This window comes from Hyphomicrobiales bacterium (assembly GCA_002869065.1).
In the GTDB taxonomy this organism is placed as follows: Bacteria; Pseudomonadota; Alphaproteobacteria; order Rhizobiales; family Rhodobiaceae; genus Rhodobium.
In genome coordinates this window covers 1-115,343 of sequence record PKTR01000005.1, presented here as the reverse complement: position 1 = coordinate 115,343, position 115,343 = coordinate 1, and the positions used below count along the sequence as shown (strand labels likewise).

Here is a 115,343-nt window from a genome sequence, read left to right as displayed (position 1 = left end):
TCGCCGGATGTCGCGGTCTTCCTCAACCTTTCTCCCGATCACTACGACCGCCATGGCGGGCCGGGCGGCTATTTCGCCGCCAAGCGTCGTCTGTTCGATCCGCTGCCACCGATGACGGCGGTGATTGGCGTCGACGAGGACGAAGGCCGGTTCCTCGCCAATCTGGTGCGCTTCGGGGCGGAGAATTCCGCGCCCGTCGTCGAGATATCGGCAACCGAAGAACTCGGTGGCAACCGCGACGCGGTCTTCGTGCGCGACGGCAGGCTGGTCGAGCGGGTCGCCGGCGGTGAGGCCGATGTCTTTGCTCTCAAGACCGCGCCGGCGCTACCCGGCCGCCATAACTGGCAGAATGCGGCGGCTGCCTTCGCCGCCTGCCGGGCGCTCGGGCTGAGCGTCGAGGACATCGCTGCGGGCATCGCCTCGTTCGGCGGGCTCGCGCACCGCATGGAGCGGGTCGGTACGCGCGGTGGCGTTCTCTTCGTCAATGATTCCAAGGGCACCAACACGGATGCGGCGGAAAAGGCGCTGACGTCTTACGAGCGCATCCGCTGGATCGCCGGGGGCCGCCCGAAGGAAGGCGGGATCACCGCGCTCGCGCCGCATTTTGGCCGTGTCGCCAAGGCTTATCTGATCGGCGAGGCGGCGGACGCGTTCGCCACCACGCTCGACGGGGTGCCGCATGAGATTTGCGGCACGATGGATGTCGCGGTGGCCCGCGCCGCAGACGAAGCCGAAGCCGGCGAGGTCGTGCTCCTGTCGCCGGCCTGCACGTCGTGGGATCAGTATTCCAGCTTCGAGGCGCGCGGCGACGCGTTCCGCGATCTGGTTCGGGCGCTGCCCGGCATCGAAACCGATGGAGGGGCGGCCTGATGGTCAGTCGCGCGGATCGAAGCCTTTTTGCCCAGTGGTGGTGGACCGTCGACCGGTTCCTGCTGGTCGGGATCATCGCTCTGATGATCGGCGGCGTGGTGCTGTCGTTCGCGGCGAGCCCGCCGGTTGCCGAGCGGCTCAACCTCGACAGCTACCACTTCGTCAAACGCCAGGCGATCTTCCTGATCCCCGCGCTTGCGATCCTGTTCGGTACCTCGCTGTTGTCGCCGCGCCAGGTGCGCCGGGCCGCTCTGGTGCTGTTTGCCGGCGCCATGCTGATGCTGGTGCTGACGCTGTTCGTCGGTGCCGAGGTGAAGGGCTCGCGGCGCTGGCTCGACCTGTTCGGCTTCACCGTGCAGCCGTCGGAATTCGTCAAGCCGGCCTTCGTCATTATCTGCGCGTTTCTGTTTGCCGAAAACGCCCGCCGGCCCGATGTGCCGGGAAATCTGTTCGCCATTCTGGTGCTGGCCATGGTCGGCGCGGTGCTGGTCGCCCAGCCCGATCTCGGCCAGACGATGCTGATCGTCATCGTCTGGTGCGCCATGTTCTTCATGGCCGGGCTTTCGTGGGTGTGGATCGGCGCGCTGTCGGCGGCCGCGATTGTCGGCGCGGTCGCGGCCTATTTCACCTTCCCGCATGTCGCCAACCGCATCGACCGGTTCATCGATCCGGGCTCGGGCGACACCTATCAGGTCGATATGGCGCGGGATTCCTTCCTGCGCGGCGGCTGGCTCGGCAGGGGGCCGGGCGAGGGCACCATCAAGTGGATCCTGCCGGACTCGCACACCGACTTCACCTTCGCGGTGGCGGCGGAAGAATTCGGCATCGTCGTCTGCATCCTGCTGGTCATCATGTTCGCCTTCGTCGTCATGCGCGGCTTCTCGCACACGCTGCGTCAGGAGGGCGATTTCGAGCGGCTGGCAACCGCGGGCCTCGTCGTGCTGTTCGGCGTGCAGTCGATCATCAACATGGCGGTGAACGTCAATCTGATGCCGGCCAAGGGCATGACGCTGCCGTTCATTTCCTATGGCGGCTCGTCGCTGCTCGCGCTGGCGCTGGCGATGGGCTTCCTGCTCGCGCTGACCCGGCGGCGACCGGAACCGACGCTTGCCGGCAGCGGCATCGAATTCTCGCATTTCGCTGGCCATCGCGCCGGCTGAACCGAAACAAGGAGACGGCATGGCGGCGATCTTGCTTGCGGCAGGCGGAACCGGGGGACACCTGTTCCCGGCACAGGCGCTGGCCGAAGAGCTCGGGCGTCGCGGCCATGTGGTCGAGCTGGCGACCGACGAGCGGGCCGACCGCTACGGTCAGGCGTTTCCCGCGCGCAAAATCCACATCGTGGCGTCGGCCACCATTCGCGGCCGCTCGCCGTTGGCGCTGGCCCGGACCGCCTTTGCGCTTGTGCGCGGCGTCATTCAGGCGAACGGCATCATCTCGCATCTGAAGCCGGCCGCGGTGGTCGGTTTCGGCGGCTATCCGACATTGCCGCCGCTGATGGCGGCGATGCTGCGGCGGGTGCCGAGCGTGCTGCACGAGCAAAACGCCGTCGTTGGCCGGGCCAACCGGCTGCTTGGCCGGGTTGCAACGGCGGTTGCGGCGAGCTTTCCCGAAAGCCGGCATTCGGAGGCTTTTGCCGCCAAGCTCGTGCACACAGGCAATCCGGTGCGGCCGGCGGTGCTTGACGTGGCCGCCATGCCTTACGACATGCCGGCGGCGGATGGTCCGTTCAAGCTGCTCGTTTTCGGCGGTAGTCAGGGCGCGCGGTTCTTTTCCGAGATCCTGCCGGACGCAATCGCGAAGCTGCCCGAGGCGGCGCGCGCGCGGCTGAAGCTGGTGCAGCAGTGCCGGCCGGAAGACCTCGATGCGGTGAAGAGCCAGTACGATGCGCTCGGGCTCGAGGTCGAGCTGGCGCCGTTCTTCACCGATCTGCCGGCGCGCATCGCCGGTTCCCATCTCGTCATCTGCCGCTCGGGCGCCTCGACGGTGACCGAGCTTTCGGTCATCGGCCGCCCGTCGATCCTCATTCCGTTCCCACATGCGCTCGATGCCGATCAGGCGACCAATGCGGCGGTGCTGCAGGGCGCTGGCGGGGCCGAGGTGATCGATCAAAAGGACCTCGACGCCGAACGGCTCGCGAGCGCGATTGCCGAGCGGATGGCCGATCCGGAGGGGCTTGCCGCGGTCGCGGCGGCGGCGAAAAGCACCGGCCGTCCGGATGCGGTGCGCCGGCTTGCCGATCTTGTCGAACATGTTGCCGCCGGCGGGCGGGCTCAAAGCGTAGTTTTTGGAGAACAGTCATGAAAATGCCCGGCGACATCGGCCCGGTTCATTTCGTCGGTATCGGCTGCATCGGCATGAGCGGCATTGCCGAAGTGCTGGTCAGCCTCGGCTATCGGGTGCAGGGCTCAGACATTGCCGAGAGCGCCAATGTGCAGCGCCTGCGCGCCAAGGGCATCGAGGTGCATGTGGGCCATGCGGCGGAGAATCTCGGCGACGCAGCCGTGGTCGTCGTCTCCTCGGCGATCAAGAAGGATAACCCGGAACTTGTCGCGGCGCGCGAGCGGCTGTTGCCGGTGGTGCGGCGCGCGGAGATGCTCGCCGAACTGATGCGCTTCAAGCAGGCGATCGCGGTTGGCGGCACGCACGGCAAGACGACGACCACCTCGATGGTGGCGGCGCTGCTCGACGCTGGTGGTCTCGATCCGACCGTCATCAATGGCGGCATCATCAACGCCTACGGCACCAATGCGCGCATGGGCGATGGCGACTGGATGGTGGTGGAAGCCGACGAATCCGACGGCACCTTCGTCAAGCTGCCGGCCGATATCGCCATCGTCACCAATATCGATCCGGAGCATCTCGACCATTACGGCAATTTCGACGCCGTGCGCGAAGCCTTCCGCCAGTTCGTCGAGAACGTGCCGTTCTACGGCTTTGCCGCGATGTGCCTCGATCATCCGGTGGTGCAAGAGCTGGTCGGCCGTATCGAGGACCGGCGCATTGTCACCTACGGCACCAACCCGCAGGCCGATGTGCGCTTCACCGATTTGCGCTTCGAGGGCGGCAATTCGCGCTTCTCCGTCGTCATCAACGACCGCCGCTCGGGTGAGACGCGAGAGATCCCCGGCCTCGTTCTGCCGATGCCGGGTCAGCACAACGTGTCGAATGCGACGGCAGCGATTGCGGTTGCCGATCAGCTCGGCCTTTCCGGCGATGCGATCCGCAAGGGGCTCGCGGCGTTCGGCGGCGTCAAGCGGCGCTTCACCCATACCGGTGCCTGGAACGGCATCGATATCTTCGACGACTACGGCCACCACCCGGTCGAGATCACGGCGGTGCTGGCGGCGGCGCGCAGCGCGGCACAGCGCAAGGTGATCGCGGTGATGCAGCCGCATCGCTACACCCGGCTGGAGAGCCTGTTCGACGGCTTCTGCGCCTGCTTCAACGATGCCGACACGGTGATCATCGCCGATGTCTACGCGGCCGGCGAACAGCCGATCGAGGGTGTCGACAAGGATGCGCTGGTTGCCGGCATCCGCGCGCGCGGTCACCGCAACGTTCTGCCGCTCGAAAGCGCCGATGCACTGGCCGGTGTGATCGCCGAGCGGGCCGAACCGGGCGACGTGGTCGTTTGCCTCGGCGCCGGCTCGATCACGCAATGGGCCTACGCGCTGCCGGACAAGCTCGCCGCACTTGGTGGAGAAGGCGCATGAGCTTTGCCGACCTGAAAGTGGTTCTGGGCGATCGGCTGGCGGGCATTCGCGGCCGGATGGAGGCGAACTTTCCGCTCGCCGACATCACCTGGTTCCGGGTCGGCGGGCCGGCGCAGATGCTGTTCACGCCGGCGGACGAAGACGATCTCTCGGCCTTCCTCGCCGCGCTGCCGGCCGACATTCCGGTGATGGTGATCGGGCTCGGCTCCAATCTCTTGGTGCGCGATGGCGGTATTCCCGGCGTCGTCATCCGCCTCAGCCCGCGCGGGTTCGGCAAGACGACGGTCGAGGACAGCAACCGGGTCCGCGTCGGCGGTGCGGTGCGTGATGCGCAGTTCGCCAAGATCGCGGCGGAGGCAGGCATCGGCGGGTTCGCCTTCTTCCGCGGCATTCCGGGCGGCATCGGTGGTGCACTGCGCATGAATGCGGGTGCCCATGGCGGCGAGACGAAGGACGGCGTCGTCGAGATCCGCGCTGTCGACCGCAAGGGCGAGCGCCACGTGCTGACCAATGCGGACATGGGCTACAGCTATCGTCATTCGGATGCCGCGCCCGACCTGATTTTCACCGAAGCGGTGTTCCAGGGCGTGCCGGGCGACCCGGCCACCTTGCAGGCCGAGATGGACGAGGTCGAGCGCTACCGCGCCGAGAATCAACCAATCCGCGAGCGCACCGGCGGCTCCACCTTCAAGAACCCGCCGGGACAGTCGGCGTGGAAGCTGGTCGATGCCGCGGGTTGCCGGGGGCTGACCATCGGCGGCGCGCAGGTGTCGCCGATGCACTGCAATTTTCTCATCAACACGGGAAGCGCGACCGGCGCCGACCTCGAACTGCTCGGCGAGACGGTGCGCGCGCGCGTTCTCGAAACTTCGGGGGTGCGGCTCGAATGGGAAATCAAGCGGCTCGGCAACTTTGCGCCCGGCGTCGCGATCGAACCGTTCCTTGGACGGTAATGAGGGGAGAGAGAACCATGGCCGGCAAGAAACATGTGGCGGTGCTGTTGGGCGGCTGGTCGTCGGAGCGCGAGGTCAGCCTGTCGAGCGGTGGCGCCTGCAGCGGCGCGCTGGAACGCGCCGGCTATCGCGTCACCCGCGTCGATGTCGACCGCAACATTGCCGCGACGCTCAGCGAGCTGAAGCCCGATGTGGTGTTCAACGCGCTGCACGGCCCGTTCGGGGAGGATGGTTGCATTCAGGGCATCCTCGAGGTGCTGGCTATCCCCTACACCCATTCGGGCGTGCTCGCCTCGGCGCTTGCCATGGACAAGGCGCGCGCCAAGGACGTGATGAAGGGCGCGGGGATCCCGGTCGCCGAGGATCGCGTGATGCATCGCCTCGAGGCGGCGAAAGCGCATCCGATTCAGCCGCCCTATGTGGTCAAGCCGGTCAACGAAGGGTCAAGCTGCGGCGTGCTGATCGTGCAGGAGGGCGCCAGCCATCCGCCGCAGGAGCTTTATCGTGAGGATTGGCCCTACAACGACATCGTGATGGTCGAAAAATTCATAGCCGGGCGCGAGCTGACCTGTGCCGCGATGGGCGACAAAGCGCTTGATGTCATTGAGGTTACGCCGGTCGGATATGGCTTCTACGACTACGATTCGAAGTACCGTCCCGGTGGATCAAAACACGTTCTGCCGGCGGAAATTTCACCGAATATTTACCAAAGTATACAGAAACTAACCCTAACAGCACATCAAGCGCTCGGCTGCCGCGGCGTTTCAAGGGCGGATTTCCGCTACGACGACCGCCCGGACGGAACCGGTGAACTGATTTGCCTGGAAGTTAATACCCAGCCGGGGATGACGGCGACATCGCTGGTTCCGGAAATGGCGGCTTATGTCGGCATGAGTTTCGAGGAACTGGTTTCGTGGATGGTGGAGGACGCGAGTTGCGGCAGGTAGGGCGTTGGCGCAGACGTAGCCAGGCTGACGGCAATGCGGAGGAATTCGCAATGCCGAAGGGCCGTGGTCGTGCGCGCACCCTTTCGACCGCCGTGCTGTTCGGGCGCGAGCTGCCCGAGCCGCCGCGCTTTACCGGTACCGTTCTCGCTCTTGGATTCCTCGGTTGCTGGGGCGCCTATGCGCTGGCGCTTGGCGGCCAGCTGGCGCCGGTTGCCGAAACGCTGAGTTCGTCGGCCGGCTTCGGCATCGACGCGGTGCGAATCACCGGACAGAAGGAAATCGCCGAAGCCGATGTGCTGACCGTGCTCGACATCGAGCCGGGGACGTCGCTGCTCAGCTATGACGCGGCGGACGCCCGGGTGCGGCTGTCGCATATGTCCTGGGTCAACGCGGTTTCGGTCCGCAAGCTCTATCCCGCCACGCTGCAGGTGACGATCAAGGAACGCGAGCCGTTCGCGCTTTGGCAGCGCGGCCAGACCGTGTCCGTCGTCGATCGGGCCGGCGAGATCATCACCGATGTGGTCGACGACCGCTTCGTCCGCCTGCCGCTGGCCATCGGCCACGGCGCGCAGCGCCGGCTTGCCGAATTCATGACGACGATGGACCGCTTCACGACGCTGAAGCCGAAGGTTCGGGCCTACATCCTCGTTTCCGATCGGCGCTGGACGCTGCGTCTCGACAACGGCATCGACGTTTTGCTGCCGGAGGCAGATACGGCTTCCGCGCTTGAACGGCTTGAACGCCTCGACAATGAGGGCGGTCTGCTCGCCCGCGATCTGGCGGCAATCGATCTCAGGTTCGATGACCGCGTGATGGTGCGTCTCACGCAAGCGGCGCAGGAACGGCGCAAGGCCGAACTCGATTCGGGCAAGTCGAAGAAGAAGGGGGCGCGGATATGATGTCGTCGTCCTCTCCCCGCCGCGTGCCGCGCATGAAGCCGTTGTCGAACCGGCGGCCGGTAATCGTGTCCGTGCTCGATGTGGGCTCGACCAAGATCTGCTCGCTGGTGGCGCGGCTGCGCCCGCGTGAGGGCGCCGACGAACTGCTTGGCCGCACTCACACGATGGAAGTGCTCGGCTTCGGTTATCAGCGCTCGCGCGGCATCAAGTCCGGTGTGGTCGTCGATCTCGACGCGGCCGAACAGGCGATCCGTCAGGCGGTCGATTCGGCCGAACGCATGGCCGGCGTGACCATCGAATCGCTGATCGTCAACGTGACCTGCGGGCGGCTCGCCAGCGAGACCCTTTCGGCGAGCGTGCGGCTCGACGGCACGGCGGTTCGCGAGGCTGATATTCAGCGCGTGCTCGAAGCCGGCAGCCAGCAGACGACGCGTGACGGCTGCCTCGTCGTGCATTCGCTGCCGATCGGCTACGCGCTCGACGGCAATCGCGGCATTCGCGATCCGCGCAACATGATCGGCGGCAAGCTCGGCGTGGACATGCATGTGGTGACGGCGGATGCAGCGCCCGTGCGCAACATGGAGCTGACCATCAGCCGCAGCCATCTCGACGTCGAGACGATGGTCGCGACGCCCTATGCGAGCGGCCTCGCCTCGCTGGTCGACGACGAATCCGAACTCGGCGCGGCCTGTATCGACATGGGCGGCGGCACGACCTCGATCGCGGTGTTCAGCGAAGGCCAGGTGGTGCACGTCGACTCGATCGCGATCGGCGGCCATCACGTGACGATGGATCTGGCGCGCGGCCTGTCGACCAGGCTGCAGGATGCCGAGCGCATCAAGACCTTGCACGGCAGCGCCATCGGTTCGGCGCTCGACGATCGCGACGTGCTGACGGTTCCCCCCGTCAGCGAAGACGACCGCGATATTCCCACTCACGTTCCGCGCGGCACGGTGACCCAGATCATCCGCCCGCGGGTCGAAGAAATTCTCGAACTCGTCCGCGACCGGCTGAATGCGTCGGGCTACACGGGACGGGTCGGTAAGCGAATCGTGCTCACCGGGGGCGCAAGCCAGCTCACAGGGCTGGCTGAGGTGGCACGTAGGGTCCTTGGTCGCAACGTGCGGCTTGGACGGCCGCTCGGCATTGCCGGGCTGCCGGAAGCTGCAAAAGGGCCCGGATTTGCCGCGGCGGTCGGTCTGTTGATCTACCCGCAGGTGGCACAAATCGAGCAATTCGAAACTCGACATACAAAAAACCGGCTCACGGGAACCGAGGGATACCTCGCTCGCGTCGGGCAATGGTTCAGGGAGAGTTTCTGAAAACCGAGGGAAAGTGAGGCCCGCCGGTGAAGGACGAAGACTACGCACATGAGGTCGACAGTAATGCGGCCGCGGATGAAGCACATGAGGGTGCAATGACCATCAATTTGAAAATGCCGGATATCACCGAGCTGAAGCCGCGGATTACCGTTTTCGGCGTCGGTGGGGCGGGCGGCAACGCGGTCAACAACATGATCGAAGCCGGCCTGCAGGGATGCGACTTCGTTGTCGCGAATACCGATGCACAGGCGCTGACCCAGTCGAAAGCCGAACGCATCGTGCAGATGGGCGTGGCCGTGACCGAAGGTCTCGGCGCGGGGTCGCAGCCGGAAGTCGGCAAGGCGGCCGCTGAAGAGGTGATCGACGAGATCAACGACCACCTGTCAGGCGCGCATATGGTGTTCGTCACCGCCGGTATGGGCGGTGGCACGGGCACGGGCGCGGCGCCGGTGCTGGCCAAGGCTGCGCGGGAACAGGGTATCCTGACCGTCGGTGTTGTCACGAAGCCGTTCCACTTCGAAGGCCAGCGGCGAATGAAGGTTGCCGACGCCGGCATCGAGGAACTGCAGAAGAATGTCGATACGCTGATCGTCATTCCGAACCAGAACCTGTTCCGCATCGCCAACGACAAGACGACCTTTGCCGACGCCTTCGCGATGGCCGATCAGGTTCTCTATTCGGGCGTTGCCTGCATCACCGACCTGATGGTGAAGGAAGGCCTGATCAATCTCGATTTCGCCGACGTGCGCTCGATCATGCGCGCCATGGGCAAGGCGATGATGGGTACCGGCGAAGCGTCCGGCGAGAAGCGGGCGCTGCAGGCGGCAGAAGCCGCGATCGCCAATCCGCTGCTCGACGAGACCACCATGAAGGGCGCTCGCGGCCTGCTGATTTCGATCACCGGCGGCAGCGATCTGACGCTGTTCGAAGTCGACGAAGCCGCAACCCGGATTCGCGAGGAAGTCGATCAGGAAGCCAATATCATCCTCGGCGCCACTTTCGATGACAGCCTCGAGGGTCTGATTCGCGTGTCGGTGGTTGCCACCGGCATCGATCGCGCGCTTGCTGCCGAAGCAGACAATTCCGAAACCCGCATGGCGGAGCTCGCCGCGCGGTTGAAGAAGGTCTCGAAGCCGGCCGAGGCCGCAGTCGAAAAGGCGCTTGCCACACCGGCCAAGGCGGAAGAATCGGCTCGCCCGGTCGCACCGCGCGCGACGCCGGTGACGGCGTCGAGCGATCCGGACGTGCTGATCGAGCCGTATCAGCCGGAAGCCTCGGTTGCCGAGGCGCGTGAGCCGGAACCGGAAATCGACGACGAGCCGATCGTCGCGGAAGAGCCGGAAATGGTCGCCGAGCCGTATGTGCCGCCGGTTGCGGAACGCCCGGAACGGGCGCCGCGCATGCCCAAGGTCGAGGATTTCCCGCACATCGCGCAAAAGGAAATCCGCGGTTCCGAGGACGATCATGACGATGAGTCGCGTCGTCCGATGGGTCTGCTTCGTCGTCTCGCCAGCGGTCTTGGCCGTCGTGACGATCATGATGAAATGGATGACGAGACGGTCCGGCACGCACCGCCGATGGACATGCGGGCACAGGCGCCGAAGGCGGCTGCTCCGCGTTCCGAAGCATCGCGCCCGGCAGCACCTGCACCGCGCAAGGCACCGTCGGAATTCGCCAAGCAGCCGGCACCGCGTCCGGCAGCAGCCGAGGCGAAGCCGCGCAGCCGGCAGGCCGAACTCGACCCTCATGGACGCCAGGTTCCGGCCCACCAGGCACAGCAGGATGAGGATCAACTCGAGATCCCGGCTTTCCTGCGTCGCCAGGCGAACTGACACGACGCCGGGGCAGCGCCCCGGCCGGTAAAATGGTTAACGCAGGGGCATGCTCAAGCGAGCGTGCCCCTCGTTCATTGTGGCGTTTGTTTTCAATGGGTTAGAATTATTTCATCGGTAACAAATCGTAAGAAAGCTTGATTTTGTTTGAACGGTTGCCGCGGGTATTGTGCGGCCTGACACATCAGGCCACGTGATGCGATGGGGTTTTGTCCACACGGCGGCAGAGGGCGACAGGGTACGGGTCGCCGGAATACAGTGAAAGGAATTGTCATGGGGCGTAGCGACGGTCTGCAAGCCACCATTGGTGACCAGGTTACGCTTTCGGGGGTCGGTGTTCACAGCGGTGCGCCGGTTTCCATGACGATGCACCCCGCCGATGTCGACACCGGCATCCTGTTCCAGATCACGGACCCGCGCTCGGGCAAGGAAGCCGAAATCAGCGCCGAGTGGCGTGCGGTCACAGCGACCGAGCTGTGCACTGTTCTGGCCGGCTCGAACGGTGTGACGATCGCTACCGTCGAGCACCTGATGGCAGCGTTGCGCGGCCTCATGATCGATAACGTCATCATCGAGATCGAGGGCGTCGAAGTGCCGGTCATGGACGGCAGCTCCGGTGCCTTTGTCGATGCCATCGATTCCGTCGGCCGCGTCGTCCAGTCGCGGCCGCGTCGCTTTATCGAGGTGCTGAAGCCGGTTCGCGTCGACAAGGGCGATGCTTACGGCGAGCTGCGCCCCTACAATGGTTCGCGGCTCGAGGTCACCATCGATTTCCCGACGCCGCTGATCGGCCGTCAGAGCTTCGAAGCGGATCTGTCGCCGACCGTGTTCCGCCGCGATCTCGCGCGGGCCCGGACCTTCGGTCTGGTGCGCGACGTCGAAAAGCTGTGGCAGCTCGGTTATGCGCTCGGCTCGTCGCTGGAGAATTCCGTGGCGATCGCCGATGACCGGGTGCTGAACCCGGAAGGCACTCGCTGGAGCGACGAGTTCGTTCGCCACAAAGCGCTCGACGCGGTGGGCGATCTGGCGCTGTCGGGTCTGCCGATTCTCGGTCTCTACCGCTCCTACAAGGGCGGCCACCGGCTCAATTTCACCGTTCTGCAAGCGATGTTCGCGGACCCGACCGCCTGGCGGATCGTCGAAGGTCCGGTGCGGCGCAGCGCCGGCCATGCCGAAGTGGGTGCCGGTCTTACGGTTCCGGCGATGGGGCCGGATTACAGCTAAGCGCGATTTGGGACGGCTTTTGGCCATCTGGAGCGGCGTCGAAGGGCGTCGCTTCGCGTATGAAGAGGGCGAAATTTCGCCTGCAGTCATAAAAAAGCTCGATTGCCGGGTCAGTTCGCGTGGCATGGCAGGGCCAATTGCGGTAAAAGGCCTTGCAGGTTCGGTGCTTGGCGGTGCCGGACAGACTTTTGTTCACCCTCGTTCAGGCTCGGATATGGTTCAGCGTTCACTCAATCGTAGTCGGCAGATCGTTTCCCTTTCCCGGCGTGCAGGTCTTGCCGTCGCGATGACGGCAGCGGTCGCGCTTGGCGCGTGCTCGTCGAATGACGCTGACGATCTGGCGCTCGACAACACAACGGCTGACCAGCTGTACAATGAGGGTCTGGCGCTTTCGAACGCGGGCAAGCTCGCGGATGCGGCCAAGAAGTTCGAGGAAGTCGACCAGGTGCATCCCTATTCGGGCTATGCACGCAAGTCGCTGGTGATGTCCGCCTACACCAACTACACGGCAGGGCGCTACGAAGAGGCGATCAACGCGGGGCGCCGGTTCGCGACCCTGTTCCCGGGCAGCCCGGAAGCGGCCTACGCGCTCTATATCGTCGGCCAGTCCTATTTCCATCAGATTCCGGACGTGACACGCGATCAGGAACTGACCGAACGGGCGCTCGCGGCGATGACCGAGGTGGTCGAGAAATATCCGCAGTCGGAATATGCCGACGATGCCCGCCGCAAGATCATGATCACACGCGATCAGCTTGCCGGCAAGGAAATGGAAGTCGGCCGCTACTATCTGGAGCGGCGCAACTATGTCGGCGCCATCAGCCGGTTCCGTAACGTCATTTCGGCATACCAGACGACGCGTCACGTCGAAGAAGCGCTGGCGCGCCTGACCGAATCCTACTATTCGCTGGGTGTCATCACCGAGGCGCAGACGGCTGCTGCCGTGCTCGGCCACAACTTCCCGGACAGCAGTTGGTACAAGGATGCCTACGCGCTGCTGCAGAAGGGTGGCTACGAGCCGCAGGAGCACGAAGGCAGCTGGATCAGCAAGGCCTTCAAGTCGGCATCGAATATTATCTGAGGAAACGGCGCGTTTTTCCCATCCTGGCGGGTGGGGGCAGCCGATCCGAATATGATAGCGTGTCCTTGCAGACGGGGGGCGTGAGGCGGACCCGGCACCACGCTTTGACGAGAGGGACGTGATCGGTCGTCATGCTGTCTGCGCTTTCGATCCGTGACATCGTTCTCATCGACCGTCTCGATATTTCCTTCAATGACGGCATGACCGTGCTGACCGGCGAAACCGGCGCCGGCAAGTCGATCGTGCTCGACTCGCTGTCGATGGCGCTTGGCGCGCGCGGCGATGCCGGGCTGGTGCGGCATGGCGCGGAGCGCGGTCAGGTCACCGCCGTGTTCGATCTGGTGATCAATCATCCGGTACGGCGACTGCTCGAAGACAACGATATCGAGGCAGACGGCGACGTGATCCTGCGCCGTGTTCAGTCCGGCGACGGGCGCAGCCGCGCCTTCGTCAACGATCAGCAGGTCAGCGTCACGCTGATGCGCGAGATCGGTCGGGCGCTGGTCGAGATCCACGGCCAGCACGACGACCGGGCGCTGGTCGACCCTTCCCACCACCGCGAGCTGCTTGATGCCTTCGGTGGCCACGAGTCCGAGGTCGAGGCGCTCGGGAAAATCCACCGTGCGCTGGGCGATGCGCAGCGCAAGCTGAAGGCCCATAGGGCGCGCATCGAGGAAGCCCGCCGCGAGGCCGACTATCTGCGCGCTTCGGTCGAGGAGCTCAACAGGCTCGATCCGCAGCCGGGCGAGGAGATCGAGCTCGCCGAGCGGCGCCAGGCGATGATGCGGGCGGAAAAGATCGCCGGCGACATCAACGAAGCCAATGAGACGATCGGAGGGCCAGCCTCGCCGATTCCGACGCTCGCCAGTCTGCTACGCCGGCTCGAGCGCAAGATGGAACAGGCGCCGGGCCTGCTTGAGCCGACGGTCGATGCGCTCGGCAAGTCGATCGATTTGCTGGAAGACGTGCGCGCCGGGCTGGAGGCCGCGCTTGCCGCGACCGACTACAATCCGCGCGAACTGGAAGAGACCGAGGAACGGCTGTTCGCGCTGCGCGCAGCGGCGCGAAAGTTCCGCGTGCCGGTCGATGATCTGGTCGGGCTTTTGGCGCAGATGGAAACCGATCTCGCCGATCTCGACGCCGGTGAGGATGCGCTGGCGCAACTCGAAGCCGAAGCCGCTAGTGCCGAGAAGGCTTACGACAAGGCCGCTGCCGCGCTGAGCGAACGGCGCAAGGAAACGGCCATTTTGCTTGAAAAGGCCGTCGATGGAGAACTGCCGGCGCTGAAGCTGGAGCGGGCGCATTTTTCCGTTCGGCTGACCCATGACGCCTCGGTGCGGGCGGCGGAAGGCATCGATACGGTCGAATTCTGGGTGCAGACCAATCCGGGCACCAAGCCGGGGCCGATGATGAAGATCGCGTCCGGCGGCGAACTGGCGCGCTTTCTGCTCGCGCTGAAGGTTTCGCTGGCCGACAAGGGCTCGGCGCCGACGCTCATTTTCGACGAAATCGACACCGGTGTCGGCGGTGCCGTGGCCGAAGCCATCGGCGTGCGGCTGGCACGGCTTGCCGAGCGGGTTCAGGTGGTCGCCGTCACCCATGCGCCGCAGGTGGCGGCCTCCGCGTCGAGCCACATGCAGGTCGCCAAGGAAGAGACCGGGCCGGATCTCGTGACCACCCGGTTGATCCCGCTCGATGCCAAACAGCGGCGCGAGGAAGTCGCGCGCATGCTCGCCGGTGCCACCGTCACGGACGAGGCGCGGGCTGCCGCCGACCGGCTGATCGGCGCCTGAATTTCGCAACCTATTCCCAAAACGCGCAGCACCTTTCCCGTGCCGTTGTGTTTCCTTTTCGTCCTCGGTGATTTATGTGCGTATTTTCGCACTTCAGAGCGGGTGAAAGCCGATGCCGACACGTCTCTCCGTCAACCTCAATGCGATTGCCATGCTGCGCAACCGGCGCGATCTGCCGTGGCCGAGTGTCACCGGGATCGGCCGTATGGCGCTTGAAGCCGGGGCGCACGGGCTGACCGTGCATCCGCGCCCGGATGAGCGTCATATTCGCCGCAGCGACGTGCCGGCGATCAAAGAGGTGGTTGCCGAGTTCGCCGGTGCCGAATTCAACATCGAGGGTTATCCGAGCGACGACTTCCTGCGGCTCGTAGAGGCGCATCGGCCCGATCAGGTGACGCTGGTGCCGGACGACCCGAAGCAGTCGACCTCCGACCACGGCTGGGATATCCCGGCCAACCGGGTGATGCTGAAGGATGTGATCGGGCGGCTGAAGGCGGGTGGCATGCGGGTATCGCTGTTCGTCGACCCGGACGATCCGGAACAGCCGCCGCGCGCGGCCGACATCGGCGCCGACCGCGTCGAGATCTACACCGGCCCCTATGGCGCGACCTATGACGATCCGGCTGAGGCCGCGCGCGCCATCGAGTCGATCGCCGAAGTCGCCGAGGCCGCTCGCAGCGCCGGGCTCGGCATCAATGCCGGCCACGATCTCACCCTATGGAACCTGCCGCCGCTGATGGGCCGCGTGCCCTATATCGCCGAGGTTTCCATCGGCCACGGCATCACCGCCGACGCGTTGTTGTTCGGTATCAGCGGTGCGGTCAGGGAATATCTGCAGGCGACGGGGAACTAGTTTTTCTGTCTCACGGTTGAGTGTCGCACTTCGACCCATCCACTCACGTCATCCTCCGGCTTGACCGGAGGATCGTTCTCCATCCGGGAAGCGTTGTGTTGGAGCGCCGACCAGTGACGAGTATCCTGCTCACGCGTGCATGCATCACTGCTGGGCCGGTCGCTGCCCGATCCTCCGGTCAAGCCGGAGGATGACGAGGGGAGAGGCTCGGAGGATGACGCATGAGGATTGAGGGAGGGCGTCGTGTGAGGATGGACACGACGCTACGGCAACGTCTTTTCGGCGCACCGAATTTCCCCCACGTACTCCGCGTCACCCCGCGCTTGACGCGGGGTCCATTGCTCCTTTCCGCAAGGTAGCCCGGTGCGGGCTGGGCGAGCCGCGTCTTACCCTTTTCGACTTCTATGAAGGGGCCAGGCCATTGGATGCCGGGTCAAGCCCGGCATGACGACGGAGAGGGGCGGGCATGTGGCAACCTGCTGCCAATTGGGTAGGCCATCACCAACACCCACGAAAAAAGGCGGGCTTTTGGCCCGCCTTCTCCATTTCATCTCGGATAGCCCGGATCAGCCGACCTTCAACTCACCCGGCTTGGTGCGTTCGCGCATGACCATCAGCTTGTTGAGGGCGTGGACATAGGCGCGGGCGGAAGCCACCAGCGTATCGGGGTCGGCGCCGCGGCCGATCACCGTCTTGCCGTCTTCCTGCAGCTTGACCGAGACCTCGGCCTGGGCGTCGGTGCCCTCGGTGACCGCGTGGACCTGATAGAGCTGCAGCACGCTTTCGTGCGGCACGATGGTCTTGATGGCGTTGAAGGTCGCATCGACCGGGCCGTTGCCGGTCGCCTGCACGGTGGTGTGCGCGCCGTCGACGGCCAGCGTCAGCGTCGCCAACTGCGGACCGACGGAGCCGGCAACGACGGTCAGCGCCATCACCTTGATGCGGTCGTCGGCGGTGCCCAGTTCCTCATCGACCAGCGCCTCGATGTCCTCGTCATAGACCTGCTTCTTGCGGTCGGCGAGATCCTTGAAGCGGCGGAAGGCATCCTCGAAGGCGTTCTCGCCCAATTCGTAGCCCAGTTCCTTCAGCTTCTCGCGGAATGCGTGGCGGCCCGAATGCTTGCCCATGACCAGCGAGGTCGCGTTCACGCCGACCGATTCCGGCGTCATGATCTCGTAGGTTTCGGCGTTCTTCAGCATGCCGTCCTGGTGGATGCCGGACTCATGCGCGAAGGCGTTGCGGCCGACGATGGCCTTGTTGTACTGCACCGGGAAGGCGGTGACGGCCGACACCAGCTTGGAGGCGCGGGTCAACAGGGTCGAGTCGACGCGGGTCTGGAACGGCAGGATATCGCCGCGGGTCTTCAGTGCCATCACGACTTCTTCCAGCGCGGCGTTGCCGGCGCGTTCGCCCAGGCCATTGACGGCGCATTCGATCTGACGGGCACCGGCGCGCACGCCAGCGATCGAGTTGGCGACCGCCATGCCCAGATCGTTGTGGCAGTGGGTCGAGAAGGTTGCCATATCGGCATTCGGCACGCGGTCCATCAGCATGGCGATGAGGGCGTAGTATTCTTCCGGCGTCGAGTAACCGACGGTGTCGGGCACGTTGATGGTGGTGGCGCCGGCCTTGATCGCCGCCTCGATGCAGCGGCACAGGAAGTCGTGTTCGGTGCGGGTGCCGTCTTCCGGGCTCCACTCGACGTCGTCGGTGTGGTTGCGGGCGCGGGTGACACTCGAGATAACCGCCTCGTAGACCGTTTCCGGCTCCATCTGCAGCTTGTACTTCATGTGCACCGGGCTGGTGGAGATGAAGGTGTGGATGCGCGGCTGGCGGGCGTGCTTCAGGGCTTCGGCGGCGCGGTCGATGTCCTTGGCGCCGGCGCGGGCCAGGCCGCAGACGGCGGCGTTCTGGACGCGCTTGGAGATTTCGCTGACGGCCTCGAAGTCGACATTGGAGGCGATCGGGAAGCCGGCCTCGATGATGTCGACCTTCATTTCGTCCAGCAATTCGGCGACGGCGATCTTTTCCTCGAGCGTCATCGAGGCGCCCGGCGACTGTTCGCCGTCGCGCAAGGTGGTGTCGAAAATCTTTACGTGGTCTGCGGCGGAGCCGTTTGCGGCATCAACGGTCATGACCCTGGATCCTTCTTACGATTCAGCCCGTCTGTACGGTTTGGCTGACGGGCACATTGTCTGAGAACGCTTGGTGATAAAGCTTCCCCTGAGTACCCGCTCGTGAAGGAGCAGCCGGCGCTCAGGGGCTGATAAGGAGAAGGTCGAGGGCAAGGCGAAGCTGGGCGCCGCGCGTGGTCCGCGCGTCGATCGCAAAGGCTGCATTGGTGCGAGCGGCGATCATCATCCGGCTTCCAGTTGTCCCATTCTCTTTGTGCTGCGTCCTGAGATAGAGCAGCGAACGCATTCGGAAAGCGTCGCGTGAACAGCTTGCCAAATCGTTAATGTCCGCTCTTTTACGAAAGCCGGCGGCGATCCGCAACCGTTTTTGCGAATGGTGCGCAGGGGGGGGACCGATGTTGCTCAGCCGACACGGCGCCCTTCGGCGTCGACGATCAGTTCGCCGTCTTCCTTGTAGAGCGGGCCGGGCGGCAGGGTGTCGAGCAGGTCGAGCACGGTTTCGCTCGGCCGGCAGAGCCGCACGCCCTTCGGCGAGCAGACGATTGGCCGGTTGACCAGCACAGGGTGTTCGAGCATGGCGTCGAGCAGGGTTTCGTCGTCGACCGAAGGATCGGTGAGGCCGAGTTCCACCGCCGGCGACTTGGTGGTGCGCAGCGCCTTGCGCGGCGTGATGCCGGCGGCAGCGAACAGCGCGAGCAGCTGCGGCCGCGTCCAGCCCTCTTTCAGATATTCGATCACGGTCGGCTCGACGCCGGCTTTCATGATGATGTCGAGGACGTTGCGCGAGGTGCCGCAGTCGGGATTGTGATGGATGACGACGGTCATGTCGCGTCTCAGGCCGAGAGCCAGGCGGCGAGGTCTTCTTCCTTCGGCAGGCCGCCCGCATGCACCACCTTGCCGTCGATGACTATGCCCGGCGTGGATGCGATGCCGTAGCCGGCGATGTCGGCGTAGTCGGTGACCTTTTCCACCGTGACCTCGATGCCGAGGCGGGCCGCTTCCGCCTTGACCATGTCGGCGGTGGTTTCGCAGCGCTTGCAGCCGGGGCCGAGAACCTTGATGTCCTTCATCGGAGGTGTCCTTTACTGAACGAAGAGGAGATTGAAGAGGAAGCCGACGGCGAGAATGCCGGTCGCGACGACGGCGACGAAGACGGCGATGAGCTTCAGGCTCAGGACCTTCCTCAGAATGATCATTTCCGGCAGCGAGAGCGCGATGACGCTCATCATGAAGGCGAGCACGGTGCCGAGGGCGGCGCCCTTGCCGATCAGCGCCTCGACGATCGGAATGACGCCGGCGGCGTTGGAATACATCGGCACGCCGAGCAGGACGGCGGCGGGCACCGACCACCATGTGTGGCTGCCCATGATGTCGGCAAGAAGCGTCGCCGGCACGTAGCCGTGGATGACGGCGCCGGCGGCGATGCCGATGACGATCCACTTCCAGACCTTGACGACGATGTCGCGGACCGCGTCGATACCGGCATGGATGCGGTCGACGATGGTCATGTGCGTCTCCGGCACCTCGACAGCGCCGGCGCGAACGTTGCGCACCCAGTCTTCCAGCCAGTGTTCCAGATGCAGCCGGCCAATGATCCAGCCGGCGAGGATGGCGACGGCGAGGCCGAAGCCGAGATAGGCGAGCGCCATCTTCCAGCCGACGAGCGCGAACAACAGGCCGACGGCGATTTCATTGACCATCGGGGCCGCGATCAGGAACGAGAAGGTGACGCCGAGTGGTACGCCGGCGGAAACGAACCCGATGAACAGCGGGATCGCCGAACAGGAGCAGAAAGGCGTGACGATGCCGAGCATCGCGGCCGCCACATTGCCGAGGCCCTCGCGGCGGCCGGCGAGCAGGGCGCGGGTGCGTTCCGCCGAGAAGAAGCTTCTGACGATGCCCATGGCAAAGACCATAAGGGTCAGCAGCATCAGCACTTTCGGCGTGTCGTAGATGAAGAATTTCACCGCCTCGTAGGCATGGCTTCCGGGCTCCAGCGGCAGGAACGAGACGAGCCATTCCGATAGCGGCGCGAGCTGGAAATAGACGAGGAACCAGACGGCGACGAAGAGGACGGTGCCGCCAACCCAGAGCGCGGAGTGGCGGGCGTCGTCGCGCGGGCTCAGACCGGCGGTGCTCATGCCGCGCTCCTGTCGCCGAGGGTGGCGGCTTCCGGGTCCGGGGCGGCCAGGGTCGTCTCGACGACGGCGGACAGCGCTGAGGGGAGATCGGCATTCACCCGGTAGCGGACCCATTGCGCATCGCGCCGGTCAGTGACGAGGCCGGCGGCGCGCAGCGTGCTCATGTGGCGCGACATGTTCGGCTGGGCGATGCCGAGCCGTTTCATGAAATCGCAAAGGCACAGCTCGTCGCCTGCCTCAAGCAGGCGCATGGCCTCGCGGCGGACAGGGCTCGCCAGGGCGGAGAGGACGCGGTCGATGGTTGCCATGGGTCTGGCCGGATGCAGTGAATGTCGGTCACTGCATATGCCTGTTCATGCATATACGTCAAGCGGCATGTCGAGACCGCGATTTCGGGGCGCAGGTCTCCGGAGTGCCGTGTGGCGTGGAGCGTGCTGGCTGGAAGCCGTCAGACCGTCAGTTCGCCGCGCGCGACGATGACGGCGGAGCCGCCGATGCGCATGGCCGAGATCTTGCGTTTGTCGACATCGATTTCGAGATCGATGGTCGACGGGCGCCCCATCTCGTAGCCCTGCTCGATGTGGAAATGGTGCGTGCCGTCGGTGAGGCCGTCGAAGGAATGGATGGCGCCGGCGAAGGCGGCGGCGGCCGACCCGGTCGCCGGGTCTTCCGGGATGCCCATCATCGGCGCGAACATGCGGGCATGGAACGCCGAGGTGGTGTGCAGCGTTTCGCGGCAATAGACGAAGACGTCGTTCGCCGGCCCTTGGCCGAAGGCGGCCTTCCAGGCGGTGACGACCGGCTGCGCACGCGCGATGGCGTCGAGCCCGGCCACGGGAACAAGCGTGAAGGGCACGCCGGCCTCATAGAGCGACGGCTTGTGGTTCTCGAAGCCGATCTCGCGCGGCTCGAGCCCGAGGGCGGCGGCGATCAGCTCCTTGTCGCGGGCGGTGCCGGCGCCTTGCGGCAGGCGCGGCGCGTCGAACTCGGCATAGCCCGCCTTGTCCGGAAACAGCCGCACGCCGCAGCGCACCGTGCCGACCTTTTCCTTCAGCACCTCGACGACATCGAGTTCGCTGTCGACGTCCGGAAAGCGCTCGGAGGCGAGCAGAACGGCGGTGCCGACGGTCGGGTGTCCGGCAAAGGGCAGTTCACGGCCGGGCGTGAAGATGCGGATATCGGCCGACTGCGCCGGATTTTCGGAGGGACGCACGAAGACCGTTTCCGACAGGTTGAACTCGCGCGCGATCGCCTGCATCTGGCCGCTGTCGAGGTCTTCCGCGTCGAGCACCACCGCGAGGGGATTGCCGGCCAGCGGCGTGTCGGTGAAGACGTCGAGAATGGCATAGCGGCGCGGCATTGCAGGCTCCGGTTCTGGTGCTGCCGGAGGTGCCGGCAGGCGCGGGCGGATCGAGTCGAACGAATGCGGTCAGTCTACGCGGTTTCGTCTCGAAGCACGCGCAAAAACCCGACCCGTTGCGTATAGCCTTGTGCCCGCAGCGCGTCCACAGGCTGAACGGCGACCGGTTTCCAGAGCGTAGACAAAAAAGGAGCACGGACCGTTGCCGGCCCGCGCTCCCGTGTTTTTTGGAATTTGCCTATGAGTCGACTTAGTTCTTCGACTTGTCGACCAGGGCCTTTTCCTTGATCCACGGCATCATGTCGCGCAGACGACCGCCGACTTCCTCGATCGGGTGAGCGGCGTTGCGGGTGCGGGTGGCCTTGAACGAGGTCTGGTTGACCTTGTTTTCCAGCATCCAGTCGCGGGTGAACTTGCCCGACTGGATGTCTTCCAGAACGCGCTTCATCTCGGCCTTGGTTTCCGGGGTGATGATGCGCGGGCCGGTGACGTACTCGCCATATTCCGCGGTGTTGGAGATCGAGTAGTTCATGTTGGCGATGCCGCCCTCATAGATGAGGTCGACGATCAGCTTCACTTCGTGCAGGCACTCGAAATAGGCCATTTCCGGGGCATAGCCGGCTTCGACCAGGGTCTCGAAGCCGCCGCGGATCAGCTCGACGAGGCCGCCGCACAGCACGACCTGTTCGCCGAACAGGTCGGTTTCGCATTCTTCGCGGAACGAGGTCTCGATGATGCCGGCGCGGCCGCCGCCAATGGCCGACGCGTAGGACAGGCCGAGGTCATGGGCGTTGCCCGAGGCGTCCTGATGGATGGCGAGCAGGCACGGCACGCCGCCGCCGCGCTGGTATTCGGAGCGCACGGTGTGGCCCGGGCCCTTCGGCGCGACCATGAGGACGTCGAGGTCGGCGCGCGGCTCGATCAGGTTGAAGTGGACGTTGAGGCCGTGCGCGAACATCAGCGCCGCGCCTTCCTTCATGTTGGCGTGCAGGTGGTCGCGATAGATCTCGCCCTGCAGCTCGTCCGGGGTCAGCATCATCATGACGTCGGCCCACTGGGCGGCTTCGTCGACGCTCATCACCTTGATGCCGGCGCCTTCGGCCTTGGCGGCCGAGGCGGAGCCCGGACGCAGCGCGACGCAGACGTCTTTCACGCCGGAATCGCGCATGTTGAGAGCGTGGGCATGGCCTTGGCTGCCATAGCCGATGACCGCGACCTTCTTGTCCTTGATGAGATTGATATCGGCATCCCGATCGTAATAAACGCGCATTGGTTCCTACCCTTCCTTGTCAAAGTGAGACCGGCCGCTCAGGCCGGTGCCTTGTTTGCCCCCGGACCCTGATCGGCTCCGTAGAGGGCGAAGAAAAATTCCGTTGCCCGCCGGGCGTCCCGGCGGATTTCGTCGTCGGTGTGGTTCGGTTTGTCGCCGAGCAGCAGTCGGATCTGCACGTCGCCGATGACCAGACCGAAGAAGCTGCGAAACGCGGTATCGGCATCCTCGAAGACGAGCAAGCCCTTTTCGCGGCCAAGCTCGAGCAGCGGCTTCAACCGCTTTGCCATGGCAAAGGGGCCGTTCTCGAGCACGATGTCGCCGAGGGTGCGCTCTTCAGCGCGGGCGCTTGCGACCGCCACCCGGTTGAGCGCGATCGAGGTCTTGCCGGTCAGCACCTTCAGCCAGTTGGCGGCGAATTCCTCAAGGCTTGCCGCCAGCGAGGCGGCATCGAGGTTTTCGCGGCCGGTGGCGGCAAAGCGCACCCGCGAGGCCTGCCAGCGGACCATCGCGGTCAACAGCCCGTCGCGGTCGCCAAACCATTTGTAGAGCGTCTCCTTGGAGCAGCTCGCGCGGCGCGCGACCTGGGCCATGGTGAAGGCGTCGCCAGCCTCGACCAACAGGGCAAGGGCCGTGTCGAGCACGTCCTTCTGCCGGTCGGTCAGTTCGCTGGCGATGGCGTTCACCGGATGCTCCGTGGTGTCTTACTGCGTTTCGTGTTGTGCGTTCGGTGCCGTTCGACTTGTGGCGCGCCTTGGACCCGAATTCTGCTGCTTCGGACGGCTTCAGGTTCCCGCCTGAGAGACGTTGGCTTGTTCCGAATTCCCGAGTAGGAACGCGCCTTCACGCGCCGTACCGTACCGTACGGTTCGGCGTTATGACAGAGATCGATTGGGGGTGCAAGGGCGGAATCGGCGGGGGGAGTGGTTCCAGTGTTCCGGCCGCGTGGTGGAGGGATTGGGCTGCGGCGCTCAGGCGCTTTCCTTCTCCCTCACGTCATCCTCCGGCTTGACCGGAGGATCGGGTAGCAGCAAACGGGACCTTTCGTTTTTCGCGCGGATCTATCAGGCAGGGCCGTGTGCTCACACGCTTGCTCTTCCCGAATGGAGAGCGATCCTCCGGTCAAGCCGGAGGATGACGTGCGTGGGGGGGCGATTGCGTCGTCCACTCGCGAGCGCCGGAAAATGCAATCGAACCTCACCCCACCCTCACCAAATGGCTCGGGCATTTCGTGCAATCGGTCGAGCCGAAGCCGGGGACGGGAATGCCCACATCCGGCAGCGCCGACAGGCGTTCGCGCAGGGCGCATTCGTTGCCGTCGATGACGGCAAGCGCCGCGATGGGGCCGGCGCGAGTGGTCAGCCAGTCGATGTGCCAGCGGCGGGATTTTTCGCGGGCAAGATGGCGGGCAATACGCACCTGCAGGCCGCCGGGCCCACGCGCCGAGCCGCAATAGGCGTAGAAGCCGGGGGCGAGTTTATCCGTGCCGAAGCGCGGTGGCAGCGGAGCGGGCCGTGCCAGCCAGAACAGCAGCACATAGGCGCCGGGTTCCACTGGTAGCGAGTGGACGCGGCGCCTGCCGGCGACGGGGGCTTGCGCGTAGCCTAGATCGCGGGCGAGCGCGTGCAATATTTCCTCAAGTTCGGACTGTCGGATTGCGGTCGGGCGGGCGGTCATGACGCACCGTGGATTGCGGCCATCCCGATTATCCGGAATAGCCGGCGGTGGCGAAAAGGGGGTAGAATCCCGCTCGATCCTATCATTTCATGAGTGGAGTACGACAGATGGGCGGCAGACAGGACCACGAACCTTTCCTGCGGTTTTTCGGTGCGTCGGGCGGCGTCACCGGGTCGTGCTTTGAACTCGACACGGTTGGTGGGCGAGTGCTCGTCGACTGCGGGCTGTTTCAGGGTTCGAAGACGGAAAAGGAGCTGAACTACAAGCCGTTTCCGTTCGAGGCGCGCGACATCGATGCGGTCGTTCTGACCCACGCTCATATCGATCATTCCGGCCTGCTGCCGAAGCTGGTGCGCGCGGGCTTTGAGGGATCGATCTTCGCGACGCCGCCGACGGCGGATCTCTGCTCGGTGATGCTTCCGGATTCCGGCTACATCCAGGAGATGGAGGTGCGCCATCTCAACAAGCGCAACCGCCGGCGCGGGCGCAAGGCGGTGACGCCGATCTACACCCAGGCCGATGCGTTCAGGACGATGGAGCAGTTCCGCCCGGTCGACTATGAGCAATGGGTGGAGGTCGTGCCGGGTCTTCGCGCGCGTTACTGGAATGCCGGCCATCTGCTCGGTTCGGCATCGGCCGAAATCGAGATCGAGATGGGCGAGGGCGCCGATGGCGGGCCGCTTCGGCTGATTTTTTCCGGCGATATCGGCCCCGACAACAAGCTGTTGCAGCCGGATCCGGAAGCGCCGCGCGGTTTCGATTACCTGCTGTGCGAGAGCACTTATGGCGACACCGACCGGCATTCGGTGTCGGAAAAGGCACGCCGTGAAATGTTGCGTCGCGAGGTCGAGGACGCCTACCGGGAAAAGGGCGTTCTGCTGATCCCGTCCTTTGCCATCGAGCGCACGCAGGAGCTTTTCGTCGACCTTAACCTGTTGATGGAGGCGGGCGAGATCCCCCGCATGCCGGTCCATATCGACTCGCCGCTGGCGCGTCGCGCGACACAGGTGTTCCGCGACCATGCCGACGAGCTGGAGCGTGGTCAGGCATTGCTCAGAGCGCTTGCCGCCGACAACATCCAGTTCACCGAAAGCGTGGAAGAAAGCATCGCGCTCGACGATCTGGAGGACTTTCACATCGTTATTGCGGCAAGCGGCATGTGCGACGCGGGCCGCATCCGCCACCGGCTGAAGAACTGGCTGTGGCGTGACGAGGCGACGGTGCTTTTGGTCGGCTATCAGGCACAGGGTACGCTCGGGCGCATCCTGCTCGAAGGCGCCAAACGGGTGCGCATTCAGGGGCAGGAAATAAACGTTCACGCGCGTATCCGCTCGATCGACCTCTATTCGGGCCACGCGGATGCGCCGGAACTGAGCGCCTGGGTGCGCGAGCGCATGCCGATCCGTCAGGCGGTGTTCCTCGTGCATGGCGAAGAAGAGCCGGTGTGGGCGTTGAAGCAGCGGCTCGAAGGCTTCGTCGATGCCGATCTTCTGGTGCCGCGGCTCGACGATGCTTTCCGGCTGACCCGCAACGGCGCGCTGCCGGTCGAGGTCGAACGGACCCGCCGTATCGAACCGGAAAAGACCGGCCGTCGGGACTGGCACAACGAGGTGTCGGAACTGCTGCTCGACCTGCACGAACAGCTCGACAAGGCGGGCGACGAGAAGGCGCGGGCCGTTATTATCCGCCGGGTGCGCAAGGCGCTCGACGAGGTGGCGCGGGATTAGGCGAGGGGGCTCGCCGCCTCACACCCTCGGCAGGTCGCCGGCGATTTCGACGCGGGTACCGGCGTGGCGCAGCTTTTCGGCGATGTCGTCGGGCGGCGCGCGGTCTGTCACAAGCCGGTCGAATTCGTCGAAGCCGGCGACCCGTACCAGGGCGGCGCGGTTGAACTTGGTGTGGTCGGTGATGACGATCCGCTCCTGACCACAGGAGAGGACCGTGCGGGCGAATTCGGCCTCGGCCAGGTGGTAGTCCATCAGCCCGAGATCGGCATCCATGGCGGCAATCGAGATGATGGCGTGGCGGACGCGGAAGTCGGCGATGAAGGCGATCGCCGACCGGCCGAACGCAGCACCGTTGTCGCCGTGCAGTTCGCCGCCGGCCATGTAGACGCGGTTGCCGTTGACGGTGGAGAGCGTACGGGCGACGTCAGAGGAATTGGTGACGATGGTCAGCCCGGTCTTTCCGAGCAGTTCGCGCGCCAGAATGCTCGTCGTCGTGCCGGTGTCCATCATCACGCTGTCGCCGTCGGCGATGCCGGTGGCGAGGTGGCTGGCGATGCGCCGCTTCTCGTCCTCGTTCTCGCGCATGCGCCGCTCGAAAGGCGCCTCGCTCGGCGGCGGGCCTGACAGGCTGATCGCGCCATGAACCTTGACCAGATCGCCGGCATCGACCAGCGGACGGATGTCGCGGCGCACGGTTTCCAGCGACACGCCGAGGCTGTCGGCAAGGTCGGCAATGCGCACTGTGCCGCGCTGGCGCGCCGAGCTAAGAATGCTGGTTTGGCGTTTCGACAAGGTCATGTGGCTTTGGAGCCTTATTTCTTGGCAATTGCTAAAATAATGACCGAATAAACAGCAGAAAACCACAAAAATATCTAGCAATCCCACACAAAAACCACAAATCGATTGACTCGAGGCTCGCGTGAACGACACACTTCCGTCACGGAGGGCGGCAGGGCGCGGACGTTCCACGCCGGATCCTCCCAACACGGAGGGTGATCAACATGCGCAAGACGACTTTTCGCTCGGCCCTGATCGCAGGCCTTCTGGCCGCGACCGGTATTGCCACCGCGTCGCTGCCGGCATCGGCCGTCGAATCAAACGATCCGATCAAGCTGACCCTGCACGACTGGACCGGCCAGCTCGTCACCACGAAAATCATGGGTGAGGTGCTGAAAAAGGCCGGCTACACGATCGATTACGTGCAGGCCGACTACATCGCGCAGTTCGCGGGACTGAAGACCGGCGACCTCGATGTGGCGATGGAAATCTGGGAAACCACCGGCCGCGAGGCGATGGATGAAGCGACCGGCACCGGCAAGGTCGAGAACCTCGGCGAGACCGGGATGCAGGCGATCGAGGAATGGTGGTTCCCGTCCTACATGAAGGAAGTTTGCCCGGGCCTGCCGAACTGGGAAGCGCTGAAGGACGAGAAGTGCGCCGAAGCCTTCGCGACGGCCGAAACCGCGCCGAAGGGCCGTTATCTTGGCGGGCCGGTGACTTGGGGCGGCTTTGACGACGAGCGCGTCGAGGCGCTGGAACTGCCGTTCGAAGTGGTTCATGCCGGCACCGACGCGGCGCTCTTTGCCGAACTCGAATCCGCCTATCAGCGCAAGGCGCCGATCATGCTGTGGGTCTATGCCCCGCACTGGGCGCCGGTGAAGTATGAAGGCGAATGGGTCGAGTTCCCGAAATACTCCGCCGAGTGCTACTCGGATGCCTCGACCGGCGTGAACCCGGATCTCGCCTATGACTGCGGCAAGCCGCGCGGGCCGATCTGGAAGGTTGCGTGGTCGGGCGTCAAGGACAAGTGGCCGGGTGCCTACAACGCGATCAAGGCGTTCAACATCAACAACGACGAGATGGGCGCGATGGTCGCCGACGTCGATCTGAACGGCAAGAGCGTCGACGACGTGGTTGCCGACTGGATGTCGAAGAACGAAGCGCGCTGGTCCACCTGGATCAAGTAGTGCGGGAAACCGGCGTCGCGGAGCCGTCTTTCGAAGGCGGCGACCGCGGCGGCGGCACCCTGATCCAAGCGCGGGCCGGTCCGCTGGCCCCCTCACTTTCCTCGCATCGCCCGGCGGGTGCCCCAAACGATGTCCACTGATCCGTTCCTTGCGGACGCGGAGCGTCCTGTCAAACTCGAATGCCGCTCGGTCTGGAAGCTGTTCGGCGCCGATGCCGAGGACTTCCTGAAAAGCCAGGCGCATGATGCGCTCGACAGCGCGGCGCTGGCCGAAGCCGGCCTGATCGGTGCGGTGCGCAACGTCAATCTCAGTGTTCGCGAAGGCGAGATCTTCGTCATCATGGGCCTGTCGGGCTCCGGCAAGTCGACGCTGGTGCGCTGCATGTCACGGCTTGTGGAGCCGACCGCCGGCCAGATCATGTTTCATGACGAGGACCTTCTGGCGGCAAGCCCGAAGCGAATGATCGAGATCCGTCGTCACCGCATGGGCATGGTGTTCCAGCATTTCGCCCTGCTGCCGCATCTCAGTGTGCTCGACAATGTCGCCTTTCCGCTCGAGATCCAGGGCGTCGACCGGGCGACGCGCGAAGAGCGGGCGACAAAGATGATCGACCTTGTCGGCCTGTCCGGCCGTGAAGGGTTTTTCCCGCGCGAATTGTCCGGCGGCCAGCAGCAGCGCGTCGGCATTGCGCGCTCGCTCGCCGTCGAGCCGGAACTGTGGTTCCTCGACGAGCCGTTCTCGGCGCTCGATCCGCTGATCCGGCGCGAGATGCAGGACGAGTTCATCCGCCTGCAGGCGGTGCTGCAGAAGACCATCATCTTCATCACCCATGATTTCGACGAGGCGATCCGGCTCGCCGACCGCATCGCCATCATGAAGGACGGCATGGTCGATCAGGTCGGCACGCCGGAGGAGCTGGTGATCAGCCCGGCGACCGACTACGTCGCCGAATTCACACAAGCCGTCAGCCGCGGCAAGGTCATGCAGGTGCATTCGATCATGAAGCCGGTCGACAGCGCGCCGGCCGATGCCGGGTCGCTGCCGAGCGTCGGTGGCCATGCGCGGGTCGCCGAAGCCGCGCCGCTGTTCACCGACGGTGTCGAGCAGCTCGCCGTGGTCGACGGTCAGGGCGCCGTGCGCGGCCTTCTCCATCGCGACGACGTGGTCGCGGTGATGATGCAGGGCTGAGCGATGAGCACCGCATCCGGCCCCGCTCCCCTTTCAGCGCAAGACAGCGCGCGACGGCCGTTCCCGCTGAACCGGCAGGGGCTGTGGCTTGCCGCGCTGGCCGCCTTCACCGTGTTGTGGCTGTTCGGCAAGCCCTATGTCGGCTGGGCCTTCAAGGTGCCGCGGGAAATCCGTATCCCGCTGCGCCGCTGGATCGGCGATTTCATGAAGTGGCTGGTCGACGACGCGACCTTCGGCCTGTTCACCTTCACGGACCTGACGCGGTTCCTCGCCGATCTCATCGATTTCCCCTATCGCATCGCGCTCAGCTTTCTCTCGACCGGCCTCCTGTCGGGCCAGGGATCGAGCGCGGTGCAACTGGTGCCGCCGCTGACCTGGGTCGCGGTGATCGGACTGGTCGTGCTGATGGGGCTGTATGCGGGCGGCTGGCGATTGGCGGCGCTGGTCGGTGCGGCATTCGGCTTCATCGCGATTTTCGGCCAGTGGCATAACGCCATGATCACGCTTGCGTCGATCCTGATCGCCGTGCCTCTCGGGGTCGGCGGCGGCCTCCTTTTGGGCATTGCCGGCTTCCGCTGGCGCTGGTTCGAGATGCTGTTGAAGCCAGCGCTCGACCTGATGCAGACGGTTCCGGTGTTCGCCTATCTGGTGCCGATCCTGTTCCTGTTCGGCTTCGGGCCGACGGCGGCTGTCGTCGCCACAATCATCTACGCGCTGCCGCCGATGACGCGCATCACGATGCTGGCGCTTGCCGGTGTGCCGCACGAGGTGCGCGAGCTCGGCCAGATGGTCGGCTGCTCGCAACGCCAGATCACCTGGCGGGTGATGGTGCCGTCGGCGATGACCGGGCTGATGGTCGGCGTCAATCAGGTGATCATGCTGTCGCTCAATATGGTGATCATTGCCTCGATGATCGGCGCCGGCGGGCTTGGTTACGAGGTGCTCGCCGCACTGCGCCGTCTCGATATCGGCACCGGCATCGAAGCGGGCATGGCAATCGTCGCCCTCGCTATTGCGCTCGACCGGCTGAGCCAGGCCTTTGCCCGCAAGACGCAACGGCACGCCGATCCTGAAGCCGCGAAGCGCGGTTTCGTTGCCCGCCATCCCTATACGGTCGCCTCGCTGGCGCTGGTCATCGTCAGCGGGCTCATCGGGCTCGTACTCGCGCCGGTGCAGGACTATCCGGAAGCGCTGCAGCTCTCGACCGGCACGTTCTGGTCGGATCTGGTGAAGTGGATCAACATCAACTATTTCGACCAGCTCGAAGGCTTCAAGAACTTCCTGCTGCTGAACATTCTGATCCCGTTCAAGCGCTTTCTCGTCAGTTTGCCGTGGTTCGGGGTGACGCTGCTCGTCGGCCTTGCCGGCTGGACGCTCGGCGGCTGGCGGTTGGCACTGCTGACGACCGGGCTTGCCTATCTCGTTGCCGCCACCGGCCAGTGGGAAAAGGCGATGATCACCGTCTATCTGTGCGGTATCTCGGTGGTGATCGCGGCGCTTATCGGCATTCCGATCGGCATTGTCGCGGGCGAGCGGGCGCGGCTGTGGAAGGTGGTCGAGGTGATCATCGACACGCTGCAGACGCTGCCGTCTTTCGTCTATCTGATGCCGGCGGTGATGCTGTTCCGGGTCGGCGATTTCACGGCGATGATCGCGGTCGTCGCCTATGCCGTCGCTCCGGCGATCCGCTACACCGCGCACGGGCTGCGCCATGTCGATCCCAATCTGGTCGAGGCCGGTACGGTTGCCGGCTGCACCCCGTGGCAGTTGCTCACCAAGATCAAACTCAAGCTCGCGCTGCCCGAGATCATGCTCGGCATCAACCAGACCATCATGCTGGCGCTGTCGATGCTGGTGATCACGGCGCTGGTCGGTACCCGCGATCTCGGCCAGGAGGTCTATATCGCGTTGACCAAGGCCGACACCGGCCGCGGCCTCGTCGCCGGCCTGTCGGTCGCCTTCATCGCCATCATCGCCGACCGGTTGATTTCGGCGGGCGCCGACCGGGTGCGGGCGCGGCTCGGGCTGGAGAGGTAGGAGGAAACGATGACCGCTTTGGAGGTGCCGGCCGCCGTCGATATCCGTGTTCGCTCATTGCCGATCTGGCAGGGCGATCTTTCCTGGGAGGTGCTGAAGGGCGGGCTGTCAAACACCAGCTACATGGTCGGCGACGGGCGTACCCGGGTGGTGGTGCGGCTCGGCGAGGACTATCCGTTCCATCATGTCTATCGCGAGCGCGAGGTGATGGCGTCGAAGGCGGCGGCCCATGCCAGTTTCGCGCCGGAAGTGCTCGACGCGGCGCCGGGCGTGATGGTGTCGCGCTTCATCGACGGCAAAACCTATTCGGGCGACGATGTGCGCGCCAATATCGACCGGGTCGCGACGCTGGTCCGCCGCTTCCACACCGAGATGCCGGGCCATGTCAGCGGTGCCGGCTTCATCTTCTGGGTCTTTGCGGTCATTCGCGACTACGCCCACACGCTGACCGAGGGCGGTTCGCGGCTGGCCGAGCGGATGCCGGAATTCGTCGCGCTTGCCGAATCGCTCGAAGCGCTGCAGGTGCCGCTGCCGATCGTGTATGGCCATCACGATTTGTTGCCTGCGAACCTGATCGACGACGGCGAAAAGCTCTGGCTGATCGACTTCGAATATGCCGGCTTCGGCACGGCGATGTTCGATCTCGCCGGGCTCGCCTCCAATGCCGGTTTCTCGCAAGCCGAGGCCGAGCATCTGCTCGGCGTCTATTTCGACCGCACCCCCGACGCCAACCTCATCCGCAGCCACGCCGCCATGCAGTGCGCCTCGCTGTTGCGCGAGGCGATGTGGAGCATGGTCTCGGAACTCTATCTCAACGCGCCGGGCGCCGACTATGTCGCCTACACGGCGGAAAACCTCGCGGCGCTCGAAGCCTCTCTCGACGCTTACCAAACCCGTTTCGGAAAGGTCTGACCCCATGTCCGTTCCCGCACAGGCCCAGATCGTCGTCATCGGCGGTGGCATCATCGGTTGCTCGACCGCCTATCATCTGGCCCGCGATCACAAGGCCGAGGTGGTGCTGCTCGAACAGGGCCAGCTCACCTCCGGCTCGACCTGGCATGCGGCGGGCCTCGTCGGCCAGCTGCGTTCCTCGGCGTCGATCACCCAGGTGCTGAAATATTCGGTCGATCTCTACAAGAATCTCGCCTCCGAGACCGGGCTCGAGACCGGCTGGAAGATGACCGGCTGCCTGCGCCTTGCCTGCAACGAGGATCGCTGGACCGAATACAAGCGGCTGGCGACGACGGCGGGCAGCTTCGGCATGGACATGCAGCTGATGTCGCCGTCCGAGGTCAAGGCGATGTGGCCGCTGATGTATGTCGACGATCTGGTCGGCGCGAGCTTCCTGCCGACCGACGGTCAGGCGAGCCCCTCCGACATCACCCAGTCGCTGGCCAAGGGCGCGCGCATGCACGGGGTGAAGATCTTCGAGGGCGTTGGCGTCACCGGATTCACCATGGATGGCGATCGCATCACCCATGTGGAGACGACGGCCGGGCCGATCGCCTGCGAGACGGTGGTCAACTGCGCCGGGCAATGGGCGCGTCAGGTCGGTGCGATGGCCGGCATCAACGTGCCGCTGCAGCCGGTCAAGCACCAGTTCATCATCACCGAGCAGGTCGAGGGGCTGGCGACCAACGCGCCGACGGTGCGGGATCCCGACCGCAAGACCTACTTCAAGGAGGAGGTCGGCGGGCTCGCCATGGGTGGCTACGAGAAGAACCCGATCCCATGGACGACCGGCGATGTGCCGAACAATTTCCAGTTCCAGCTGTTCGAGGACGACTGGGACCACTTCGAGCAGCATCTGGTCGAGGCGATCGCGCGCGTGCCGGCGTTGGAAAACACCGGCGTCAAGCAGATGATCAACGGGCCGGAGAGCTTCACGCCGGACGGCAATTTCATACTCGGGCGGGCGCCGGAATGCGCCAACATGTATGTCGGTGCGGGCTTCAACGCGTTCGGTATCGCGTCCGGCGGCGGCGCCGGCTGGGTGCTGGCGCAATGGGTGATCGACGGCGAAGCGCCGCTCGATCTGTGGTCGGTCGATATCCGCCGCTTCTCGAGCCTCTACGAAGATCGCCAGTGGGTCTGCGACCGGACGCTCGAAGCCTATGGCAAGCACTACGACATCGGCTTTCCGCATGTGGAATACGAGACCGGGCGGCCGCGCATCGTCTCGCCGTTGTACGAACGCCTCAAGGGTCATCGTGCGGTGTTCGGCTCCAAGCTTGGCTGGGAACGGCCGAACTGGTTCGCGCCGGAGGGCATGGAAGATCGCGACATCTATTCGATGGGCAAGCAGAACTGGTTCGATCCGGTGGGCAAGGAGCACGAACTCGTGCGCGAGTCGGTCGGCCTGTTCGATCAGTCGTCCTTCGCCAAATACGAACTGACCGGCAAGGATGCGCTCGCCGCGCTGGAAAAGGTCTGCTCGAACAAGATCGGCAAGCCGGCCGGGCGGCTGACCTACACCCAGATTCTCAACACGCGCGCCGGCATCGAGGCGGATCTCACCGTCGCGCGGCTCGACGAGGAGCTGTTCTACGTCGTCACCGGCACCGGCTTCCGCACCCACGACAAGGCGTGGATCGAGGAGCACATCGCGCCGGGGCTCGACGTGACGCTGACCGATGTGACCGAAGAGTTCGGCACGCTGTCGCTGATGGGCCCGAATGCGCGCAAGGTGCTTGAAGCCGTCACCGATGCGGATGTCTCCAATGAGGCCTTCCCGTTCGGCCATGTGCGCATCGTCGATATCGCGGGCGCGCCGGTGCGTGCGCTGCGCGTCACCTATGTCGGTGAGCTCGGTTGGGAGCTGCATGTCCCGCTCGGTGCCACCGGCGAGGTGTTCGACGCGCTGATGGCCGCCGGCGTCCCTTACGGCATGCGGCCGGTCGGCTACCGGGCGATTGAATCGCTGCGGCTCGAAAAAGGCTACCGCGCCTGGAGCAGCGACATCACGCCGAACGACAATCCGTTCGAGGCCGGTCTCGGCTGGGCGGTGAAGCTGAAATCGGACATCGATTTCGTCGGTCGCGGTGCGGCGGAAAAGGCCGCCAACAGCCCGCTGACGAAGAAGCTCGCCTGCTTCACCGTCGACGATCCGGAGGTGGTGCTGCTCGGCCGCGAGACGATCCTCAGGAACGGCGAGTTCGCCGGCTATCTCACCAGTGGCGGCTTTGGCTACACGGTTGGCAAGCCGATCGGCTACGGCTATGTGCGCAACGCCGAGGGCGTCGATGACGACTATATCGCCGCCGGCACCTACGAACTGGTGGTCGCCACCGAACGGGTCCCCGCGACCGTGCATCTCGGCCCGCTCTACGATCCGGGCATGAAGAAGATCAAGGCGTAGGGGCGGGCGATCATGGCGATCCAAGCGGACAGGCACGTCCATATTCTGATCATCGGCGGCGGCGCGATCGGCACCTCCGTCGCCTATCACCTGGGACGCGGCGGCGCGAAAGACGTGCTGCTGGTGGAAAAACTGCAGCTCACCAATGGCGGCACCTGGCACGCAGCGGGTCTTGTCGGCCAGTTGCGCGGCAAGAAGAACCTGACGCGGCTGATGCAGAACTCGGTCGCCGTGTTCGACCGGCTCGGCGAGGAGGCCGATGCGGCCATCGACTGGAAGAAGGTCGGCTCGCTGCGTCTTGCCTCCAGCCCGGAACGGTGGAGCGAGATCCGCCGCTCGATGACGCAGGCGAAAAGCTTCGGCGTCGAGTGCCACGATCTGAGCGCGGCGGAAGCCAAGAAGCTGTTCCCCTATATCGATCCGGAAGGGGTCGAGGGTGCGGCCTTCATCCCCGGCGACGGCTATGTCGACCCCTATGCGCTGACGCACGCCTTCGCCAAGGCGGCGCGCAAATATGGCGTGAAGATCGAGGAAGGCGTTACCGTCACCGAGGTGTTGGTCGAGGGAAGGCGCGCGGTCGGCGTCGTCACCGATCACGGCACCATCGGCTGCGATATCCTGGTCAACTGCGCCGGTCTGTGGGCCAAGCGGGTCGGCGAGATGGCGGGCGTGTCGCTTGCCGCCGGCGTCGTCGAGCACCAGTATTTCCTGACCGAAAAGTCACTCGATTTCGCCGCGGATCTGACCACGTTGCGCGATCCAGACAAAAATTTCTATCTGAAGCCCGATACCGGTTCGTTTGCCATCGGCGGCTGGGAAGATGGCACGAAGGGCTGCTGGCGCGGCAAGCCGCCGCTCGAGTTCGGCCGCGAGTTGTTCCCGGAAAATCTCGACCGGCTGGCGCTGTTCGCAATGCCGGCTTCCGAGCGTCTGCCGGTGCTCGACGAGACCGGCATCCAGACGATCATCAACGGCCCGATCCCCGTGTCTGCGGATGGCGAGCCGATCATGGGGCTGGCGCCGGAGCTCGACAATTTCTACGTCGCCTGCGGTTTCACGGCGGGTATCGCCGCGTCCGGCGGTGCCGGCGAGGCGCTCGCCAACTGGATCCTCGAAGGCGATCCGGGGATGGATCTTTGGGCGTTCGACGTGCGCCGCTTCGGCCCGGTGCATGCTCAAGGGCGTTATCTCGAAGAGCGGGCGATCACGGCCTATGGCAGCTACTACAAGATCCACTGGCCGGGTGAGGAATCAGACGCCGGGCGGAACCTGCGCCTGTCGCCGCTGCATCAGCGGCTGAAGGAGGCCGGCGCGGTGTTCGGGTCGCGGTTTGGCTGGGAGCGGCCGAACTGGTTCCCGCGTGAAGTAGACGAGAAGCACGACATTCCGAGCTTCGAGGACAAGCCGAACTGGTTCGACGCGGTCGGCGAGGAGGCGCGCGCGATCCGCGAGCGGGTGGCGCTGATCGACCAGACGTCGTTCTCGAAATATGAGGTGACCGGTCCGGGCGCGCTCGCCGCCCTGCAGCGGATTGCCTCCAATGTCGTTCCGCAGGAGCCCGGGCAGGCGGTCTATACGCAGCTCTGCAACGAGAGCGGCGGCATCGAGGCGGACCTCACCATCGTGCATGCCGGTCCGGAGCGCTTCCTGATCGTCACCGGCTCGGGCTTCGGCATTCGCGACAGCCAGTGGATCGCGACCCATCTGCCGGACGACGGCAGCGCGACCCTGCGCGATGTCACCGGCGCCTATGCGGTGATCAATATCTGCGGGCCGAAGGCGCGCGAGGTTCTCGCGTCGGTCAGCGACAGCGACCTCTCGAACGAGGCGATGCCGTTTCTTGCGGCGCGCGAAATCGAAATCGGCAATGCGACGGCGCTTGCGGTGCGCATCGGCTATGTCGGCGAGCTCGGCTACGAGATGTATGTGCGCCAGGAATTCGCCGCTCATGTCTACGACAAGCTGTGGGCGGCGGGCGAGGCGCATGGCATCGCCAATGTGGGTTACCGCGCCATCGACTCCTGCCGGCTCGAAAAGGGCTATCTCTACTGGTCCGGCGATATCGGCCCCGACTACAATCCGTATGAGGCCGGGCTCGGCTTTTGCGTCGCGCTGGACAAGGGCGACTTCATCGGCCGCGAAGCGCTTGCCGCGATCAAGGAGAAGGGCGTCGAGCGGCGGCTTGTTACCTTCACGCTCGACGGGTTCGTGCCGCTGCATGGCGGCGAGCCCATTCTGTACAAGGGTGAGATGGTCGGTTCGCTGACCAGCGCCGGTTACGGCCATGCGCTCGGCAAGTCGATCGGCTTCGGTTATCTGCCGATCGGGCTCGTCAAGGAGACCGAGTTCATCATCGAGGCGTTCGGGCAGAGCCATGAGGCGACGCGCGGGCCGCGCACGCTGTACGATGGCAAGATGGAACGACTGAAGGTGTGAGAACGATGACAGGAGGATTGGACGGATGACCGAAACGGGTGACATCGCTGCGGCCCGGGCCGCGCTTTCGGGCATTCCCGCTTTCGCCGGCATCGACGCCTCCAGCGTTGCCATCGACCGGCTCGGCGGGCTGACCAATCTGGTGTTCCGCGTCGCCGTCGGCGACGATGTCTGGTGCCTCAGACTGCCGGGCAAGGGGACGGAAGAATATATCGACCGCGCGAACGAGGCGGTTGCGGCGGAAGAGGCGGCCAAGGCCGGCGTCAGCCCGGAGGTCATTCATGTCGACGCGGCAAGCGGCGTGATGGTGACCCGATTCATCGACGGTGCGGTGACGATGACGCCGGACGTTTTCCGCGAACGTGCCGGATCGCCGGGACGTGCCGGCGAAGCGTTCGCCCGCCTGCATGCGTCGGACGCGGTCTTCCCGTTCCGCTTCGAACTCTTTTCGATGATCGACGATTATCTGAAGTTCCTCTCGACCAAGACCGTCGACCTGCCCGAGGGCTATCATGACGTGCTGAAGGAGGCGGAGACGGTGCGTGCCGCGCTCGATGCGCATCCGCTGCCGTCTGCGCCGTGCCATTGCGATCCGCTGTGCGAGAACTTCCTCGACACCGGCGAGACCATGTGGATCGTCGACTGGGAATATTCCGGCATGAACGATCCGATGTGGGATCTCGGCGATCTGTCGGTCGAGGCCGGTTTCGACGATGCGCAGGACATGGAGATGGTACGCGCCTATTTCGGCCGCGAACCGAAGCCGGACGAGATGGGCCGCATCATCATCTAAAAGGCGATGTGCGACCTGCTGTGGACGTTGTGGGGGCTGATCCAGCACGCCAACGACAACCCGGCGGATGATTTCTGGGCCTATTCGGTCACCCGTTTTGAGCGCTGCAAGGCGCTGATGGCGACGTCGGGCTTTGCCGGGTATGTGGCCGCGGTCGCTGCCGGGCCGTCGGCCTGATGTCTTTGTGAAGGATACCCGATGGCGGATGCCAGCTACCTCGACGCCGTCTACGAAACGGGCCTTGCGGCGCTGAAAGCCGCATCGTCCACCTCGCTCGCCCGCTTCCGCAAGCCGATCGACATCGACCTGAAAGACGACGAATCGCCGGTCACCGTCGCCGACCGCGAAGCCGAAGCCGCGGCGCGGGCGGTGCTCGACGCGCGCTTTCCCGAGCATGGGTTTTTCGGCGAGGAAAGCGGATCGCGCGAGGGCGCCGGTGGCACCTGGATCGTCGATCCAATCGACGGCACGAAGAGCTTCCTCTTGGGCAATCCGCTCTATGGCTGCCTGATCGGTTATCTCGAAGGCGAGCGGGCCGAGGTCGGTTTCGCCGGCATGCCGGCGCTCGGTGAGGTGTGGAGTGCGGTGCGCGGGCGTGGCGCCTTTCTCGATGGCGCCCGGATCACGGTGAGCGGCTGCGAGCGTCTGTCCGAGGCCGCGCTTCTCACGACCTCGCCGGACTTTTTTGCCGGTGATCAGCTGGCGGTGCTCGAACGGGTGTCGGGCCGGGCGCGGTTCCGTCGTTATGGCGGCGATTGCTACGTCTATCTCTGCGTTGCCGCAGGCTGGGCCGATGTCGCGATAGAGGCGAGCCTGCAGCCTTACGACTACCTGCCGCTGGTGCCGATCGTCGAAGAGGCGGGCGGGGTGATCACCGACTGGCAGGGCAATCCGCTGACGCTGTCCTCAGACGGGCGTGTCGTCGCTTCGGCAACGCGGGCGTTGCATGACGAGGTGCTGGCGCTGCTGTAGCAGGCCTGCAAATCGGCGCTTTGCCGGGTGTCGCTGTTTTTTGCACTTTTGATGACACGGAAGATGTTGCAAAACGTCTCGGCGGTCCCTATAAGACGGCCATCGTCACCGGCAAGTGCTGGAGACGAGCGGATAGAGCTGGCCTGAAACTCGTGCCAGCATCGGATCCGGGCGCATAGCTCAGTTGGTAGAGCAGCTGACTCTTAATCAGCGGGTCCAAGGTTCGAGTCCTTGTGCGCCCACCAATCCTTCGAAACATTTCGTGTTGGTGGAACGGTGAAGCCGGGTGATGCGGCGTTGCCGTCCTTTGGCGTGTCTGCCTTTCCGCCTTGTCGCGTCGCTGCGGCTTAATGGTCGACCAGGCGGTGGCGCAACAGGCGCTCGAGCAGCAGGGCGAAGAAGATCAGAATCCCCAGCGAGGCGTAGATGACATTCGGATCGCAGAACTTGCTTTCGAACCCGGCATAGTAGCCGCTGCGGATCCACTCCGTGCAGTGAAGGAGTGGATTGTAATAGAAGTATTTTTTCGCTTCGACGGGCAGCGAGTCGGCAAGGAAGAAGATGCCCGAGAGCAGGAACAGCGGCCGGGTGATGATCGTGGACAGGCGCTCCCAGCTGTTAAACACGGAGGAAATCGACGCGAAGATAATACCGATCGTCAGGCCATAGAGCGCCATGAACACCATCGGCAGGAAGGTGTTGAACCAGTCGTGCGGCAGGCCTTCGCCGAAGAACAAATGAAAGAAACCAAAAAACAGCAGCAAGGCCATCATCATCGTCGCGAGCTGCAGCAGCGCCGGTGCGATGTAGATGTCGAGCGGCTGGATGACGGGAAAAAACAACAGGTTCTTGCTTGTTTTGATGGCCCTGTTGGTTTGCATCTGGGTGTTTGAATAGGCCCGGAAGGGAATCACGCCAGCCGCGAAGAAAAGAACATAAGATTCGCCAAGAGGCGCGGTGCGTCCGATGAGCTGGAAGAACAGCGAGAGAATCGCGATCATGCCGAGCGGTTCCAGCAGCGCCCAGAGGTAGCCGGCCGCCTGTGTGCTGAACTGGGTCTGCATGTTGCGCAGCGCCATGGCCCAGATGTTGCGGCCGGTGACGCGCAGCGATGCGACGAAGGAACTCATTGGTTGAACGGTGCCTGAGTCAGGTTTCTTTGTCTTGGAACTTGGCTGCCGGGAGCGGCGAAACGCCGTTCATTCTCTTCGTCCGGCCAGTGCTTTATCGCGAAACATTACGGTGCAAATCGGGCAGGCGCAAGCAAGCGCCATCAAGGCACGGCATGGCGCGGGCGATTCCCGCCCGGCAAAAACCACAATGCCGACGAAAATCCATTTCATACAGGTCGCGTCATACAGGTTGGGCGTTTCGGCTGGAGCGTTTCCCGAGAATGATGAATCATGGGAAGCGTTCCTGCTCTTTTTTTGCGTATCCTTGTCTGAAAACCGGTTTCCCCTTTTCGGGGATACGCTCTAGGTTCGGGCGCGGTACGGGAACGTGCCGACGTCACTTGAAAACACATGCGGATCGGCAAGGCCGACCGGGAGGAGACTGGCCGATGGCTTGGTTTGGATCGTTGGCGGGGTATGCGACGCGCGGTGGTTTGTTTGCGGCGGTGATCGGCGCGGTGGTGCTGATGGGAGCGTCGGCGGCAAATGCCGAGACGGCGGCTCCAGGCACGAACGGCGCGGCCGAGCAGCCGGCGGTGGTGGTCGGCGGCAACCCGGCGCATATGCATGGCCCGCGCTCGGTCGCGGATCTTGCCGAGGGCCTGATCGATGCCGTGGTCAACATCTCGACGACACAGGTGGTCTCCGGACAGCCCTCGGTGCCGACACCGGCTCCCGATGCGCCCAAGGGCTCGCCGTTCGAGGAGTTTTTCGAGGAGTTCTTCAACCGACCGAAAGAGAATGACCAGCGTCCGCGCAAGGTTCAGTCTCTCGGGTCCGGCTTCATCATCGATGGCAAGGAAGGCCTCATCATCACCAATAACCACGTCATCGAGGAAGCCGACGAAATCGTCGTCAATCTCAATGACGGGACGAAGCTGACAGCGGAACTGGTCGGCCGCGACACCAAGACCGATCTGGCGCTGCTGAAGGTCGAAACGGACAAGCCGCTGACCGAACTCGCGTTCGGCGATTCCGACAAGCTGCGCGTCGGCGACTGGGTGATGGCGATCGGCAATCCGTTCAATCTCGGCGGCACCGTGACGGTCGGCATCGTGTCGGCGCGTAACCGCGACATCAATTCGGGACCCTACGACAACTACATCCAGACCGATGCGGCGATTAACCGGGGTAATTCCGGCGGCCCGCTGTTCGACATGAACGGCAAGGTGGTCGGTATCAACACGGCGATCTTCTCGCCGTCGGGCGGGTCGATCGGCATCGGTTTCGCCGTGCCGTCCGCAATCGCGATGAATGTGTTCGATCAGCTGCGCCAATATGGCGAGACCCGCCGGGGCTGGCTCGGTGTGCGCATTCAGCAGGTCACCGACGAGATCGCCGAAGGGCTTGGGATGGAGTCGCCGCGCGGCGCACTGGTCGCCGGCGTGACGGAAGATGGACCGGCGGCGAAAGCCGGCCTCGAGCCGGGCGATGTGATCATCACCTTCGATGGGCGCGACGTGCCGGCCATGCGGGATCTGCCGCGCATGGTGGCGGAAAGCCCGATCGGCAAGGCCGTCGACGTGCTGATCCTGCGCAAGGGCAAGGAAGTCACCCTGCAGGTCGAGCTTGGCCGGCTAGAAGAAAGCGAAAGCACCGCGGAACCGGTCGAGGAAGTGCCGAGCGAACCGGAAGAGGCCGTTACGACGGTCAGCGTGCTCGGCATGACCGTGGTGCCGCTGAGCGACCAGCTGCGCGCGACCTATTCGATCGGCGAGGAGGTGATGGGCGTGGTGATCACCGACGTCGCCGCAGGCAGCGTTGCGGCGGAAAAGAATGTTGTCGCCGGCGATGTCATCGTCGAGGTCGGCCAGGAAGCGATCACCGAACCGGGCGATGTCGCGGAGCGGGTGAAGCAGCTGACGTCGGAGGGCCGGCGCTCGATCCTTCTGTTGCTGTCGAACGGACGCGGCGAGTTGCGCTTCGTGGCGCTCCGGGTCGAGAAATAGACCCAACGGCTTCGATCAAACGAAAAAAGGGCGGCCCGCGGGCCGCCCTTTGTTTTTGGTCGTTCGCGACGGATTAGTCGAGCACGTGCGAGACCATGCCGTCGGCAAGCTTCGGCTCGAACCAGGTCGATTTCGGCGGCATCACCTCGCCGGCGTCGGCGACCGCCATCAGATCTTCCAGGCTGGTCGGGAACAGCGCGAAAGCGATTGCCATCTCGCCGGAATCGACACGCTTTTCCAGTTCGCCGAGGCCGCGGATGCCGCCGACGAAGTCGATGCGGTCGTCGCGGCGCGGATCGGCGATGTCGAGCATCGGCGCGATGATGTTGTCATGCAGCAGGCTGATGTCGAGCCGGCCGACCGGATCGGCGGGAACGAGATCGTCATTGATCGTCAGCCGGTACCAGGCGCCGCCGAGATACATGCCGAACTGGCGCGGGCTGGCGGGTTTTGCCTGGCCTTCGACCTTTTCGACTGCGCACACGGTGCCGATCTTTGCGATCAGCTGATTGGCGGTGAGGCCGTTCAGGCTGGTGATCACGCGGTTGTAGTCGAGGATCTTGAGCTGGTGGTGCGGGAAGATCACCGTCAGGAACAGCCGGTGCGAGGCGTCGGCCGCGTCATCGCCGGCGGCGATGCGGGCAGCCGAGACGCGCGAGGCCGAGGCCGAGCGGTGGTGACCGTCGGTGATGTAGAGCGCCGGCAGCGCATCGAAAGCAGCCGTGATCTTTGCAATCGTGTCGGCGTCGAACACCGGCCACAGAATGTGGTGGATGCCGTCGTCGGCGGTGACGTCGAATTCCGGCTCACCGGCCGAGGCGCCGGCGATCAGCGCGTCGATCTCTGCGGATGCCGGATAGGCAAGCATCACCGGGCCGGTCTCAGCGTTCACCGCCTCGATCTGGCGGACGCGGTCGTCCTCCTTGGCCGGCTTGGTGAACTCGTGCTTGCGGATGCGGTTGGTGTCGTAGTCGGCGACCGAGGCGCCGGCGACGATGCCGGTCTGGGTGTGGTCGCCCCAGACGATGCGGTAGATGTAATAGGCGGGTGCTTCGTCGCGGGCGAGCACGCCGGCGTCGATCATCTTTTGCAGATTTTCCGCCGCCTTGGCATAAACGCTCGGATCGTAGGGATCGATGTCCTCGGCGAGGTCGATTTCCGGTTTGGAAATATGCAGGAAGCTCCACGGCCGGCCGGCTGCGCGTTCGCGCGCTTCGGCGCTGTTGAGAACGTCATAGGGCGGGGCGATGATCTCGTCGGCGCGGCCGGAAGCGGGCCGCAGACCACGGAACGGTTCGATGAGGGACACGGGGTATGTTCTCCGTCGTGAATGTTGGCAGCAGATGCGGCCTTGCGCCGTCGGACGCGCTCGCCTGCGTTCCCGTATCGGGCGGCAGGTGGCGCGATGAAGCTGCAGGGTAAACGCGCCGTTCTTATTGCAGGACCGACCGCAAGCGGCAAGTCGGCAATGGCGCTTCGCCTTGCCGCAGAGCATGACGGCGTCGTCATCAATACCGATTCCATGCAGGTCTATGACGTGCTGTCGGTTCTGACGGCGCGGCCGGATGCGGATGACCTCGCGCAGGCACCTCATGTTCTCTATGGCCATGTACCGCCGGCGGAGAGTTATTCGGTCGGGCAATGGCTGCAGGACGCCGCGGCGGCGATCGCGGAAGCCGAGGCGGCGGGGCGTCTGCCGATCGTCGTCGGTGGCACCGGGCTCTATTTCAAGACGCTGACCGAGGGGCTCGTCGAACTGCCGCCGGTGCCGGATGAAATTCGCTCACGACTGCGCGCGCGCGCCGAGGAGGAGGGCGCGCCGGCACTGCATGCCGAGCTCTCCCAGCGCGATCCGGAGATGGCAGCGCGACTGGTGCCGAGCGAGCCGCAGCGGATCATTCGTGCGCTCGAGGTGCTGGAGACGACCGGTCGCTCGCTTGCAGAATGGCAGCGCGAGCCGGCGACGCCGATCTTGCCGCGTGCCGAGACCATGCGTTGCGTGCTGTCGCCGGAGCGGCCGGTGCTGCATGCGCGGATCGAGCAACGTTTCTCGCTGATGATGGAAGCTGGCGCGCTCGATGAGGTGAAGGCGCTCCTCGCACTCGATCTCGAACCGACGCTGTCGGCGATGAAGGCGATCGGGGTGCGTCCGCTCGGCGCGTATCTCGCCGGCGAAATCGCACTCGACGAAGCGATCCGCCGTTCGGTCGTCGAGACGCGCCGCTACGCCAAACGGCAGATGACGTTCTTCAACGGCCAGCTCCGCGACTGGGAGCGGGTGACGTCCTGAACTGCATCCGCGTCAAACCAGGAAGTCGCCGGCGTCGAGGTCCGACCAGGTCACGCCTGTGAGCACGATCTCGTTCCTGCCGATCTTTGCGACCGCCGTGCCGTCGTCCCAGGATACCTGCTTGATATCGGAGAAGGAGTCGACGCCTGAGACGGCGCGCAGGTCGATCTTGTCGACATTCGGCTGGAAGTCGGTGATCTGGTCCTTGCCGAAGCCGTTCTGGAAAACGAAGAAATCCTTGTCGGCATTGCCGGTCATGATGTCGTTGCCGGCGCCGCCGATGATCCGGTCCCTTCCGCCTCCGCCATAGATGACGTCGGCGTCGTTGCCGCCCTTGAGCAGATCATTGTCATTGCCGCCGACGAGGGTGTCCCGCCCGCCGTCGCCTGACAGTGTGTCGGCGCCCGCGTCACCACTGAGGCTGTCGGCGCCGGGGCCGCCGAACGCGGTGTCGCGGCCCCCGCCGCCATTCACGGTGTCGTTGCCGGAATTGCCTTTCAGCGTGTCGTTGCCCGCACCGCCTTCAAGGAGGTCCTGGTGGTTGCCGCCCTCCAGCGTGTCGTTGCCGCCATTGCCTTCGAGGCGGTCGTCGTTACCGCGCCCGAGCAGGCGGTCGTTACCCGGCCCGCCGCGCAGCAGATCGTCGCTTTGCTCGCCGACCAGCGTGTCATGTCCGCCCTGGCCAAGAAGGGTATCCATGCCGCTCTGGCCGTTGACGTGGTCATTGCCGGCGCCCGATGCCATGCGGTTGGCAGCGCCGTTGCCGATCAGATCATCGTCGCCGCTGCCGGTGATGATGTTCTCGACCGTTGACAGCGCGCCGCGTTCGTTGCCCGAGGCGAAGCGGAAGATGAAATAGTCCTTGGCGGCGCGGATATCGACATAGACCGAGGTCGAGCCGGGGAACTTCGCCGTGTCGTTGCCGGCATCGCCGAACAGCCGGTCGCGTCCGTCCCCGCCCCTGACGATGATCAGATCGTCGCCGGCACCGCCCCGAAACAGGTCGCGACCGCTTGAGCCCTCGAAGGTGTCGTTGCCCGTGCCTCCCTCGAACACGTCGAAAAAGTCGCCGGAGGCAATGAAGGTGTCATCGCCGGCCTGGCCGAAAAGCCCGTCGCGCATACCGTCATTGCCGGCGCGCAGCGTGTCGTCGCCGTCGTTGCCGTAGACACTGTCTATGCCCTCTCCGCCGTCGAGGATGTCGTTGCCGGCCTCACCCCAAAGGGTGTCGTTTCCCGGATCGCCGAGCAGGCTGTCATTGCCGGTGCCGCCCTTGAGGGAGTCGTTGCCTCCGCCGCCGAAAACGGAGTCGGCGTCGGAGCCGCCCCACAGGAAGTCATTGCCGTCGCCGCCCCACAGCGTATCGATGCCTGGGCCGCCGTACAGCCGGTCACTGTCCTGATCGCCAGAGAGAACGTCGTTGCCGGTCTCGCCGTAGAGGGTGTCGGGGAAGGCGGCGCCGATCAGCGTGTCGTTGCCGCCACGGCCATACATCAGGTCGTCGAAGTCCGACCCGTTGATCAAATTGTTGCCAGCCCCGCCTTTATAGACAAAGGTCGCCATGGCGCGTCCCTCCTCGTCGTCCCTGTCTCAGGGTCGCCATCCGGGCGGGCGTTGTAAACCGCAGCTGCGACATTTTGTCGGGAAACCTTTGGTTTTTAGGTCGCGAAGGCGTGATTGCTTCCCTGCGTTCTTTATTTGTTCTAGAGGACGCAAGCGGCTAGAGTTGAGAACGACACTGTTCGGGGTGTGAAGAGGTGAGCGGTATGGACGGGTTCTCGGGTTTTTCGCCGGCGTTTTTCGATTTCTTCCGCGCCCTGAAGGACGACAACAGCCGGGAGTGGTTCACCGCCAACAAGGCGCGCTACGAGGCCGAGGTGGTGACGCCGCTGATGGCGTTCATTTCCGCCATGCAGCCGCATCTCAAGGCGATCGCGCCGCATTTCATCGCCGAGCCCAAAAAGCAGGGCGGCTCGATGTTCCGCATCTACCGCGATGTGCGGTTCTCGAAGGACAAGCGGCCCTACAAGGAGCACGGCGCCTGCCAGTTCCGGCATGAGGCGGGCGGCGGGCGCGATGTGCATGCGCCGGGCTACTACGTTCACCTCGAGCCGGGGCGGGTGATGTTCGGTGGCGGCATCTGGCTGCCGCCGTCCGACGCGCTCGCCGCCATCCGCCAAAAGATCGTCCGCGATCCGAAGGGCTGGGACATGGTGATCGGCGATGCCGACCTGCAGGCGGCGTTCGGCGGTATCGGCGGCGATGGTCTGGTGCGACCGCCGAAGGGGTTCGACGCCGGCCATCGGCATATAGAGGACATCAAGCGCAAGACCTTCTTCGTCATGCAGGAGGCCAGCGAAACGGACGCGGGCCGCGCCGATTTCGTCGAACGGGTGGCGGAGGCGTACAAGGCGGCGAGCCCGTTGATGCGGTTCCTGTGTTCGGCCAACGGGGTGCCGTTCTGACCCTCGGTAAGCCTTCAGCCGGCACCTGTGACATTCCGGCAACGAAGTGGCCGACTTTGCCCCTTGACCACACGAGTCCCCGGGCCTACAGTCCGCCGCGAAATTAACCGAATAGGGACGCGTGCCAGCAATGCGCACCACCATTCTTATCGTATCGACGCGCACCGCTCGGATGGCTCCCTAGCCGTCCCGATGGGTGGTGCGCTGACAAGGGTCCTTTTCAAGGGCCCTTTTTTGTTGCCGAAACCAGCTACTGCGTGAAGCAAACAGACCGCGTGAAGCACAACGGAAGGAAGACTCGACATGACACGCGAAATGACCGGAGCCGAGATGGTCCTCCAGGCACTCGTCGATCAGGGTGTCGAACATATTTTCGGGTATCCGGGAGGCGCGGTCCTTCCGATTTACGATGAGCTGTTCCAGCAGGACAGGGTCAAGCACCTTCTGGTGCGCCACGAGCAGGGCGCAGGCCATGCCGCGGAAGGCTATGCCCGCTCGACCGGCAAGCCGGGTGTCGTGCTCGTCACCTCGGGCCCGGGTGCGACCAACATGGTCACGCCGCTGACCGACGCGCTGATGGACTCGATCCCGCTCGTGTGCATCACCGGCCAGGTGCCGACTCATCTGATCGGCTCGGACGCCTTCCAGGAATGCGACACCGTCGGCATCACGCGTCCCTGCACCAAGTACAATTGGCTGGTGCGCGACGTGAACGATCTGTCGCGCATCCTGCACGAGGCCTTCGTGGTCGCCACTACCGGCCGCCCGGGGCCGGTCGTCGTCGACATCCCGAAGGACGTGCAGTTCTCGACCGGCATCTATACGCCGCCGAAGAAGCGCTCGAACGGCGATATCGCGAGCTCCTATCAGGGCTACCGGCCGCAGCTGAAGGGCAACATGGCGGCGATCGAAGAGGCGGTCGAGCTGATGGCCTCGGCCAAGAAGCCGATCTTCTACACCGGCGGCGGCGTGATCAATTCGGGCAAGGCGGCGAGCCAGCTGCTTCGCGAACTGGTCAAGCTGACGGGCTTCCCGATCACCTCGACGCTGATGGGTCTCGGCGCCTATCCGGCCTCGGACAAGCAGTGGCTCGGCATGCTCGGCATGCACGGCACCTACGAGGCCAACAATGCGATGCACGATTGCGACGTGATGATCTGCGTCGGCGCGCGTTTCGACGACCGCATCACCGGCCGGCTCGATGCCTTCGCGCCGCATTCCAAGAAGATCCACATCGACATCGATCCTTCGTCGATCAACAAGAACGTCCATGTCGACGTGCCGATCCTCGGCGATGTCGGCCACGTTCTGGAAGACATGACGAAGCTGTGGCGGACGGGTTCCAAGCAGGCCGACAAGAAGGCGCTGGCCAAGTGGTGGGAGATCATCGACGGCTGGCGGGCCAAGAACTGCCTGACCTATCGTCCGAACGACGACGTGATCATGCCGCAATATGCCGTGCAGCGTCTCTATGAGGCGACCAAGGGCAAGGACACCTACATCACCACCGAAGTCGGCCAGCACCAGATGTGGGCGGCGCAGTTCTTCGACTTCGAGGAGCCGAACCGGTGGATGACCTCGGGCGGCCTCGGCACCATGGGCTACGGCGTTCCGGCGGCGGTCGGCATTCAGGCGGCGCACCCGGACGCGCTCGTCGTCGACATCGCGGGCGACGCCTCGGTGCTGATGACGATCCAGGAGATCTCGACGGCGGCGCAGTACAATCTGCCGATCAAGATCTTCATCCTGAACAACCAGTACATGGGCATGGTGCGCCAGTGGCAGCAGCTCTTGCACGGCAACCGGCTGTCGGAGTCCTACGTCGAGTCGCAGCCCGATTTCGTCAAGCTCGCCGAGGCCTATGGCTGCGTCGGCATCCGTGCGCAGACCCCGGGCGAGCTCGACGAGAAGCTGCAGGAGATGATCGAGTGCGATCGTCCGGTGATCTTCGACTGCCGCGTCGTCAACGTCGCCAACTGCTACCCGATGATCCCGTCGGGCGAGGCGCACAACAACATGCTGCTCGGTGAGGACGTTTCCGACGAGGATGTCGAGAACGCCATCGGCGAAGACGGCAAGATGCTGGTCTAACGGTTCGCGGGGAGGGCCGCGGCTCTCCCCCGCCTTTCATGAGATTTCTTGTCGGGCACTGCCCGTACGGACGAAAAAATCGAAGCGAGTTGTCATGAACGCACAAGCATCCGGTTCCGCTTACTTCCTTACCAGCCGTTCCGAAGTTTCCGAGACGCACACCCTATCGGTGGTCGTCGACAACGAGCCGGGCGTCCTTGCCCGGGTCATCGGTCTGTTCTCCGGCCGCGGCTACAACATTGAATCGCTGACGGTGACCGAGACCGAGCACCAGAAGCATCTGTCGCGAATTACCATCGTCACCACCGGCACGCCGGAGGTCATCGAGCAGATCAAGAGCCAGCTCTCGCGGCTGGTGCCGGTGCACCGGGTCAACGATCTGACCGAGACCGGCCGTCCGCTGGAGCGTGAGCTGGCGCTGGTCAAGGTCGCCGGCACCGGCGACAAGCGCGTCGAGGCGCTGCGTCTTGCCGAGATCTACGAAGCCAAGGTGGTCGACGCGACGATCGAGCACTTCGTCTTCCAGGTCACCGGCAGCAGCCACAAGGTCGGCGAGTTCCTCTCCATCATGGAAACGCTCGGTCTGGTCGAAGTGGCCCGCACCGGCATCGCCGCCATGCAGCGGGGCAAGGACGCGCTGTAGGGCGGGGTTGATTCTTCCGCTCACGGCTGAGTGCGGACTGACGTCCGCTAGCCTCCGCGAGGGGCGCCCAACAGGGTGGCGGCCGTTCAGCCTTGCGAACCCAAATGGGTTCGGGTGAGCAATACGGCAAAGTGGGTGGGCACTGTGCTCGCCCGCACTCCCCGTCACCCCGGCCTTGAGCCGGGGTCCATTGCCCTTTTCGGCACGGTATGTCGATGCGGTTTCGCGCGCGCTCGATCCCAACCTCTTGCGTCATCCTCCGGCTTGACCGGAGGATCGTTCTCCATGCGGGCGACGGCTCCCTTCGTCTTCTGGTGCTCTGGTTTCCCTTGCCCGATTTGTTCCCTCGCGAAAGACGCGGCTGTTGAAGCCGATCCTCCGGTCAAGCCGAAGGATGACGGGGGGAGAGAGCCAGAGGATGACGAGGCGTCGCGAACGAGGTGTGACGAGGCGTCGCGAACGAGGTGTGACGAGGCGTCGCGAACGAGGTGTGATGAGGCGTCGAGAGCGAGGTGTGACGAGCGGCGAGTGAAAGACGGTTCGGGATCATGCTGCATGTCGCCCAAACAATGATGCGACATTCCTCTCTCGCCCCCTTCGTGTCCCGAATCGCCTAAGGTGGCCGCCGATCTCGAACCCGATGGAGGATCGGCGCGCCGATGAAATGGTCGCCGCAACAGGATGACGCGTTGCAAGCGGTGGAACGCTGGCTGAAGGCCGGGCGCGAGCAGGTGTTCCGCCTGTTCGGCTATGCCGGCACCGGCAAGACGACGCTGGCGCGCCATTTTGCCGAGCATGTCGATGGCGACGTACTGTTTGCCGCCTTCACCGGCAAGGCGGCGCAGGTGCTGCGCTCAAAGGGTTGCGACAACGCCCGCACCATCCATTCGCTGATCTACCGGCCGCGCGGCGAGGAAAAGGTCGAGGAGACCGGCGAGATGGCGCCGACCTTCTCGCTCAACCGGCAAAGTCCGGTCGCCAAGGCGAGCCTGATCATCATCGACGAATGCTCCATGGTCGACGAGGAACTCGGCCGCGACCTGCTGTCGTTTGGCACGCCGGTTCTGGTGCTCGGCGACCCGGGCCAGCTTCCGCCGGTCTCGGGTGGCGGTTATTTCACCGACGCCGAGCCGAACATGTTGCTGACCGAGGTGCACAGGCAGGCGCGCGACAATCCGATCATCGACATGGCTATGACGGTGCGTGAGGGCGGGCAGCTCGATTATGGCTCATACGGCGACAGCCGGGTGATCTCGCGCGACGATGTCGACCAGGATCTGGTGCTCGGCGCTGATCAGGTGCTCGTCGGGCGGAACCGCACACGCCGGCTCTACAATCAGCGTCTGCGTCAGCTGAAAGGCTTCACCGGCCTGCTGCCGGCAGCCGGCGACAAGCTCGTGTGTCTGAGGAACGATCCCGCCAAGGGGCTGCTCAACGGCTCGCTGTGGACGGTGATGAGCGCCGGACGGCCGACCGGACTGTCCGCTGCGCAGGCGCTGCAATTGCTGGTGCGCTCGGAGGAAGAGGGGCCCTATGGCACCTCGGCGAAGATCAAGCTCGCCAAGGCGGCCTTCGAAAGCGAGGAAGAGCTGCCGTGGCAGACGCGGCGGCGCTTCGACTCCTTCGACTACGGCTACGCGCTGACCGTTCACAAGGCGCAGGGTTCGCAGTGGGACGGTATCGTGCTGTTCGATGAGAGCTTCGCTTTCCGCGACACGCGCGAGCGCTGGCTCTACACCGGCATCACCCGGGCGGCAGAACGCATCACGATTGTGAAGTGAGTGGTGGGTGACGCCTCACAGGGCTTGGGTATCGCCGCGCATCCCTTCCCCCTTACGTCATCCTCCGGCTTGACCGGAGGATCGGCCGGCGACCGACGCGGCCCCGGCGCAATTGCATGGTGTTCGCCAGATTGCCTGTGATGCCCATCAACGCGTGTCAGTACAAGTGGAGAGCGATCCTCCGGTCAAGCCGGAGGATGACGTGCTGAGGGGTGGGGTTACAGGTTGAGGGTCAGAGCCGCTGGGCGTTATTGGATGCGCACGGCCGTTTCACAGTGCACTCCCCGTCACCCCGGCCTTGAGCCGGGGCCTATTGCCCCTCACGGACCGTTAGCCCGGTTCATCGGGTGCGGACGTCTGGCCCGATCTCGAAGGCTTCTACTTCCTGCCGTCGCCATAGGATCCCGGATCGCGCCGCTTCGCGGCTTGTCCGGGATGACGGGGAGGGGCAAACAGATATTTGCGGGGATCGGTCTTGATCGCGGCAAGAGCTGACCGGTGCACACGATGCGGGCCCGCCTCCACCCCCTACTCCCCCACCAGGTCGAACCAACCGTTCTCATCAATGACCTCGACGCCGAGGTCGGCGGCCTTTTTCAGCTTCGAGCCGGCACCCGGGCCTGCGACCACCAGATCGGTTTTTTTCGACACCGAGCCCGCCACCTTGGCGCCGAGCCGTTCGGCCATGGCCTTGGCCTCGTCGCGGGTCATGCGTTCGAGCGATCCGGTGAAGACGACCGTCTTGCCGGCGACCGGGGAGCCATCTGCGGCGACGGCCTCGGCCTGTTCCGGCGTCACTTCGGCGAGCAGCGCGTCGAGCACCGTCTCGTTGTGGTCCTCGGCGAAGAAATCGACGATTGCCTTCGCCACCACCTCGCCGATGCCGTCGATGTCGACGAGATCGCGCCAGGCCTCGCTGCCCTGATCGGCGGCAAGCATCGCAGCACGGAACGCCTCGAACGTGCCGTAGTGACGGGCGAGCAGCTTGGCGTTTTGTTCGCCGACATGGCGGATGCCCAGCGCGAAGATGAAGCGATGCAGCGCGATGGTCCGCCGCGCGTCGATGGCATCGAACAGTTTTTCCGCCGACTTGGTGCCGAAACCCTCGCGGTTCTTCAGTTTGATCAGGGAATCGGCGTCGCGGGCGCGCAGGGTGAAGATGTCCGCGGGGGTGCGGATGCCGCCTTCCTCAAGCGGCAGATCGTGGAACATCTCGACCTGCTTGTCGCCGAGGCCCTCGATGTCGAAAGCGTTGCGCGAGACGAAGTGCTTCAGCTTTTCCTTGGTCTGCGCCGGGCAGACGAGACCGCCGGTGCAGCGCCGCACCACGTCCTCACGGCCCTTGACGTTGATCTCGCGCACCGCGTGGCTGCCGCAGACCGGACAGGTGGTCGGGAACTGATAGGGCTCGGCGTCCGCCGGGCGGCGCGACAGGTCGACATCGACGATCTGCGGGATGACGTCGCCGGCGCGCTGGATGGTCAGCGTATCGCCGATTCGAATGTCCTTGCCGTCGCGGATTTCCTCGCCGCCCGCGCCGATGCCGCGGATGTAGTCCTCGTTATGCAAGCTGGCATTGGAGACCACCACGCCGCCGACGGTCACTGGCTCGAGCTTGGCGACAGGGGTCAGCGCGCCGGTGCGGCCGACCTGGATTTCGATGTCGTTCAGCACCGTCGTCGCGCGCTCGGCGGGGAATTTGTGGGCGATCGCCCAGCGCGGGCTGCGCGACACGAAGCCGAGCCGGCCCTGCAGATCGAGCCGGTCGACCTTGTAGACGACGCCGTCGATGTCGTAGCCGAGCGTTGCCCGCTGCACCTCGATATCGCGATAGACGGCGAGCATGTCCTCGACCGTCTCGCAGCGCTTCATCAGCGGGTTGACCGGAAAGCCCCAGCGGCCGAAGGCGGCGACCACGTCCATCTGCGTGTCGCCGGGCACGTCCGGCAGCTCACCCCAGGCATAGGCGAAGAAACGAAGCGGGCGAGCGGCGGTGATCGTGGCGTTTAACTGGCGCAGCGAGCCGGCGGCCGCGTTTCGCGGATTGGCGAAGATCTTGCCGCCTTGCGCCTCGGCGCGGGCGTTCAAGGCGGCGAAATCGGCGTGGCTCATATAGACCTCGCCGCGCACCTCGATGATGTCCGGCGCGTCGTCCGGCAGGGTGTGGGGAATGTCGCCGATGGTGCGGGCATTCGCCGTGACGTTCTCGCCGGTGGTGCCGTCGCCACGGGTTGCGGCCGTCACCAGGCGGCGGTTCTCGTAACGCAGCGAAAGCGACAGTCCGTCGATCTTCGGCTCGGCGGTGAAGGCGAGCGGCTCGCCCGGCATGATCTTTAGGAAGCGACGGACACGGGCGGCGAATTCCGCCACGCCCTCGTCGTCGAACGCATTGTCGAGCGAGAGCATCGGCACGGCGTGCCGGACCTGCGAAAAGGTCTCCGAGACGGCGGCGCCGACCCGCTCCGATGGGGAATCGGCGCGCTTCAGATGCGGGAAGCGGGCTTCGATGGCGAGGTTGCGCCGGCGCAGCGCGTCATATTCGGCGTCGGAAACGCTCGGCGCATCGTCCTGATAGTAGCGCTCATCATGGCCGGCGATCTCGGCGGCAAGGCGCTCAAGCTCGGCGGCAGCCTCAGCCTCGTCGAGCGCCTCCACCGCGATTGCCGCAAATGCCTGTTCCGCCTTCTTCTCGCCCGCCACGGCCTTCTCTCCGACATGGAATCTGTTCGGGTACTTCGTACCCTGTTTTTCCGCATGCCGTTATCCCAAAACCGGTGCCCACTTTTGGACGACATGCGCGAGACTCGAAATTGCCTGCTACGAGCCCGGCGTCAAGGGCAGGGAGGCCCCCTCCCTCAATACCCGATCAGATACCGGCTGTTCTTGCCGATGATGGCACGGACGGCGAGCGCGGTGGCGATGGAGAGCCCCGTGACGAGCGCGACGGCTGCCCAATAGACCGTCCAGGAGCCGTCGAAGCGGACGCCATAAAAGTTGCGGATGGTGTGCAGCGTCTTCAGGAAGAACGGGTGCAGGAAGAAGATCGCGAAGCTGGTGGCCGCAATCGTGTTCACCCAGCGCGGCGACCAGTTCTCGAAGCGGTGCAGGAAGATCAGAAAGAAGATGCACCACGACACCTTCTGGAACAGCATCAGGTCGATGCCCTTCAAGGCGAAGAAGTCCTTGTGGTAGTTCGAGAATGCGCCGGTCGTGTATTCCAGCGCGGCAAGCGCGAGGCCGATCGCGGCGAAGATCCATTCGCGTCCGGTCAGCTTGTCGTAAAGCCATTGCAGGTTCATGCCGCAGGTGATGCCCAAGAGATAGACCGGCGTGAAGGCAACGACGCTTTGCAGCGTGTTGATGTTTTCTTGCGGGCGCTGGACGACCGCCGAGACCGCAAACAGCACCGCCATGATGACGATCTGCCAGCGGATGTTGAGGCGGATATAGGCGATGTGCAGCGGCGACATCAGAAAAGTGACGACGATGAAGGGTATGTACCAGTAGGCCGTCGCGAAACGCCCGGTGACGTAATATTTCAGCGCCGGCACGAGGGTTTCCTCGATGAAGCCGGGGCCGGTCGGCTCGAAGAACGGCCAGGGGATTTTGGCCTGGTTCATCACCATCCAGATCGGGATGATCGACAGGATCGTGTAGGGGATGACCACGTTCCTGACCTTGCCGGCCATGAAGCTCCTGAAGGTGTAGCGCTTGTAGAAGACGTGGAAGAACAACAGGCCTGAGATGAAGACGAAGAGGGTCGTGCCGCCGGAAATCAGATTGCCGAGGAACTGCGACGGAAATGTCTTGAAGGGGATGCTGGCGAAGCTGAAGCTGTGCACCGCGACGATCAGGATGATGGCCAGCGCCCGGAAATTTTTGATTGAATTGAGATACATCGAGGCAGGTCTTTCGCGAAACGCACCGTTGCTGCGGCACGCATAAACAATCCCGCCCCGCAAATCCGGGTCCGGGCTGGCCTCCGTCGAGCGGGTCGTGCTCTCGTGCGGCGATGGTGAAAATCGGCGCTGCTCTAGAGCGTATTTAGCGCCGGTGCAACGGGAATCTCAGCGCTTATTTCACGGCGAAATAATGGCCGGGCGCGGGTCGTGTGTGGGGCTGTTTTTTTGCATGGGGGCGGCTGATGCGATGAGCGCATCCGATGCCTCAGCCCGTCATCCTCCGGCTTGACCGGAGGATCGCTTTCCATGTGGGTGGGGCGTGTTGAGGGGGGCGTTCTCACTCAATGCCGACTCGCTGGCGTCGTGCTCGTCGCTGCCCGATCCTCCGGTCAAGCCGGAGGATGACGAGGGGAGAGGCCAGAGTGACGGTATGCAGGCGCGGCTTTGTCAGTGCCGCTCGACGAAGCTGTCGAGCACGCGCTTGCGGCCGGCCTTTTCGAAATCGATGGTCAGCTTGTTGCCGTCGATCGAGGCAATCGCGCCATAGCCGAACTTGATGTGGAAGACGCGTTCGCCGAGCGAATAGGCGGACTCGCCGCCGATTACGCTTTTCGCGACCAATTCGCCCTCGATGGTTTTCGGGCCGCGCGCCGTCTGCGAGCCCGACGAGGTGCGGTTGCGCTGGGCGCGCTGCCAGCCGGGTGTGCCGTAGCTGGAGGAAAACGTCTCGGCCTTGTCGAAGCGGCTGGCGCCGTAGTTGCCGCCGCTGTAGCCGCCATAGCTCGATCCCTGCTCGACGACGTCGACATGGGCCTCGGGCAGTTCGTCGAGGAAGCGCGAGGGGATCGTCGACTGCCACAGGCCGTGGATGCGGCGGTTGGAGGCGAACCAGATCTTGGCACGGGCGCGGGCGCGGGTGATGCCGACATAGGCCAGCCGGCGCTCTTCCTCGAGGCCGGAGCGGCCGCCCTCGTCGAGAGCGCGCTGATGCGGGAAGAGGCCTTCCTCCCAGCCGGGCAGGAAGACGGTGTCGAATTCCAGCCCCTTCGCCGAATGCAGCGTCATGACGTTGACCGCGTCGATGCCGTCGCCCTTGTCGGCGTCCATGACCAGCGAGATGTGCTCAAGGAAGCCCTGCAGGGAGTCGAAATCCTCCATGGAGCGGACGAGTTCCTTCAGGTTCTCGAGCCGACCCGGCGCGTCGGGCGAACGGTCGGCCTGCCACATCTCGGTGTAGCCGGACTCGTCCAGGATGATTTCGGCGAGTTCCACATGGCTGAGGCTGTCGAGCTGGTTGCGCCAGCGGGTGAAGCTGTCGACGAGGTTCTTCAGCGAAATCCGCGTCTTGGGGCGCAGCTCCTCGGTCTCGGCCAGTTCGCCGGCGGCCTGAATGAGCGGGATGCCGGCCGCGCGCGCCGTCTCGTGGACGAGTTGCAGGGTGACGTCGCCGAGGCCGCGCTTCGGCTTGTTGACGATGCGCTCGAAGGCGAGATCGTCGGCCGGCTGCACGGTGGCGCGGAAATAGGCGAGCGCGTCGCGGATCTCCATGCGCTCGTAGAAGCGCGGGCCGCCGATAACGCGGTAGGGCAGGCCAAGCGTGACGAAGCGATCTTCGAATTCGCGCATCTGGAAGGAGGCGCGCACCAGAATGGCGATCTGGTCGAGCTTGTGGCCCTTGGTCTGCAGCGCCTCGATCTCGTCGCCGATCTGGCGGGCCTCTTCCTCAGAGTCCCAGCTCGCACCGACCGACACACGGTCGGCGTCGGGGTCGTCGTGATCGGTGAAGAGGGTCTTGCCGAGGCGGCCGTCATTGTGGGCGATGAGGTGCGAGGCGGCGCCGAGAATGTGCCCGGTCGAGCGGTAGTTGCGCTCCAGCCGGACCACCTTGGCGCCGGGGAAGTCGTGCTCGAAGCGCAGGATGTTGTCGACCTCGGCGCCGCGCCAGCCATAGATCGACTGGTCGTCGTCGCCGACGCAGCACAGATTCGGATGGTTCTGCGCCAGCAGCCGCAGCCAGAGATACTGCGCGATGTTGGTATCCTGATACTCGTCGACCAACATGTAGCGGAAGCGGTTCTGGTAGTCGGCGAGGACGTCGTGGTGTTCGCGGAAGATGCGGATGACGTGGCACAGAAGATCGCCGAAGTCGCAGGCGTTCAGCGTCCTCAGCCGGTCCTGATAGGCGGCGTAGAGGGCGCGACCACGGCCGGCGCCGAATGCCCGGCCTTCGCCCTCTGGCACCTCGCCCGGCATCAGGCCGCGGTTCTTCCAGCCGTCGATGATGCTGGCAAACTGCCGCGCCGGCCAGCGCTTCTCGTCGATGCCCTCGGCCTGGATCACCTGCTTGATGAGGCGGATCTGATCGTCGGTGTCGAGGATGGTGAAATTGGACTTGAGATCGACCAGCTCGGCATGGCGGCGCAGGATCTTGGTGCCGATGGCGTGGAAGGTGCCGAGCCAGGCCATGCCCTCGACGCTGTCGCCGACCATGGTGGCGATGCGCTCGCGCATTTCGCGGGCGGCCTTGTTGGTGAAGGTGACGGCGAGGATCTGGCTCGGCCAGGCGCGGCCGGTGGCAAGAATATGGGCGATGCGGGTGGTCAGAACGCGGGTCTTGCCGGTTCCCGCGCCGGCGAGCACCAGCACCGGGCCGTCGATGGTCTCGACCGCCTCGCGCTGCTCGGGATTGAGCGCGTCGAGATAGGATGCAGCGGCGGTGCTGCGCGCGCTCATCGCGCGGGCGGCGATGCCGCCGGCTGTCGGCTCGCTCGGGGCCGGAACCGCATCCTTGCGGGCGGGATCGTGCATGGGCTTTTCCGAATCAATCACGGTGAACGCCTTGTTTACCATAGTGCGTTTGGCGCGCCGAACGAGGCCTCATCAAGGCCGGTATGCATGGGACTCGCTTGAGCGTGTCCGCATTTTCCTGTATGAATCCGGCCATCGATATTTGGCCGGACGACTTGGGCCGCACCGTTCCGTCAGCACCTGACGGGGCGCACGATCCGACACCTTCCCCGAACATCGACGGACCTCGACGCAGCAGATGCTGAGCGTTTGCGGCGTTTCTACTATGGAAGCAATAAAGGCTGACTCCATGAATACTGGAACCGTTAAGTGGTTCAACGCCCAAAAGGGCTTTGGCTTCATTCAACCGGCCGACGGCGGCCAAGATGTGTTCGTTCACATCTCGGCGGTCGAGCGTGCGGGCCTCAACGGCCTGAACGACGGCCAGGCGATTTCCTACGAGCTGATCACCGACCGCAAGACCGGTCGTACCTCGGCTGGAAATCTCCAGCTCGGCTAAAATGCCACGAAGCAAATCGGCGGACATGGTCCGCCGGCGACGTTGGCGTTGATACGAGCGAAAGGGAAGTTGGACTTCTCTTGAAGCCAATCAAGGTCTGACGACGGTTCGGGGAGAGCACCGCAAAGTGTTTCTCCCCGTTTTCGTTCTGGCAGAGCGGCCGGTCAAGCGTCCTCGACGATGGCCTCATCGAGGACGGCATTGGTCTCGTCGCCGTGTTCCGGCGAAGCTGCCGTCGCTTCGTCTTCGCTCGCCGGTTCCGGGACGAGTTCGGAACGCGTTGCGGCGCTGCCGTCGTAATCCGCAACTCCGCACGAAATGGCGTAGCAGGCGAGACGCACGGTCTTCGGGATTTCGACCGGTTTCCCGTCGCGGTTTCCCTTCTCATAGTACTGAATCATACGCTTTTTCAGCCCGAGAAGGTCGGCCGCGTCTTTCTGTTTGAGGTCGAGCGCCCGCCGCCATTCGCGGAACTGATCCGCGCTCATGGGAGGCTTAGGCGTTTGATGTGATTTGCTTTTTTTCATTCGTACTGGCGGAATCCCGGCCCGTATCAACACAACTGGTCACGCAGTTTGCGCACAGTGTGCGCTTTTGCGCTTGACTTAGGCGCACTGTGTACACATATTCCACTCAAGAAGCGCACTCAGTGCTTATAACAAGCTGGCTGCAGCGAGGACCAGCCTAAAACGGGTTGTCCTTTCGCACCATGCCGAAAGATCGGTTACGGGGATTTTTTTCGGGGCGGCGTTTTGGCCAACAAAGGTAAGGAGCAAAATTATGAGTGGTAATCTCCTTGTCAGCCGGGCGGTTCTCGGTACGACACGGGTCGACGTGCACCGTCACGCGACGTTTTCCTGCTCGGTGCGGCGTATGTTCCGCCGGGTTGCCCAGCTTTTCCAGTAAGCGGGTACGATAGATAGACGTTCGCGGTTCGCTGCGGACGGTTTGCCAAAGGGCGCGGTCGGAAACGGCGGCGCCCTTTCGCATTTGGTGCCTTTTCGTCTTCCGATCCCGTGGCGGCGACAGCCGGCACCGGCTCCTGTATAAGAACGAAGTCAGGGGCCTGATCAACGCAACAGGGAGACAGTCACGGCATGCGGTGGCGTGGAAGACGGCAAAGTTCCAATGTCGAGGATCGGCGAAGCATTGGCGGGGGCACGGTGCGCCGGGCCGGTGGCGGCAGCATTCTGTTCCTCATCATAGCGGTGGTCGCGGGCTATTTCCTCGGCATCGATCCGCGCCAGCTGATCGGGGCGCTGGACGGCGGCATGCCGGGTCAGACGACGCAGCAACAGACCTCGCGATCGTCGGCGGCTGACGACGAAAAGAAACGGTTCGTCTCCGTGGTGCTGGCGGAAACCGAGGATGTCTGGAAGCGGGTGTTCAAGGAGAATGGCGCGCGCTACAGCGAACCGACGCTGGTGCTGTTTTCCGGTCAGGTGCGCTCCGCCTGCGGCTTCGCGAGCGCCGCTTCGGGGCCGTTCTACTGTCCGGGCGACAAGAAGGTCTATATCGACCTCGCCTTCTACGAAGAGCTGAAGCGCAAATTCTCTGCGCCCGGCGATTTCGCGCAGGCCTATGTGATCGCGCATGAAATCGGCCATCACGTGCAGAACCTCACCGGCGTTCTGCCCGAGTTCAACCGGCGCCGCGCGTCGCTCGGCAAGAACGAGGCGAACGCCCTTTCGGTGCGGGTCGAGCTGCAGGCCGACTGCTATGCCGGGGTGTGGGCGCACTACACCAATCAGAAGGGCCTTCTGGAGAGCGGCGACATCGAGGAGGCGCTGAACGCGGCGCACCAGATCGGCGATGACGCGATCCAGAAACGGACTCAGGGGTACGTCGTTCCCGATGCCTTCAACCATGGCAGCAGTGCGCAGCGCGCGCGATGGTTCCGTGCCGGGTTGAAGAGCGGCAATGTGAGCGATTGCGACACGTTCACACCGTCTTCGTTGTAGGCAACCTTGTAGGCATTTGGGCGAAGCGTCGTGGAGCATCATATCGTCATCGTCGCGCTGGTCGGCATTCTCGGTATCGGCGCGCAATGGCTTGCGTGGCGTTTCCGGCTGCCGGCGATCGTTCTTCTGCTTGCTGCCGGCGTCATTGCCGGGCCGTTGACGGGCTTGGTCGATCCGGCGCGGGATTTCGGCGACTGGCTTGGGCCAATGGTGTCGGTCGCAGTCGCCATCATCCTTTTCGAAGGCGGGCTGACGCTCAACTTCGCAGGTCTGCGAGACGCCTCGCGGGCGGTCTGGCAGCTCGTCATCATCGGCGCGCCGCTGACATTCTTCGGGGCGACGGCGGCCGGCTACTATCTGGCCGGGCTGTCGATCCAAACGGCGCTGGTGTTTGGCGGCATCCTCGTCGTCACCGGGCCGACGGTGATCATGCCGCTCTTGAGGCAGGCCAAGCTCGAGGCGCGGCCGGCGGCCTTGTTGCGCTGGGAGGCGATTGTCGCCGACCCGATCGGCGCGCTTATTGCGGTTTGCGCCTATGAGGCGGTAACGCTTGCCCAGCATGGCGACGAGCCGGAAGTGCTGGCGTTGCGCGTTGCCGGCGCGCTGGTGCTCGGCATCGGCGGCGGTTATCTGCTCGGCAAGGCGGTCGAAAAGCTTTTCATCAACGGCCATGTGCCCGATTTCCTCAAGATCCCGGTGATCCTGGTGGTCGTGCTCGCCGGCTTCGAGGCGACCAATCTGGTGCTGAAGGAGGGTGGCCTCGTCACCGTGACCGTGCTCGGCATGACGCTCGGCAATTCGCGCCTCGGCGGATTGACGGAGCTGCGCCGCTTCAAAGAGATGATGACGGTGCTGCTGGTATCCGGCGTGTTCGTCATCCTGACCGCGACGCTAGACGCGGAGGCGCTGGCGAGCCTCGACTATCGTGCGTTCCTGTTCCTCGCGGCGATCCTCTTTGTCGTGCGCCCGGCGGTTGTGTGGATATCGACGCTCGGCAGTGGGCTGAGTGTCCGGGAACGCGGACTTGCCGGCTGGATCGCGCCGCGCGGCGTGGTTGCCGTTGCCGTGTCCGGCCTGTTCGCGACAGAGCTTGCTAGGGCGGGCATCGAGGATGGGACACGGTTGGTGCCGCTCGCCTTCCTCGTCGTGTTCGCCACTGTGGTGCTGCACGGCTTTTCCATCGGCCCGCTTGCGCGCTTCCTCGGGCTTGCCTCGCAGGGACCGTCCGGCATCCTCATTGTCGGCGGCAATCCGTTCACCGTGGCGCTTGGCGAGAAGCTGAAGGCGCTCGAATTGCCGGTACTGATCGCCGATCGCAACTGGAACCATCTCAAGGCGGTGCGGCAGGCGCATATTCCCTTTTTCTATGGCGAGGTGCTGTCGGAGGTCGCGGAACACCACGTCGAGTTCAACCAGTTCGGCTATCTGATCGCGGCGACCGACAACGACGCCTACAACGCGTTGGTCTGCACCGATTTCGGGCCGGAGATCGGCCGTGCCAATGTTTTCCAGCTCGCCCGCGTGGCGTCGGAGGAAAAGGAGCGGCACACGCTTTCCTTCACGCTCGGCGGGCGGGTGCTGTTCACCGGTGGTGGCAGTTACACGGAGATGGCCGACCGCATCCGGGCTGGCTGGACGTTCCAGATCACAGGGCTCAGCGAAGACTATGATTTCGCCACCTATCTGGCCGAGCGTTCCGAGGACCATCGGGTGCTGCTGGTGAAACGAGCAAGCGGCAGGCTCGCCTTTGCCTCGAAGGGCAATGACATCGAGGCCGGACCCGGCGACACGGTGCTCGGCTTCGGGCCAAAGCCGCCGGCGCGCGAGGACGGGGCCCGGGAGAAGCCGGAAACGGCGCCGCATCCCGACGAGGTCTGACCTGAGCGCGGCGCTTGTGTTCCGCCGCCGTCTATCGCACAAACGCGGCCGTTCCATCTTGAACCGGAGTTCCCATGTTCCAGGCCACCGCCTATGGCGACGAAACCGCCACCCGCATGCTCGGTGCGTACTTCCTTGAAAACGAGGAGACGGGTGCGCTGTCCTCGGCGGCCAATGAGTTGCCGGACGGCAGCTGGAATGTGGAACTCCTGTTCGACGAAGAGCCGAACGCGGCGATGCTTGCCGGCGTGGCCGAGACGGTGCTTGGCCATCCGATCGACTTTGAGGTCGCGCCGCTGCCGGATCTCGACTGGGTCGCCAAGAGTCTTGAAGGCCTCGCGCCGGTTCATGCCGGACGTTTCGTGGTGCATGGCAGCCACGACCGGGAACACGTGCCGGCCAATGCGATCGGGCTTGAGATCGAGGCCGCGCAGGCGTTCGGAACCGGCCACCACGCAACGACCTGGGGCTGCCTGCTGATGATCGACCGGCTGTTCCGCCGTCGCACGCCGGTGTCGATGCTCGATCTCGGCTGCGGTACGGGCGTCCTTGCGATTGGCGCGGCAAAGCTGATGCGGCGCCCGGTGCTGGCGACCGATATCGACCCGCTTGCGGTGCGTATCACGCGCGAGAACGCACAGGCGAACGGCGTTGGGGCCTTCGTCGAGGCGGTGACGGCGACTGGGTTCGGTCACCCCCGTTTCGCCGAGCGCATGCCGTTCGATTTCGTCGTGGCGAACATTCTCGCCCGGCCGTTGATGGCGCTCGCGCCGGTGATGGCGCGGCATCTCGCGGTCGGCGCGGATGTGGTGCTGTCGGGATTGCGGGTTGAAGACGTCGCGCGGGTGCGTGCGGCCTATGTCGGTCAGGGGCTCGCCTATGTGTCGCGGCTGGAGCGCGACGGCTGGGCGACGTTGCACCTTCGCTGCGGCTGACGCGCGGGGTGCGCGGCCGACGGCTCATTGCTTTGAAAGGATAACCCGGGGGCGGGCGTTTTGCGCCCGCCACTCCGTGATGGCTGCTTGCCTGCTAAAGGATGCTCGTCAAAGCAGCTTCAGTTTTCTAACGCGATTTCTTGTCCGAAAAGTCTGTCAACTTTACGGGAAAGCGCTTCAGAACGGGAAGCGGGCCGAACCTTCGCGCTCGATGACGTCGCGGTCGTAGCCGAGATCGGTGAGGACATCGTCCTCGAGGCTCAGCAGGTAGCCGTTGACGTAGCGCTTGGCCTGAGCTTCGCGGGCCGAAATCATCGACTCGAGCAGGCTGCGGAAGAAGGACGGCCGGGTCTTGACCGAAACGCTCTTCGGGAAGGCGGTCGACGTGGTCATTGCGATAGACATGTGAGTTCTCCGGCGATTTGATTGGTTCTATCGCTCCCTAGACAGCTGCAATATCGTCACTTTCGGCGAAATAGGGAAGACGTGCTGACGCATATCAGTCGTGCATTTTTTGCAGGTGCGAAGTAAGCATTTCGCAATGCAATAGGCGCATACTGGGTGGATCGGCCTCTTCGCTCCCTCGCATTCCCTGGGGCCGTGCATAATCAGGTCGAGTTGATTTCCCGCCCCCTGCTTCTCATTGCGGGCCGGCGCGCGCCGTCGTATTGATCGGCCATGTATCAAAGCTTCGACGAAACCAATGATCCTTCTGTCGGTTCCGAACGGGTGGCACGGCTGCGCGATGCGCTGGCCGCCCGCGGGCTCGACGGTTTTCTCGTGCCGCGCGCTGATGAGCATCAGGGCGAATATGTGCCGGCCTCGGCCGAGCGGCTGCGCTATCTGACCGGCTTTTCCGGGTCGGCCGGCATGGCGGTCGTGCTTGGCGACGAGGCGGCGGTCTTCGTCGACGGGCGCTATACGCTGCAGGTGCGCGAGCAGGTCGACGTATCGGTTTTCACGCCGCAGCACCTCATCGAGACGCCGCCGCGCGCGTGGCTGGCCGACCGGCTGAAGCCCGGCATGCGGCTCGGTTATGACCCGATGCTGCACACGATTGCCGAGGTGCGCCGGCTCGATGCGGCCTGCAACAAGGCGGGCGCGACGCTGGTGGCCGCGCCGGACAATCCGCTCGATGCGATCTGGAATGATCAGCCGGCACCGCCGATGGGCGCAGTGGTCGTGCATCCGGTCGAATTCGCCGGCGAGGAGGCCTCAGCAAAGATCGCGCGGGTCGGCGAGGCGATTGCCAAGGCCGGCGCCGACGCGACCGTGCTGACCCAGCCCGATTCGATTGCCTGGCTGTTCAATATTCGCGGCAGCGACGTGCCGCATACGCCGCTGCCGCTGTCGTTCGCGATCGTGCCCTGCGGCGAGAAGCCGACACTGTTCATCGCCTCGGGCAAGTTGTCGGACGAGGTGCGCGCGCATCTCGAAGCGCTCGCCGATGTCGCCGAGCCGGATGCTCTCTTCCCCGCGCTGAACGCGCTCGGCACCGGCAAGACCAAGGTCCTCCTCGATGCGGACTGGACGGCGGCGGCGATTGCCCAGCGGATCGAGGATGCCGGTGGCACAGTCGTCGAAGGGCGCGACCCGGTGACCCTGCCGAAGGCGATCAAGAATGAGACCGAGCAGGAGGGTAGCCGCGCCGCGCACCGCCGCGATGCGGTGGCGATGGTGCAGTTCCTCGCCTGGCTCGATGATGAGGCGCCGAAGGGCGGGCTCGACGAGATCTCGGCGGCGGAGAAGCTTGAATCCTTCCGCGCCGCGACGGGGCTTTTGAAAGACCTGTCCTTCGATACGATCTCGGCGGCCGGACCCCATGCGGCGATCCCGCATTATCGCGTCAGCCGCTCAAGCGCGTTGCCGTTGAAGACGGGCGAGATCTACCTGGTCGATTCCGGCGGCCAGTATCAGGACGGCACCACCGACATCACCCGCACCGTCATCGTCGGCGAGGCAAGTGCGGAGATGAAGCGGCATTTCACGCTGGTTCTGAAAGGCCATATCGCGATTGACCGGGCGCGCTTTCCCAAAGGCGCCTCGGGCGCGCAGCTCGACGTGCTGGCGCGGTTGCCGCTGTGGCAGGCGGGCTGCGATTTCGATCACGGCACCGGCCACGGTGTCGGCTCGTATCTCTCGGTGCATGAGGGGCCGCAGCGCATCTCCAAGCTCGGCACGACGCCGCTCGAGCCGGGCATGATCCTGTCGAACGAGCCGGGCTATTACCAGTCGGGTGCCTTCGGCATCCGCATCGAGAACCTCGTCGTCGTCACCGCGCCGTCCGCAATCAAGGGCGGCGACCGGGAGATGCTCGGCTTCGAGGCGTTGACGCTGGTGCCGATCGACAAGCGGCTGATCGATGTCGTGCTGCTCGATGTGACCGAGACCGCGTGGCTTGATGCCTACCACGCACGGGTGTGGGACGAGATCGGGCCGATGGTCGACGATGAGGCGCGGGTATGGCTTCGCGCCGCGACGGCGCCGCTCGGCTGAGGGGACAGCGTAACGTCTTCGGAGCACCGTGTTAGCGGTGCTCCTCGACATTGGCCTCGATCAGCGCGGAGTTGAAATAGCGCAGTGCGTGGACGTGCTGGGCGCGGCCGATGATGGCCGTGTCGCCGGGCCCGGCGACCACGGGCAGCGATGAGGCGCCGGTGTCGTCGAACAGGCGGAGCGCCTTTTCCAACGTATCGTCTTTGGTGAGATGCGGCGTCTCGGCTTCCGGATCGAGTTGTTCGGGCTCGTCGTCCTCGCCGGGTTTGGTCATGAACTCCGCAACCTTGACCTCGCGTACCAGCCATTGGTGCGGGCCGTCGCCGAGCACGATACCGCGGGTTTCGAGCTGCCAGTGGAAGAAGGACCGACCGTGCACGGCCTGGGTCAGGCCGACTGACATCGATACGGTCAAGAGCAGGGCGATGGAGAGCGCATAGCCGCCGGTCAGCTCGAAGACGATCATTACGGTGGAAATCGGTGCGCCGAGCGTCGAGGCGGCGACCGCGCCCATGCCGAGGATGGCGTAGAGCCCTTCGCTGGAAGCGAGTTCGGGGAAGGCGGAGGCGGCGATCAGCCCGAAGGCCCCGCCGGTCATGGCGCCGAGATAGAGCGATGGCGAGAAAATGCCGCCGCCGAAACGCGATGCGAGCGTGATCGCGGTGGCCACGGTCTTGGCGACCAAGAGCGACAGCATCAGCGTGATCGATAATTCGTGCTTTAGCGCCTGGTCGGTTGCCTCATAGCCGACGCCGAGCACATGCGGGAAGACGAGGCCGATGGCACCGACGATGAGGCCGCCGATCACCGGGCGCAGCCACAGCGGCATGGAGATGTTGCGGGCGAACCAGTCGGCGCCGATGAGCGCGAACTGGAACAGGACGGCGACGGCCGCGCAGGTCAGGCCGAGCAGCGCGAAGGCCGGGATCTCCAGATAGGAGGTGATCTGGTAGTTCGGGATGGCGAAGGCGGCGACGTCGCCGAACCACAGGCGGCTGAACAGGGTGCCGGCGGCCGAGGCAATGACGATCGGCACGAAGGCCGACATGGCGTAATGGCCGAGGATGACTTCATGCGCAAACAGCGCGCCGGCGATCGGTGCGTTGAACGAGGCGGAAACGGCGCTGGCGACGCCGCAGGCCAGCAAGATACGCCGCGCATTGTCGGGCAGGCGGAAGAATTCGCAGATCACCGTCGACAGGGTCGCGCCGAGATGCACGACCGGGCCTTCACGGCCAGCGCTGGCGCCCGAGCCGAGTGAGATGGCAGTGACAAGCGCCGAGCCGAGGCCGGTGCCGAGTTTCAGGCCGCGTCCGCCGCGGGCGCGTGCTTCGATGACGTCGGCGACGCCGCCGCTTCTCTTGTTCGGCTGCACATAGGTCAGATAGAGCCCGACGAGGAGGCCGCCGACGGCCGGCGAGAGCAGGACGATCAGCCAATGCAGTCCGGCGGATGAGGTGACCACGGTCTCGGCCATGGTGCCGAGCCAGGGCAGCTGGAACAGGCCGATGGCGAGGCGGAACAGGATCGCGGCGCCGGCGATCGCCGAGCCGACGAGAATGGCGAGCAGCCACAACGCGGGTTGACGCGTGGTGAGGAACAGCCGCAGGTTGGGTTCGACCCAGCTCCACAGGATCGTCGGCAGGCGCTTTATGGTGGTGCGGAACAGCATGGCGTCGCAGCGGCTCTTGGGTCGGGGTCAGGCGGATTTGCGCACGATGCCGATGCTTCGGCCGCTGCGTTCCGGGCGTTCCAGCTGCGAATGGACGGCGAAGGCCGCCTCAATGCGGGCGCGGATGTCGTCGGGCCAGGGGGCGGCGCGCTTGGCGTCCATGTCGACATGCAGGTGGATCTGTTCCGACGTCGCCGACAGCCAGCCGTCTGCGTGGTAGAGTTCCTGATAGATGTGCAGCCGCTTGTCGTCGAAATCCATGATGCGCGTTTCGACGCGCACCGGATCGCCGCGGTTCAGTTCGGCGAGATAGCAGAGATGGGTTTCGACAGTGAAATAGGAGGCGTGGCGCTCGCTGACATAGTCCGGGCCGAGGCCGAAATCGATGAACGCCTGGTCGACGGCGCGGTCGAACAGCACGTTGTAATAGGCCATGTTGAGGTGGCCGTTATAGTCGATCCAGGCATCCTCGACCTGCATCACCTCAGAGCGATACGGCGCGGCTGTCGGCTCGGTCATGACGGTTCCCCCCGGAATGTGCGGGCCGACGGCACATTGTCGCGGCCGATACCCGTCGTTCTGTCTCATTCGCCGAATAAGCCTTTGCCGGTATTCGACGATATTTGTTAACGTACCCCACACGTAACGGCCTACACGAGAGGCGGAGGAAGCTCAATGGCGACGGCTTCGGCCCTGCGACCCCATCACAACACCGAGGGCATTGAAACCGCAATCGGAATCCTGCAGCAGCGCTTCGCCGACAGGTTGTCGACGGGGCAGGCTGTGCGCGAGCAGCACGGTCATACGACGACCTGGCTGGCGACCGAGGCGCCCGATGCGGTGATTTTCGCCGAATCGACCGAAGAAGTCGCCGAGGTGGTGCGCGTCTGCGCCGACCATCAGGTGCCGATTATCGCGTTCGGCACGGGAACCTCGCTCGAAGGCCATGTGAACGCGCCGGCGGGCGGCATCTGCATCGATATGTCCCGCATGAACGCGATCGTCGAGGTGCATGCCGAGGATCTCGATTGCGTCGTGCAGGCGGGCGTCACTCGCAAGCAGCTCAACGACTATCTGCGCGACACCGGCCTGTTCTTCCCGATCGATCCGGGTGCCGACGCAAGTCTTGGCGGCATGGCGGCGACGCGCGCGTCGGGCACCAATGCGGTGCGCTACGGTACGATGAAGGACAACGTGCTGGCGCTGACGGCGGTGATGCCCGACGGCACGGTGGTGCATACCGGTTCGCGGGCGAAGAAGTCGTCGGCGGGCTACGACCTGACCCGGCTCCTGGTCGGCTCTGAAGGAACGCTCGGCATCATCACCGAACTGACGCTGCGGCTGTCGGGCATTCCCGAAGCCGTTGCCGGCGGCGTGTGCCCGTTCCCGGATATCGAATCGGCCTGCAACGCGGTCATCCTGACCATCCAGACGGGGCTGCCGGTTGCGCGGATCGAACTGCTCGACGAACTGACCGTGCGTGCCTGCAACGCCTATTCGAAGCTGTCGCTGAAGGAATCGGCGATGCTGTTCCTCGAGTTCCACGGCACCGAGGCGAGCGTTGCCGAACAATCTGCACGGTTTGCCGAGATCGCTGAGGAATATGGCGGCGGACCGTTCGAATGGGCGACGGTGGCGGAGGACCGCACCAAGCTGTGGTCGGCCCGGCACGATGCCTATTGGGCGTCGATTGCGTTGCGCCCAGGCTGCAAGGGCGTCTCCACCGACGTGTGCGTGCCGATTTCGCGGCTTGCCGAGTGCATGGCCGAAACCAAGGTCGATATCGCCGAGACCGGCCTTCTGGCACCGATCGTCGGCCATGTCGGCGATGGCAATTTCCATGTGCTCCTCTTGGTCGACCCGGAGAGCGCGGACGAGATCGACAAGGCGGAAGCGTTCATCGAGCGGCTCAACTGGCGGGCCATCGATATGGAAGGCACCTGCACCGGCGAACACGGCGTCGGCCAGGGCAAGATGAAATACCTCCACCGCGAGCACGGCAGCGGGCTCGACGTCATGCGGGCGATCAAGCGCGGCATCGATCCGCAGAACATCATGAACCCGGGCAAGATCCTGACGCTCTAGGGCGAACGGAACACGAGGCTCGCAAAGCAGGCAGAGATGACACGACACGAGCGGCCATGTCGCTGAACTCGATCTACCTCACGGTCGGCGGACTGATCATCGCGGCCTTGCTGGCGGCGCTTGTCGGGCCGTTGTTCGTCGACTGGAATGCCTATCGGGCGACCTTCGAGCGGCAGGCTGAACGGCTGGTCGGGCAGCAGGTCAAGGTGCTCGGCGAGGCGGAAGCGTTCCTGTTGCCGACGCCCTACGTCACCTTCACCGATGTGCGGGTGGGCGACGCGGAAAATCCGCTGATGATCGTGTCGCGGTTTTCCGCCCGGGTCGAGCTGCCGCCGCTCCTGAAGGGTGAGATCCGGGTCATCGATATGACGCTGGAGCGGCCGGACATCCGGCTTGCGCTCGACGAGGCTGGCAAGCTGATCACGCTCGGCGAAGCGCCCGACATTCCGGCCAAGCTGGCGCTTGCACCCGACGCGGTGGCGTTCGAGGAAATCCAGATCGTCGATGGCGCATTGCGACTGTCGAATGCCGCCAGTGGCCGCGTCGACGAGATCCGCGACATCGATCTGATGGTGGCAGCGCGTTCGCTGCGCGGCCCGTTCAAGGCCGATGGCGGGGCGACCATCGGCGGCGTGCGCCAGACCGTGTCGATCGCCACTGGCGCGACGGATGAAACCGGCCGGCTGCGCGTCAAGGCCAATGTCACGCCGGAGAGCGGGCCGGCCTCGCTGCTGCTCGACGGGCCGTTCGGGTTGACGGATGGTGTGCCGGGTTATGAGGGCACCTTCATCCTCGATCGGCCGGCAAACGAAGACCCGGAGACGGGAACAACCGAACTGCCGTGGCGGGCGGATGGCAATTTCGCCTTCTCCACCGAGCAGCTTGGCATCGAGAACCTCGAAATCACCTTCGGCACCGAGGATCGGCGGCTGACGCTGAACGGCACGGCAAGTGTCGGTCTCGGTCCCGAGCCGGCCTTCGATGTGGCGTTGTCCGCCAAGCAGATCGACATGGAGCGCATGCTTGGGCACACGGATGGCGCGGTTGAGGCTGCGACAGCGTCCGAGCAGATCGCGTCGCTCGTCGCGGCGATCAGGCGTTCGCCGGCTCCGCCGATCGGCGGGCGTTTGCGGCTCGATGTCGGCGGTGTCGTCGTCGGCGGCGGTGCCGTGCAGAATCTCAAGGCGGAGATCGCCACGACCGCGCGCGGCTGGCATCTTGGCGAGATCACCGCGAATGTTCCCGGCCGCACCGATCTGATGCTGTCGGGCGATCTGTCGGTGTACGGTTCGGGCGAGCCGCGTTTCGAGGGAACGCTGTCACTCGACGTGGGCCAGCCGGCGGGACTTGCGGCCTGGTGGCGGGCGAGCGATACGCTCGCCGGCAGTGCGCTTGAACCGTTCCGCGTCAATGGCCGGCTGACGGCGGGCACGGAAGGCGTGTCGCTGACCGAGGCGAGCCTGCGCACCGAACGCTCGCTGGCGCGTGGCGATTATCTGTGGCAGCCGGCCCGGCCCGACCGGCGAGCGACCTTCGCACTTGATGTGACCGCCGATCATCTGGAATCCGAACAGCTCGTTGCCGCGGCGCGGCTTGCCTTTGCGAAATTCGCCGATGCTGGCGCCCAGGGAGGCAATGAAGCCGCGCAGGGTGCTGGCGCCAATGTCTCGCTTCGTGTGGTGTCGGACCGGTTGCTGGTCGGCGACGTCGAGGCCGCCGGCGTCGAGGCGCTGGTCAGCTACACCGATCAGACGCTGAGCATCGACCGGTTGATCCTTGCCGATCTTGCCGGCGCCCGCGTCGTCGCCGACGGCACGATCCGCAACGTGGTGACGGTTCCCGACGGCGATCTCGATATCGCGGTGACCGCCAAGAGCGTCGACGGCATCGCGGCCCTGGTGGCGGACATGTTCCCCTCGTCCGACCTCGCGCGGCGGCTGGTCAGTGCATCGTCGCTGCTTGCGCCTGCTGTCATCTCCGGCCAGTTCTCGGGCCGCGCCGATGGTGATGTCACGGCCGCAACGCTCAAGGTCTCCGGCGAGGCCGGCGGCTCGGAACTCCGTTTCGACACCACCTTCGATGGTCGCGTCGACCGCTGGCGCGATGCCAATCTGACCGTCGATGCCAGCCTTTCGGGGCCGAACGGAACGCGGCTTCTCGGCCAGCTCGGTCTCGACGTTCTTCCGGTCGACATGAACGACAAGGGCCGGATCACGCTGAAAGCGTCCGGCAAGCCGGGCAAGAGCCTTACGATCGAGGCTGGTGGCGACATCGCCGGCAGCGCGTTCGCGGCAACGGGCGCGACGACCTTCCCGCCGCACGCGGCGATGACCTACGCGGTCGATGCGACGCTGAAGAGCCCGGATCTGACGCCGCTGGCGCTGATCACCGGGCGGGTTCTCCCGGTGCTGGCCGGCGAGGTTCCGGCGACGCTTTCGGCCCATATCGAGGGCGGCTCCGGCAAGGCGACGGTCGACAATCTGCAAGGCAGCATCGTCGATATCGCGGTGAGCGGTCAGGGCAGCGCCAATCTCGTTGGCGAAGCGCCGGTGTTCAAGGGCAAGCTGTCGCTCGCCGAGGTCGATCTTGCTTTCCTGAGCGAGCTGGCGCTCGGTGCCGACATCTGGAGCGGGCAGGCCGGAATGGCGGGCATGGCCGGCATGAGCGGTAACAGCCGCTGGCCGTCGGTGCCGTTCGGGCCGCCGTTGCTGGGAGCGTTGATCGCCGATTTCGACGTTGCGGCGGACAAGCTGTGGCTGGCACCGGATCGCGTGCTCGCCGGCGCGAAGTTCAAGCTGGCACTGTCGCCCGACGGGCTGGCGCTCGACCAGATTTCCGGTGGGATCTTCGGCGGCAAGGCATCGGGGACCCTGCAGGTCAACAGCGTCAAGGGCGCGGCGGGCCTGTCGGCGGCGCTCCGTGTCGATGATGGCGACGTTGCCGAGCTGATCGGCGAGGGTCTTTCGGCGCGCAGCGTTTCGGGACGTTTCGACGCAACGCTCGATCTCGATTCGACCGGCCGCAGCATCGCCGCACTGGTTTCCGAACTGGCCGGCAGCGGCACCTTTGCCGTGCGGGACGCTTCCGTTACCGGGTTCTCCGAGGAGGCTTTCCCGGCGGTTATCGCCGCGGTGGATGACGGCAGCGCCATGCGTGTCAGCGGTATCGACGAGACGGCGGTGGCGCGTGTCTTTGCCGAGACCTTCACTGCCGGGCGCACGCCCATCGAGAAGATTGAAGGGGTTCTGAGCCTCGCCTCTGGCACGGTCTGGGCGCGCAACGTCGCGCTCGGCACGGACGGCCTGTCGGCGACGGGCACACTGTCGTTCGATCTCGACGATTTCGGCTTCAACAGCGAATGGACCGTATCGCCGAAAGAACTTGCCGATCCGATCGACACCTCGCCGCCGCGCGTTAGCGTTCGCACCACGCTGCAGGGCGACCAGGGCGACACCAAATTCGATGTGGCGCCGTTGATGTCCTACCTCAATCTGCGCGCCTACGAACTGGAGCGGCGGCGCGTCGAGGCGCTGAAAGCGGAGATCATCGAGCGGGATCGGTTGACGCGGGAATTGCGGCGCATGCGCGAGGAGCAGCGCCGGCGGGATGCGGAACAGCTTCACCGCGAAGAAGAAGCGCGCGCGGCGGCAGAAGCCGAAGCGGCGCGGCGAGCGGCGGAAGAGGCGAGGGCTGCGGAACGACGGCAGGCGGAAGAAGTGCGACGCAAGCAGGAAGAAGAAGCCGCGCGCGCCCTGCGCGAGGCCGAGGAAGCGGCGCGCAAGCTGTTGCGGGACACGGCACCGGTTGGGCCGGGCGCGGCGGCCGAACCGGCGCCCCAGCCTTCACCCCTGGCGGATCCCCTGGCGAGCGAGATCGAGGCGGCGCTTGAGCGGGCCGGCGGGCGCGACACGACAGCAATTCCTGCGACAGAGCCGGTGCCGACGGCATCGGGTGCTCCGCTTGATCCTTTGCCGCAAGGTGTCGATATCGCCCCGGCACCGGGCGCGATCCGGCTTCCCGATACGCTTCCCGCAAGTCCGCCGCCGGCGACGACATCGTTGCCCGGCGTGTCGAGCAATCCCGGCGCCATTCTGCGCGATCCGCTGGTGCTCTATCCGCAGCAACGTGCGACTGCGAAGCCGAAACCGGCGGCGCCCAAGGGGCGCTATATCGAGGGCGCCGGCGGCCGCCTGATCCTGATGCCGAACTGATCGGTTTCGCGGGCGACCTTGCGCCGCGCTCCGGATCAGTCGTTTTCCATGTCGCGGTAGTGGGACAACACCGCACAGCGGATTGCCGAAGCCAGATTGGCGTGCGGTTCGAGGCTGTCGATGTCGGCGATCAGGGCCGGCAGCGAGAGGCCACGCCGGTCCGCCATTTCAGTCAAGGCGTCCCAGAAAAGCGGCTCGAGCGCGAGGCTCGTGCGATGGCCGTTGATGGTGAGGGAGCGCTTCTGCATGGCGCCGCGCTCAGTCCCCGGACGGTTCGTCTGTGGAGGCGTCCCGGTCGCGGCGGTGAGCGTCGATGTCACGGCGGGCCTTGTCGTCGCGCGCCTTGGTCAGCGACTTTTCCGCCTTGGTGCGGCCGAACCGGGTGCGGTTTGCCGCCGCCTCGGCCTCGCGCTCCGTGCGAGCCTTCTTTTTGCGCGCCTGGCGCAGATTGACGATCTCGGCGCCCATCGGCCCGGTCAGGTCTTCTTGCGGAAAGCGTCGAGGGAAACGACTTCGGCGCCGGCGGCCTTGTCATCGTCGCTCTTCTTGTCGTCGTCGCTTTTCGCCTCGTCGCCATTGGCGGCGGCCGGCGCCTCGCTTTCGGCGACTTCCTCGATGTCGACGGTTTCGTTGAGGTGTTCGGCGAGTTGCGCCGCCTCCTCGTTTTCCAGGATGGCGACGCGCATCGCCTCTTCCTCATCTCCCGTCTCGCCGTCTTCGGCCGGATTGTACGGCTCGAACTGCAGGTGAAATTGCACGGAGGGGTCGAAGAAGCCCTTGATGGCGGAGAACGGAACGTGGAGTTTTTCCGCCACGCCGCCGAATGACAGGCCGACCTCGAAATAGGTCTCGGTGACGATCAGGTCCCAGAACTGGTGTTGCAGCACGATCGTCATCTCGGCTGGATACTCACCGAGCAGACGCGGCGAGATCACCACGCCGGGCGCCGTGGTCTCGAAGGAGACATAGAGGTGATGTTCGCCGGGAAGGCCGGTTTTGCCCACTTCGTTCAGCACTTTGCGAACGATGCCGCGCAACGCGTCCTGGACGAGAATGTCGTAGCGGATGAGATCTTCTGCCATCGAGGCTGCCATAGACGTTCGGGAGAATCGCTTGAGCGGAGCATGGCCCGGTTTGGCCAAAAAGCAAAGTGGGAGCTTCTGTTGCCAGGTGCTCCCGAACCCCGCCTTACCCTGCTACAGGCAAGGGCTTAAAAGAGACTGTCGGACCGCATTACGCAGCCAGACGGGCCTCAGCATAGTTGTCGTTTGCAACTATTGTAACGGCCCGATAACGGCGGAACCATGCCGAACGAAAACACAGCCTTTACGCCCTCGTCGATCCTATTTCGCCCCCGCCGCAGCCCGCTCGTCCGAGTGGTAAGCCGTTGCCGGCTTGGCCCTTCAGGCCCTCTCAGGTCTACGGGCTGTGGTGGAGGCGCCGGGTACCGCCCCCGGGTCCGATAGGTTTATTACGCAGGTCATTTATCGTCATAGCCGGCTGACGCCAGCATCGCTAATATAGGTGGTCCGCCTTGGGGTGAAAAGCCCCGGACGCCAAAGCCCGACAATTCTCGCGGCGTATGGCGTGTGTGCTCGGCCCGCAAAAAACGGTGTTCATGCCCCATTCTCCCCCGTCTCTTCCGTCTTCTGCCGCTTCCGGATCGAGCGACCCGGCGGGTGCGTGCGAGGAGACGGCTGGTTTGATGGCCGAAAATGGTGGGGAAAACGGCGAAAGCGGTGTGGCGCACGGTGCCGCGTGGTCGCCTGCCTGGCTGATCATTGCGGCGCTTGTGCTGTTCGTCCTCGCCGTCGTGGCCGGCATGTTTGCCGGTCTGGTCGCGGCCGTCGTCGCCGACGCGGCGGGCTGGTTGCCCGGTACGTTCGATCTTTCCATGCGGCGATTGCAGATCATGCCCGGCGAGGGTCTCGGGCCGATCGTGTTGCTGCTGACCTTTTCGGCTCTGGTTACGCAATTGGTGCTGGTTGCCGGCGCCATTCTGCCGGCCGCGCGTGCCAGCGGCGTGTCGCGGGGCAAGGCGCTCGGGTTGGTGCGGCCTCGCGGGCTCGGCGCTGGCGGCTATGCCGCCTTTGCCGTGGCGTTGGCGGCCTATGCGGTCGGCGCGGATGCAGTGTTGACGGCATGGGTTGGCGAGGCCGCGCTCGATTGGCCGTTCGCCTCGATCGGGCTTGCGGCGCTGCCCTATCTCGTCGTGCTGTGTGTGATCGCGCCGTTTGCCGAGGAGCTTGTCTTTCGCGGCTGGTTCCTCGTCGGTCTGCGATGTCACTGGCGGCCGTGGACGGCGATTGCCGTCAGTGGTCTGCTGTGGGCGGATCTGCACATGTTCGAGGACCCGCTGAAGGCGATCCTTCTGTTCGTGCCGGGCCTCGCCTATGCCTGGCTGAGACTGAGAACCGGGTCGATCTGGCCACCGGTCATCTTTCACGTCATGCACAATGTGATCGTGATCGGGATTACCTGGGCGCGGGCATCTGGCAGTTTCGGCTAGCGCCGCCGTTAGGCGTGGAAAGAGCTGCGAGGCAGGACGCGCGGGCTTGCGTCTTTGGCCCGCTCGGCCATTGTGTTCGCTCACCTAGAGCGCGTCGCATTTGTCCGTTACGGGTAACGCGCTCCAGCTTGTTGTTTTTTCGCGCTTTCCCAAAAAGTCTGTCAACTTTTTGGGAAAGCGCGAAAAGCGAATCGGAGGATCTACGGCGGTGCGCGCCTATCTCGATCTTTTGCAGCGAATTCTCGACGAAGGCGTCGACAAGGAGGACCGCACCGGCGTCGGCACCCGTTCGGTGTTCGGCCACCAGATGCGGTTCGATCTGGCCGACGGCTTTCCGATGCTGACCACCAAGAAGCTGCATCTGAAATCGATCATCCACGAATTGCTGTGGTTCCTTGCCGGCGACACCAATGTGGCGACGCTGAACGCGGTCGGCGTGTCGATCTGGGATGAATGGGCTGACGAGAACGGCGATCTCGGTCCGGTCTACGGCCGTCAGTGGCGCTCCTGGGCGACGCCGGACGGCAAGAGCATCGACCAGATCAGCTGGGTGCTCGAGGAAATCCGGCGCAATCCGGATTCGCGCCGGCTCATCGTGTCGGCCTGGAACCCGGCCGATATCGAGCACATGGCGCTGCCGCCTTGCCATTGCCTGTTCCAGTTCTACGTCGCCGACGACCGGTTGTCGTGCCAGCTCTACCAGCGCTCGGCGGACGTGTTCCTTGGCGTGCCGTTCAACATCGCTTCCTACGCGCTCTTGACCATGATGATGGCGCAGGCGACCGGCCTGAAGGCGGGCGATTTCGTGCATTCGTTCGGCGACGTGCACCTCTACCGCAACCATTTCGACCAGGCACAGCTGCAGCTCAGCCGCGAGCCACGCGCGCTGCCGACCATGACGCTCAACCCGGATGTCACCTCGCTGTTCGACTTCACTTTCGAGGATTTCACGCTGACGGATTACGATCCGCATGCGCACATCAAGGCGCCCGTCGCCGTCTAGAGCATCGTGCAGCCAATTGGGACAGTTGGTGTCGACCAAGATGCGGCAAAACAAATAGATAGAGTGTTCTGCCGGTTCAATCCGAATGCGAAATTCTGTAGGGAAATCCATGAGCCTGACGATCCGTCCCGCACGCGCCGGCGATGCCGGCCTCATCCTCGCGCTGATCCGTGAGCTTGCCGACTACGAGAAGCTCGCCCACGAAGTCGTCTGCGATGAAGCGATGCTGGAAGCGTCATTGTTCGGCGATACGCCGCGCGTGTTCAGCGACATCGCCGAATGGGACGGCGAGCCGGCCGGTTTCGTGCTGTGGTTCTACAATTATTCGACCTTCCTCGGCCGTCACGGCCTCTATCTCGAGGATTTGTTCGTGCGGCCGAGCCATCGCCGCTACGGCATCGGCACGTCGCTGCTGAAGCATCTCGCGCAGCGTTGCGTCGACGAGGGGCTCGGACGGTTCGAGTGGTCGGTGCTCGACTGGAACGCGCCGGCGCGCGACTTCTACAAGGTGCTCGGCGCGGACTCGATGGACGAGTGGATCGGCCAGCGGGTCACCGGTGAAGCGCTTGCAAAGCTCGCGGGAGGCAAGTCGTGAGCGCCGATGTCATGCTCGTCGCTGCGGTTGCCGAAAACGGCGTCATCGGCCGGGATGGCGACATGCCCTGGCGGTTGTCGACAGATCTGAAGCGCTTCAAGGCGCTCACCCTCGGCAAGCCGATGATCATGGGGCGCAAGACCTTCGAGTCGATCGGCAAGGCATTGCCCGGCCGTGACACGGTCGTGGTCACGCGCTCCACCGACTTTGCTGCCGACGGTGTCCTCGTTGCCCATTCGCTCGATGAGGCACTCGTCGTTGCGCAGGAATGCGCCGCCACGCGCGGGGCTGATGAAATCGCCATCGTCGGCGGTGGCGACATCTACGCGCAGGCGATGCCGCTGGCGACGAGACTCCACATCACGCATGTCCATGCAAGCCCGGACGGGGATACGATTTTCCCTCAGATCGATGCCGCTGAATGGGCTGCATCGCACACCGAAGATGTCCCGGCAGGCGAGCGCGATACGGCCTCAACACGCTATGTCGTTTACGAGCGGCGCTAACGATAGCGCCATTCGCCCGTTGAAGTTTTGCCCGCAGTGCCCAAATTGGACGGAACGGTCTGGGTCCCGCTGTTAGGCAAACAGTCGGATTTCCGGGCATTTCGTTGAAACACTGGGGTATTTCCCCTATAAACCGCGGCCAGAACATGGTTTCGGCCTCGGTCGAACAGGATGCCGGTTCGGCAAAGCAATCCGGAGAGAGAACATATGCCTTGGAGCAACCAGAACGGCGGAGGCTGGAAGGGCGGCGGCAACGGCGGCCCTTGGGGCTCCGGCGGCGGCAACAATGGCGGTCCGTGGGGTCAGGGACCCCAGCGCGGCGGCGGTGGCGGCGGTGGTAACCAGCCGCCCGATCTCGAGGAGTTGCTGCGGCGCACGCAGGACAAGCTGCGCACCGCGTTTCCGAGCGGTCCGGGCTCGACGCTGGTCGTTATCGGTGTGATTGCCGCGATCCTCCTTCTGTGGGGCGTTAAGGCGGTCTACCAGGTGCAGCCGGACGAGGTCGGCGTCGAACTTCTCTTCGGCAAGCCGAAGAACGAAATCAGCGGCCAGGGCATTCACTTCCACTGGTGGCCGGTCGAGACGGTCGAAAAGGTCAAGATCATCGAAAACAAGGAGCAAATCGGCTCCTTCGTCGGTGGCGTCGACCGCCGTAACACCGATGACAGCGGACTGATGCTGTCGGGCGACCAGAATATCGTCAACGTCGATTTCTCGGTGCTGTGGCGGGTCCAGGACCCGGGTCCCTATCTCTTCAATGTGCGCGCGCCGGGAGATCTGGTGCGCCGTGTCGGCGAAAGCGCGATGCGTGAAATCGTCGGTCGCCGCCCGGCGGAAGACGTGTTCCGTCGCGATCGTGAAGGCATCGAAGCCGACGTGCTGGCGCTGATGCAGTCCTCGCTCGATTCCTACAAGGCCGGCATCGCGATTTCGGGCGTCAAGCTGGAGGCGGCGGAACCGCCGACCGAAGTGGCGGACGCGTTCGAAGAAGTGCAGCGCGCCGAGCAGGATGAGGATCGCTTCATGCGGGAAGCCGAACGCTACCGTAACCAGCGTCTCGGCGAGGCGCGCGGTAAGGCGTCCGAGATCCGTGAAGAGGCGAAGGGCTACAAGGGCCGCGTCACCAAGGAGGCCGAAGGTGAAGCGCAACGCTTCCTGTCGGTCTACAACGAGTATGCCAAGGCCGCGGACGTGACCAAGAAGCGTCTCTATCTGGAGACCATGGAACGCATCCTCAACAGATCCAACAAGGTGATTCTCGAGGGCAATGCGGGATCGGGCGTGCTGCCGTACCTGCCGCTGACCGAGTTGACCAAGGGCACCCGTGGAGAGGCCGCGAAACAATGAAGAAGCTACCGATCTTTCTGGCCGGCCTCGCTGTCATCGCCGGCCTCGTCTATTCGTCCATCTTTGTCGTCAACGAGCGTGATCAGGCGATCGTGACCCGCTTCGGCGAGATCCGCCGGGTGATCACGGAGCCGGGCCTCTATTTCAAGGTGCCGACCAATATGGTTGAAGCCGTGCAGATCGTCGAAGACCGGCTGCTGCGGTTCGACCTGCGCAACATCAACGTGCAGGTGAAGGACGGCAAGCGCTACGTCGTCGATGCCTTCATGGTCTACAAGATCACGGATCCGCGGGCCTTCCGCGAGAACGTGTCGGGTAGCCTGCAGCTCGTCGAACAGCGTCTTGAAACCCGCCTCAACGCGGCCCTGCGCCGGGTCTACGGTCTCAGGAGCTTCGAAGCGGCGTTGTCGGAAGAGCGCGGTGCGATGATGCGCGACGTGCGCGACCAGATCCGTCCCGAAGCGAGCAATCTGGGCATCGATATCGTCGACGTGCGTATCCGCCGGACCGACCTTCTGCCGGAAGTCAGCCAACAGACCTTCGAGCGCATGAAGGCGGAACGCCTGGCGATCGCCGCTCAGCTTCGTGCCCGCGGGCGTCAGGAAGCGCTGCGCATCCGGGCCGAGGCCGATCGCGAAGCGGTCGTGACCGTCGCCGACGCCCAGCGTGAATCCGAGATCCTGCGCGGTGAAGGCGAAGGCGAGCGCAATCGCATCTTCGCCGAGGCCTACACCAAGGATCCCGAGTTCTTCGCCTTCTATCGCTCGATGAAAGCGTATGAGACGGCGATCGAAAACACCGACACCACCATGGTGCTGTCGCCGGACAGCGAGTTCTTCCGCTTCTTCCGGGATTCCGAAGGTGCGGCTCAGGCAGCACCCGCAGCACCGCAGGCGCCTGCCGTTCAGCCGGCGCAATGAGCGACCTTGCCGTCGCCATCGGCCTCGTCCTGGCAATCGAGGGCACGCTCTATGCCCTCATGCCGGGCGGGCTGAAGTCGATGATGCGGCAGATGCAGTCGGTCCCGGACCAATCGCTCCGGGTGGCCGGGCTGATTGCGTTGTCGCTCGGGGTTCTCATCGTCTGGCTGGTCCGCGGCTAGCCGCGGACCGGAAAACGCGGCGGGACCAATGCTTGAAATCTTCGTCGATGCCGATGCCTGTCCGGTCAAGGATGAGGTGATGCGCGTGGCCGGCCGCCACGCCATGCGCGTTCATATGGTCGCCAACAGCTGGATGCGGCTCGACAACGATCCGCTGATCAACCGGGTCATCGTGCCCGAGGGTCCCGACGCCGCCGACGACTGGATCGTCGAACATTGCGGCGCCGGCGACGTTGTCATCACAACGGACATCCCGCTTGCCCGGCGTTCGCTGGAGAAGGGCGCGACGGCGATGCGGCCGACCGGCAAGATGTTCGACGAGGGCAATATTGGCATGGCGCTCGCCATGCGCGACCTGACCGCCGATCTGCGCGATGCCGGCGTCATTCGCGGTGGCGGGCCGTCGTTCTCCAAGCAGGACCGCTCGCGGTTTCTCAGTGCGCTCGAAAATGCCATCCGCGCAATCAAGCGGCAGCACGCTTCGGGCTGACCAGCTTCTTCCAAGAATTCAGAAAATCTTGTCGACGATCGGAACAGCGAGCAGCGCTTTCCAGAGCCCCGGGACGGGCAGGTGATGGGTGACCGGGCGCGTTGTGCGGTCCATCTGGTCGATGACGCCCATGAGGCGCGCGTTTTGGCGCTTGCTCAGGATCAGAAACGCATTTTCCGTGTCGTGGATGAAGGAGCGCTTGTTGAAATTGACGGAGCCGACCACCGAAAGCTCGCCGTCGATCAGCAGCAGTTTGGCGTGCAGGATGGTGTCGGGCTGGGTGTTCTCGTGGATGGCGATCCGCTCATAGTGGCGGTTGATGAAGCGCTTGTTGACCTGGCTGAGGATCTTGCCGGCGATGTCGCCCTCAAGATCGATGCGGGTGAGGATGCGCATGCGAACGCCGCGGTCGAGCGCGCGGTCGATGGCCGCTTCGATGGCTGGCGGCGGATTGAGATAGGGATTGACGATGTCGATCGAGTGTTCGGCGCTGTCGATGAGGCGAACATAGAGCCGCGCGAGCGCGTGGCCGTCGGCATAGGGAACGGAAACCACCTGTCGCATCAATGTGCGGCCGGCGATCTCGGCGGGTGCGATCTGGCGATTGCTGCGCACGATATGGGCCGGACGGCGCGACAGGAATGTGGTCGCGTCCCTGTTCCAGACGCTCAGGATCTGAGCTGCGATCCGCTCGGCATGGAACCGGCCGCGCAGGCGGATGTCGAAATCGCGGTAGTAGACGAAGGGGTTCAGAGACCGATAGCCCTTTGTGTACTGGTTCAGGTCGCCCCAGCGTGACAGGTCGGCCGGATCGCGGAACAGATAGCTGTCCTGAATGTTGCGACCGCCGAGAATGACGACGTTGTCGCGGTCGCGGCGGCTGAGCGTTACCAGGGTCTTGATGTGCTGCACACGGTGCAACTGGGCCAGCCGTTCGGCGACGCCGGCGCCTGGCGGCGCCTTCCAGCGATGTATGTCGATGTGAATGTTGGGGTGGTCGCGCGCGAGGCTGTCGAGGAATGCGCGGTCCTTGTCGTAGGTCTGGGCGGCGGCGACGAGGATGCGCACCGGCGTTCCCCGGTCGGCATGGTGGGCGAGCAGTCGGCCAATCACCTGGCCGCTGAAATCGCTTTTCACCGCAAGCGAGGAAATGAAGATTGCCTCGAGACGCGGGGCGTTGGCGAATGATAGCGGGGCGAACGGATCCTGCGCCTCGATGAAGGCACGCGACAGCGGGTGCCCGAGCAGGGCCTCACTCTTGGCTGCGAACCCTTGAACGGCTTGCGGGTAGAGGTCGATGCCGGTTGCGGGGAGGATGCAGCTTGCCGCCGGTTCATTGGCCTCGAAGAAAATCCGGGCAGGGCCGCTGAGGCGGTCGCCATGCGGGATGACGCAGGTATCGATACGGCGGTCGAGCGCGGAAAAGGCGTCGGTAAAGCGATTGTTGCGGACGATCCGAAGGTTGGCTTCCGTTTGCCCGCCGGGCAGATGCCAGGCGAGTTCGCATGACGTGACCGACGGGCCAAGCCGCAGATAGGGGGCAAGCGTCGAGCGCGACGTCGCGTGGACCGTGACGACGAAGCGTTCTCCCGGTGCCTTGATGGCGCGTGCCGATCCCTCATGCAATTCGCTCGGCCCGTCGCATCTGCCTTTCACGATCGCGGCCGGGGCACCCGGTTTGATTCTTGCGGAGACGACGAGGCGACGGGTCGGACGCAGCCGCAGGTCGAGCGCGGTCGCGTCGGTATCGGCAATCGTCAGGATGGCGGTCGCGTCGACGTTGTCGGGGTGATCGAGGCCGACGGCGCGGACCGCATGGCGCCAGGGCGTTTCGAGATCGCCGGTCTTTGCGACGAAGCCGAGTCCGCCGCTGTCGGACGGGCTGAACGCGTCGGCGGCGACGTTTCGCTCGAGCTGGCGCACCAGTCCGCCCTGTTTCAGATGGGCGATCGCATAAGGACCGAGAGGGCGGCCCGGGTCGGCCGGACCCCTGGTGCGGTTCAGATGGTCCTTGCCGAGGCGGGCCATGTCGAGGAGGAGCTGGCGCTCGTAAGCGTCCTGTGCGGCGCTTGTCGCGGCGCTAGGGGGAGGCGCATCGCCGGCAACAGACGGTGCCGACGTGCAGGCGCCAAGCGAGGGGGCTGCGAGGCATTCATTGGTCGGGCCCGGTTGGTTGGCGCAGCCCGCCAGCGACAAAAGGCAGGCAACAACAACCCCGCCGCCAAAACCAGCAACGCCGCGCGTCCGCCTTCCGCGTCCTTTGTCCGCCGTTGCCATCGGCTCCAATCGGCCAGTTCGGTTCCCGTCACCGCACCCTGTCGCCGCCAGATGGCCTCATCAAGGCAGCAGCTCGGGTGCGCCCGTTTCCGGACGTTTCTCGATTCGCCGACCATAACAAAGGAATTATGTCTTTGTCTGCCGTAGCGTTAGCCGAATTCCTTTTGCCGGCATCGTAACGGCGAGAGCATTTTCCGTGAGTACTGAATCACCAAAAATGCTTTATCTCTCTGTTTTGCCGCGCATTCTCTTCCGAAAAGTCTGTCAACTTTTCGCTGACGCGGCCCTTCGGTTCGGGAATGCGCTCTAGCCCGAACGGTCGCCCTTTTGCAGTGCGATCATGATCAGCGCCAGCACGGACGAGCCGATCATCAGCAACAGCGACACCGCGTTGAGCGCTGGCGTCGATCCTTCCTTCAGCCGGTCGAACATGGTGATGGTGAGCGGCGCATCGGAGCCGACCAGCATCAGCGTGGTGTTGAAGTTCTCGAAACTCATCAGGAAGGCAACGATGGCCGCGCCGCCAATCGCGGGCTTGAGGAACGGCAACGTCACGGTGCGCACCGCCTCAAGCGGCGTGGCGCCGAGATTGAGGGCGGCTTCTTCCAGCGCGTTGTCGAACTTCTTCAACCGGGCGGCGATGACCAGCGTCGCGATCGTGGTGATGAAGGAAAACTGGCCGAGCACGACGAGCAGGAGGCCCGGACGCAGCGCTTCCAGTTCGTAGTTGGTGGCGTCTTCGATGCTGTTCACAAGCCCGTTGGTGAAGACGAGGATCGAGATGCCGAGGATGATGCCGGGGATGACCAGCGGCAGGAGCATGAAGAGGTAGAGCACGTTCTTCAGCGGGAAGTCGCGGCGTTCGAACAGGAAGGCGTTGCAGGTGCCGACGCCGACCGACAGAACCGAAACCCAGATTGCGACGAACAGCGAGGTGCCGATCGAGCGCATGATGGCGCGGTCGTGGAAAATGCCGAGCTGCGGTTCGGTGTCGTTGAAGAACCAGTTCCAGGTGAAGCCTTCCCAGGGAAGCGAGGGGAACAGGCTGTCGTTGAAGGCGAACACCGAGACGACGACGAGCGGCAGCGCGAGATAGAGGAAGAACAGCACCACATAGGCGTTGTAGGTCGCGGTGATGAAGCGGCTTTGCTTGATGGTCGGGATCATTGGCTCACCCCATCGTCTTCGACAGTGTCTGACCGGTCAGCTTCAGTCCGGTCCACACGATGAGGGAGGAAAGCCCGAGCAGCAGGAAGCCAAAGGCGGCGCCCTGTTCCCAGTTAAAGCGGGTGATGAACTGGGCGTAGATCTGTTCGGTGAACCACAGACTGCTCTTGCCGCCCAGCAGGATCGGGGTCAGGTAGTTGCCCAGCGACAGCATGAAGACGACGATCGAGCCCGACACCATGCCGGGGACGGCGTGCGGGATGACAATCTCGCGCAGCACCGCAAAGCCATTGCCGCCGAGATCGTAGCCGGCCTCGATCAGTGCGTCGTCGAGGCTTTCGAGGGTCGTTACCAGCGGCACGACCATGAACAGCATCGAGGTGTAGACGAGGCCGACCATGATGGCGGCGTCGTTGTAGAGGAATTCGATCGGCCGATCGGCGAGGCCCATCCATTGCAGCAGATTGCTGACGATGCCGGTTTCGCGCAGCAGGATCATCCAGCCGAAGGTGCGAACCAGTTCGCTGACCCAGAACGGCACGAGGCACAGCAGGAACAGCGTCGTCTGCAGCCGGCCCTTGGCGATCTTGGCGATGTAGTAGGAGATCGGGAAGGCGATCAGCAGCGTGATCGCTGTTGCCGCGATCGACATGATCGCGGTGCGCGCGAAGGTGTTCCAGTAGAGCGGCTCGGTGAAGAACGTCATGTAGTTCGCGAAGCTCGTCTGGTACTGGCGCACGCCGATCTTTTCCTGCAGCGACAGGATGAACATGTCGACATGCGGGATGAGGATCAGCGCCGAAAGCCAGATGACGAGCGGCGCCATCAACAGGAGCAGGCCGAGTTTTCCGCGCGCTGCCATCACTCGGCCTCTTCCGATCCGAGCGCGAAGCAGCGGGCCTGCTCGTGACGCCAGCCGATATGGATCTTCTGACCGCGCTGCAGGCCGCGGAACTCGCCGGTCTGCGGCAGGGCAACGTCGATTTCCCCGCCATAGGCCGGATCGCGCACCAGGACGTGGCTGTTGGCGCCGTTGAACAGGACGCTCTCGACCACTCCCTGCACGCGGTTGTCCATGTCGGCGATGCCGGCTTCGTCGAAGGACAGGCGGACGGCTTCGGGGCGGACGAAGATCTGCACCGCATCGCCCTTGGAAAAGACCTGACCGTTCGGTTCGGCGACGAAGGCGAGGCCGTCTTCCGTACGCATCTTGATGCCGCCGGCATCGACCTCGTCGACGGTGCCGCGCCAGCGGTTGGAATCGCCGACGAAACCGGCGACGAAGGCGGTCTGCGGGTCGTAATAGAGGTCGCGCGCGGAGCCGACCTGCTCGAACACACCGTTGTTCATGACCGCCACCTGGTCGGACATGACGAGCGCTTCGGACTGGTCGTGGGTGATGTAGATGAAGGTGGTCTGGAACTGCGATTGCAGCTTCTTCAGTTCAACCTTCATGTGCTCGCGCAGCTTCAGATCGAGCGCGCCGAGCGGTTCGTCGAGCAAAAGGACGTCGGGTTCGAGCACCATGCAGCGGGCAATGGCGATGCGTTGCTTCTGGCCGCCGGACAGCTGGTCGATGCGGCGCTTGCCGACATCGGGCAGGCCGACGCGCTCGAGAACGGCGTCGACCTTGGCCGCGATCTCGGCCTTCGGCGTGCCGCGGCGGCGCAGGCCATAGGCGATGTTGTCGGCGATGTTCATCATCGGGAACAAGGCGAGGTGCTGGAACACCATGTTCACGGGGCGCCTGTTCGGCGGCACCTCGAGCATCGAGCGACCCTTGATGAGGATGTCGCCTTCGCCGGGATCGAGAAAACCGGCAACCATGCGCAGCAGCGTGGTCTTGCCGCAGCCGGACGGCCCGAGGATCGAGAAGAAACTTCCGTGGGGGACCGAAAAGGACACATCCCGGACGGCGGTGAAATTGCCGAACGATTTGGTCACGTTGCGGCACTCGAGGTCGGGCGTGGTGTTTTCGGTCATGCTCATGAATTCAAACCATCAAAGGAAAACGGCACCCGGGGAAGCCGGGTGCCGTCGCGTCGTAATCAGTTGGCGGCCTTGACGCGATCAAGCACGGCGCCTTCGAGATCCTCGAGGCCGGCCGGAACGGTCGGGTACCACTTGATGTTGTCGATGGCTTCCGGCGGGAAGCTCTTCTGGAAGCGGGCCTTCAGCGCGTCGTCGGCGAATTCGTCAGCGCCCTTGGAGGCGGTGAAGTTGCCGGCGGACGCCGTGATCATGGCCGCGATCTTCGGCTGCATGACGAAGTTGATCCACTTGTAGGCGGCATCTTCCGCCTTGGTCTTCTTCGGCAGGGCGAAGGTGTCGATCCAGCCGAGCGCACCGGACTTCGGCGCGACGAAGGTGATGTCGGCGTTGTCGGCGTTCAGCTTCCAGCCGCCGGTGTCCCAGGCCATGGCCGCGACGACTTCACCCGAGCGAACCAGGTTGAGCAGCTCGTCGCCGCCCGACCAGTAGGTCTTCACATTCGGCTTGCATTCCATCAGCTTGGCTTCGACCTTGCCGAGGATCTCCTCATACTTCGCCTTGTCGGCGTAGGCCGCGAACGGATCCATGCCCATGGCAAAGGCGAAGCCGATCAGGGTCGGGCGCTTCAGGCGATAGGAGACCTTGCCCTTGACGTCGTCATTGCACAGGTCGGTGTAGTCCATGACCGAACCGGCCTTGGCGGTGTCGAGCACGAGGCCGCTGGTGCCCCAGACGTGCGGTACGCCGTAGACCTTGCCGTCGACGGTGGTGTTGCCCTTGGTGGCTTCCAGCATCGAGGGGATGAACAGCGCGGCGTCGATCTTTCCAAGGTCGATCGGCTTGTAGATGTCATATTCGAGCTGGGCGCCGGAGATGCGGTCCTGGCTCGGCTGGGCGAGGTCGAAGCCGCCGCCGCCGGTGGCGCGCAGCTTGGCGATCATTTCCTCGTTGTTCGACTTGGTCACCTCGACCGTGATGCCGGTCTCCGCGGTGAACATCTCGACGACCTTCTCGGGTGCGTAACCGCCCCAGGTCAGCAGGCGAAGGGTTTCGGCCTTGACGGCGGTGGCGGAAAACGCAAGTGCGGCTGCTGCGCACAACAGCCCCAGTTTCAATGATTGGCGTTTTGCGAACATGGTAGTGCCTCTCCTATGGGTGAGTGCTTTTTGGAATTCGGTTTTGGATTCGGCCAGGAAGCGAAAAGAAGGAACGTCCTGCCTCCACAGGACGTGCGGCTGGCTCTGTGATCCGAGCCTTGGACCTTAGTATTACAGGGGTTGCTCGGGTTGAAAAGCCGGTCCGTGGAAAAAAGACGTTCACGGCGCGCACGTTAGCGGCATCGGATGACGGTTCTATGAAGCTTTTGCGACGGGCCTGTGGGCAACGCGAGCATGCGCCGGGCGCCGGCAAATGTCGGCCACGTCCGTTGATCGTTGCGACAAGGAGGACAATATGTCCTCTGTGATCGGAGCCGGCGATGATGTCTCAAGTCGCCTGACTGGGGCGGAACCCGTTTTCGCAACGTCCCGCGCGGTCCGTCTTTGGCGGGCCGGATACCGGACGACACTATGAGAGGATAGTATGGTACGCATTCTCAGCGTCTTCATTTCGCTGTTCCTTGCCGTTGGCATCGCGGCCGCCGCCGACGATCTGCAGATCAAGGATCTTGTCGAGGGCACCGGCGCCGAGGCGATCGCGGGCGTCGGCGTTTCGGTGCACTACACCGGCTGGCTGATGGACGGCACGAAGTTCGATTCCAGCCGTGATCGCAATCAACCCTTCATGTTCACGCCGGGAGCCGGCCGGGTCATTCCGGGCTGGGAAAAGGGCGTCGTCGGCATGAAGGTCGGCGGCAAGCGCGAGCTGATCATCCCGCCTGAGCTGGGCTATGGCGCGCAGGGCGCGGGCGGCGTCATTCCGCCGAACGCGACGCTGAAATTCGAGATCGAACTGCTCGATATCGTCAAGCCGAAATACAACGATCTGAACAACGACCAGCTGCGCCAGAAGCTGGCCGCCGGCGTCAAGATCGTCGATATCCGCCGTCCCGAGGAATGGCAGCAGACCGGTGTGGTCGAGGGCAGCCACCTGCTGACGGTGTTCGACAAGCGCGGCCGGGTGAATCCCGACTTCCTGAAGAAACTGGGTGAGATTGCTTCGCCGGACGACGAAGTCATCCTGATCTGCCGTACCGGCAATCGCACCGAAGCGGTGTCGAAGTACCTGTCCGAGAAGGCCGGCTACGGCAAGATCGACAACGTCAAGAACGGGATCACGCGCTGGATCAAGGAAGGTAACCCGGTGACCAAACCGGCGATGCCGGAGTCCTGCTGGCTGTGCTGAGGATTCTCGAGTTTCCTGCCAGGTGATCATTCGCCGGCAGGGCAGGAGCAAGAAGGGCGGGCCCTGACGGGTCCGCCCTTTTTCGTGCAAGCATGGGTGGGGCTCGATGCGCTCAGGCGGCAATTCCGCCGGACAACAACGATTGGATCGTGCCGTCCTCGTCCTCCGACTGGTAGGCGCTGAGTGCCATGTTGAGCAGGCTGAGGGCCGCCTCGTTGGCCGCCTGGGCAGCAGTCGTTTCGTCCTCCTCGTCGTCTTCTTCCTCACCGGAGGAGGGCGGCGGACCGCCAGGACCGCCAGGACCACCGGGGCCACCCGGTCCACCGGGGCCGGCTGGCGGGCCCATGCTTTCGAGGAAGGACGCCGTCTCCTCCTCGCTGATCGAGCCGTCGCCATCCTCGTCAACCAGCGCGAACAATTCCTCGAGGGTCTCGGAATCGATCTCGCTGGCGGCATTTTCGGAGAACTCGTCGAGCGTGATGCTGCCGTCGCCGTCGCTGTCATTGGCGGCAAAGACATCTTCCGCGCTTGGCGGAGGAGGCGGAGGCGCCATGCCGCCGCTGGCGATCATCTGCGTCATCACCTGCATCGCCTGCATGCGTTCCTGCATGGCGGCGTCGAAGCTGTCCTTTTCCTCGCTCGTCACGGTGCCGTCGGAATCGGCATCCATGGCGTTGAAGAGTTCTTCGGCGCGTTCCTGACCGCGCGCGCTTGTCGCCCCAGGCATCGACGACTGCATCTCGTCGAGCGTGATGCCGCCGCTGCCGTCGCTGTCTATCTGTGAAAAATCGGGAGGTTGAGACGGTCCGCGCATCATCTGCGAAGACATCATGCTCCCTAAACCCGAAACGCCAATCATGATAGGCCTCCTTTCTGTCGCACCGCATTCTGCGGCTGTACGACTTTGGCGGCGGCGCTGTTTAAGGGGCTATTAACGCTCTTTTTATGGGTTTTACCGGGGCATTACTGTTCGTTTCCAAGTCCACGAATGGAAAAGAAACGAAACAATTTTCTTGTTTTTCTTTGCCGGAGACCGGTGAGAACAGGCGTCACTTCGGGGCGAGCGGCAGTTTGATGCGGGCGCTCAATCCGCCGGACTCGCTGGCGTGGAGTTCCAGTTCTCCGCGATGCTGGCGGGCGATCGAACTGACGATCGACAGGCCGAGACCGAAGCCGCCGGTCGCCTCCTGACGGGCGTCGTCGCCGCGCACGAAGGGTTTCTGCATCGACTGGCGGGACTCGGCGGGAATGCCCGGGCCGTTGTCGTCGACGGCAAGCACGGCCCGCCGGTCGCGTTCGGTGAGCGAGATGCGGGCGTGGGTGCCGAATTTAAGCGCGTTGTCGATGAGGTTTTCGATGGCGCGCTGCAGGTCTTCGGTGCGGCCTTCGACGAGCAGGTGATCGGGACCTTCGTAGGACACGTCCTTGCCGAGATCGGCGAACTCGTCGCAGATCGTGTGCAGTAGCGTCGGCAGGTCAAGACGGGCCGGCGGTTCGTGGCGATAGCCCTCGCGCAGGAAGGTCAGGGCGCTTTCGACCATGGTGTTCATGCGGTCAAGGTCCCGCTTCATGCCTTCGCGGGTATCGTTGTCCTCAATGAACTCGGTGCGCAGGCGCAGCCGGGTGATCGGCGTGCGCAAATCATGGCCGACCGAGGAGAGCATGCGGGTGCGGTCCTCGACGAATTCGGCGATCCGGTCGCGCATCCGGTTGAGCGCGCGGGCGGCGACACGGATTTCCTCCGGGCCGTCCTCTTCGAGCGGGGCATGGTCGCCGTCGACGCTGTAGTCGGCGGCGGCATCGGCAAAGGTGCGAAGCCGGCGCGACAGGTGGCTGGTCGCCCAGTAGAGGATGGCCGGCAGCACGATGGCGAGGAACAGAAGCACCTGAACGATGCCGACAATCGGCTGCGGTGGTGGTCCGAACAGATGCAGCGTCGCGGCGACCCGGCTTTCATCGGGCAGCTCGATGATGACGTGGTGGATCGCGTCGGGGCCTTTGCCGTCGGTGTTGTCGCTGAAAAGCCGGAAGCCGGGTCCGAGATCGCGGGCGAGGAAATTGAACGGCGGAAAGTCTGCGACGTTGATGTTGTCGGGAAGCGGCTCGTCGGTGAGACGCAGGTTCAGTTCCGGGTTCGAGCGGGCCATGGCATCGACGATGACCGCGCGCTCGTTGCCTTCCGGTGTCACGCTCAGCAGGCGCGCCGCCGACAGCATCAGGAACATGGAAAAATGCTGTTTGGCGCGAGCGTCGAAATCGCGACGCTCGAGATATTGCAGACCTGCACTTATCAAGGCGGTGATGAGGACTGCGATGAAGACGAGCAGGACGATCTGGCCGGCGATGCGGCGGGGCAGGAGCGCTTTCGCGAGCTCCGTCATTCGCTGGTGACCTCTGGCGCGAACAGATAGCCGCTCGAGCGTACGGTCTGGAACAGCTCGGGATCGCGCGGATTGGTTTCCATCTTGCTGCGCAGCCGGCTGACCAGAATGTCGACGCTGCGCTCGGATGGGTGCACTTCGCGGCCCTGGGTCAGGTCGATGATCTGATCGCGCGACAGAACCCGTCCGGCGCGCTCGCAGAAGACGACCAGCAGGTCCATCTCCGCGCCGGTCAGGGCGACCCGGGCGCCATCGGGATTGAACAGGCGGCGGCGCGACAGGTCGAGTTCCCAGCCAGCGAAGTGAAACGCCTTGTGCGCCGGGCGAAGCGGGCTTTCGATATCGGTGTGGCGGCGCAGGACCGCGCGCACCCGGGCGAGCAGTTCGCGCGGATTGAACGGCTTGCCGAGATAGTCGTCGGCGCCGAGTTCGAGGCCGATGATGCGGTCGACCTCGTCGGCGCGCGCGGTCAACATGATGATCGGGATCTGCGAGGTGGCGCGGATGCGGCGGCAGATCGACAGGCCGTCTTCGCCCGGCAGCATCAGATCGAGGACGATCAGGTTGATCTGGGCGTCGCGCAGGATCTCGTCCATTTCCCGCGCACTGGCGGCGACGGAAACCCGGAGCTGGTTGGCCTTGAGGTAGCGCGCAACGAGAGCGCTGATTTCGGTATCGTCTTCAACGATCAGAATGTGCGGCGTCATGGGCGTATGTGGAGCCTAGATTCAAGGGTTTTCCTGATATTGCACAGGCTCTCCGGCCGCGCACGCTGTGTTTTTTTTCCGTTTGTATCTCTCCCGTGCGGGGCAACGGGCTGTTTGCGGGTGCTGACGGGTGGCGTTCAGCCACGCCGTTTCGCGACAGCCTCGTTGCGGAATCTGTGTTCGGGACGGGCTAATCTTTTGGCGTTGGCCGTGTTTTGCCGTGTCCGGACTTTGCGACGGCGTCCATCCCGGTTACAACACGATGGGTTTGCCGCGCACGGATCGAAGCCTAGAGGGGGCCGTTCCGGACGAGGCGTTCTGCGTTTTTGGGAGGACGATCAATGAAGTTCGGATTGAAATATGGTCTCGCCGCGCTCGCTGTCGCGGCGATGACGACTGCCGCCGGTGCTGCCGACGCGGTCAAGATCGGCATGATCACCACGCTGTCCGGCCCGGCCGGCTATCTCGGTGAGGACGTGCGCGACGGTTTCATGCTGGCGGTCGAGGAAGAGGGCGGCATGCTTGGCGGCACCCCGGTCGAGGTGCTGGTCGAGGATGATGGTCTGAAGCCGGTCAACGGCAAGGCGATCGCCGAGCGCTTCCTGGAAAAGGATAAGGTCGAGATCGTCACCGGTGTGATTTTCTCGAACATTTCGCCGGTCGTCGCGCCGATGACCATCAAGGCTGGACGCATGTATATTTCGCCGAACTCGGCGCCGTCGATCTTTGCCGGTGCGAAGTGCGACAAGGATTACTTCGCCGTTGCCTGGCAGAACGACACGCTGCATGAGGCCGCAGGCCTCAACGCCAACCGGCTCGGCTACAAGAACGCCGTGATTTTGGCGCCGAACTACCAGGCCGGCAAGGACTCGCTCGCCGGCTTCAAGCGTACCTTCAAGGGCGAGATCGTCGACGAGATCTACACCAAGCTCGGCCAGAGCGACTATGCGGCGGAAATCGCCAAGATCCGCGCTGCGAAGCCGGAGATGGTGTTCCACTTCCTGCCGGGCGGCATGGGCATCAACTTCCTCAAGCAGTACGCCCAGGCCGGTCTGAAGGACAGCATCCCGCTGGTGCTGGCCGCGCCGTCGATGGACGTCAAGATCATGAACGCGGTCGGCGACATCGCGCTCGGCGTCAACAACACCTCGCATTGGAACCACGACCTCGACAACGAGGCCAACAAGGTGTTCCTCGCCGGTTTCGAGAAGAAATACGGCCGCTCGCCGACCGTCTACGCCAGCCAGGGCTACGACACCGCCAAGCTGATCGCCTCGGCGCTGAAGGCAACCGGCGGCAAGGTGCTCGCCGACAAGGACGGTTTCCGTGCGGCGCTTGAAAAGGCCGATTTCGCATCGGTGCGCGGTCCGTTCAAGTTCGGCAACAACCACCACCCGATCCATAACTGGTATGCGCGTGAAGTGGTCAAGGAAGACGGCAAGCTGGTCAACAAGGTGATCGGCGTCGTTGCCGAGGACCATCAGGACAGCTTCGCCAAAGACTGCAAGATGTAAGAAACGGGAGTGCCCGGCGTCTTCGTACGCCGGGCGGTCCTTTTCGGGTGGCGGCCGGGCCTCGTCCCGGCCGCATCTTTGGGCGGGTTGGTGCCCTCCCAAAGCCATGCCCATCGCTGCTGCCGGAGCGCTGCCGCTGTCATGACGATCCTGTTCTTTGAGCAACTCCTCAACGGGCTGCAGCTCGGGATCTTTCTGTTTCTGGTCTCGGCCGGTCTGACGCTGATCTTCGGCTTCATGAGCGTCATCAATCTGGCGCACGGCTCGCTCTACATGATCGGCGCCTATGCGGCGGCGACTTTCATCCGTCTGACCGGCTCGTTCCCGCTCGGCGTGCTTCTGGCGCTCGGTGCGACGGCACTCGCCGGGCTTATCATCGAGGTCGCGGTGATCCGCGCGCTTTACAAACGTGACCATCTCGATCAGGTGCTGGCCACTTTCGGCCTTATCCTGTTCATCAACGAGCTGGTGACGATGGTGTTCGGGCGCACGCCGTTGTTCCTCGACATGCCGCCGGCGCTCTACGGCACTGTCGAGCTGGTCCCCGGGCTGCCCTATCCGCTCTACCGGCTGGTGATCATCGCGGTCGGGCTTCTGGTCGCGCTGGCGCTGTGGCTGATCATCGCGCGCACGCGCACCGGCATGCTGATCCGCGCCGGCACCACCAACCGTGAGATGGTCGAGGCGCTCGGCGTCAATATTGCCGCGCTCAATACGTTGCTGTTCGGGCTTGGCGCCGTCTTTGCCGGGCTGGCTGGCGCCATGGCCGGGCCGCTGATGTCGGTCGAGGTCGGCATGGGCGATGGCCTGTTGATCCTGTGTTTCGTGTGCATCGTCATCGGTGGTATCGGCTCTATCCGCGGCGCGCTGGTCGGTTCGCTGCTGGTCGGCGTCGTCGATACGCTCGGGCGGGCCTTTATTCCCGATCTGCTGAAGCTCTTCCTACCGCCGGCCTCGGCTGACGGCATCGGCGCGGGGCTTTCCTCGATGGCGATCTACATCCTGATGGCCGCTGTTCTGATCGTGCGTCCGTCCGGCCTCTTCCCCGTCGCGCGGAGGGCCGGCTGATGCTGTCACGCCGTTACGAGCCCTGGGTCCTGGTCGTCGGCCTTCTGGTCTTCGCCGCCCTGCCGGTGCTCTTCACGCTCACCGACAACAGTTATCTCGTCTCGACGGCGACGCGGGTGGTGATCTTCGCGATTGCCGCCGTCAGCCTCGACCTCATTCTCGGCTATGCCGGCATGGTGTCGTTCGGCCACGCCGCCTATCTCGGCGTCGGTGCCTATGTGGTTGGCATCCTCGCCTATCACCAGTTCGACGGCTCGACGATCTTCGGCCTGCCGGGCACGCTGTCGGGCCTCATCGCGCTGCCGGCGGCGGTGCTTGTTTCGGCGCTGTTCGCCGCCATCCTCGGCGCCTTGTCGGTGCGGACCGCTGGCGTCTATTTCATCATGATCACGCTCGCCTTCGGGCAGATGCTGTTCTTTCTGTTCGTCTCGCTGGAGGACTATGGCGGAGATGACGGGCTGATGATGTTCGAGGGGCGCAACACGCTGCCGGGTTTCGATCTCGGCGACAATGTCAGCTTCTATTATCTGTGCCTTGCCGCGCTGGTGGTGTTCTTCGTACTGTGCCGGCGCATCGTTGTCTCGAAATTCGGCAGGGTGATCGCCGGCGTGCGGCAGAACGAGACACGGCTGACGGCGCTCGGCATCGCGCCCTACCGTTACAAGCTGGTCGCTTTCACCATTGCCGGTGCGGGCGCGGGGCTCGCCGGGGCGCTGCTTGCCAACCACACCGAGTTCGTCAGCCCATCCTATGTGCACTGGACGAAGTCCGGCGAGATCATGGTGATGGTGATCCTCGGCGGTATGGGCACGCTGTCGGGACCGATCGCAGGCGCGGCGCTGTTCCTCTTGCTGGAAGAATTCCTGCCGGTGATCTTCGACGCGCTCGGCCTGCCGCTGTTGCAGGAACACTGGCGGATCGTCTTCGGGCCGCTGCTCATTCTGGTTGTGCTGTTCGCCAAGAGGGGCCTCTACGGTCTCATCTTCTCGCGGGAGGACGAGGCATGAGCGCGGCCGAGCCGATCCTCGTCGTCGACGACGTGACCAAGAGCTTCGGTGCGCTGCGTGCGAGCGATCATCTGTCGCTTGAGGTGCGGCCGGGCGAAATCCACGCGCTGATCGGGCCGAACGGCGCCGGCAAGACGACACTGATTTCGCAGATCGCAGGGGCGCTCGATCCCGACGAGGGACGGATCCTTTTCGCCGGGCGCGATCTCCTGAAGGTGCCGGCGGCGCGGCGGCCGCATCTCGGGCTGGTGCGCTCCTACCAGATCACCTCGATCTTTCCCGATTTCACCGCGCTCGCCAATGTCGCGCTCGCCGTACAGGCACGGGCCGGCCACAGCTTTCGTTTCTGGAAGCCGGCCATAGCGGATAAAGCCGAGCGCGAGGCGGCGATGGGGTATCTTGAGGCGGTCGGCCTTGGCGATGTGGCGCTGCGCCCGGCGCACGCGCTTGCGCACGGTCAGCAGCGCCAGCTCGAGATCGCCATGGCGCTGGCGCTCGAACCTAAGCTCCTGCTGCTCGACGAGCCGATGGCCGGCATGGGGCCGGAGGAGAGCCGCTTCATCGTCGATCTGCTCGCCGGGCTGAAAGGCTCCGTCACCATGCTGCTCGTCGAGCACGACATGGATGCGGTTTTCGCGCTCGCCGACCGGGTGTCGGTGCTGGTCTATGGCCGGGTGATCGCGACCGATGAACCGGAGGCGATCCGCGCCAATGTGGAGGTTCAGCAGGCCTATCTCGGCACCCACGAACTGCACGATGCGGGAGGCGCCGATGCTGGTTCTTGAGGGCGTCGAAACCTTCTATGGCCGCTCGCAGGTGCTGTTCGGGATCGATCTCGAATTGAAGGCTGGCACGCTCGTCTCGCTGATGGGCCGCAACGGCATGGGCAAGACGACGACGGTGCGCTCGATAATGGGGCTGACGCCGCCGAAGCGCGGCAGCATCCGCTTTCAGGACCGGGAGATCGCCGGCTGGCCGACACATCGCATCGGCAAGCTCGGCATTGGATTGGTGCCCGAAGGGCGGCAGGTGTTCCCGACGCTGACGGTGCGCGAAAACCTGGTGGCGGCTGCCGCCAACCGCGCCGGCTGGGACGATCCCTGGACGCTGCAGAGCGTCTACGATCTCTTTCCGCGGCTGCACGAGCGTGCAAGCCAGCTCGGCCAGTCGCTGTCGGGCGGCGAACAGCAGATGCTCGCGGTCGGGCGGGCGCTGATGACCAATCCCTCGCTGCTCATCCTCGATGAAGCCACCGAGGGGCTAGCGCCGCTGATCCGCGCCGAGATCTGGTCGGCGCTTGAGACGCTGAAGGCCGAGGGGCAGACGATCCTCGTCATCGACAAGAACCTCGACGTGCTCGCCCGTATCGCCGACTTCCACTACGTGCTCGAAAAGGGCCGTATCGTCTGGCGCGGCACATCGGCCGAGATGCGCGCCGACAAGGATTTCGCCGAACGCTATCTCGGGGTGTGATCCCTGCAACTGCCGAGGGGAAGGCAAGATGCAATGACAGCCGACACGCCGCTCTATCGAGGCATGAACCGGGAAGAGCTCGACCGGGAGTACAATGCGCGTGGGACGGTGCCCGACATTGCGCCGTTCCTTGAGGCCTATGCGGCGCTCAGCGCGGAGGCGCGACGCGACTGTGAGGTGTTCACCGATCTCGCCTATGGGCCGAGCGAGGCCGAAAAGCTCGATTTCTTCCCGGCCGGCGAGGCGGGCACGGCCGCGCCGGTGTTCGTCTTCCTGCATGGCGGCTATTGGCGGCTTCTCTCCAAGGAGGACTCCGCCTTCATGGCGAAGCCCTTCGTCGAGGCTGGCATCGCGGTGGCTGCCGTCGACTACGCTCTGGCACCGGCCGTGACGCTCGACTAGATCGTGCGGCAGGTGCGTTCTGCCATCGCCTATTTGTGGCATGAGGCCGAGCGGCTCGGCATCGACCGGGAGCGGATTTATGTCGGCGGTTCGTCGGCCGGCGGGCACCTTGGCGGCATGGTGCTGGCCGGCGATTGGCAGGCGGAGTTCGGCGTTCCCGACGATGTGGTGGCCGGCGGCATGCTGGCGAGCGGGCTGTTCGATCTGGAGCCGCTGCGCCATTGCCACGTCAATGAATGGATGTCGCTCGACGAGGCGTCTGTGGCGCGCAATTCGACGCTGTTTTCGATCCCCGAAAAGGGCGCGCGGGACTGTCCGCTGATCGTCACCTGGGGCGGATCGGAAACCTCGGAGTTCAAGCGCCAGAGCCGGGCTTACGCCGAAGCCTGGGCCGCGATGGGCTATTCCTGTGAGGCCTTCGAGATCGCCGACCGCAACCACTTCGACATCATCCTCGACCTCGCCGACCCGGATCGGGAGCTGACGAAGCGGGTGTTAGCGATGATTGCGGGTGGAGAGTCCCGGGAGGGGTGAAGGGCCTCTCTCTCGCCACTTTCCGGCTCTCTCCCGCCATTCTCCGGTCCTCTCTCCCGTCATCCTCCGGCTTGACCGGAGGATCGCTCTCCATGCGGGAAACGGGGGCGTTTCGACGAGCTTTTCCCGGGCCTTCTTTTGGTACTCGCAACCGCCGTCTTTGTTGCCGGCCGATCCTCCGGTCAAGCCGGAGGATGACGAGGGGGGGCTGAAGCGGTTCGTGATTTGCACAGGGCTACCGTTCCGAGACGGGCAATAGGCCCCGGATCAAGTCCGGGGTGACGCGGAGTGAGTGGGGCAGATGCCGTGCTTTCCAATCGATACTGGATTGCCGCACGCCCATATCCCCTCCGTCGTCATGCCGGACTTGATCCGGCATCCAATGCCGTTTGCACGGATTGGGAGCGGTTGCGGGTAGGGCAAAGCGCGCGCCGCCGACTTCCACTACGTGCTCGAAAAAGGCCGCATCGTCTGGCGCGGTACATCGGCCGAGATGCGCGCCGACAAGAATTTCGCCGAACGCTATCTCGGAGTATAACTAGGGCGTCGACGGTGTTACCCAAACGTCGATCAAGGTCCGCACAGCCTCAGGGAGAAGATATGCAGCGGGAAGATCTCGTCACGAAGCCAAATGTGCGCGTTGCCTCCATATGCCTTGATCCTGGCGAGGCATCGCCATGGCATCATCACTCGATGGCCAGTGAAGTCGTCATCTGCCTCAGCGGTGAAATCGTTGTGCAAGTCGGTGCCGACGGTGAACGCATCGCCCTGTCGCCCGGCGAGCGCCATGATATTGCGCTGCAAGAACGACACAGGTTGATCGGCTCGTCGAAGGAGCCGTCATCTTACCTGCTGGTGCAAGACGGCTCGCACGACTTTGTGGTTGAGGCAGACTAAGGCACCAATCCGCAGCCCTCGAAGGCGGCTTTGGTTGCGGTCTTTTCCGCCTCGGTGAGTTCCAGCATCGGGCGGCGGGTGCGGCCGCCGGTCTGACCCAGCATCTCCTGCCAGTATTTCTGATGCGCGTGCGGCTTGTCCGCCGGGCGCGAACCCTTCAGCGCCTGGCGCACCGGCTGCAGGCTCTCCCAGACCTTGCGTGCGCCCTCGACATCACCGGCAAAGGCGAGGTCGGTGTAGTCGCGCATGCGGCGGTCGTTGGCGGTCTGGATCAGGTAGGGCGGCGAGGAGCAGAGATAGACCTGCCAGTTCAGCTCGACGATGTTGTCGAGCCATTCGTCCTCGGACGAGGTGCTGACGATGAGCTTGTCGCCAACCAGCTGCGTGAGTTCTGCATACATCTTGCGGGGCACGGAATATTTGATGGCAACGATGTTCGGCAGTTCGGCGATACGGGCGCACAACTCGGGGCTCATCAGATAGCCGGAGTCCGGGTGGCTCCACATGGCGATGCCGATGTCGAGCTGTTCGCTCAGATAGCGGTAGTACTCATAGAGCGTCGCGTCCTGCTGATGCACGAAATGCAGCACCGGGGCATGCACGACGACATAGTCGGCGCCGATGTCTTCCGCGTGGCGGGCGAGTTCCAGAACGGTGTCGAGGTTCTGGTCGGACGCGGACAGGATGGTGCCGGCGTGGCCTTCGGTTTCCTCGACCGCGATCTCGAAGGTGCGTTTCCGCTCCTCGATCGACATGGCGTAAAATTCGCCCTGCTTGCCGGAAATAAACAGGCCGTCGATGCCGAGCTCGCGGGTCCAGTGGCGGATGTTGGCGCGCAGGCCGTCCTCGTCCAGGGCGAGATCGTCGCGGAACGGGTTGAGGCCGGCAGCCCAGATGCCGCGCAGATTTTTGCGGGCGTAATCCTTCGCCTCGGCCTTTGTGTATTTCCTGTAGGTCATGACGTTCCCGTTGTCCTTGTGGCGGCAATGGCGGTCCAGAGCTTGTCCGGTGTCAGCGGCATGTCGATGCGGTCTACGCCGAGCGGGCGCAGCGCGTCATAGGCGGCGTTGAGGATGGCGGCAGGCGCGCCGATGGTGCCGGCCTCGCCGATGCCCTTGGCGCCGATCAGATTGACGGTCGATGGCGTCTGCGTCTTGGCGACGGTGACCGGCGGCAGGTCGGAGGCGCGCGGCATGGCGTAGTCCATGAACGAGCCGGTGACGAGCTGGCCGTCGCCGTCATAGACGATGCGTTCCATCATCGCTTCGCCGAAACCCTGCGCGATGCCGCCGCGCACCTGGCCTTCGGCGAGCATCGGATTGATCAGCGTGCCGGCATCGTCGACGCAGATCAGCGTCTCGATGGTCGGCGTGCCGGTTTCGGGATCGATCGCCAGTACGGCGAGGTGACAGCCATAGCCCCAGGCTTCGCCGTCGGCGGTGTAGACAACGGATTCCGAGATCGTGTCGGCGCATTCGGGTGTCTGGCGCAGCCGGTCGCGCACCTTGCAGGCCGCCTCGTAGAGTGCGCTGCCGCCGATCGGGGTGGAGCGGCTGGCTAGCGCGCCGATGCCGTCGGCGATCAGCGACGTATCGCCGTGGCGGATGGTGACGATATCGGCGGGAACATCGAAAACCTCGGCGAGGATCTGGGCGAAGGCGGTCTCGCGGCCCTGGCCCTGCGCCGAACTGCCGGTGATGCCGGTGATGGTGCCGTCCGGCTCCCAGCGCACCTCCGCTGTTTCCCAGCCAACGCCCGAGGGTTCGACGTAAAAGGCAAGGCCGATACCGACGATTTCGCCATTGGCACGGCGGCGTTCGCAGTCGGCGCGCAGCGCGTCGTAGCCGGACAGCTCCGCGAGTCTGTCCAGCGTTGCCGGGTAGTCGCCGGAATCGAGCGTGATCCCGGTGGGGCTCCGGTGTGGCATTTCCTGCGGTGGCACCAGATTGCGGCGGCGCAGTTCGAGCGGATCGATGCGGGTGGCCGCTGCCGCCTCGTTGACGAGGCGTTCCATAAGGGCGGCGGCCTCGGGCCTCCCGGCGCCGCGATAGATGCCGACGGCGGTTGTCGTGGTGACGAATGCACGGGCTTCGATGTCGACGGTATCGATGGCGTAGGGGCCGGGCAGGATGCGGCCGGCATTGTAGGGCGGGACGGCGGCGCTGAACGGTAGCCAGTGGCCGAGCGGGCAGGCGATGCGGGCTTCAAGCGCTAGGAAGCGTCCTTCGTCGTCGAGCGCGAGGCGGCCTTCATTGGTGGCGCCACGGCCATGCGTTGCCGAAAGGAATTCCTCGCTGCGCGTCGCGGTCCAGCGCACGGGGCGGGCCAGTTTGATCGCTGCCCAGGCGACGAAGACTTCTTCCGGGAACAGCGATCCCTTCATGCCAAAGGCGCCGCCGACATCGGTGGCGATGACGCGGATGCTGCCCTGCTCACGATGCAGGATGCGGGCGAGCTCGTTGCGGGCGCGGTGCGGCGTCTGGGTCGACATCCAGATCGTGAGGCGGTCGTTTTCTGCGTCGTAGTCGGCGGCTGCGGTGCGCGGCTCGAGCGGTGCCGGCGAGACGCGGGCGTGCTCGATCCGCGCCGAGACCACGTGAGCGGTACGCTCGAATGCGCTTGCGGCATCGCCCGTCCGCCATGAGGTCGAAATCGCCTGATTGTTCTCGATCTCGGCAAACAGCGCCGGTGCATCCTCGCTGGGATCAAGCGTCAGGGCGGCGGGCTCGGGCGTGATGTCGACACTGACCCATTCGGCGGCGTCGGCGGCGCGCGGCGCGGTGTCGGCAAGGATCGCGGCGACCGGCTGGCCGACCGCGCGCACCCGCCCGCAGGCGATCACCGGGAAGGGCGGGCATTTGATGCCCTCGAACAGCGGATTGACGGCAAGGCAGCCGAGGTCCTGTACGTCGGGGCCGGTGAAGACTGCCGCGACGCCCGGCATTCCTTCGGCTTCCAGCGTGTCGACGGCGGCAAGGCAGCCATGGGCATAGGCGCTGCGCACGAAGGCGACGCGAAGCGCGCCCTCGAGCACGACATCGTCGGTGAAGCGTCCCTTGCCGGTGACGAGGCGTGCGTCCTCGACCCGGCGACGGCTGTCGCCGAGCCGGTCGCCGTTATGCGGCGCCGATCGCGGTTGCGAGGGAGTATCGCTCATTGCCTGGCCGGTGCTTTTTGTCTGCTCAGAGCTGGACCCAGCCTTCCGGCGGCTTGCCCTTGCCGGGGTGGACGGTGCCGCAGTTCGGGCAGGTGCGGGCGTCCATGTCCTCGTGGAAGGCGTCGTAGATCTTCGGCAGGGCGGTGACGATGCCTTCGGCGCCGCCGAGCGAGACCTCGACGCGGTGCACGCGGGCCTCGCAGTTGAAGCAGTACCACTCGAAGCCTTCCTTCATGCCCATCATTCGCGGGCTTTCGACGACGATGCCGATGGACCCTTCCTGCGGGCGCTGCGGCGCGTGGATGGTGTGCGGCGGCAGCATGAACACTTCGCCCTCGCGGACCGGCACATCGTAGATCTTTCCGCCGTCGGCGATCTTCAGCATCATGTCGCCCTTGACCTGGAAGAACCATTCCTCGACCGGGTCATCATGGAAATCGACGCGGGTGTTGGGGCCGCCGACGACCATGACGATCATGCCGGTGTCCTCGTGCAGCAGCTTGTTGCCGACCGGCGGCTTCAACTGGTCGGCATTGTCCTCGACCCATTTTTGGAAGTTGAAGGCTTTCAAGCGGGGATGCTGGGTCATCGGAGGCTCCTGTCGGCGTCATTTTCTGCAGTCAGCAGGATTTCGTGTGGAGCGCTCCGGTTCAAGCGGTTTTTGCTGAAATACGGAATGCGATCGCGGCGAGGGGGGTGACGAAGGTGGAAAAGGTGTTGTGCAATCGCCTCGCTTGCCATTGTCGCCCGGGCAAGATTAGGTGAACGCGAAATCCAACGCCATGCCGGGCGGGATACCTGTCGGCGTGCGTGACTGAAAGAAAAGGGACAAGGCGATGAAGCTGCTTCGATACGGTCCGAAGGGATCGGAAAAACCCGGCGCGCTCGATGCTGACGGGCGCATTCGCGATCTTTCCGGCGTGATTGCCGATCTCGGGCCGGAGACGGTTTCGTTCGCCGGCCTCGACAAGCTGAAGGCGCTCGATCTCTCGACGCTGCCGGTGGTCGAGGGCGAGCAGCGCACCGGTTCGTGCCTTTCCTCGGTGCCGAACTTCTTCTGCATCGGCCTCAACTACGCCAAGCACGCGGAAGAGGCTGGCATGGCGAAACCGGTCGAGCCGATCCTGTTTTCCAAGGCGGTCTCGGCGCTGTCGGGGCCGAACGATCCGGTGATCATCCCGAAGGGGTCGGAAAAAACCGACTGGGAAGTGGAACTCGGCGTCGTCATCGGCGCTCACGTCGAGCATGTCTCCGTCTCCGATGCGCTGTCGGTGGTCGCCGGCTATTGCGTCATCAACGACGTTTCGGAGCGGGCGTTCCAGATCGAGCGCGGCGGTCAGTGGATCAAGGGCAAGTCGGCGCCGTCGTTCGGTCCGATCGGTCCCTATCTGGTGACGGCCGACGAGGTCGCCGACCCGCAGGCGCTCAATCTGTGGCTCGAGCTCAACGGCACGCGGGTGCAGGACGAATCGACCGGCGACATGATCTTCTCGGTGGCCGAAATCATCAGCCATCTGTCGCAGTTCATGGCGCTGCAGCCGGGCGATATCATCGCGACGGGAACGCCGTCGGGTGTCGGCATGGGCATGAAGCCGCCGCGGTTCCTGACGGCCGGCGATACGCTACGCCTCGGCGTTGGGGGGCTCGGCGAGCAGGACCAGACCGCGGTCGCCTATCCCGGCTGACATCGGCATCAATGCGGACAGCAAAAAGCCGGCGTGGGGTACCACGCCGGCTTTGTTCGTTCGATTTCCGCTGTGCCTTACCGGGGCGGCTGGCCGGGTGCCGCGCCATAGGGTGCGGGATACGGCTGACCGGGATAAGGCTGCGGGGGATACGGCTGAGCCGGGTAGGGCTGGCGCGGATACGGCGCCGGGTAAGGCTGCCCGTAGGCCTGCGGCTGCGGTGCCGGATAACCGGCCGATCCGCCGTAGGGGTAGGGCTGTTGCGGGCGCTGCATCTGCGGATGCTGCATTTGTTGCGGCTGCACCTGTTGCGGCTGCGGCTGCTGCATCTGCTGGGCATCCTGCGGCGGCTGACCCATCATGGTGTAGCCTTCGGGCACCTCGAACAGGGCCGCGTCGGGCGCACCCATCTTGACGTTGCGCAGCTCGCGCTGCATGCCGCCCGGTAGGCCTTCAAACACGTTCAGCCCGTATTCGGGATCGTGCAGGATGGTGCCGGTCTGGGCCGGGGCACCCGGCATCTGGAAGGAGATCTCCCAGCGCTCGACGGAACGGTCGGCGAAGGTCTCAGAGCCCTTCATGGTCGCCTGAATGGAGCGTCCATCGGGGAACATCTGGCGGATCGGCATCTTGCGTGTCGCATCCCACCAAACCTTGATGCCGCTCGGCGCGCCGGTCGGCTTGACGGTCCAGGTCTGCAGCTTCGCGCCATCCAGCTCCTCGTCATCGCCCTGTTCGCAGGCGATCATCTCGGAGGTTTCGCAGGGTTTGTCTTTCTGGGTCGCGCCAGCGGTCATGCCCGGCGGCAGCGGCATCTCGACGTAGGTCTTGTCGTCGGGGAACAGGATCCGGTTGACCTGCTCCTTCGGCAGCCGGATCTCGACGATCTTGCGGCCGTTGTGTTCGGCTTCAAGGCGCATGCCGCGTTCGGAAACATAGAGCGTTCCCGTCTGGGCGCCCGCGCCGGGTTGGGTAATCTTCGCGTCGGCGCTGAATTCGACCGGACCGGCAACTGCCGTTCCCGCGCCGAGCAGGGTCAGGGCGCCGATGATGAGACCGGTAAGTGATTTCGTCTTGCGCATTTCCTCGCCTTTCTCGTCTCAAGCAGCGGACCGAACCGGTTTGGCTCTATGGCGCGACACTCAAGCGCTTCCGACTCTGGTGATCGGGTTTTCCGGGTAACGTCTCGCCGGCTTGTTGTCAGGAGTTTTCCGGCAAGCATGCGCTGGCGGCCGGCCCTATCTCCGGCCGCCGCGCTGCGGGAGAGGACGAATGCCGGGGAAGGTGATCCGGCACTCGTCTCCATCCCGTGGTCTTACTGGGCCGGAGCCTCAGGGGCCGCCGGAGCAGCCGGAGCAGCCGGGGCCGCCGGAGCAGCCGGGGCCGGCATCGGCGGCGGCGGGGGCGGGGCATAGCCGTACGGAGCGCCGTAGCCATACGGGGCATAGCCGCCACCGTAGTAGCCCGGATAACCACCGTAGTAACCGCCCGGATGGCCATAGCCGTAGCCGTTGCCGTTGCCGCGACCCGAGAAGTTCATGCTGAAGTCGCCATTGCCCCAGCCGTTGCCATTCCAAGGACCACCGCCCCACGGGCCACCGCCCCAGGGACCGCCCCACCAAGCCTGGGCATCGCCCGAGGTCAGCGAGAGCGCGGACAAGCCGAGCACACCGGCCAGAGCCGTCGCCTTCAGAAGATTCTTGATCATTACCTTACTCCTTGAGAGCTTCTCCCTCGCCCCTTTCAAAGGATTGCGGACGGAGGGAGAGTCATCCGCAACCTGACCGGACGTGATCGTCCGGATTCGTGAAATTCTGTCGTTACCAGCCAAAGGGAGATCCTCCCCAAGGCCCACCGCCACCGCCGAACGGGCCGGCCCAGCGATTGATTGGATTTCCGAAACCGCCGGGCGTGCCCCACCCGCTGGACGGACCGCCCCAGCCGCCGGGCGTTCCCCAGCCGCTAAGCGGGCCGCCGAGGCCGGAGTAGGGTGTGCCGTAGAGGCTGGCGGGTGCGCCATAAAGACCGGTCGGCGAACCCCACAGGCCCGGCGCGCCATAGAGGCCATTGAGGCCGTTCTGCCCATACAGGCCATTCTGCCCATAGAGGCCGTTCTGTCCGTAGAGGCCGTTCTGTCCGTAAAAGCCGGGGGCGCCATAGCCGTACGGGTAGGCGCCGGCCGCGAGCGGCAGGCCGTAGGCGTTGAGGCCTGGCGTCAGCGTGCCGTATCCCGGATAGGCGAGGCCGGTGTATCCAGGCAGCGGGTAGCCTCCGAGCGGATATCCGCCGCCCAGATAAGCCCCGACCGGATAGCCGTAAGCCGGATAACCCGCGCCGGGATAGCCGGTCGCGAACGGAGCACCGGTGCCCGGTGTCAGGGCGGGCTGCTGATAGGTCGGCGCGCTGTAGACGGGCGCTGTGTAGGCTGGCTCTTCGGTTGCAGGCGCCGTATAGGCCGGTGGCGTGTAGCTGCTCTCACCCGTGCTTGTGTCCGGCGGGGTTACGTTGTTCCAATCCTCCGCCGCGGACGGGGAATTGGCCTGACCGGAGAACACATTGGTGCCGTCGGGCGCCACGACGTCCGGGCGCGGGGACGGCGCGGGCGCAGCGGCCCACGGGTTGTCCGCCAGCACCTGGCCGGGCACCGAAAGGGCGGTCCCCAGTGTCAGCAGCGATATGGCGACGGCGTGTTTCACGCGTGTGTCTCCGGTTCGGGTTCGCTCAGCGCCAGGCGGCGAGGGCGTAGCTGCCGGTCGCCGAGGCGACGGGCGCGATGAAGTCGTCGGCTCCAAGCGGCGGATAGGGGCCATGAAAGGGCTGCACGGCGGAGGCCTGCGGCGCCGGCTTCGCGCGGCGCGGCTCTATACGCAGCGGCGCGATGCTGCGCGCCTGGGCGCTGGCCTTCGGCGCGGGGCGCCAGCCCGGCTGCCAGGCGGCAAGCGCCGTGCTGTCCATGGTCCAGGGATTGCGCGCCGCCATTTCCGGAGCGCCGGTACCCGACGCGTCGGGATAGACGCCGCGGGCAAACTGGCCGTTGGCGCTCGGATCGCGGCGCGGTGCGGGTTGGCGGGCCGGTGTTGCGCGGCGTGCCTCGCCCGGCAGTGCCGGATAGGCGCCGTAGCGGCCGGACGGGTCGTATACCGAGCCGGCACGGGCGACGTTCTTGCCTGTTTCAAGGCTGGAGCGCGGTGCGACCGGCTGCGGTGCATAGGGTGCGGGCGGTGCGTAGCCGTAAGGCGGCTGTGGTGCCTGCCACTGGCCACCCGGATAGCCCGGCGCGGCGTAGGGATAAGCCGGCGCGGCCGGTGCCTGCGGATACGCGGGCTGCCGGTAGGCCGGCTGCTGGTATGCGGGCTGCTGGTAGGCGGGCTGCTGGTAGGCGGGCGCTGCGCCATAGGGCTGCGGATAGCCGTATTGCGGCGCTGCGTAGGGTTGCGGACGCGGAGCCGGGCGGGCTGCCGGGCGTGGCGGCTGATACGCCGGAGCCTGATACGCCGGAGCCTGATACGCCGGTGCCTGATACGCCGGTGCCTGGTAGGCGGGTTGCGCGTAGTTAGGCTGTGCATAGGCCGGCGCGGCCTGGCGCGGCGGCTGGTAGGCCGGCTTCGGCAGCTCCGGATAGGGGCCGAATTTCGGCGGCTCCGGCGGCCGCGGCGGCTTCGGCGGTTCCGGCTGCGCGAATTGCGGCGGTGCTGGCGGCTGCGGCGGCGTGTATTGCGGCGGAGCCGGCGGCTGCATCGGCTGATTGAACGCGTTGTGGGACGACACGCCCTGCGTAACCGTCATCGAGAAGCCGCCTGAAACTGCCTTTTCGGGGTCGAAGTCGAGCGGCGGATAATTGGTGTAGGGCGAGGCCGGTGTGGGGGCCTGAGCCTGCGCCGTCCGGGTTTCGGCGGGTGCGTTGCGCGAAGGCGTTGCGGACCGGTCCTCCGATCCGCTGACCGGGGTCCAGCTGCGCACAAAGCCCGAGGTGTTTGCATCGTTGGCGCTACGCGGCAGCACCGCTGCGACGCGGCCGTTGGCGGCGTAATTGCCGAAGAAGGCGAGCGCGATGCCGTTTGCCGGGCTGAGAGCGCCGGACGCATCGGCGAGGACGGTGATGCCGAGCGCGCTGCCGGCCAACAGAGCCAGTTTGATCGACTTGCGCATGTTATTTGTCCTCCGTCTTGCGCCGCGTCCGGGTGGTCGCGGGTTTCTTCTTCGCCGGCGCCGAGCGCGTCGCCGGGTGCTTCTTCGGTGCCGGCTTGGCCGTCACCTTCTTGCTCGGCGCGCGCGTCGTCGCGGTGCGCTTGGTCGTGCCGCGCTTCGCCGTGGTCGTCGGCTTTTCAGCCGGTGCTTCTTCAGCGGATTCCGTCGCCGGTTCGGTTTCCGGTTCCGGTGTGTCTTTGGCTGCGGGTGCGGGTTTGCTCGCGGCCGGTTTGGCGGTTGCTTTTTTCGCAGCGGTCTTCGGCGTCGCGGTCTCGCTCTTCTTTTCAGCCGGTTTGGCTTTTGCCGCGGCCGGTTTCGGCGCTACGGGTTGCGGCGCTACTTCGGCGACCGGAGCGGCTGCAGGTGCAGCAGGTGCCGGCGACGCCACGGGGGCGGCGGGAGGCGTCGTCGTCGTGGCCGGCTCGGGCGGCCGGCGGAAGCGGGCGGCGATACCCTTGGCGCCTTCCTTGATTGCCAGCCACAGGAAGAACGGCAGGGCGCGCAGGGCGTAGAAGGCCATGGTGACCCACATGATCACGACGGCGACCGGGCCCCAGCTCGCGAGACGGGCGAAGAGACCGGGTTCTTCATCAGCCACGTCGTATTGCGCCGGGGTCATCGCCACGCAGGCGCTTTCGCCACGGCGCTGGTGTTCGGCCTCGATGCTTTCGACGATCGCGGTGCGGGTGCGCACGCAGGCCAGCGGGATCATGATCAGCGTCAAAAGGGTCGAGACCATGCCGCCGAACATCAGCGAGATCGCCATGCCCTGGAAGATCGGGTCGGTGATGATGACGCTCGAACCGGCGAGCAGTGCGAAGGCGGTGATCATGATCGGCCGTGTCCGGGTGCGGCAGGCCTGCACGACGGCTTCCTGGACGTCGACGCCCTGTTCGACCGCCTGGCGCGAGAAGTCGACCAGAAGGATCGAGTTGCGCACGATGATGCCGGCGAGCGCGATGAAGCCGATCATCGAGGTGGCGGTGAATTCCGCGCCGAGGATCCAGTGGCCGGGCACGATGCCGATGAGGGTCAGCGGGATCGGCGCCATGATGATGCCGGGCAGGCGGAAATTGCCGAATTCCCAGACCACGAGCATGTAGATCAGCACCATGGCAGCGGCAAACGCGATGCCCATGTCGCGGAACGTTTCGTAGGTGACGGTCCACTCGCCGGTCCATTCAAAGGCCGAGGCGAAGTTGTCTTCCGGGGGGCCGATCCAGTGAGCGGCGAGTTCCTTGCCGTCCGGCGTGCGGTAATCCTTCAACAGGTCGCCGACTTCGAGCATGCCGTAGATCGGCGCGCCGAGGCGGCCGGCCACGTCGCCGGTGACGTATTCGATCGGGCGCAGATCCTTGTGATAGATCAGCGGCTCTTTCGGCACGGATTCGAAGCGACCGATTTCGGCCAGCGGGACGAAGGTGCCGGCCTGGGTGCGGATCGGCACTTCGCCGAGGCGCGAAATCTGGCTGCGGATGTCGAGCGGTGCCTGCAACACGATGTAGCGCGGTTCCAGCTCATGGCCGAGCTTGGCGTCGCCGAGCTTGAAGCCGCCGAGCGCCATGGCGAGCTGACGGTTGACGCTCTCGATCGAGACGCCCTTCAGCAGCGCCTTCTGCCGGTCGATGGTGAAGTGCCAGATGTTGTGGGTGTCGGCGATGTAGTTGTCGACGTCGACGACCTTCGGCGCCTGCTCGAAGAGGTGAGTGAGGTCCTGCGCGACCTGGCGGCGCATTTCCGGATTCGGGCCATAGACCTCGGCGACCAGCGTCTGCAGCACCGGCGGTCCGGGCGGCATCTCGATGACGGCGACGCGCGCGCCGGACTTGGCTGCGATCTCGTCGAGCGCGGCACGCGCCTCGACGGCGATCTGGTGGCTCGAACGGTCGCGGTCGCTCTTGTTGAGAAGCTGGATCTGGATGTCGGCTTCCCACGGACGCTGGCGCAGATAGTAGTGGCGCACGAGGCCGTTGAAGTTGAACGGCGAAGCGGTGCCGGCATAGGTCTGGATCGCCGTCACTTCGGGGATCTGCAGCAGCCGGTTGGTCAGTTCCTGGGTGACGTTCGCCGTGGTTGCCAGCGCCGTGCCTTCAGGCATGTTCACGACGACGTTGAATTCGGGCTTGTTGTCGAAGGGCAGCATCTTCACCGCCACATGGGTGGTGTAGAAGAGCAGGCAGGACAGCCCGAAGATCACCCACACGCCCCAGCGCAGCATCCGGTTCATGCCGGGGTTCTTCATGAACGGAACCAAGAGGCCGTTGTAGAACTTGCCGAGTGCCTCAGCCTGCTTGTGCTCCTTCTCCTGCGCCTTGTTCAGCTTGGAAAGCGAGGGGCGGATACGGTAGGCGAGCCACGGGGTGAAGACGAAGGCGGCGATCAGCGAGAACAGCATCGCGACCGAGCCAAGCGCCGGGATCGGCTCCATATAGGGGCCCATCATGCCGGACACGAAGCCCATCGGCAGCAGGGCTGCGATGACGGTGAAGGTGGCGAGAATGGTCGGGTTGCCGACTTCGCGCACCGCATCGACGGTGGTCGGGGTGTCGACCTCGCCCTTGATCAGCCAGCGCCGGTAGATGTTCTCGACGACGACGATGGCGTCGTCGACCAATATGCCGATCGAGAAGATCAGCGCGAACAGCGACACGCGGTCGATGGTGTAGCCGAGGATCCAGGCCGAGAAGACGGTGACCAGGATGACCACCGGGATGACGATCAGCACCACGATCGCGGCGCGGAAGCCGAGGAACATCCAGATCAGCACGGTAACCGCGCCGGTCGCCACGAACAGCTTGAAGATCAGTTCGTTGACCTTCTCGTTGGCGGTCTCGCCGTAGTTGCGGGTCAGCGCGACCTCGACATTGTCGGGGATCACGCGGCCCTTCAGGGCTTCGACCTTTTCGAGGATCGCATCGGCGACGGTGACGCCGTTCGAGCCGGTCTTCTTGGCCACCGCGATGGTCACCGCCGGCGCGCCTTGCGGGATCTTGCGGGCGTCGTCGGACGCTGCCGGGCCGGTGAAATACTGCACCACATTGGCGCCTTCGCCGGGACCTTCGGTGACGATGGCGACGTCGCGCAGATAGACCGGGTTGCCGTTGAAGGTGCCGACGATCAGATGTTCAAGATCGGTCGCGTGGCGCAGGAAGTCGCCGGAGAAGATATCGAAGCTGCGGCCGTCGATTTCCGAGGCGCCGACGCGCTTGCGCTGGTTGGCAGAGGTGATGGTGCCGGCGATCTGATCGAGGCTGATGCCGTAGCCGGACAGACGTTCGGGGATGACCTCGACGCGCATTTCCTCGGAGCGGCCGCCGACGATGAAGCTCTGCGAGGTGTTCGGCACCTCCTTCATGCGCTGCAGCACCTCGAGACCGAGCAGGCGCAGGCCGGCATCGTCGATGCTGTCGGACCACATGGTGATGGTGACGACGGGGACGTCGTCGACGCCCTTCGGCTTGACCAGCGGCTCGGAGACGCCGGGCGGAATCTTGTCGAGGTTGGAATAGAGCTTGTCGTAGAGCTTGACGAGCGAGGGCTCCATCTTCTCGCCGACCTCGAACTGCACCGTGACCATGCCCTGGCCGCGGTCGGAGGCGGAGTAGACGTGCTTGACGCCCGGGATCTCGCTCATCATCCGCTCGAGCGGATCGACGGCAAGGCTGGAAACCTGTTCGGTCGAGGCACCTTCATACTGGAAGAAGATGTCGACCATGGGGACGGAGATCTGCGGGTCTTCCTGGCGCGGCGTCACGGCGAGGCCGAGAATGCCGGCAGCAAGACAGCAGATCAGGAACAGCGGCGACAGCGGCGAATGGATGAAGGTCTGCGCCATCGAACCGGCCATGCCGAGCGCGTGTTGCACGGCAGACGGTGCGGCGGCAGCGCCTTCCGCGCCGGTCGCTTCTTCGTTCTTATTTTCCGTCGTGTCGGTCATGGCACACTACTTCTGTTCCGACAGGAAAAATCGGTTGATTGGGCTAATGCAGGCGACTTTTCGAGCTCAGTCGCCGGCGGTTTGACGTGCGTTGTGGCTGCCGAGATCGGAACTCGGATTGACGATCACCTGTTCGCCGCCCTTGAGACCGGACAACACCGATACGCGTCCCTCGCCGGCGTCGCCGCCGACCCGCACCATCTTCAGCGATGGTCTGCCATCCTCGAGCACGTAGACACCGAACAGGCTGCCGCGCTGGACCAGCGACTTGCGCGGTACGGTCGGCAGGCTGCGGGCATCGGTGGTGTGATCGGGAATGCGAATCTCGGCATACATGCCCGGGCCGCCGGGAACGCCCTGCGGCAGGTCGAGCTTGACCGTGACCGTGTGGCGGGCCTGATCGGCGATCGGGTAGATCTGCGAGACGCGGGCATCGACCAGAATGCCGGAGCCGACATCGAGGCGGGCCGGCAGGAACTGGCCCTTGCGCAACGAAGCAACGAGGCGCACCGGCACTTCCGCCTGCAGGCGCAGGAAGTCGACATAGGCAAAACGCATCAGCGGCTGACCCGGCTGGGCGTTGTCGCCGACCTCGACCATCTTCGCGGTGATCACGCCATCGAACGGTGTAAAGAGGCGGGCATCGCGAATTTTGGTGTCGATCTCGTCAAGCGCGGCACGGGCCTGCAGGTACGAGCTGTTGGCCTGGTTGAGGCCGCTCACCTGTCCCTGCAGGTCGGCATAGCGTTCCACCCAAGGGTTCGACAGGCCCATCGCGTTGGAGAACGGACGGGTGAAGAAGGAATCGAACATGGACGGCACGCCGAAGCCGGTCGGCTGGCTCATGCTGCGGTTGATCCGCGGAGAAACGAGCTCGCGCGAATACTGCACATTGGCCTGATCGATGGCGGAGCGTGCGGCCATCACGGCGGCGGATGCTGCGCGGCGCTTGGCCTGCAGGTCGTCGTCGTCGATCTGGACGAGCAGGGTATTCGCCTTGAAACGGTCGCCTTCGTGGCCCGCCAGGAAGCGGATCTGTCCCGGCACCATCGCCGAGACGACCACTTCCTTGTACGGCACCACCGTCGCCCCGACGACGGCGGCGTCGCCGACCGCGGTAACCTCGACCATTGCCGTTTCGTAGTCGGCAGCAAGGCCGATACTCGACGTCGCGAGCAAAACAGCAAGGGCAGCCGGTGTGGCGAACGAGCGGGTGTTGCTCATGATACGTCTGCCATCACGGCGAAGCTTTTCATGAACGGACCGGCCATACGCGGGTCCTTGATCATCGCCGCGTAGTCGCCGATGGCGAACTGCAGCTTCTTCGACGTGTAGGCCATGCCGAGACCCATCATTCCGGGCGGCTTGCGGATCCAGCCTTCCCAGGTGCCCTGATCGGCACGCAGATCCCAGTTGACTTCCTCGCCATCGAAGGCGCCGCCGTGGGTTGCGGTGCCGTTCTCGATCACAAGCACACCGCGCGGCGTCGGCTCACCCTTGAAGCCATATCCGATGGTGGAGTTGAAACCGATCTTGGCGAGTTCGCCAGCGAGCGCCGGTTCGGCGTTCCAGGCTTCGCGGAAACCGGCCATCCATTCCGCGGAAAACAGTTCTGCCACTCTTCCCTCCCATATGGTTAGCGTCGCTTACGTATCGATGCGGCGTCTTTTCTTGGGAGCTATTAAGCAATAGGTGTGCCAGAGAGTAAATAACTGAATTTACTGAGTGTTTTTAGTGGTTAAACTGTTGCATCGAAACGCTCCGTGCAACACCCGTCAAGGTACGGATTTCTGCTAATTCACGGATTTCTAATACAAAAATCCGCTCAAAGGGCGTTTGACGAGTGTTGCAACTGTCGTGCGTTGCTGCAACAATATACGGAAGATCCGAAAAGGACTGCTGACGAGACCAGCAACGGGAGGGGTTCGGTCTATGTTATTTCAGCCGGAGAGGGATATTTTTCGGGAAATGGATGATCTCCTGCCGCTGCTGGAGGCCATCGTTTCATATATTGATGAAGGCGTAATTCTCACCGATCGCGACGGTCTGGTGCTGTATCAGAACCCGGCCGCCGGTCAGTTGCTCGGGCATTCCGGCAACATGCCATTGCAGTCGCTTGCCGATATCAAGGGCGTCGACCTGCAGGACGCGCTGGAAAAAGTCGTTGCGCGTGCACGCGCGGCGGAAGAGGAAAGCGGGCCGGTCTCCAGTCTGATCCGCTTCGAGATGCAGATTCCGGTCGAGGACGATGTCCGCGATCTGGAATTCCATTGCTGCCGGGCGTGCGAGGCGCAGGGCAACATGCGGCTGGTGATCATTCAGGACCGCACCAACAAGCGCCAACTCGAAACCCTGCTCGACCGGGCGAGCGGCGACCTGGTGACCAAGGATCCGACCATGCTCGACATTCTCGACAGGGTCGAGAAGGTCGCGCCGATGCAGGCACCGGTGCTGCTGCAGGGCGAATCGGGGACCGGTAAGACGCATATCGCGCGGCTGCTGCACCGGTTGAGCCGGCGCTCGGCGAGGCCGTTCGTCGAGGTGAACTGTGCGGCGATCCCTGAAAGCCTGCTCGAATCGGAGCTTTTCGGCCATGTGAAGGGCGCCTTCACCGGCGCCAATCAGGACCGGCAGGGACGTTTCAAGGCGGCCGACGGCGGTACGCTGTTTCTCGACGAAATCGCCGAAATTCCCATGCATCTGCAGGCCAAGCTGTTGCGGGCGCTGCAGGATGGTGCCTTCGAGCCGGTCGGCAGCGACAAGTCGGTGAAGGTGGATGTGCGCATCATCAGTGCCTCCAACCGGCATTTGCGCGAACTCGTCGACCAGGGCTATTTCCGCGCCGACCTCTATTACCGGCTGGCGGTGTTCCCGCTGCACGTGCCGGCGATTCGCGAGCGGCCGGGCGATATCCCGCTGCTGCTGCGCCATTTCTGTCGCCAGCTCGAGCGGCGCGGCTACCCGGCCAATGTGCAGTACAGCCCGGAGGCCACCAATATCCTGATGAACTACCCCTGGCCGGGGAATGTGCGCGAGCTGGAAAACGCCATCGAGCACGCGATGATCTGTTCGGTCGGCAACGTCATCCGCCCGGAGAGCCTGCCGCAGGATATCAGGGCGGCAACGCTTGGCGACAGCGGCATCAACGTGCGTCCGAGGTCGGGGAACGGCAATGGCAATGGCAATGGCAATGGCGTCCACGACGAGCGCGAGCGGATCGAGGAAGCGCTGGCCAATGCCAATGGCAACAAGTCTCTGGCGGCGAAATATCTCGGCGTCGACCGCACCACGCTATGGCGCAAGATGCGGCGGCTGAAACTCGACGGGGCGGGTGCGGCGGCGGGCTGAATGCGGGTGTCGTGACCTGCGACACTGGCGCCGGTTGCCGTCGTATGATTTCCGTTTCCGTCGTCCGCTACGCCGACTAGCATTCGTTTCCAATTGCTGCCGGGCAAGCGGGGATGTGCTGCTCGATGCTAGACGGCGATACTGGGCGATCTCGAAACTTTCGGGTTTTGTGATGCGTCCCGGTTTGTTTGGTCGTCCGCGTTAATCGCGGGCGAAAGGGCTCCTTGGGTCGTCATGAATTTTGTTCGGCGAAGAGGGATACGAGATCTGACGTCGTGGCTGGCGGTGCTGGCGATGGCGGTTCAGGTCGTGTTCTCGGCCGCGC

91 protein-coding genes, 1 tRNA gene and 4 pseudogenes (1 of these 96 running past the window's edge) are annotated in these 115,343 nt (G+C 64.6%); 55 read left to right on the top strand and 41 right to left on the bottom strand.

Annotation, left to right across the window (positions count from 1 at the left end; translation table 11 throughout):
- From C0606_14530 to C0606_14470, 13 genes are all read left to right on the top strand, one after another.
- Window positions 1-870: the 3' portion of a UDP-N-acetylmuramoyl-L-alanine--D-glutamate ligase gene (locus C0606_14530; protein ID PLX36494.1), read on the top strand. Its footprint begins 639 nt before the window's first position; the window shows 870 of its 1,509 coding nt (coding positions 640-1,509); its start codon lies off the left edge, out of view; the stop codon is at window positions 868-870.
- A complete protein-coding gene (gene ftsW / locus C0606_14525) occupies window positions 870-2,030 on the top strand; it encodes a putative lipid II flippase FtsW (protein PLX36493.1) in 1,161 nt (386 codons plus the stop codon). Before C0606_14530 ends, ftsW begins: the two co-directional genes overlap by 1 nt.
- A 19-nt stretch (window positions 2,031-2,049) precedes the next feature.
- Window positions 2,050-3,174, top strand: coding sequence for an undecaprenyldiphospho-muramoylpentapeptide beta-N-acetylglucosaminyltransferase (gene murG / locus C0606_14520; protein ID PLX36492.1), 1,125 nt, complete (start codon window positions 2,050-2,052; stop codon window positions 3,172-3,174).
- The gene (locus C0606_14515) at window positions 3,171-4,586 is read left to right on the top strand and encodes a UDP-N-acetylmuramate--L-alanine ligase (GenBank protein PLX36491.1); all 1,416 of its coding nucleotides are present in this window, start codon (window positions 3,171-3,173) and stop codon (window positions 4,584-4,586) included. The genes murG and C0606_14515 overlap by 4 nt, the downstream gene beginning before the upstream one ends.
- Window positions 4,583-5,539, top strand: coding sequence for a UDP-N-acetylenolpyruvoylglucosamine reductase (locus C0606_14510; GenBank protein PLX36490.1), 957 nt, complete (start codon window positions 4,583-4,585; stop codon window positions 5,537-5,539). Before C0606_14515 ends, C0606_14510 begins: the two co-directional genes overlap by 4 nt.
- A 17-nt stretch (window positions 5,540-5,556) precedes the next feature.
- Window positions 5,557-6,486: a D-alanine--D-alanine ligase gene (locus C0606_14505; GenBank protein PLX36489.1), complete on the top strand. Its 930-nt coding sequence runs from the start codon at window positions 5,557-5,559 to the stop codon at window positions 6,484-6,486.
- 50 nt (window positions 6,487-6,536) lie between these two features.
- The gene (locus C0606_14500; protein ID PLX36488.1) at window positions 6,537-7,385 is read left to right on the top strand and encodes a cell division protein FtsQ; all 849 of its coding nucleotides are present in this window, start codon (window positions 6,537-6,539) and stop codon (window positions 7,383-7,385) included.
- The gene (gene ftsA / locus C0606_14495; GenBank protein PLX36487.1) at window positions 7,382-8,707 is read left to right on the top strand and encodes a cell division protein FtsA; all 1,326 of its coding nucleotides are present in this window, start codon (window positions 7,382-7,384) and stop codon (window positions 8,705-8,707) included. The genes C0606_14500 and ftsA overlap by 4 nt, the downstream gene beginning before the upstream one ends.
- 95 nt (window positions 8,708-8,802) lie before the next feature.
- Entirely contained in the window at window positions 8,803-10,539 is a 1,737-nt protein-coding gene (locus C0606_14490; GenBank protein PLX36617.1) for a cell division protein FtsZ, read from the top strand.
- Between the two features lie 273 nt (window positions 10,540-10,812).
- The gene (locus tag C0606_14485; protein PLX36486.1) at window positions 10,813-11,763 is read left to right on the top strand and encodes a UDP-3-O-acyl-N-acetylglucosamine deacetylase; all 951 of its coding nucleotides are present in this window, start codon (window positions 10,813-10,815) and stop codon (window positions 11,761-11,763) included.
- 214 nt (window positions 11,764-11,977) lie between these two features.
- A complete protein-coding gene (locus tag C0606_14480; protein PLX36485.1) occupies window positions 11,978-12,844 on the top strand; it encodes an outer membrane protein assembly factor BamD in 867 nt (288 codons plus the stop codon).
- 131 nt (window positions 12,845-12,975) lie between these two features.
- A complete protein-coding gene (gene recN / locus C0606_14475; protein ID PLX36484.1) occupies window positions 12,976-14,637 on the top strand; it encodes a DNA repair protein RecN in 1,662 nt (553 codons plus the stop codon).
- A 112-nt stretch (window positions 14,638-14,749) separates the two neighbouring features.
- Window positions 14,750-15,490: a pyridoxine 5'-phosphate synthase gene (locus tag C0606_14470; protein PLX36483.1), complete on the top strand. Its 741-nt coding sequence runs from the start codon at window positions 14,750-14,752 to the stop codon at window positions 15,488-15,490.
- Between the two features lie 566 nt (window positions 15,491-16,056).
- Here C0606_14470 and C0606_14465 read toward each other — a convergent pair.
- From C0606_14465 to C0606_14425, 9 genes are all read right to left on the bottom strand, one after another.
- Complete coding sequence (locus tag C0606_14465) at window positions 16,057-17,625, bottom strand: 2-isopropylmalate synthase (GenBank protein ID PLX36482.1); 1,569 nt, start codon at window positions 17,623-17,625, stop codon at window positions 16,057-16,059.
- A 402-nt stretch (window positions 17,626-18,027) separates the two neighbouring features.
- Window positions 18,028-18,450, bottom strand: coding sequence for an arsenate reductase (glutaredoxin) (gene arsC / locus C0606_14460; protein ID PLX36481.1), 423 nt, complete (start codon window positions 18,448-18,450; stop codon window positions 18,028-18,030).
- A gap of 8 nt (window positions 18,451-18,458) precedes the next feature.
- Window positions 18,459-18,695 (bottom strand): thioredoxin family protein, encoded by a 237-nt coding sequence (locus C0606_14455; GenBank protein PLX36480.1) that lies wholly within the window; start codon window positions 18,693-18,695, stop codon window positions 18,459-18,461.
- A 12-nt stretch (window positions 18,696-18,707) separates the two neighbouring features.
- Window positions 18,708-19,766 (bottom strand): hypothetical protein, encoded by a 1,059-nt coding sequence (locus tag C0606_14450; GenBank protein PLX36479.1) that lies wholly within the window; start codon window positions 19,764-19,766, stop codon window positions 18,708-18,710.
- A complete protein-coding gene (locus tag C0606_14445) occupies window positions 19,763-20,074 on the bottom strand; it encodes a transcriptional regulator (GenBank protein PLX36478.1) in 312 nt (103 codons plus the stop codon). The genes C0606_14450 and C0606_14445 overlap by 4 nt, the downstream gene beginning before the upstream one ends.
- Before the next feature lie 140 nt (window positions 20,075-20,214).
- The gene (locus tag C0606_14440) at window positions 20,215-21,126 is read right to left on the bottom strand and encodes a phenazine biosynthesis protein PhzF (protein ID PLX36477.1); all 912 of its coding nucleotides are present in this window, start codon (window positions 21,124-21,126) and stop codon (window positions 20,215-20,217) included.
- A gap of 250 nt (window positions 21,127-21,376) precedes the next feature.
- A complete protein-coding gene (locus C0606_14435) occupies window positions 21,377-22,396 on the bottom strand; it encodes a ketol-acid reductoisomerase (GenBank protein ID PLX36476.1) in 1,020 nt (339 codons plus the stop codon).
- A 38-nt stretch (window positions 22,397-22,434) separates the two neighbouring features.
- Window positions 22,435-23,082, bottom strand: coding sequence for a TetR family transcriptional regulator (locus C0606_14430; protein PLX36475.1), 648 nt, complete (start codon window positions 23,080-23,082; stop codon window positions 22,435-22,437).
- A 511-nt stretch (window positions 23,083-23,593) separates the two neighbouring features.
- Complete coding sequence (locus tag C0606_14425) at window positions 23,594-24,073, bottom strand: DUF123 domain-containing protein (GenBank protein PLX36474.1); 480 nt, start codon at window positions 24,071-24,073, stop codon at window positions 23,594-23,596.
- A gap of 107 nt (window positions 24,074-24,180) precedes the next feature.
- Here C0606_14425 and C0606_14420 point away from each other — a divergent pair, with 107 nt between their 5' ends.
- The gene (locus tag C0606_14420) at window positions 24,181-25,800 is read left to right on the top strand and encodes an MBL fold metallo-hydrolase (protein PLX36473.1); all 1,620 of its coding nucleotides are present in this window, start codon (window positions 24,181-24,183) and stop codon (window positions 25,798-25,800) included.
- A gap of 18 nt (window positions 25,801-25,818) precedes the next feature.
- On the opposite strand, the gene C0606_14415 is transcribed toward C0606_14420, so the two are convergent.
- Entirely contained in the window at window positions 25,819-26,598 is a 780-nt protein-coding gene (locus tag C0606_14415; protein PLX36472.1) for a DeoR/GlpR transcriptional regulator, read from the bottom strand.
- Between the two features lie 203 nt (window positions 26,599-26,801).
- Between C0606_14415 and C0606_14410 the strand changes: the two genes are divergently transcribed.
- The 9 genes and pseudogenes from C0606_14410 (at window position 26,802) to C0606_14370 (ending at window position 38,796) form a co-directional block, all read left to right on the top strand.
- The gene (locus tag C0606_14410; GenBank protein PLX36616.1) at window positions 26,802-27,767 is read left to right on the top strand and encodes an ABC transporter; all 966 of its coding nucleotides are present in this window, start codon (window positions 26,802-26,804) and stop codon (window positions 27,765-27,767) included.
- A gap of 129 nt (window positions 27,768-27,896) precedes the next feature.
- A complete protein-coding gene (locus C0606_14405; protein PLX36471.1) occupies window positions 27,897-28,955 on the top strand; it encodes an ABC transporter ATP-binding protein in 1,059 nt (352 codons plus the stop codon).
- A 3-nt stretch (window positions 28,956-28,958) separates the two neighbouring features.
- Window positions 28,959-30,992, top strand: a complete 2,034-nt coding sequence (locus C0606_14400) for an ABC transporter permease (protein ID PLX36470.1) — start codon at window positions 28,959-28,961, stop codon at window positions 30,990-30,992.
- 9 nt (window positions 30,993-31,001) lie between these two features.
- Window positions 31,002-31,904: a choline kinase gene (locus C0606_14395; protein PLX36469.1), complete on the top strand. Its 903-nt coding sequence runs from the start codon at window positions 31,002-31,004 to the stop codon at window positions 31,902-31,904.
- A 4-nt stretch (window positions 31,905-31,908) separates the two neighbouring features.
- Entirely contained in the window at window positions 31,909-34,350 is a 2,442-nt protein-coding gene (locus C0606_14390; protein ID PLX36468.1) for an FAD-dependent oxidoreductase, read from the top strand.
- A gap of 12 nt (window positions 34,351-34,362) precedes the next feature.
- Window positions 34,363-36,786: a sarcosine dehydrogenase gene (locus tag C0606_14385; GenBank protein ID PLX36467.1), complete on the top strand. Its 2,424-nt coding sequence runs from the start codon at window positions 34,363-34,365 to the stop codon at window positions 36,784-36,786.
- Window positions 36,787-36,811: 25 nt separating this feature from the next.
- A pseudogene (locus tag C0606_14380) lies at window positions 36,812-37,756 on the top strand (LPS biosynthesis choline kinase).
- A 21-nt stretch (window positions 37,757-37,777) separates the two neighbouring features.
- Window positions 37,778-38,551, top strand: coding sequence for a histidinol phosphate phosphatase (locus tag C0606_14375; GenBank protein ID PLX36466.1), 774 nt, complete (start codon window positions 37,778-37,780; stop codon window positions 38,549-38,551).
- Window positions 38,552-38,720: 169 nt separating this feature from the next.
- A tRNA-Lys gene (locus tag C0606_14370) sits at window positions 38,721-38,796 on the top strand.
- A gap of 102 nt (window positions 38,797-38,898) precedes the next feature.
- Here C0606_14370 and C0606_14365 read toward each other — a convergent pair.
- Entirely contained in the window at window positions 38,899-39,681 is a 783-nt protein-coding gene (locus C0606_14365; protein ID PLX36465.1) for a hypothetical protein, read from the bottom strand.
- A 509-nt stretch (window positions 39,682-40,190) separates the two neighbouring features.
- Here C0606_14365 and C0606_14360 point away from each other — a divergent pair.
- A complete protein-coding gene (locus C0606_14360) occupies window positions 40,191-41,672 on the top strand; it encodes a serine protease (GenBank protein ID PLX36615.1) in 1,482 nt (493 codons plus the stop codon).
- 73 nt (window positions 41,673-41,745) lie between these two features.
- Here C0606_14360 and C0606_14355 read toward each other — a convergent pair whose 3' ends face one another.
- On the bottom strand, window positions 41,746-42,981 hold the full coding sequence (locus C0606_14355; GenBank protein PLX36464.1) for a DUF1015 domain-containing protein: 1,236 nt from the start codon (window positions 42,979-42,981) through the stop codon (window positions 41,746-41,748).
- A gap of 96 nt (window positions 42,982-43,077) precedes the next feature.
- Here C0606_14355 and C0606_14350 point away from each other — a divergent pair, with 96 nt between their 5' ends.
- Window positions 43,078-43,962 (top strand): tRNA (adenosine(37)-N6)-dimethylallyltransferase MiaA, encoded by an 885-nt coding sequence (locus tag C0606_14350; protein ID PLX36463.1) that lies wholly within the window; start codon window positions 43,078-43,080, stop codon window positions 43,960-43,962.
- Window positions 43,963-43,974: 12 nt separating this feature from the next.
- Here the strand turns inward: C0606_14350 and C0606_14345 are convergent, their stop codons facing one another.
- The gene (locus C0606_14345; protein ID PLX36462.1) at window positions 43,975-45,525 is read right to left on the bottom strand and encodes a calcium-binding protein; all 1,551 of its coding nucleotides are present in this window, start codon (window positions 45,523-45,525) and stop codon (window positions 43,975-43,977) included.
- Between the two features lie 203 nt (window positions 45,526-45,728).
- Here C0606_14345 and C0606_14340 point away from each other — a divergent pair, with 203 nt between their 5' ends.
- The 4 genes from C0606_14340 to C0606_14325 all read left to right on the top strand — a co-directional run bounded on the left by C0606_14340 (window position 45,729) and on the right by C0606_14325 (window position 50,942).
- On the top strand, window positions 45,729-46,427 hold the full coding sequence (locus C0606_14340; GenBank protein PLX36461.1) for a TIGR02453 family protein: 699 nt from the start codon (window positions 45,729-45,731) through the stop codon (window positions 46,425-46,427).
- Between the two features lie 303 nt (window positions 46,428-46,730).
- Window positions 46,731-48,518 (top strand): acetolactate synthase 3 large subunit, encoded by a 1,788-nt coding sequence (locus tag C0606_14335; GenBank protein PLX36460.1) that lies wholly within the window; start codon window positions 46,731-46,733, stop codon window positions 48,516-48,518.
- Window positions 48,519-48,612: 94 nt separating this feature from the next.
- On the top strand, window positions 48,613-49,161 hold the full coding sequence (locus tag C0606_14330) for an acetolactate synthase small subunit (protein PLX36459.1): 549 nt from the start codon (window positions 48,613-48,615) through the stop codon (window positions 49,159-49,161).
- A 659-nt stretch (window positions 49,162-49,820) separates the two neighbouring features.
- Window positions 49,821-50,942, top strand: coding sequence for an ATP-binding protein (locus tag C0606_14325; protein ID PLX36458.1), 1,122 nt, complete (start codon window positions 49,821-49,823; stop codon window positions 50,940-50,942).
- 528 nt (window positions 50,943-51,470) lie between these two features.
- On the opposite strand, the gene C0606_14320 is transcribed toward C0606_14325, so the two are convergent.
- The 3 genes from C0606_14320 to C0606_14310 form a co-directional block, all read right to left on the bottom strand.
- A complete protein-coding gene (locus C0606_14320) occupies window positions 51,471-53,603 on the bottom strand; it encodes a DNA ligase (NAD(+)) LigA (protein PLX36614.1) in 2,133 nt (710 codons plus the stop codon).
- Window positions 53,604-53,797: 194 nt separating this feature from the next.
- Window positions 53,798-54,841: an acyltransferase gene (locus C0606_14315; protein ID PLX36457.1), complete on the bottom strand. Its 1,044-nt coding sequence runs from the start codon at window positions 54,839-54,841 to the stop codon at window positions 53,798-53,800.
- A gap of 450 nt (window positions 54,842-55,291) precedes the next feature.
- A complete protein-coding gene (locus C0606_14310; GenBank protein ID PLX36613.1) occupies window positions 55,292-57,652 on the bottom strand; it encodes an ATP-dependent DNA helicase in 2,361 nt (786 codons plus the stop codon).
- 289 nt (window positions 57,653-57,941) lie between these two features.
- Here C0606_14310 and C0606_14305 point away from each other — a divergent pair, with 289 nt between their 5' ends.
- On the top strand, window positions 57,942-58,151 hold the full coding sequence (locus C0606_14305) for a cold-shock protein (protein PLX36456.1): 210 nt from the start codon (window positions 57,942-57,944) through the stop codon (window positions 58,149-58,151).
- A 290-nt stretch (window positions 58,152-58,441) separates the two neighbouring features.
- Here the strand turns inward: C0606_14305 and C0606_14300 are convergent.
- Window positions 58,442-58,639, bottom strand: a pseudogene (locus C0606_14300) (XRE family transcriptional regulator).
- 609 nt (window positions 58,640-59,248) lie between these two features.
- Here C0606_14300 and C0606_14295 point away from each other — a divergent pair.
- The 3 genes from C0606_14295 (at window position 59,249) to C0606_14285 (ending at window position 62,925) form a co-directional block, all read left to right on the top strand.
- Window positions 59,249-60,112, top strand: coding sequence for a flagellar biosynthesis protein FlgM (locus C0606_14295; GenBank protein ID PLX36455.1), 864 nt, complete (start codon window positions 59,249-59,251; stop codon window positions 60,110-60,112).
- A 30-nt stretch (window positions 60,113-60,142) separates the two neighbouring features.
- Window positions 60,143-61,990 (top strand): sodium:proton exchanger, encoded by a 1,848-nt coding sequence (locus C0606_14290; GenBank protein PLX36454.1) that lies wholly within the window; start codon window positions 60,143-60,145, stop codon window positions 61,988-61,990.
- 74 nt (window positions 61,991-62,064) lie between these two features.
- Window positions 62,065-62,925 carry a 50S ribosomal protein L11 methyltransferase gene (locus C0606_14285; GenBank protein ID PLX36453.1) on the top strand — a complete coding sequence of 287 codons (861 nt, stop codon included), beginning with the start codon at window positions 62,065-62,067 and terminating at the stop codon, window positions 62,923-62,925.
- Window positions 62,926-63,102: 177 nt separating this feature from the next.
- Here C0606_14285 and C0606_14280 read toward each other — a convergent pair whose 3' ends face one another.
- Window positions 63,103-63,330 carry a hypothetical protein gene (locus C0606_14280; protein PLX36452.1) on the bottom strand — a complete coding sequence of 76 codons (228 nt, stop codon included), beginning with the start codon at window positions 63,328-63,330 and terminating at the stop codon, window positions 63,103-63,105.
- Between the two features lie 273 nt (window positions 63,331-63,603).
- Between C0606_14280 and C0606_14275 the strand changes: the two genes are divergently transcribed.
- Window positions 63,604-65,421, top strand: coding sequence for an X-Pro aminopeptidase (locus C0606_14275; GenBank protein PLX36451.1), 1,818 nt, complete (start codon window positions 63,604-63,606; stop codon window positions 65,419-65,421).
- A 31-nt stretch (window positions 65,422-65,452) separates the two neighbouring features.
- On the opposite strand, the gene C0606_14270 is transcribed toward C0606_14275, so the two are convergent.
- On the bottom strand, window positions 65,453-67,093 hold the full coding sequence (locus tag C0606_14270) for a chloride channel protein (GenBank protein PLX36450.1): 1,641 nt from the start codon (window positions 67,091-67,093) through the stop codon (window positions 65,453-65,455).
- A gap of 27 nt (window positions 67,094-67,120) precedes the next feature.
- A complete protein-coding gene (locus C0606_14265) occupies window positions 67,121-67,612 on the bottom strand; it encodes a thioesterase (GenBank protein PLX36449.1) in 492 nt (163 codons plus the stop codon).
- 156 nt (window positions 67,613-67,768) lie between these two features.
- Between C0606_14265 and C0606_14260 the strand changes: the two genes are divergently transcribed.
- Together C0606_14260 and C0606_14255 are read left to right on the top strand one after the other, a co-directional pair.
- Window positions 67,769-69,178, top strand: coding sequence for an FAD-binding oxidoreductase (locus tag C0606_14260; protein PLX36448.1), 1,410 nt, complete (start codon window positions 67,769-67,771; stop codon window positions 69,176-69,178).
- 56 nt (window positions 69,179-69,234) lie between these two features.
- Window positions 69,235-73,389 carry a hypothetical protein gene (locus tag C0606_14255; GenBank protein PLX36447.1) on the top strand — a complete coding sequence of 1,385 codons (4,155 nt, stop codon included), beginning with the start codon at window positions 69,235-69,237 and terminating at the stop codon, window positions 73,387-73,389.
- 35 nt (window positions 73,390-73,424) lie between these two features.
- Here the strand turns inward: C0606_14255 and C0606_14250 are convergent, their stop codons facing one another.
- The 3 genes from C0606_14250 to C0606_14240 are packed head-to-tail and all read right to left on the bottom strand — an operon-like array spanning window position 73,425 to window position 74,471.
- Window positions 73,425-73,637 (bottom strand): aryl-sulfate sulfotransferase, encoded by a 213-nt coding sequence (locus tag C0606_14250; GenBank protein ID PLX36446.1) that lies wholly within the window; start codon window positions 73,635-73,637, stop codon window positions 73,425-73,427.
- Window positions 73,638-73,647: 10 nt separating this feature from the next.
- Window positions 73,648-73,857 carry a DUF4169 domain-containing protein gene (locus C0606_14245; protein PLX36445.1) on the bottom strand — a complete coding sequence of 70 codons (210 nt, stop codon included), beginning with the start codon at window positions 73,855-73,857 and terminating at the stop codon, window positions 73,648-73,650.
- Between the two features lie 8 nt (window positions 73,858-73,865).
- The gene (locus tag C0606_14240; GenBank protein PLX36612.1) at window positions 73,866-74,471 is read right to left on the bottom strand and encodes a hypothetical protein; all 606 of its coding nucleotides are present in this window, start codon (window positions 74,469-74,471) and stop codon (window positions 73,866-73,868) included.
- Window positions 74,472-74,971: 500 nt separating this feature from the next.
- Between C0606_14240 and C0606_14235 the strand changes: the two genes are divergently transcribed.
- The 8 genes from C0606_14235 to C0606_14200 all read left to right on the top strand — a co-directional run bounded on the left by C0606_14235 (window position 74,972) and on the right by C0606_14200 (window position 80,941).
- Window positions 74,972-75,898, top strand: coding sequence for a hypothetical protein (locus tag C0606_14235; GenBank protein ID PLX36444.1), 927 nt, complete (start codon window positions 74,972-74,974; stop codon window positions 75,896-75,898).
- A gap of 208 nt (window positions 75,899-76,106) precedes the next feature.
- Window positions 76,107-76,901, top strand: a complete 795-nt coding sequence (locus C0606_14230; protein PLX36443.1) for a thymidylate synthase — start codon at window positions 76,107-76,109, stop codon at window positions 76,899-76,901.
- A 109-nt stretch (window positions 76,902-77,010) separates the two neighbouring features.
- Window positions 77,011-77,496, top strand: a complete 486-nt coding sequence (locus C0606_14225; GenBank protein PLX36442.1) for a GNAT family N-acetyltransferase — start codon at window positions 77,011-77,013, stop codon at window positions 77,494-77,496.
- Between the two features lie 11 nt (window positions 77,497-77,507).
- Window positions 77,508-78,002: a diacylglycerol kinase gene (locus tag C0606_14220; GenBank protein PLX36611.1), complete on the top strand. Its 495-nt coding sequence runs from the start codon at window positions 77,508-77,510 to the stop codon at window positions 78,000-78,002.
- 207 nt (window positions 78,003-78,209) lie between these two features.
- On the top strand, window positions 78,210-79,349 hold the full coding sequence (gene hflK / locus C0606_14215) for an FtsH protease activity modulator HflK (GenBank protein ID PLX36441.1): 1,140 nt from the start codon (window positions 78,210-78,212) through the stop codon (window positions 79,347-79,349).
- Window positions 79,346-80,269: a protease modulator HflC gene (hflC, locus tag C0606_14210; GenBank protein PLX36440.1), complete on the top strand. Its 924-nt coding sequence runs from the start codon at window positions 79,346-79,348 to the stop codon at window positions 80,267-80,269. The genes hflK and hflC overlap by 4 nt, the downstream gene beginning before the upstream one ends.
- Window positions 80,266-80,451, top strand: a complete 186-nt coding sequence (locus tag C0606_14205; protein PLX36439.1) for a DUF2065 domain-containing protein — start codon at window positions 80,266-80,268, stop codon at window positions 80,449-80,451. Before hflC ends, C0606_14205 begins: the two co-directional genes overlap by 4 nt.
- Before the next feature lie 28 nt (window positions 80,452-80,479).
- Window positions 80,480-80,941, top strand: coding sequence for a YaiI/YqxD family protein (locus C0606_14200; GenBank protein PLX36438.1), 462 nt, complete (start codon window positions 80,480-80,482; stop codon window positions 80,939-80,941).
- Between the two features lie 18 nt (window positions 80,942-80,959).
- Here the strand turns inward: C0606_14200 and C0606_14195 are convergent, their stop codons facing one another.
- The 5 genes from C0606_14195 to C0606_14175 all read right to left on the bottom strand — a co-directional run bounded on the left by C0606_14195 (window position 80,960) and on the right by C0606_14175 (window position 87,513).
- Complete coding sequence (locus C0606_14195) at window positions 80,960-83,218, bottom strand: hypothetical protein (GenBank protein PLX36437.1); 2,259 nt, start codon at window positions 83,216-83,218, stop codon at window positions 80,960-80,962.
- A gap of 306 nt (window positions 83,219-83,524) precedes the next feature.
- Entirely contained in the window at window positions 83,525-84,385 is an 861-nt protein-coding gene (locus C0606_14190; protein ID PLX36436.1) for an ABC transporter permease, read from the bottom strand.
- 4 nt (window positions 84,386-84,389) lie between these two features.
- Window positions 84,390-85,247, bottom strand: coding sequence for an ABC transporter permease (locus C0606_14185; protein PLX36435.1), 858 nt, complete (start codon window positions 85,245-85,247; stop codon window positions 84,390-84,392).
- Window positions 85,247-86,368, bottom strand: coding sequence for an ABC transporter ATP-binding protein (locus C0606_14180; protein PLX36610.1), 1,122 nt, complete (start codon window positions 86,366-86,368; stop codon window positions 85,247-85,249). Before C0606_14180 ends, C0606_14185 begins: the two co-directional genes overlap by 1 nt.
- A gap of 65 nt (window positions 86,369-86,433) precedes the next feature.
- Window positions 86,434-87,513 carry a spermidine/putrescine ABC transporter substrate-binding protein gene (locus C0606_14175; protein PLX36434.1) on the bottom strand — a complete coding sequence of 360 codons (1,080 nt, stop codon included), beginning with the start codon at window positions 87,511-87,513 and terminating at the stop codon, window positions 86,434-86,436.
- A 445-nt stretch (window positions 87,514-87,958) separates the two neighbouring features.
- Here C0606_14175 and C0606_14170 point away from each other — a divergent pair, with 445 nt between their 5' ends.
- On the top strand, window positions 87,959-88,720 hold the full coding sequence (locus C0606_14170; GenBank protein PLX36433.1) for a peptidylprolyl isomerase: 762 nt from the start codon (window positions 87,959-87,961) through the stop codon (window positions 88,718-88,720).
- Window positions 88,721-88,832: 112 nt separating this feature from the next.
- Here the strand turns inward: C0606_14170 and C0606_14165 are convergent, their stop codons facing one another.
- The 3 genes from C0606_14165 to C0606_14155 form a co-directional block, all read right to left on the bottom strand.
- Complete coding sequence (locus C0606_14165; GenBank protein PLX36432.1) at window positions 88,833-89,579, bottom strand: hypothetical protein; 747 nt, start codon at window positions 89,577-89,579, stop codon at window positions 88,833-88,835.
- 190 nt (window positions 89,580-89,769) lie between these two features.
- Window positions 89,770-91,101 (bottom strand): two-component sensor histidine kinase, encoded by a 1,332-nt coding sequence (locus C0606_14160; GenBank protein ID PLX36431.1) that lies wholly within the window; start codon window positions 91,099-91,101, stop codon window positions 89,770-89,772.
- Window positions 91,098-91,808, bottom strand: a complete 711-nt coding sequence (locus tag C0606_14155; protein PLX36430.1) for a DNA-binding response regulator — start codon at window positions 91,806-91,808, stop codon at window positions 91,098-91,100. Before C0606_14155 ends, C0606_14160 begins: the two co-directional genes overlap by 4 nt.
- Window positions 91,809-92,149: 341 nt before the next feature.
- Between C0606_14155 and C0606_14150 the strand changes: the two genes are divergently transcribed.
- The 7 genes and pseudogenes from C0606_14150 to C0606_14120 all read left to right on the top strand — a co-directional run bounded on the left by C0606_14150 (window position 92,150) and on the right by C0606_14120 (window position 98,703).
- Window positions 92,150-93,322, top strand: a complete 1,173-nt coding sequence (locus tag C0606_14150; protein ID PLX36429.1) for an ABC transporter substrate-binding protein — start codon at window positions 92,150-92,152, stop codon at window positions 93,320-93,322.
- 141 nt (window positions 93,323-93,463) lie between these two features.
- The gene (locus C0606_14145; protein ID PLX36428.1) at window positions 93,464-94,390 is read left to right on the top strand and encodes a branched-chain amino acid ABC transporter permease; all 927 of its coding nucleotides are present in this window, start codon (window positions 93,464-93,466) and stop codon (window positions 94,388-94,390) included.
- Window positions 94,390-95,397 (top strand): branched-chain amino acid ABC transporter permease, encoded by a 1,008-nt coding sequence (locus C0606_14140; GenBank protein ID PLX36427.1) that lies wholly within the window; start codon window positions 94,390-94,392, stop codon window positions 95,395-95,397. Before C0606_14145 ends, C0606_14140 begins: the two co-directional genes overlap by 1 nt.
- Window positions 95,394-96,182 carry an ABC transporter ATP-binding protein gene (locus C0606_14135; protein PLX36426.1) on the top strand — a complete coding sequence of 263 codons (789 nt, stop codon included), beginning with the start codon at window positions 95,394-95,396 and terminating at the stop codon, window positions 96,180-96,182. Before C0606_14140 ends, C0606_14135 begins: the two co-directional genes overlap by 4 nt.
- Window positions 96,154-96,870 (top strand): ABC transporter ATP-binding protein, encoded by a 717-nt coding sequence (locus C0606_14130; GenBank protein ID PLX36425.1) that lies wholly within the window; start codon window positions 96,154-96,156, stop codon window positions 96,868-96,870. The genes C0606_14135 and C0606_14130 overlap by 29 nt, the downstream gene beginning before the upstream one ends.
- A gap of 63 nt (window positions 96,871-96,933) precedes the next feature.
- Window positions 96,934-97,806: pseudogene (locus tag C0606_14125) on the top strand (alpha/beta hydrolase).
- Window positions 97,807-98,406: 600 nt separating this feature from the next.
- Complete coding sequence (locus tag C0606_14120; protein ID PLX36424.1) at window positions 98,407-98,703, top strand: hypothetical protein; 297 nt, start codon at window positions 98,407-98,409, stop codon at window positions 98,701-98,703.
- Here the strand turns inward: C0606_14120 and C0606_14115 are convergent.
- From C0606_14115 to C0606_14105, 3 genes are read right to left on the bottom strand one after another with little or no spacing between them, the layout of a single operon-like run.
- Window positions 98,700-99,662 (bottom strand): dihydrodipicolinate synthase family protein, encoded by a 963-nt coding sequence (locus C0606_14115; GenBank protein PLX36423.1) that lies wholly within the window; start codon window positions 99,660-99,662, stop codon window positions 98,700-98,702. The two genes, C0606_14120 and C0606_14115, sit on opposite strands and share 4 nt — an antisense overlap.
- Window positions 99,659-101,860 carry a xanthine dehydrogenase gene (locus C0606_14110; protein ID PLX36422.1) on the bottom strand — a complete coding sequence of 734 codons (2,202 nt, stop codon included), beginning with the start codon at window positions 101,858-101,860 and terminating at the stop codon, window positions 99,659-99,661. The genes C0606_14115 and C0606_14110 overlap by 4 nt, the downstream gene beginning before the upstream one ends.
- A 25-nt stretch (window positions 101,861-101,885) precedes the next feature.
- Complete coding sequence (locus C0606_14105) at window positions 101,886-102,449, bottom strand: 3-hydroxyanthranilate 3,4-dioxygenase (protein ID PLX36421.1); 564 nt, start codon at window positions 102,447-102,449, stop codon at window positions 101,886-101,888.
- Between the two features lie 247 nt (window positions 102,450-102,696).
- On the opposite strand from C0606_14105, the gene C0606_14100 reads away from it, so the two are divergent.
- On the top strand, window positions 102,697-103,545 hold the full coding sequence (locus tag C0606_14100; GenBank protein PLX36420.1) for a 2-hydroxyhepta-2,4-diene-1,7-dioate isomerase: 849 nt from the start codon (window positions 102,697-102,699) through the stop codon (window positions 103,543-103,545).
- A gap of 77 nt (window positions 103,546-103,622) precedes the next feature.
- On the opposite strand, the gene C0606_14095 is transcribed toward C0606_14100, so the two are convergent.
- The 4 genes from C0606_14095 to C0606_14080 all read right to left on the bottom strand — a co-directional run bounded on the left by C0606_14095 (window position 103,623) and on the right by C0606_14080 (window position 106,524).
- A complete protein-coding gene (locus C0606_14095; GenBank protein PLX36419.1) occupies window positions 103,623-104,627 on the bottom strand; it encodes a hypothetical protein in 1,005 nt (334 codons plus the stop codon).
- Window positions 104,628-104,860: 233 nt separating this feature from the next.
- Window positions 104,861-105,250 (bottom strand): sulfur globule protein CV1, encoded by a 390-nt coding sequence (locus C0606_14090; GenBank protein ID PLX36609.1) that lies wholly within the window; start codon window positions 105,248-105,250, stop codon window positions 104,861-104,863.
- 115 nt (window positions 105,251-105,365) lie between these two features.
- Window positions 105,366-106,241 (bottom strand): hypothetical protein, encoded by an 876-nt coding sequence (locus tag C0606_14085; GenBank protein ID PLX36418.1) that lies wholly within the window; start codon window positions 106,239-106,241, stop codon window positions 105,366-105,368.
- A gap of 25 nt (window positions 106,242-106,266) precedes the next feature.
- Window positions 106,267-106,524: a hypothetical protein gene (locus C0606_14080; protein ID PLX36417.1), complete on the bottom strand. Its 258-nt coding sequence runs from the start codon at window positions 106,522-106,524 to the stop codon at window positions 106,267-106,269.
- A gap of 621 nt (window positions 106,525-107,145) precedes the next feature.
- Between C0606_14080 and C0606_14075 the strand changes: the two are divergent.
- Window positions 107,146-107,289 (top strand): annotated as a pseudogene (locus C0606_14075) (alpha/beta hydrolase).
- Between the two features lie 406 nt (window positions 107,290-107,695).
- Here the strand turns inward: C0606_14075 and C0606_14070 are convergent.
- From C0606_14070 to C0606_14060, 3 genes are all read right to left on the bottom strand, one after another.
- A complete protein-coding gene (locus C0606_14070) occupies window positions 107,696-111,670 on the bottom strand; it encodes an acriflavin resistance protein (GenBank protein ID PLX36416.1) in 3,975 nt (1,324 codons plus the stop codon).
- 66 nt (window positions 111,671-111,736) lie between these two features.
- A complete protein-coding gene (locus tag C0606_14065; protein PLX36415.1) occupies window positions 111,737-112,894 on the bottom strand; it encodes an efflux RND transporter periplasmic adaptor subunit in 1,158 nt (385 codons plus the stop codon).
- Window positions 112,891-113,289, bottom strand: coding sequence for an SCP-2 sterol transfer family protein (locus C0606_14060; GenBank protein PLX36414.1), 399 nt, complete (start codon window positions 113,287-113,289; stop codon window positions 112,891-112,893). Before C0606_14060 ends, C0606_14065 begins: the two co-directional genes overlap by 4 nt.
- A gap of 313 nt (window positions 113,290-113,602) precedes the next feature.
- On the opposite strand from C0606_14060, the gene C0606_14055 reads away from it, so the two are divergent.
- Complete coding sequence (locus C0606_14055; protein ID PLX36413.1) at window positions 113,603-115,018, top strand: Fis family transcriptional regulator; 1,416 nt, start codon at window positions 113,603-113,605, stop codon at window positions 115,016-115,018.
- Window positions 115,019-115,343: the final 325 nt, after the last annotated feature.

Coding starts and splice junctions, on each gene's coding strand:
- C0606_14105 (PLX36421.1), bottom strand. CDS start 102,449: ATGACCCAGCATCCCCGCTTGAAAGCCTTCAACTTCCAAAAATGGGTC.
- C0606_14250 (PLX36446.1), bottom strand. CDS start 73,637: ATGCAGAAGCGCTCCCTCACCATCAACGGCCATCGCACGAGCCTCGCG.
- C0606_14185 (PLX36435.1), bottom strand. CDS start 85,247: ATGGCAGCGCGCGGAAAACTCGGCCTGCTCCTGTTGATGGCGCCGCTC.
- C0606_14335 (PLX36460.1), top strand. CDS start 46,731: ATGACACGCGAAATGACCGGAGCCGAGATGGTCCTCCAGGCACTCGTC.
- C0606_14395 (PLX36469.1), top strand. CDS start 31,002: ATGACCGCTTTGGAGGTGCCGGCCGCCGTCGATATCCGTGTTCGCTCA.
- C0606_14205 (PLX36439.1), top strand. CDS start 80,266: ATGAGCGACCTTGCCGTCGCCATCGGCCTCGTCCTGGCAATCGAGGGC.
- hflC (PLX36440.1), top strand. CDS start 79,346: ATGAAGAAGCTACCGATCTTTCTGGCCGGCCTCGCTGTCATCGCCGGC.
- C0606_14170 (PLX36433.1), top strand. CDS start 87,959: ATGGTACGCATTCTCAGCGTCTTCATTTCGCTGTTCCTTGCCGTTGGC.
- C0606_14130 (PLX36425.1), top strand. CDS start 96,154: ATGCGGGAGGCGCCGATGCTGGTTCTTGAGGGCGTCGAAACCTTCTAT.
- C0606_14345 (PLX36462.1), bottom strand. CDS start 45,525: ATGGCGACCTTTGTCTATAAAGGCGGGGCTGGCAACAATTTGATCAAC.
- C0606_14450 (PLX36479.1), bottom strand. CDS start 19,766: ATGAGCACCGCCGGTCTGAGCCCGCGCGACGACGCCCGCCACTCCGCG.
- C0606_14165 (PLX36432.1), bottom strand. CDS start 89,579: ATGATTGGCGTTTCGGGTTTAGGGAGCATGATGTCTTCGCAGATGATG.
- C0606_14140 (PLX36427.1), top strand. CDS start 94,390: ATGCTGTCACGCCGTTACGAGCCCTGGGTCCTGGTCGTCGGCCTTCTG.
- C0606_14310 (PLX36613.1), bottom strand. CDS start 57,652: ATGCACGATCCCGCCCGCAAGGATGCGGTTCCGGCCCCGAGCGAGCCG.
- C0606_14070 (PLX36416.1), bottom strand. CDS start 111,670: ATGACCGACACGACGGAAAATAAGAACGAAGAAGCGACCGGCGCGGAA.
- C0606_14490 (PLX36617.1), top strand. CDS start 8,803: ATGACCATCAATTTGAAAATGCCGGATATCACCGAGCTGAAGCCGCGG.
- C0606_14080 (PLX36417.1), bottom strand. CDS start 106,524: ATGGCGGCGCGCAATCCCTGGACCATGGACAGCACGGCGCTTGCCGCC.
- C0606_14465 (PLX36482.1), bottom strand. CDS start 17,625: ATGACCGTTGATGCCGCAAACGGCTCCGCCGCAGACCACGTAAAGATT.
- C0606_14360 (PLX36615.1), top strand. CDS start 40,191: ATGGGAGCGTCGGCGGCAAATGCCGAGACGGCGGCTCCAGGCACGAAC.
- C0606_14285 (PLX36453.1), top strand. CDS start 62,065: ATGTTCCAGGCCACCGCCTATGGCGACGAAACCGCCACCCGCATGCTC.
- C0606_14065 (PLX36415.1), bottom strand. CDS start 112,894: ATGAGCAACACCCGCTCGTTCGCCACACCGGCTGCCCTTGCTGTTTTG.
- C0606_14275 (PLX36451.1), top strand. CDS start 63,604: ATGTATCAAAGCTTCGACGAAACCAATGATCCTTCTGTCGGTTCCGAA.
- C0606_14405 (PLX36471.1), top strand. CDS start 27,897: ATGTCCACTGATCCGTTCCTTGCGGACGCGGAGCGTCCTGTCAAACTC.
- C0606_14280 (PLX36452.1), bottom strand. CDS start 63,330: ATGTCTATCGCAATGACCACGTCGACCGCCTTCCCGAAGAGCGTTTCG.
- ftsW (PLX36493.1), top strand. CDS start 870: ATGGTCAGTCGCGCGGATCGAAGCCTTTTTGCCCAGTGGTGGTGGACC.
- C0606_14120 (PLX36424.1), top strand. CDS start 98,407: ATGCAGCGGGAAGATCTCGTCACGAAGCCAAATGTGCGCGTTGCCTCC.
- hflK (PLX36441.1), top strand. CDS start 78,210: ATGCCTTGGAGCAACCAGAACGGCGGAGGCTGGAAGGGCGGCGGCAAC.
- C0606_14190 (PLX36436.1), bottom strand. CDS start 84,385: ATGATCCCGACCATCAAGCAAAGCCGCTTCATCACCGCGACCTACAAC.
- C0606_14480 (PLX36485.1), top strand. CDS start 11,978: ATGGTTCAGCGTTCACTCAATCGTAGTCGGCAGATCGTTTCCCTTTCC.
- C0606_14195 (PLX36437.1), bottom strand. CDS start 83,218: ATGGCAACGGCGGACAAAGGACGCGGAAGGCGGACGCGCGGCGTTGCT.
- C0606_14145 (PLX36428.1), top strand. CDS start 93,464: ATGACGATCCTGTTCTTTGAGCAACTCCTCAACGGGCTGCAGCTCGGG.
- C0606_14110 (PLX36422.1), bottom strand. CDS start 101,860: ATGAGCGATACTCCCTCGCAACCGCGATCGGCGCCGCATAACGGCGAC.
- C0606_14180 (PLX36610.1), bottom strand. CDS start 86,368: ATGACCGAAAACACCACGCCCGACCTCGAGTGCCGCAACGTGACCAAA.
- C0606_14150 (PLX36429.1), top strand. CDS start 92,150: ATGAAGTTCGGATTGAAATATGGTCTCGCCGCGCTCGCTGTCGCGGCG.
- C0606_14270 (PLX36450.1), bottom strand. CDS start 67,093: ATGCTGTTCCGCACCACCATAAAGCGCCTGCCGACGATCCTGTGGAGC.
- C0606_14410 (PLX36616.1), top strand. CDS start 26,802: ATGCGCAAGACGACTTTTCGCTCGGCCCTGATCGCAGGCCTTCTGGCC.
- C0606_14505 (PLX36489.1), top strand. CDS start 5,557: ATGGCCGGCAAGAAACATGTGGCGGTGCTGTTGGGCGGCTGGTCGTCG.
- C0606_14330 (PLX36459.1), top strand. CDS start 48,613: ATGAACGCACAAGCATCCGGTTCCGCTTACTTCCTTACCAGCCGTTCC.
- C0606_14510 (PLX36490.1), top strand. CDS start 4,583: ATGAGCTTTGCCGACCTGAAAGTGGTTCTGGGCGATCGGCTGGCGGGC.
- C0606_14455 (PLX36480.1), bottom strand. CDS start 18,695: ATGAAGGACATCAAGGTTCTCGGCCCCGGCTGCAAGCGCTGCGAAACC.
- recN (PLX36484.1), top strand. CDS start 12,976: ATGCTGTCTGCGCTTTCGATCCGTGACATCGTTCTCATCGACCGTCTC.
- arsC (PLX36481.1), bottom strand. CDS start 18,450: ATGACCGTCGTCATCCATCACAATCCCGACTGCGGCACCTCGCGCAAC.
- C0606_14435 (PLX36476.1), bottom strand. CDS start 22,396: ATGCGCGTTTATTACGATCGGGATGCCGATATCAATCTCATCAAGGAC.
- C0606_14265 (PLX36449.1), bottom strand. CDS start 67,612: ATGACCGAGCCGACAGCCGCGCCGTATCGCTCTGAGGTGATGCAGGTC.
- C0606_14095 (PLX36419.1), bottom strand. CDS start 104,627: ATGCGCAAGACGAAATCACTTACCGGTCTCATCATCGGCGCCCTGACC.
- C0606_14115 (PLX36423.1), bottom strand. CDS start 99,662: ATGACCTACAGGAAATACACAAAGGCCGAGGCGAAGGATTACGCCCGC.
- C0606_14175 (PLX36434.1), bottom strand. CDS start 87,513: ATGTTCGCAAAACGCCAATCATTGAAACTGGGGCTGTTGTGCGCAGCA.
- C0606_14445 (PLX36478.1), bottom strand. CDS start 20,074: ATGGCAACCATCGACCGCGTCCTCTCCGCCCTGGCGAGCCCTGTCCGC.
- C0606_14295 (PLX36455.1), top strand. CDS start 59,249: ATGCGGTGGCGTGGAAGACGGCAAAGTTCCAATGTCGAGGATCGGCGA.
- C0606_14200 (PLX36438.1), top strand. CDS start 80,480: ATGCTTGAAATCTTCGTCGATGCCGATGCCTGTCCGGTCAAGGATGAG.
- C0606_14155 (PLX36430.1), bottom strand. CDS start 91,808: ATGACGCCGCACATTCTGATCGTTGAAGACGATACCGAAATCAGCGCT.
- C0606_14375 (PLX36466.1), top strand. CDS start 37,778: ATGGCGGATGCCAGCTACCTCGACGCCGTCTACGAAACGGGCCTTGCG.
- C0606_14055 (PLX36413.1), top strand. CDS start 113,603: ATGTTATTTCAGCCGGAGAGGGATATTTTTCGGGAAATGGATGATCTC.
- C0606_14440 (PLX36477.1), bottom strand. CDS start 21,126: ATGCCGCGCCGCTATGCCATTCTCGACGTCTTCACCGACACGCCGCTG.
- C0606_14500 (PLX36488.1), top strand. CDS start 6,537: ATGCCGAAGGGCCGTGGTCGTGCGCGCACCCTTTCGACCGCCGTGCTG.
- C0606_14365 (PLX36465.1), bottom strand. CDS start 39,681: ATGAGTTCCTTCGTCGCATCGCTGCGCGTCACCGGCCGCAACATCTGG.
- C0606_14135 (PLX36426.1), top strand. CDS start 95,394: ATGAGCGCGGCCGAGCCGATCCTCGTCGTCGACGACGTGACCAAGAGC.
- C0606_14315 (PLX36457.1), bottom strand. CDS start 54,841: ATGTATCTCAATTCAATCAAAAATTTCCGGGCGCTGGCCATCATCCTG.
- C0606_14390 (PLX36468.1), top strand. CDS start 31,909: ATGTCCGTTCCCGCACAGGCCCAGATCGTCGTCATCGGCGGTGGCATC.
- C0606_14420 (PLX36473.1), top strand. CDS start 24,181: ATGGGCGGCAGACAGGACCACGAACCTTTCCTGCGGTTTTTCGGTGCG.
- C0606_14350 (PLX36463.1), top strand. CDS start 43,078: ATGAAGCTGCAGGGTAAACGCGCCGTTCTTATTGCAGGACCGACCGCA.
- C0606_14305 (PLX36456.1), top strand. CDS start 57,942: ATGAATACTGGAACCGTTAAGTGGTTCAACGCCCAAAAGGGCTTTGGC.
- C0606_14240 (PLX36612.1), bottom strand. CDS start 74,471: ATGGCAGAAGATCTCATCCGCTACGACATTCTCGTCCAGGACGCGTTG.
- C0606_14220 (PLX36611.1), top strand. CDS start 77,508: ATGCTCGTCGCTGCGGTTGCCGAAAACGGCGTCATCGGCCGGGATGGC.
- C0606_14255 (PLX36447.1), top strand. CDS start 69,235: ATGTCGCTGAACTCGATCTACCTCACGGTCGGCGGACTGATCATCGCG.
- C0606_14225 (PLX36442.1), top strand. CDS start 77,011: ATGAGCCTGACGATCCGTCCCGCACGCGCCGGCGATGCCGGCCTCATC.
- murG (PLX36492.1), top strand. CDS start 2,050: ATGGCGGCGATCTTGCTTGCGGCAGGCGGAACCGGGGGACACCTGTTC.
- C0606_14260 (PLX36448.1), top strand. CDS start 67,769: ATGGCGACGGCTTCGGCCCTGCGACCCCATCACAACACCGAGGGCATT.
- ftsA (PLX36487.1), top strand. CDS start 7,382: ATGATGTCGTCGTCCTCTCCCCGCCGCGTGCCGCGCATGAAGCCGTTG.
- C0606_14160 (PLX36431.1), bottom strand. CDS start 91,101: ATGACGGAGCTCGCGAAAGCGCTCCTGCCCCGCCGCATCGCCGGCCAG.
- C0606_14340 (PLX36461.1), top strand. CDS start 45,729: ATGGACGGGTTCTCGGGTTTTTCGCCGGCGTTTTTCGATTTCTTCCGC.
- C0606_14325 (PLX36458.1), top strand. CDS start 49,821: ATGAAATGGTCGCCGCAACAGGATGACGCGTTGCAAGCGGTGGAACGC.
- C0606_14245 (PLX36445.1), bottom strand. CDS start 73,857: ATGGGCGCCGAGATCGTCAATCTGCGCCAGGCGCGCAAAAAGAAGGCT.
- C0606_14415 (PLX36472.1), bottom strand. CDS start 26,598: ATGACCTTGTCGAAACGCCAAACCAGCATTCTTAGCTCGGCGCGCCAG.
- C0606_14100 (PLX36420.1), top strand. CDS start 102,697: ATGAAGCTGCTTCGATACGGTCCGAAGGGATCGGAAAAACCCGGCGCG.
- C0606_14470 (PLX36483.1), top strand. CDS start 14,750: ATGCCGACACGTCTCTCCGTCAACCTCAATGCGATTGCCATGCTGCGC.
- C0606_14385 (PLX36467.1), top strand. CDS start 34,363: ATGGCGATCCAAGCGGACAGGCACGTCCATATTCTGATCATCGGCGGC.
- C0606_14235 (PLX36444.1), top strand. CDS start 74,972: ATGGCGTGTGTGCTCGGCCCGCAAAAAACGGTGTTCATGCCCCATTCT.
- C0606_14400 (PLX36470.1), top strand. CDS start 28,959: ATGAGCACCGCATCCGGCCCCGCTCCCCTTTCAGCGCAAGACAGCGCG.
- C0606_14425 (PLX36474.1), bottom strand. CDS start 24,073: ATGACCGCCCGCCCGACCGCAATCCGACAGTCCGAACTTGAGGAAATA.
- C0606_14485 (PLX36486.1), top strand. CDS start 10,813: ATGGGGCGTAGCGACGGTCTGCAAGCCACCATTGGTGACCAGGTTACG.
- C0606_14515 (PLX36491.1), top strand. CDS start 3,171: ATGAAAATGCCCGGCGACATCGGCCCGGTTCATTTCGTCGGTATCGGC.